This window comes from Microcystis wesenbergii NRERC-220, from assembly GCF_032027425.1.
GTDB lineage: Bacteria > Cyanobacteriota > Cyanobacteriia > Cyanobacteriales > Microcystaceae > Microcystis > Microcystis wesenbergii_A.
This window is the reverse complement of sequence record NZ_JAVSJA010000001.1, coordinates 3,090,221-3,205,563: the sequence shown is the minus strand read 5'-3', so window position 1 is coordinate 3,205,563 and position 115,343 is coordinate 3,090,221. Positions and strand designations below refer to the sequence as shown.

The following is a 115,343-nucleotide window of genomic DNA, read 5'->3' as shown; positions in this document are numbered from 1 at the left end:
ATATCTGGCCTTAATCCCCACAGTGGCGAAGCGGGAAAACTGGGAAGGGAAGAAAAGGACTGGTTACAGCCTTGGCTGCAGTCAATGGGACAAAAATACCCGCAAACCCAATTAATCGGCCTTGTCCCCCCCGATACCCTTTGGGTGGAACCGGGACGCGCTTGGTTTAGCGGTGCAGGGCAAACCGCCGACGCATATCTGGCATTATACCACGATCAGGGCCTAATTCCCGTCAAATTAATGGCTTTTGACTGTGCTGTTAACACTACCATCGGTTTACCTTTTGTTCGCACCTCTCCAGACCACGGGACGGCTTTTGATATCGCCGGTCTTGGCATCGCTAGGGCCCAGAGTATGCAAGCGGCAATCCAATTAGCGATCGAATTATGTCAGCAGCGGTACAACCAGAGAACTAAACTAGAGATATAGCGCTCGATAGGAGACAATTGGGATATGGGTATCGCTTCAGTTAACCCTGCCACGGGAGAAATTCTCAAGACTTTTACCCCTCTAACCTCGGAGGAATTGGCGACGAAATTGGCCCTAGCTGAGGCAACTTTTCAGCAGTATCGCCACACCGCCATCAGTCAACGGGGACAGTGGTTACGGCAAGCGGCGGATATTTTGGAACGGGATCAAGTAGCATTGGCTACAACCATGACTTTAGAAATGGGGAAACCGATCAAGTCAGCGATCGCAGAAGTTCTCAAATGTGCCTTGGTTTGTCGTTTTTATGCCGATAATGCCGCCGGTTATCTGGAAGATGTGCTGATTGCCACCGATGCTAGTCGCAGTTTTGTCCGTTATCAACCTTTAGGGGTAATTTTAGCGGTTATGCCCTGGAATTTCCCCTTATGGCAAGTATTTCGCTTTGCTGCTCCCGCTTTAATGGCGGGAAATGTCGGCCTACTCAAACACGCTTCTAATGTTCCCCAATCAGCTTTAGCGGTGGAAAGAATTTTATTAGAAGCCGGTTTTCCCGATGGCACTTTTCAAACTCTTTTGATCGGGGCCGATCGCGTTAGTGATTTAATTAACGATGAACGGGTAAAAGCCGCCACTTTAACTGGTAGTGAACCGGCGGGGATCAGTTTAGCAGCCGCCGCAGGAAAACAGATCAAAAAAGTGGTTTTGGAGTTGGGAGGTAGTGATCCTTTTATCGTTTTAGATACTGCCGATATCGAGGTGGCAGCGGCTACGGCAGTGACGGCAAGATTGTTAAATAATGGTCAGACTTGTATCGCCGCTAAACGGTTTATTGTTATGGAAACTGTCGCCGATCAATTTGAACAGTTATTAGTGGCCAAATTCCAAGCTTTAAAAGTTGGTGATCCCCTCGATGAAACTGTTGATATTGGTCCTTTGGCCACGGCATCGATCGTCTCGGAAATTGCCGCTCAAGTGGAAAAAACCGTCGCTATGGGTGGTAAAGTCCTTGTGGGGGGTCAACGTTTAGAGGGAAAAGGTAACTTCTATCTACCAACGATTTTAACCGATATTCCTGCTGGTTCTCCGGGGGAAAAAGAGGAATTTTTTGGACCGGTGGCTTTACTATTTCGAGTCAAAAATATCGAGGAAGCGATCGCTTTAGCTAATGATAGTCCCTTTGGTTTGGGTTCTAGTGCTTGGACGAATAACCCCGCAGAAATTGAGCGTTTAATTACCGAAATTGAGGCCGGTTGTGTGTTTATTAACGGTATGGTTAAATCCGATCCTCGTTTACCCTTTGGGGGGATTAAACGTTCCGGTTTTGGACGGGAATTAAGTGTGGAAGGTATTCGCGAATTTGTCAACGTTAAAACTATTTGGATTAAGTAAGTAAATTCAGTTATCAGTTATCAGTTATCAGTTATCAGTTATCAGTTATCAGTTAGAAAAGCCTTATATTAACTTAATCTTTTTATAAAAATATGCCGCGTATTATTGATAATATTGAGTCCCATTTATTGCCAATTTTACGCGAAAGTTTATTGTTGGCCCAACGCGCTGATTTTTGCGTGGGTTATTTTAATTTGCGCGGTTGGCAGTCCATTGATACCTATATTGATCACTTTCTCGGTGGTGATTTGTCCTGTTGTCGTCTGCTGATTGGTATGCAGCAAGCACCCCAGGAATTACTACAGCAATCCCTGTCTTTATTGAAGCGCTCAAATGATATAGATAAGGCTACTTCTGCTCGTTTAAGAAAACAAATTGTTCAGGATTTTTGCCAACAATTAACTTGGGGGAATCCTAGCAATCGAGATCAGGCAGCTTTGCAACGGTTGGGAAAACAAATTCAATCGGGTAAGTTAGTAATTCGCTTATTTTTGGGCTATAATCTCCATGCTAAATTATACCTTATTCATCGACAGGATGTCAATAACCCAACGGTGGGATTTTTGGGTAGTAGTAATCTAACTTTTGCGGGATTACAACAGCAGGGAGAATTAAATATTGATGTCCTTGACCACGATGCTTGTGCCAAATTACAAAAGTGGTTTAATGATCGTTGGTTGGATGCTTGGTGTTGGGATATATCCTCGGATATTGTCAATGTGATTAACGAAAGTTGGGCCCGGGAAAGTCTTATTCCCCCCTATCATATCTATTTAAAAATAGCCTACCATCTTTCCTTTGAAGCCAGGGCCGGTTTAGCGGAATACAAAATTCCCCGACAGTTTGACCAAGACTTACTAGATTTTCAGAAATCGGCCATTAAAATTGCCGCTCGTTATGTGCAAAGACGCGGTGGGGTCTTAATTGGCGACGTGGTGGGGTTAGGAAAAACGCGCATCGCTTCCATTCTAGCATATATTTTGCAGGAAGACTACGATTTAGAAATCTTAATTATTTGTCCGAAAAATCTCCTAACCATGTGGGAGGATTACAGCTATAAATACAAATTAAGAGCGAAAATTATCCCCTTAAGTCAGGTTATGCAGGAATTACCCAATCTGCGGCGCTATCGGGTAGTAATTATCGATGAAAGTCATAACCTGCGTAATCGGGAGGGTAAACGTTATCGGGTAATACAGGAGTACATTAACACCAATGAAAGTCGCTGTATTCTCTTGACTGCGACTCCCTACAATAAAAACTATCTTGACCTGTCCAATCAACTGCGTTTATTCATTCAAGAGGATACTAATCTCGGAATTCGTCCCGAAAGACTACTAGAATCTCTGGGAGGAGAAATCGAATTTAATCGCAGATACCAATCTCCGGTCAGGTCCCTAGCAGCCTTTGAAAAAAGTGACTCTCCCGACGACTGGAGAGACTTAATGCGTCTCTATATGATTAGACGGACTCGCGGTTTTATTAAAAATAATTATGCTACAGAAGACGAACAGGGTCGTCGGTATCTAAAATTTGCTGATGGGTCGAGGGTTTATCTTCCCCAACGACAACTAAAGACAATCAAGTTTGACCTACAAGACTCGGTTTATGCGCGTTTATATTCGGAAGCAGTGGTGATAACTCTCAACGGATTGAAGTTACCCCGTTACGGATTGGGAAATTATCTAATTAAAGGATGCAAAGGGACAGGAGAGGAAGAAACCATCTTAAAAAGTCTATCCCGTGCGGGTAAAAGATTAATGGGTTTTTGTCGGACGAATTTATTTAAACGTTTGGAGAGTGGAGGGTATGCTTTCCTGCAATCCCTTGACCGTCATATTCTCCGTAACTATATTTTCCTTCATGCCATGGCCAAGAATTTACCCCTTCCCATCGGGAGTCAGGATCCAGCTTTGTTAGACACTCGTTATCTGGATGAGGATTTAGTCACTCAGGGAGAAGATGAAAGTATAGAAACCGAGGAGACTGGGGGGATAACCGGGTTAGAAAAAGAGTATCAAAAAAGAGCCGAACAAGTGTATCAAAAGTATAGCGGTGATTATCGCAAGCGCTTTCAGTGGATTAACCCCGAGGTGTTTAAACCCGCATTGAAAAAAGACCTAAAATCCGATGCCTTGGCTTTAATAGCATTGTTGCAAACCTGTGGGACCTGGCAGCCGGAGACCGACGAAAAGCTAGAGAAGTTATGGCAGCTGTTAGAGGAGAATCATCCCAGAGAAAAGGTGTTAATTTTTAGCCAATTTGCCGATACAGTCAGTTATTTAGTCACTCAGTTGCAAAATCGGGGAGTGGATAAGATTGCGGGAGTGACGGGAAACTCTGCTAATCCTGCGGAAATTGTCCATCGTTTTAGTCCCCGCAGTAATTCTCAGCAAGTGGGGGAAGAAATACGAGTCTTGGTTGCGACGGATATCTTGAGTGAAGGGTTAAATTTACAGGATTGTGCCATTATCGTTAATTATGACCTACCCTGGGCAATTATTCGCCTGATTCAACGGGCCGGAAGGGTAGATAGAATCGGTCAAAAAGCAAGTCAGATTCTCTGTTATTCCTTTTTACCTGCGGAGGGAGTGGAGAGAATTATTAAACTGCGGACGAGACTATCTCAAAGACTGCGAGAGAATGCGGACGTGGTGGGGACCGATGAGATATTTTTTGAGGAGGAGATGGATAACCAGACTTTATTGAATCTGTATCATGAAAAATCTGAGGTTATCGATGAAGAGGAGGATCAAGAAGTGGATTTAACCTCGGAAGCGTATCAAATTTGGAAAAATGCGATCGAAGTTGACCCTAGTTTAAAACATACCATAGAGACTCTGCCGCCGGTGGTTTATTCTACCCGTTGCCATAGTGGGACAGCAACCCATCCGGAGGGAGTCATGGTTTATCTAAAAACTGCCGGGGGGAATGATGCTTTAGCATGGATTGATAAGCAGGGAAATAGTGTGACTCAATCCCAATTAACTATTTTACGGTCCGCTGCCTGTCATCCCCAAACCCCGGCCATTCCCCCCCATCCCCAACACCATCAGTTAGTACAAAAAGGTACAGAATTAATCGCGGAGGAGGAAAACAACTCCGGATCTAAATTGGGACGATTGACGGGAGCAAAATTTAAGACATACGAGCGCTTAAAAAGGTATTCTCAAGATAGTAAGGATGATCTATTTGCTCATGAGGATTTATGCAAGGCTCTCGACCAATTGTATCATTATCCCCTTAGACAGTCGGCTCTCGATCGCTTAAATCGTTGTTTAAGAACCGGCATCAGTGACCAACAATTGGCAGATTTACTGGTATCTTTATATCAAGATGACCGTCTCTGTATTGTTCACCCACAAGAATCCACCCAAGAACCTCAGATTATTTGTTCCTTGGGTCTATTTCAACCATAGTAGCTTGATTCATGAATCAAGCTACAAAGCACGATGTTATCCTCTTGTGTAACCCATCGGGAAAAGGAGGGAGATCCTCCCTTATCTCGTTCCAAGGTTCTACCTTGAATAAGGTAGGGTTGATTCATGAATCAACCCTACCCTTGATAAGGGGGGTGTCTGATAATTTTTAACGCTTACCTACTTAACTGATAACTGATAACTGACTCCTAACCCTAACAACAATTTTTAATTTTTCCAAGAGGTCTAATATGTCCCTCAACTTCTCCCGGACTCGTGACTTATTATCTAACTTCCAATTTGGGGAACTGTTTATCGAGGAATTGGGATGGTCTCATCCTCGCGCAAAAAAAACTGTTAGTATCACCGTTGACAATCAAGAATATCCCTGTCAACGAATTGCGGAGGTGTCCGGAGTAGCAGTATTAGAGGTGACAACTACCGATATACCCGATGCGAAACTTCGTCGGGACATTCACCAGCAAGTTATCGAAAGAATTGCCGAAAATCTGCTAATTTTCGTCGATGGGGGACGGACGCGCAGTTTATGGTACTGGGTAAAAAGAGAGGGAAGTAAAAGTTATATCCGTGACCATCTTTATATAAAAGGACAACCGGGAGATTTATTTCTCGGTAAACTAGCGGAATTAGTCCTCGATATCACCGATTTTGAAGATGGGGAACCCTCCGTGGTGGAGGTGGCCCATCGCTTACAAAAAGGTTTCGATATCGAAAAGATTACCAAGAAATTTTATCAGGAATTTCAGCGAGAGCATTTACAGTTCCTCCCCTTTATCCAAGGAATCGATCGAGAAAGCGATCGAAAATGGTACACTTCCGTTATTCTCAATCGTTTAATGTTCGTCTATTTCCTGCAGCGCAAGGGATTTATCGATAACGACTTCAACTATCTGCAAAACCAATTACAAGCAAGTCAACGACGCGGGAAAAATTTATTTTATCGTCAGTTTCTGCAAACCCTCTTTTTCCAAGCATTCGCTAAACCGGAATCCCAACGAGATGAGACAGTAACTGCATTGGTGGGAAAAGTCAAATATCTTAACGGAGGATTATTTCTCCAACATCCCCTCGAAAATCTTTATCAAAACATTTGTATTGATGACCAAGCATTTGAGAATATCCTCGATTTATTCTCCCGTTACTCCTGGAATCTTGACGACACTCCGGGGGGAAGCGATGACGAAATTAACCCCGATGTTTTGGGATATATCTTTGAAAAGTATATCAACCAAAAAGCTTTCGGTGCTTACTATACCCGTCCGGAGATTACCGAATATCTCTGTGATAGGACGATTAATAAATGGATTGTCGAGAGAAGTAATCAACATTATCCCCGCAAACAATTTGCCAGTATTTCTGAACTACTAATTAATCTCGATTCTCCCCTCTGTCAGCTTCTGATTGAAGATATTCTTCCCCAGCTTTCTATTTTAGACCCTGCCTGTGGTTCCGGTGCTTTTTTAGTGGCTGCGATGAAGACATTAATCGGAATTTATAGCGCGGTGATTGGGACAATTGAACTACGGGGAGACAGTAAATTAAAACAGTGGTTAACAGAGGTAAGAAAATCCCATCCCTCTCTCGGATATTACATCAAAAAAAGAATTATTTCCGATAATCTCTATGGTGTCGATATCATGGAGGAAGCAACGGAAATCGCGAAACTGCGTTTATTTCTCGCTTTAGTTGCTGCCGCACAATCGGTGACAGAATTGGAACCCTTACCGAATATTGATTTTAATATCATGTCGGGAAATTCCCTCATCGGTTTAATTCGCGTGGACGAAAAAAGTTTTAATCTCATGGGAGAGGAAAACATTCTGCAAACCCTCACCGCGCAAAATTATCAGACAATTCTCGCGGAAAAAAACCGCAGTATTGAATTATACAAAGAACACGCTTTTCGGTTGGGAGAAGTAGAGGGAACCCCCCAAGAAAACCGTCTCCAGATGTTACGCAATCACATCGAGGATGTCAACCGCGAATCGGTGCAGAAATTAAACCAAATTCTCTTAGATGAGTTTAGCGGTAAGTTGTCAATTAAGTACGAATCCGCACAATTAACGGGAAAAGCAAAGAAACGTTTATTAACTCTCTCTGATATGCAGTCCCTGAAACCCTTTCACTGGGGTTATCACTTCGATAAACTGATTACAGAAAAAGGTGGTTTTGATGTGATTATCACCAATCCCCCTTGGGAAGTCTTTAAACCGCAAGCGAAAGAATTTTTTTCTCAGCATAGCGACTTGGTGACTAAAAATAAAATGGACATCAAGACGTTTGAAAAGGAACAAAAAAAACTGTTAACTAATCCCGAAATCGCTCAAGCATGGTTAGAATATCAAAGTCAATACCCCCACGTTAGTCTCTATTTTCGTTCCTCGGAACAATATAAAAATCAAATCTCTATTGTCAATGGTAAAAAGCAAGGGACGGATATTAATCTCTATAAGCTTTTTGTTGAACAATGTTTTAATCTTCTCCATCCCCAGGGAGAATGTGGAATAGTTATTCCCAGTGGAATTTATACCGATTTAGGAACCAAGCAACTGCGGGAAATGTTATTTTCTCAGACAAACGTGACAGGATTATTTTGTTTTGAAAATCGTAAAGAAATTTTTGAAAATGTCCATAGAAGTTTTAAGATTGCTATCTTAACTTTTGAGAAAAATAAACAAACTCTTTCCTTTCCTGTAGAGTTTATGCGTCACGATGTTGAGGAATTACAACGTTTTCCCCATAAAGATAGTTTAGTAATTAGCGTCGATTTAATCCGCAAACTATCCCCCGATTCCCTCTCGGTAATGGAATTTAAACAAGATATAGATATTCATATCGCTGAAAAAATGTCTCGTTTTCCCCTGCTAGGGGAAACCCTTCCCGATACATGGAATCTCAAGTTAACTCGCGAATTTGATATGACTAATGATAGTCATTTATTTAAAACTGAACCCGCAAAGGGAAGACTACCCCTCTACGAAGGAAAAATGATTCATCAATTCACCCATCGGTATGCTTTACCGAAATACTGGTTAGATGAAAAGGAAGCAAGACAAGCTTTATTAAAACGCGGTGAAGTCGATAAAGGTCAAATCTTGGACTATCAAACCTATCGTTTAGGATTTCGGTCAATTGCTAGAAATACTGATATTAGAACATTAATAGTAGGGACAATTCCTAAAAATGTTTTCTGTGGCAATTCTATTTTAGTATCTTCAGACATTTCGTCTAACACCGAATTAATATTTTTAGAAGCAATTTTAAATTCACTAATTATTGATTTTTGTGCTAGACAAAAAGTATCTGCTAATATTAATATGTTCTACATCTACCAGCTACCTATCCCCCGACTAAAAGAGGGAGATAAATACTTTCAGGAGATAGTAGAAAATGCAGCAAAATTGATTTGTACTACAGAAGAATTTGAGCAATTAGCGAAAGAAGTGGGGATAGGTTCCCATAAAAATGGAGTAACAGAAGAAGCAGAAAGAATGGCAATTAGAGCGAAATTAGATGCAATAGTCGCCCACTTGTATGAATTAACCTTAACAGAATTTCAACATATATTAACTACCTTTCCCCTCGTCCCCGAAAGCGTCAAAACTGCCACCCTCAAAGCTTATCAAACCCTGTAGGGGAATTAGGAAGTGGGGAAATTGAACTAAAACCCCAAAACCCCCAACGGGTAGGGTTGATTCATGAATTAACCCTACAATGAATCAACTCCATATATTAACTACCTTTCCCCTCGTCCCCGAAAGCGTTAAAATTGCCCCCCTCAAAGCTTATCAAACCCTGTAGGGGAATTAGGAAGTGGGGAAATTGAACTAAAACCCCATAAACCCCCAACGGGTAGGGTTGATTCATGAATCAACCCTACAATGAATCAACTCCATATATTAACTACCTTTCCCCTCGTCCCCGAAAGCGTTAAAATTGCCCCCCTGAAAGCTTATCAAACCCTCTAAGGGAATTAGGAAGTGGGGAAATTGAACTAAAACCCCAAAACCCCCAACGGGTAGGGTTGATTCATGAATCAACCCTACAATGAATCAACTCTCTCCGAGAAACCCGTTTTCTGTACGTTACTCAAAAAACCCACTCCCCTATACTTTTTAAACAGGATTTGTTATAATTAGTTTATAATTTTTAGAGATGTTTAATAAACTGAAAAATACCATCTAATAACTAATATAGCGTTTCCTAAGCTAGTGAGGTACACCTATTTTTCTTCCCTTTTGCCTTTTGCCTCTTGCCTTTTGCCTAAAACCCATAACTTTTGTACCTCAGCAGACTGAAAAACGCTATAACTGATTATGTTAATTGGTAAATATTTAACCCTAGAGGAATTATCTACCTGTTCCCAAACCTATCAAAAGTATGCATCCCAAATCGATCCCTATCCAAAAAATCCTGAAACGATAACCGCGTGGCAGAATCTCGCTCACTTTATTATCGATCCAATTATTGATAATTTTGGTCGAGAAAGATTCCAATTAACCTATGGATTTTGTTCTAATGATCTGAGAAAACTTCTCCAAAAAAAAGACCCGATCACCGGCTTAAAAAACGGGAGAATCGATCCCAGTCGCGATCAACATTGCGGCCACGAAATTAATCAAAAAAGTCAATATTATTGTCAGCGATTGGGGGCAGCCTGTGATTTTCGGATTATCGACTTAACTAGCGATCGCCTGATAGATTGGATTTTAAACCAAAAATTACCCTTTGACTCTCTCTATTTTTACGGAATTAATCGCCCGATTCATATCAGCTACGGACCGCAACATAAACGAGATTTATGGACTTTTACCCCTAAAGGAACACCGACCAAAAAAGGTTTACAATCATGGTTAGAAGCGGCGAAATCTATCGATTCTGAAACAAAAAAATCCCCCGAAATAGGGGGATAACCAAGACCTAAAACCCTCTTCTTTTAGATTTCTGGTTCCTGTTCGTCCTCATCGTCCTCATCGGCCGGTTCCGTGGGGAAAGGAACCGAACCCATATCTAATTTATCCCGCAATAACTTCTCAATTTCCGCCGCTACTTCTGACTTTTCTTCGAGATATTTAACGGCATTATCGCGACCCTGGGCAATATTTTCGCCATTATAGCTATACCATGCCCCTTTACGAGTAACCACGTTAGTTTGTTCGGCCATATCCAGCATACAACCCACTTGGGAAATGCCTTTACCGAAGATAATATCAAATTCAGCAATCCGGAAAGGAGGCGCGACTTTATTTTTAGCCACCTTAACTTTAGCCCGAATTCCGTATTCTCCTTCCGTGCCTTTTTTCAAAGTTTGAATGCGACGGATATCTAAACGTACCGAGGCATAAAATTTTAAGGCCGTTCCTCCGGTGGTCACTTCAGGATTGCCGTAGGTGACACCGATTTTTTGCCGCAGTTGGTTGAGGAAAATCACCACACAACCGGATTTACCAATATTACCGGCAATTTTTCGCAGGGCTTTACTCATCAAACGGGCCTGTAAACCCACCTGATTATCCCCCATTTCCCCTTCAATTTCCGCCCGCGGCACTAAAGCGGCCACCGAGTCGATGACGACGATATCCACGGCCGAAGAACGCACTAACTGGTCAACTATTTCTAAGGCAGCCTCCCCCGTATCCGGTTGTGCCACCAGTAAATTATTGATATCTACCCCTAAATCTTCCGAATAGGTGGGATCTAAAGCGTGTTCCGCATCGACAAAGGCCGCCACTCCCCCAGCTTTCTGCACTTCTGCGATCGCATGGAGGGCTAAAGTGGTTTTGCCGGAACTTTCCGGCCCGTAAATTTCGACGATGCGGCCCTTCGGTAAACCGCCACCCAAAGCCATATCTAGGGTTAAAGCACCACTAGGCACGGTTTCCACCCGCATGCGGGTGGCGTCTCCCAAACGCATGATCGAACCCTTGCCAAAGTTGCGTTCGATTTGATTTAAGACTAAACCCAAGGCTTTATCTCGATCGGGATTACTTGTCATTGTCGCCATTAATTTTGTCCCCAGTTTTCTTAAGTAGTACAGGAGTATGCAAAGATTGTAGCCTGTTTTGATCTTGATCCCCAAGAAGTTAGAGACTTTTTCCAGAATGGTGATCAAAAATCAAAACTGTTGATTTTTACAGCCAAGGCCGGCTCATCTGTTCTAATTGCGTCACCTCTTGCGCTTCTAAACTCCATCCTAAGGCCCCGGCATTTTCGATCGCTTGGTCGGCAGTTTTGGCCCCCGGAATGGGAATCACATCTCCTTGGGCGATTAACCAATTGAGGGCGACTTGTGCGGGGGTTTTTTGGTATTTTGCGCCCAATTCTTGCAGTACCCTTAAAATTGGGGCTATTTTCTCCAAACCTTCTTTTTTGAACCGCGAGTCATTTTTCCTGGCTCCATCGGGCAAATTCTGGCTTTCTGGGCTATATTTACCCGTCAGTAGTCCTTGAGCGAGGGGGCTGTAGGCGAGGATGGTGACACCCAATTCCTTGGCCGTGGCTAAAATTGCCTTAGTTTCTATTTTGCGATACAAAAGCGAATACTGCACCTGATTGACCGCTAAGGGAACCTCTTTTTTCGCCAAAATCTGGCTTGCTTGACGCATTTGCTCGGCGGAATAATTACTTACGCCCACGGAACCAATGCGGCCGCGTTTTACTTCTTCCCCTAGGGCATTGATCAGGGTTTCTTGGCTAATCAGGAAGGTGAAGGGCCAATGTACCTGATAAAGAGCCATTTTATCGGTTTTTAGACGGTTTAAGCTGTCGGTAATGGCATTATGCACCGCATTCGCCCCAAAACGCCACGGTACGGGGGCAAACTTGCTGGCAATATCGATGGGAATATCTGTCTCTTGGGTAAATTTTCCTAAGAGTCGTTCCGATTCTCCTAGTCCATAGACTTCGGCAGTGTCAAAAAAGGTGATTCCTGCCTCTACTGCCGCTTTAAAGGCCGCTTCTACCTGATTAGCTCCGTATTCCTTGCCATAGTTCCAGAATATTTTATCTCCCCATGCCCATGTCCCGATGCCCAAGGCACTGACGGCAATTCCTGTTTGTCCGAGATTAGCGGTTTGTCTAGTCATATTCTCTATAAAGGTGACAATTTTCCAGTTTTTTGATGATCTTATCCCATTTTTCTTTATTCGTAGCCCTCACCCCCCCTTTGCCTCATCTCCACCAGCAATTTAAGTAGGGAGGCACAATTATTTGTAGGATGGGTTAGCGGTAGCGTAACATGAGCGGGCGTTGGGTTTCATGCTTCAACCCAACCTACGTTCATCTTATATTTAATTCCACCCACCCACTTAAATACGCGGGCAGCTGATTTAAAATAGCTTAATTAAGAAAATATAAAAAAATATAATTAATAATTGTCTATGGATTATGAATTACATTAATCACTCAACCCCAAAACACATCTCCGTAATTTCTATGAGAGCAAGTGAGATACTAGATTTATATGCCAAGGGCAAACGCAATTTTACAGGAGTAAACTTAAAAGGACAGTGTTTTCGCAGAAAGGATTTATCGGGGGCTAATTTTAGTGAAGCGGATATCCGTGGCACTAATTTTCAAGGGGCTATTTTAGAGGGAACTAAATTTACACAGGCCAAAGCAGGATTACAAAAACGCGGCCATCTACAATTAATCTTAATTTCTTGGTTAATAGCGGCTATCTGCGGTTTTTTCTGGGGATTAGTGGGTTATTATCTAGCTTTAATGCTGGTGACAAATGTAACCGGATTTAAAATCATTGCTGCGCTGATCATCACGATTTTATCACTAATTTACGGAATATTTTATCGTCAGCGAGTTGGGGGATTGCCCTTAGTCTTATCCTTGATTTCTGGTCAAACAATCAGTTTTATCCTAGCAATTTTAATCAGCTTAACTTTAAGTTTATTAACAGTAATTATCTTGGTTTTTCAAGCAGCATTCGCAGCGGTAGCTGTAGTTAATTTAACTTTGCCTATAGCTTTAATTGTTGGTATTTTTGGAACTTGTTTCACCGCTTATCTGGCCTGGTTATCCCTAGAAGAATCGAGAGAAACGATCACGAAATCCCTGGCCATTGCTTTTTTAGCCAGTAAAGGCACAAATTTTGGGGGGGCAAATCTCAAAGAAGCTGATTTCACGGCAGCGCAGTTAAAAGCCACTGATTTAAGGGCAAAAGATTTCACTAGAACTCGATTTTATCTGGTATCGGGCATCGAGCGAGCGCGCTGGGAAAAGACAATTCTGGCCGATACTGCTACCCGAAATCTTCTCGTTACCGGTCAAGGGGAAAATAAAACTTATATTGGCTATAATTTTCGCGGACTAAATCTTTACAGAGTTAACCTCAAAAATGCCAACCTCACCAGAGCAAATTTCAGCGAGGCAAATTTAGCCCAGGCTAATCTAGAAGGGGCGAATTTAGCCCATACTAACGTGATGAGAGCCAATTTACAGGGAGCCACCCTAACGGGCGCTTGTATCGAAGCTTGGAAAATCGCCGAAAATACCAATTTAGAAGGGGTTGATTGTGATTATATCTATTTGGTCGAGTCCGAGCGAGAGCGACGTCCTTGCCAGGGCAAATTTGCGGCAGGGGAATTCCGGCAATTGGCGCTGGAGCAGCGAAAATTGTATATTAACGAAACCTAGTAATTTTGACCGGAGATTTCCCTAATATTACTGATTCTTTACCTAAAATGTCGGATGAATGCCCCCGTTATCCTTGTCGCCACTTTTTACCCGTGATTCCCAAAACTTACTTAAACAATAGCTTAATTTTCTTGGCTATCTTGTTAACATCGCTAACTTTTACGGATTTAGCGATCGCTATTGACCAGCATCCCCAAGGATTTGCTTGGGAAAAATCGCTGCTGCTATCTATTCATCAAACCGCTAATTTAAACCTAAATTTTTTGGCCATAAAACTAACGGGATTAGGCACTTATTGGGGAGTGGCTCCGATACTAACAATTTCACTGCTGATTTTTGCCCTAAAAAAATACTGGTATGGGTTCGCTTATCTCCTTGTAACCATGGCGGGAGGTTGGGCTATTAGTTATAATCTCAAGATTCTTTTTCATCGGAATCGCCCGCAATTTTGGCAGTTATTTTATCCCTTACCCGATGATTTTGCCTTCCCTAGCGGTCATGCTCTATTTAGTTCCCTGTTAGTGGTTTCTTTACTGATCCTATCTTGGAGAAAGCGCTGGTTTTTAGGGGTAGTTTTACTGGGGATTCCCTTCCTCTTGGTTATTGCTTGGACCCGTCTTTATTTAGGAGTTCACTTTCCTAGTGATATCCTTGCCTCTTGGCTTTTAGCGAGTGCTTGGTCCCTCCTAGTTCATCTCTGGTGGCAACAGTTATTAAAGACACCCAAGGCGATCAACACCCAAGAGGAAATTAATAATTAGTTGATCGACTTGCTGCCAAAAAAAATATCACGTTATACCTAAATTTTTGGAGAAAGCTAATCAAAGCCCTATAGTGATTATCGTTTGATATTCGTCGCTGACACTGAATCATGAAACCAAAACTGCGTCAAGGGAAGGGTCTATCCCTGGGACGGTTTCAAAGCCGTCCCCTTACTTTTTTCACTTTAGTTCTTCTGTGCATTTTAACCTTTACCTTAGCACCGTCATCGCCCCTGATGGCCACGTCTAAATCTGAGACTAAGATAGACTTTGTATCGCCGGCGTGGGTAGCACAAAATCTCAACGATCCGAAGTTAAAAATTCTCGATGTGCGGATTAATCCTTTGGAATATATCACCGGTCATTTACCGAAAGCGGTGAATATAGCCGATAATAATTTTCGTGGTCCAAACGGATTTTTACCGGTTCAATATTGGCAAGAGGATAAAATTGGCAGTCTCTTTGCCGCCGCGGGAATCACTAATGGCGATCGAGTGGTAGTATATTCCGATGGTCGCGATGTCTTGGGGGCAACCATGGTCGCCTATTTACTAGAGCGATCAGGTTTCCGAGATGTTGCCGTCTTAGATGGGGGTTTTAAGGGTTATAAGGGTTCCGAACAGAAGGTAACTAAAGAATTCCCTAAATATCAACCCGGGAGCTTTACTGTCCGTGATAATCCCTCGATTCGGGTAAATTTAGCAGAAGTAGAGAAATTGATCGGCAAACCGGATGTGGTTTTTATCGATCCTAGACCGGAAGAACTTTTTCAGGGGAAACAGGATATCTGGCTGAGAAATGGTCATATTCCGGGGGCGAAAAATATACCCTGGCCGACCTTTACGGAGGCGAATAATCCGGATGAATCCCTGAAAAATCCCCATAAATTGAAATCTTTAGACGAAATCAGGAAGATTCTTGCCCAACGCAACATCAAGCCCTCGGATAATATTATCGTCAGTTGCAGTACCGGACGGGAAGCGACTTTACAGTATGTTGTCCTCAAACATCTGCTCGGTTATCCCAAGGTGCGAATTTACGAAGGTTCTTGGACAGAGTACAGTACCACAGAGCTGCCCGTCGCTACCGGGCCAGAAAAAGCGGTCTAAAATCAAGTTTCTCGGTCTATACTCGTTGTGTTTAACCATCTTGCCCAAGATGGTTTTTTTGTTAGGGTCGGTTCCCGACGACGACCAAGTTAGGGTTTGCTGAATAAATCTAAAAATCTTGTTGGATAAGGTTTTTAGACTTTTTTTCTCTCAAAAATTGCCGACCATTGGAGTGATTGGGGGGAAAATTCAGGTACTTTTTCCCTGAAAATTAGGTAGTTGACCACCTGAAAATCGATAAAACCCCACACCCCACACCCCACACCCCACACCCTGCCACCACCGAAAAACTTTTTCAGCAAGCCCTAAGTTAGACGGACGCAAAAAAACCTCGGCGCTCATCCCGAGGTGAATTTAGGAGATTTGAGCTTATGTTGACGTGAAGTTGACGGGAATTAGCTAAGGGCGTTGATCACATAGTCAATGTAGGAATTAGCTTCTACAGCAGCATCCCCACTTAATCCGTGATTGGTTTTGATGTATTTTAAGGCTTCGATATACCAACTAGGAGATAGTTCAAAGGCACTATTAATTTCACTCAAACCGGCGACTAGATATTCATCGATCGGGCCTGTACCCCCTACCACGAGGGCATAGGTGATAATTCGGATATAGTAGCCGATATCGCGAACGCACTTGGATTTCCCCCGCTCATCGTAGGCATAGTTCGGCCCCTGGAGTTGGGTGGTGTAGGGAAATTTTTGATAGACAGCGTTGGCTGCTTCTTGGGCTAAACTGGGGGCTTTTTGGGCGAGGATTTTTACCGCTTCTAGGGTGATGGCGGCTTGACGGAAACGACCGAAGGCTACTTGTAATTCTGCACTGCTGAGAAAACGGCCTTGGGAATCGGCAGTAGCCACCGCTTCGGTTAAAGGTGTTTTGGTCATCGATGGAATTGCTCCTACAAAAGTTTAATCGGATTGAGATAAGAAAGTCACAGCATCAGGAAACTGCCGCCGCCGCTCGATCGAAGTAAGAAGCGACTTCTGCTAGTAAAGAACTGCAATCCCCGCGAGTGATCCCGTTGGGATCGGCCGCTAGGGCAAGGGAAGCGTCTTTGAGCTTGAGAATTCCAGCCGCAACAGAAGCCCCCGGAACTCCCAGGGCGACGTAGGTTTCCCGGAGACCGTTCAAGGCGCGATCATCGAGGATGCTGGCATCGCCGGTGAAGGTGGCATAGGTAACGTAGCGCAGGATAATTTCCAAATCCCGCAAGCAGGCGGCGGCACGACGGTTTGTATAGGCGTTGCCACCGGGGGCAACTAAAACGGGCTGTTCTGAAAACAAACTACGCGCGGCATCGGTAACGATCGCAGAAGAATTACTGGAAAGACGATTGACCACATCGACCCGTTTATTACCATCTTTGACGAAGGCAATTAGGGCATTGACTTGATTCTCGCTCAGGTATTCCCCCCGGGTATCGGCCTGGGAAACGACTTTGGCAAAGGCATCTAACACCATAGTTTTCATCTCCTATAATGATGATTGGTTTCGGCAAAATATCGAGGTTGATTTCTCTGGCTTTTCTTTATTTTTTCCGATAAAGTATCTAGGAGTTTTTTTCTTGGGACTATACTATCGTCCTTGAAAAAAGTTTTACTCTCCCTTGGCCAGATTTTTTTGTATATCGAGGAACAATTCTTGTTAATTGAATTTAGCGTTGATAGGCGCTTCCAGACATACTTCGTTTTTGCCATGAATTATTTTATAGAGCATATTTACACCTTTATTTATTAAAAATTGTTTCCTAAAAAAACAGCAAAAAAATAATTTTTTAGGATAAATCTCAGAAAACTTTATTAAATGTGTAAACCTATACCAAGAAAAAGTATCGCTCTTTTCATCTCTCTAATAATTCCTTTAAGTTATTTAAAGAGATGTGCTTTTATATACTAATAATAGTTAACTAAATTAAGAGAAATTTCCCAAGATGATTTTATCGATTGTGCTTCGATATACCAAAAAAACTAGCAAGGCAAAAAAATCGACAGGGATAATCCCCGCCGACGTTGTGATCAGAGGTGCCAACACCAGCATTTCGCAGTGTACTCCGACCTAAAAAGTATTGTAAAACATTTAAAATACATATATAATCAAAAATAGCCAACAAGTATAAAGCAAGTGGGATTATGCCGATCGCAAGAGACATCACCCAATTGGTAGGACGGACTCCCCTAGTCCAACTGAATCGAATCCCAGTGGCAGAGGGAGTAAAAGCCCGCATCGTCGTCAAACTGGAAAGTATGAACCCCGCCGCCTCGGTTAAAGATCGCATCGGGGTCAGTATGGTGGAGGACGCGGAAGCCGCCGGACTAATTCACCCCGATAAAACAATTCTGGTGGAACCCACTTCCGGCAATACCGGCATCGCCCTGGCCATGGTGGCGGCGGCCAAAGGCTATCGCCTAGTCCTGACTATGCCCGAAACCATGAGTTTAGAACGACGGGCGATGTTAAAAGCTTACGGGGCGCAATTAGAATTAACCCCGGGTAGCCAAGGCATGAAAGGAGCGATCGCCCGGGCCGAGGAAATAGTCGAAAACATCCCCAACGCCTATAGTTTGCAACAGTTCCGCAACCCGGCCAACCCGAAAATTCACCGAGAAACCACTGCCGAAGAAATCTGGACCGATACCGATGGTCTGGTAGATATCGTTATCGGTGGCGTGGGAACTGGGGGAACCATTACCGGTATTGCCGAAACCATTAAACCCCGTCGTCCCCAATTTCAAGCGATCGCAGTTGAACCCTCTAATAGTCCCGTCTTATCGGGAGGACCCCCAGGACCGCACAAAATCCAAGGCATCGGGGCCGGTTTTATCCCAGCCATTTTCCGACCGGAATTAATCGATGAGGTGATTATCGTCGATGATACAGACGCTTTCGCCTACGCGCGACGGTTAGCTCGTCAGGAGGGACTACTATCGGGCATCTCGGCCGGGGCCGCTTTATGGGCGGCGATTCAGGTGGGCAAAAGACCCGAAAACGAAGATAAATTAATCGTCATGATTCAGCCTAGTTTTGGGGAACGTTACCTCAGCACGGCCCTGTTTAAAGACCTCGAAGATATCGACTAATAGGACAATAAATTGATGGAATTTGCAACGAGGGCGATTCATGGGGGACAAGAACCAGACTCTAGCCATGGGGCGGTAACGGTTCCCATTGATCTCACTTCCACCTATAACACCAGCTTTACTACGATTATCGATCGGGATCGAGAATAGGAACGATTTAAAGCGGCATCTGGAAAAGGCCTTGATTGGTTAGGCGAAGTTTTTATCTCATTTGTTAGGTTAAGCAATGTTTTTTGACTCGGAAGATTGGCAAACGATTATTTTTCGGCTGAGTATGGCTATGGCCGTCGGCTGTCTGATTGGTTATAACCGACAGCGAGGCGGTCGTCCTGCTGGATTGAGAACTTTTATGATCGTTAGTCTCGGAGCTGCCATGTTTGTCATGATTCCCCTACAAGCGGAGGGAGATGTGGGTTATGCGTCTTCTAATGCTCTCAGTCGTACTATTCAAGGGATCGCTTCTGGTGTCGGTTTTTTAGGCGCGGGAATCATCCTACAACAATCCCATCGGGAACTAAATAAGATACAAGTAAAAGGCTTGACTTCGGCGGCGACTATCTGGTTAGCGGCAGGATTAGGCGCGGCTTCTGGCTGCGGTTTATGGCAGATGGTTCTCGTGGGAACTTTTTTTACTCTCTGCACTTTAAGTGGCATTAAACGACTGAAGAAAAAACAACCTTTAGCCAAATATATTAAAGGTCGGAAGAAAATATCTCGGATCAATCAAGAAATAGACTCATCGGATAATTCAGCATCTCATTAATAAAAAAGCGATAAAAATTAATTTTTATCAAAAGAGCAAAAGCTTTTCTATAATAGTTTTTAGCTCAAAAAGCTTCTATTTTGCCTGCAATTTATTGGTTAAAAAATATAATAAATTTTTTATAAAATTTTTTGTAAATAAATAACAAATAAATATTTTATGTGATAGCATTTAGATGAAGTAACCACTTTTTTGAATATGGAAGAAAATCCGAATATGATCAACCGAAATAAGAGCTTTCAAAGCCTCAAAAATCAAGTTTTCCGGCTGCTGATTTTCCTCTTAACTGTCACTTTGCTCCTCGGGGGAAGGGGAAATGCGATCGCCTTGCCCCTTCTCCCTGAACAGTTGGCCGTCATCGACCGTGCCACGGCAACGGGTGGCACCGTGGTGGAACCAGTTAAGAAAAAAAATGAGGTTTCTAGCCCAAAAATTCTGGAAGATGCCCAAATTGCCTATGAAAAAGCCATCCAAGCGACAAAATCGGCTATCGATGACCTAAAGGCTCAACTAGCCGCTCCTTCTCTCGACAAGAAGATTATCGAAGCTCAACAGGATAACCTAGAGGACTTAGCGGATAATATTGACGATCTAGGGGAAAAAGTGAGTAAATTGACGAAAAAATTGACCAAATCCGGGGCTAAACTCAGTGAAACCCTGCAAAACAACCTTATTACCCTAGAAAATAGCCTTGTTAATACCTCCGAGACGATCGATATCTTAGCCGACGACACCGAACGACTCAAAGACAGTGCTTCCCCTTTCCTGAAAACTCGCGTGGAAAAGACCATCGACGCGGTTAAACAGACTCTACAGGAAAGCGATCGAGCTTGGCAAGAACTGATCTCCTCGGCCACAACGGAACTGGAGAAGACTAACACCCCGAAATAAATAGGGCTTGCAATGCCATAAAATCGGTCTTTTTTGGGGTAATTATCGTTTTTACCCCAAAATTCTCAAATCCGATCCCTAATCGCTGTATCCCGTCTCCTGTCTCCTGTCTCGGAGTCTCGACTAGGAAATTAATTTTGCACGACTACTTACCAATCATGACGCTTACCTATCAACCACCAACCCCCCATCGCTGGCACTTTGATAATCGGGCAATTTTGCCCCTCAGAAACCCTAATTTCTGGAAAATCGAGAGTGGAGTCGTAAAAACCTCCACCTGGTTAGAAGATGGAACCCTGATCGTCTTGGGATTGTGGGGACCTGGCAATTTTGTTGGCAAAACCCTAGAGAGAGTCAATCCCTATCAAGTTGAGTGCATCACTCCTGTGCAAGCAGTTTCCTTTTCCACAGTTGAGAGTTATCAAATGGCAGAAATTCTGCTGTCTCATCTTCAGCAAGCACAAGAACTAAGTATTATTCGTAGCTACAAACGTACTGATATTATGGTTGTGAAATTACTGGCATGGTTAGGCAATCAATTTGGTAAACAAACCGGTACCGGACAATTAATTGATGTGCGTCTAACTCATCAGGATATCGCTGACTTATTAGGAACCACTAGAGTCACAATTACCCGCGCACTTAATCATCTTGAACAACAGGGGGCCGTGGAACGTCTTCCCGTCCATCGTCTTCTTTTACGAGAGGAGGAAATCTGGCACTACGAGATTTAGAATGGGAAGGATTATCTCTTTTTTCAATCTATGAATTGGTTAGTAGCCCTTTTAATTACTAGCGTGACGAGTTTTGTAGCCACAAATCTTGATGATCTGATGGTGCTAATGTTGTTTTTCTCGCGACTTAATGCTAATTTTCGACCTCGACACCTGATTGTTGGTCAATACCTCGGTTTCACCCTCATTCTCCTAGCTAGTTCCCTCGGTTTACTATTTGGGTTACTGGTTTCTAAAGAATGGATTGGTCTATTAGGATTTATTCCTTTGATTATCGGCATTAAACAACTTTTGTCAAGGGAAAATGAGGATTACATTCAAGAAGTAAGAGAAGATGTTAATTATTCTAAAAATCGCTCCTTTCTTCCTCGTTTTCCCTCCCAAACCTATTACGTTGCCGCCGTGACCGTGGCTAATGGTGGTGATAATATTGGTATCTATACCTCTCTTTTTGCCAATAATTCCCCGATGCACGTCTTAATTATCATGATAGTTTTTTATCTCATGATGGGGATTTGGTGCGTCCTAGCCTATTTTTTGATTACCCATCCCAGGATAGCTAAAGTGGTTACAAACTACGGACATAAAATTAGTCCTTTTATCTATATTGTTCTAGGGATTTATATCTTAATTGACAGCCGATCCTATCGTTTATTTTTAATGTCTTAAGCAAGAATGCCTAAAAATCGCCTTTTATCTAGACCCAGTAATATCTTTTTTTTGTTATTAATCTTGGCGATTATTTTTAATCCTTTCGTGATTGTCAATGCAGGAGAAAGAGGAGTTTTAATGGTCTTTGGTCAAGTACAGGAGAAAATACTTAATGAGGGCATTCACGGGATTATTCCCGTTGTTAACACGGTGAAAAAACTAAGTGTGAGAATCCAAAAACAACAGATAGCGGCCGAAGCTTCCTCCAAAGACCTACAGGAAGTATTTACAGATGTGGCCCTGAATTGGCATATTTTAGCATCAGAAGTTAATAATATTTTTCAACAAATTGGCGATGAAGCGGCTGTCATTGAACGAGTGATCGATCCAGCAGTGGAGGAAATTCTCAAGGCAGTTATGGCTAAATATACCGCCGAAGAATTAATTACTAAACGGGAGGAGGTGAAAGGAGAAGTAGATATTCGTTTGAGCGAAAGACTGAAAAATTATCATATCGGTGTCGATGATATTTCTTTGGTTCATGTCAACTTCTCCGATCGCTTTACCGATGCGGTGGAAGCCAAACAAATTGCCGAACAGGAGGCCAAAAAAGCCGGTTTTATGGTGCTGAAAGCTCTGAAAGAATCGGAAGTAAAAATCAATCTGGCTAAGGGAGAGGCGGCAGCTCATCGCATTCTCCAAGATTCCTTAAGTCCAGAAGTTTTACAGAACAAAGCGATCGAAAGATGGGACGGTAAACTTCCCCTATTTATGGATGATAATCTGCTTAAGTCCCTTGAATTGGTTAAAGATAAGCGAAAAACTAGATGATAAAAACAATTTATTAAAACCATAAGAAAGAATACTTGATTTTATTGAACTTCCCAGCGAGGAACTCCTCTATGCTGTTTAAATCCCGAAAGACAAAGCAGAAATTTAACCCCGATTACTGGCGAGATCATTCGGCCAACGAACGCACCTATCTGTCTTGGATGCGCGCTTCCATCGCTTTGATGGGTTTTGGTCTGGTCATTTTGCGTTTACGGACAGTATCTTCGCCATCTCTAGGACTGGGTTGGTTGTTGGGTTTTGTCTTCGCTATGGTGGGATTATTAACCGTTGTCATCGCCACGCGCCGGTATTTTCTCATCCGGCGAGCGATCGATAGTAATAGCTACGAACCTGCTCAAGTCTGGATTATTTGCTTTAGTATAGCGATCGCTGGTCTCGGATCAGGAATTCTCTATTTTGTCGCCACCAGTCCCGATAGCGGTGGAGTGGAAAGTATCGGTTTCGATTAAAACCCCATCCCGCTCCGGCCGCGGATGGGGAGAAAATTGCTCGATACAGGCGGTAAAATCCAGATAAGTAGCTGGTTATAATTAAATTAAAAATGGATTTTGCCTTTAATCCCCCCTTGATCCCCCCTTGATAAGGTAGGGTTGATTCATGAATCAACCCTACCCTTGATAAGGGGGGTGTCTGATAATTTTTAACGCCTACCTACTTAACTACTTAGAATTACCCATTTTCCGACCTTTCCCACGAAGGGGCAAAAGGTGGACAAATTAAAGGACAAGCGCGCCAATGACTGTGAACAGGGACTCCCAAGCGTTGACAATAGCCATTTCCTCTCCCCTGAAACCTATAAAACCGACAGTAACGACAGGTGGAGGAACAACTGACAACTTTGGGGAGAGGATTTCCCGTGGTTTCGATCGCTGTTAGTTTTGGGGATAGGGTGGAAATGGTGTCTAGCAAGGAAGTCTCCAAGGCTAACGGGGTTCACTAGCGACTTTTACCGTACCTAGTCACAAATTATGTCACAGTCGCCCGTCGTCTGGGAGTATAACGATTGACACGCTCCTAAAAAATTGAGAAAATCCCTTGCTGCCAGACCTATTCCACCACAACACGCTTAGAAAAGCACCAACTCATACCAAATTTCAAAAACTATGGCCTACTTATAGAAAAGATGATTAAGTGGATAAATTGGCGATGCCGGTCGTACCCAAAATTGATATTGTTGAGTCAGTAGAAGATTTAAAAGAATTAATGAAACAACAAAAAAGTAGTTTAGCCTACGCTAAAGTACAGTCCTTATATTTTTTGAAGATGGGGGAGGTAGAGACGGTTCGCCATTTAGCGGTATTAATGGGACGAGGGGAAAGAACAATCCATCCCTGGTTAAGTTTATACCGAAAAGGAGGAATCGAGCGATTATTATCCCAAGGAAACCCCCCAGGAAGACCGAAAAAGATTTCGGTAGAAGAAGTGGCTCTTTGACAAAACGAATTAAAAGACCCAGTGGGTTTTACCAGCTATAAAGAGATTTATTTTTGGCTCTCGGTCGTTCGAGAAATTTCCGTTAGCTATACAACAGTTTATCGTCTCGTTAGACAGGAATTAGGAAGCTCAATTAAAAGTACCTAGACCACGAAATTCGAGACAATTACCCGGCGAAGTAGATGAGTTTAAAGCGAACTTATCTAAACGACTAAAAGCTCTACTAGAAAGGGAAAGCGAGAAAGTAAAGCGTTACGAGAAAGTAAGTTTTTGCTGCGAGGATGAAAGGAGATTTGGTGGTCACACTATGGCTCGGAATAAAATAACTCTTTTCGGAGTTAAGCCCATTGGTAATTTTCAAGATAACTTCCAATGCTTTTGGCTGTCCGGGGCTGTAGAGCCTCGACAGGGCAGAAGCTTCTTCTCTGAATTCTCCCATTTAGAGGGCGATTGTTTCGGAGAATATCTATGACAACGCAAGCTTTTCCCAATGAATTACATATTTTACAAGTAGATAACGCTCCTGCACATATTGCGGGACACTTAGAAATTCCCGACAATATTATCTGGTTTTATCAACCTTCTTGTTGTCCTGAAGTTAACCCCGCAACAGAGAGTTTGGCTGTACCTGAAAAATTCTCTGGCATGGGAAACTTTTGAATCTCTTGATGCTTTAAGAGATAAACTCGATGCTCTTTTAAATCGTTTATCCAATGACACTATCGGTTATTTAACGGGTTGGTCTTGGATTTTAGAAGCTCTATAAACCTCTTGCAAAAGTCAAAAAGTAATCAATCCTGATGCTGAAAGCATCTATTCTTCTTTCTGTTGCCTGTTGCCTGTTGCCTGTTGCCTGACTTCTGCAAGAAGTCTTATGTCTGTCAGGAATTTAGAAATTTGGTATTAGGATATGGAGCGCGGCGCGGGTTTGTCCATGTTGATATGAGGAACGGTTCGGGATGGCGAAGCGGTGGCGAAAAAGGACCAAGATGGAATTATTAGGGTCGTTGTCAGTTAAAAATATTTGATCGCTCCGATAGTGAGCGATCGTTTTTTGTTTGGGGTATCTTTCAACAGGAATACGATCATCTGGAAGGAATCCTCTTTCTCGATCGCCTTGCTTCTCCGGCGGATTTATACTCGGAGGAAGAATACCAGAAAATCAGTAATATTGCCGAATATAAGCGATAAAATCGCAAAATATCTCTAAATCTTCAAAATAAGTTAAATAACTTAACGGGACTATTTTATCTGGCGACAAAATTTTTGTTAAAATGATAACGATTATCATTCCAGAGAGGACAAATTTGCAAACAAATGAACTACTTGACAAAATAAATTAATCATGCAGTAGAACTCTGCCCTCAATTAACTAGGGAGATACTCAAGACTTTTTCGGTGACTAGGAAAATCAATTTTTCCAGATTTCCGCACGGAGATAACCCCAAAGACGAAGGAATAACCCGATAGCTTTCATTAGTTATCGTCTAGATGTCCAGAAAAATAAATACTCTAGCAAAGGGTATTTATTAACATTGGTAAAATCAGAAAACTTGGCCGATTAATTAACTATTGGAGTCCGTAAAAATATCTATGACCTTAGCTAAGTCCAAAGCAATTTTCGATAATGATGACTACAATCACTTTCCCGAAGTGATTACCGAACCTCAATCGCCGGTATCGGAAGCGGAGATGATGCAAGCGGTACGAACACTGCTGTTAGGATTAGGAGAAGATCCCGATCGCGAAGGTTTACGAGACACTCCCAAACGAGTAGTAAAAGCCCTAAAATTTCTCACTTCTGGTTATCAGCAATCCCTTGATGAATTGCTGAATGGGGCAGTTTTTCATGAGGAGGCTAACGAGATGGTTTTAATCCGAGACATCGATATTTTTAGCTCCTGTGAACACCATATTTTACCAATTATCGGCCGCGCTCATGTTGCCTATATTCCTAATGGGAAAGTGATCGGTTTATCGAAAATTGCCCGCATCTGTGAAATGTACGCCAGACGACTGCAAGTACAGGAACGTTTAACCGCACAAATTGCCGATGCTTTGCAGGGATTACTGCAACCTCAAGGGGTAGCTGTGGTGATTGAAGCGACTCATATGTGTATGGTAATGCGCGGGGTTGAAAAACCCGGTTCTTGGACTTCTACGAGTGCCATGCGCGGTATTTTTGCCGATTCTGCTAAGACTCGTCAAGAGTTTATGAGTTTGATTCGTCATAGTCCCGATTTTCACTAATTAGTCAGGGGGATCGGGATTATTTGATCGTCCTATCCCCAGTTTTTTCCTAAGCAAAAAACCAGAGCCAAGCCAGCTATTTACTGTTTACTTTTTATTTTTAACTCGCTGTTATCATGCTGATTCGTCCCCGTCGTCTTCGTTATACTCCAGCGATTCGCCGTCTTGTTCGTGAAACTGAATTAACCGTTAATGACTTGATTTATCCCCTCTTTATCATGGAGGGAGAAAATCAAAAGGTGGCTATTCCTTCTATGCCCGATTGTTATCGTTATTCCCTCGATTTATTGCTCAAAGAAGTAGTTAATGCTTATAATTTAGGCATTAATGCCATCGCTCTTTTCCCCCTGATTGCCGAAGATAAAAAAGATAATTGCGGCAGAGAAAGTTATAATCCCGATGGTTTAGTGCCAAGGGCGGTGAAAGCGATCAAAAAAGAAGTTCCTGAAATAATTATTATTACCGATGTTGCCCTCGATCCTTTTTCGATTTATGGTCATGATGGTATTGTGGAGGACGGGAAAATTCTCAACGATGAAACCCTAGAAGTTTTAGTGAAAATGTCGCTCTCGCAAGCGGCGGCCGGGGCTAATTTCGTCGCTCCTTCCGATATGATGGATGGTAGGGTTGGGGCGATCCGTCGAGCTTTAGATGCGGCTGGCTATTTAGATGTGGGAATTCTCGCTTATACGGCTAAATATGCCTCTGCTTATTATGGTCCCTTCCGAGATGCTTTAGAATCAGCGCCAAAATTTGGTGATAAGAAAACCTATCAAATGGATGGGGCTAATAGTCGGGAAGCGTTACGGGAAGCCAGTTTAGACATAACAGAAGGGGCAGATATTATTATGGTTAAGCCCGCTCTGGCCTACCTCGATATTATCCGTCGTCTGCGCGATAGTAGCCATCTTCCCGTCGCCGCTTACAACGTCAGTGGTGAATACGCAATGATTAAAGCGGCGGCAAAACAGGGCTGGATTGACGAAAAAAGCCTGATTTTGGAAACTTTAACCAGTATGAAACGAGCGGGGGCCGATTTGATTTTGACCTATTTTGCTCTCGATGTGGCATTAATGAAACAGGAAAGCCGATTTTAGGGTTTTTGCCAGCGAAATTGATAGACATTATCCTGCGCTCCCCATACCTGCTGCCCGCTGCTATCATAACCTCGATCGCTGGTATCCATGCCCTGGGAATGTAGAATAATTGTATTAGTTATTTTCACCGCACCTCTGGCATTAGTGGGACAACCCTGGGGGGGAGTTTCTCCCCGATAACCCTCTGCTATCGGTTTTAAAAACACAGTACACACCGACTCGCCCAAATCTGATACATTTAATTTTCTTTCTGTCAAGTCTTTGTTACAAAAATTAATAAAGTTAGGGGCATTATTTAACTTATAAGCTTTTGATTCCACCGTGGAATTATCGGGGCTAGGTTGAATGACTAAAATTCTTTGACGATAGGGTTGATTTAAGCGATCGATAATTGCCTGTTCCTGATAAAGATAAATATTATCCTGTTTGGGGGAAAAATTCACGGCACAGGTGGTCATTTGCACCTTAGCAATGCGCGGGTTAGTCTGCGCTTGTTGCGTCGTATCCATGACCCCAATTAAATGATTAGCCACCCCTTGCACTTGCGGATTAAGGAGTAAAGATTGAGTGAGAAAAAATCCTAGGGCGATCGAAGTTTTCAGCATGAGCAGAGGCTTGATTCCGGTTAGTCTCTAATTAGCTTAAACTGATAAGCAGCAAGAGCAAAAATTCCCCTTTTCCCATGGCTAATCATCTGGCTGCATCCGAAAGTCTTTACCTGCGAAAACACGCCGAAAACCCGATCGATTGGTGGTATTGGTGTGACAGCGCCCTAGAAATTGCCAGGAGAGAAGATAAACCGATCTTTCTCTCGATCGGTTATTCTAGCTGTCATTGGTGTACGGTTATGGAAGGAGAAGCTTTTTCCGATCAGGCCATTGCCGATTATCTCAATCAGTATTTTTTGCCGATCAAAGTTGATCGCGAGGAAAGACCAGACATCGATAGCATCTATATGCAAGCATTGCAGATGATGGTCGGTCAAGGGGGTTGGCCTTTGAATGTCTTCCTAACACCCGATAGTTTAATTCCCTTCTATGGTGGCACCTATTTTCCCGTGCAACCGCGCTTTAACCGTCCCGGTTTTCTGCAAGTTTTGCAATCGGTACGTCGTTATTATGACGAGGAAAAGGAGAAATTAAGCAAATTCACGGCCGAAATGCTGGGCGCACTGCGTCAATCGGCCATTTTACCGCGAGCAGAGACCAATTTAGCCGATACTTCCCTTTTAGCCACAGGAATCGAGACAAATACGGCGGTGATTCGGGTTAATCCCAATAATTACGGTCGGCCCAGTTTTCCGATGATTCCATATTCTCATCTGGCTTTGCAGGGTAGTCGCTTTGGTGACGATTTTGAGGATTCCCTCCGGCAAGCGGCCTATCAACGGGGGGAAGATCTGGCCCTGGGGGGAATCTATGACCATGTGGGGGGAGGATTCCATCGTTATACGGTGGATTCGACGTGGACGGTTCCCCATTTTGAAAAAATGCTCTACGATAACGGGCAAATTGTCGAATATTTAGCCAATTTGTGGAGTGCGGGTGATCGAGAGGCGGCCTTTGAGAGAGGGATTAAAGGCACGGTTAACTGGCTAAAACGGGAAATGACCGCCCCAGAAGGTTATTTTTATGCGGCCCAAGATGCCGATAGTTTTGAGAAGGCCACGGATGGGGAACCGGAGGAAGGGGCCTTTTATGTCTGGTCGGATCTAGAGTTAAGGGATTATCTCTCGACCGAGGAATTGGGGCTGCTGCAGGCTAATTTTACCGTTACTGCCGAGGGGAATTTTGAGGGTCGTAATGTGCTGCAACGTCGGCAAGGGGGAGAATTAGGGAAGGAGATAGAAAATATGCTCGATAAGTTATTTATTCGGCGTTATGGCAGTTCTCAAGGCCAATTAGCTCTTTTTCCCCCGGCCAGAGACAATCAAGAGGCGAAAAACGTCTCTTGGCCGGGACGGATTCCGGCGGTAACGGATACGAAAATGATCGTCGCTTGGAATAGTTTGATGATTTCCGGTTTAGCCCGGGCTTTTGCCGTCTTTAGCGAACCTTTGTACTGGCAAATGGCTACGGTCGCGGCCGAGTTTATTCTCCAGCATCAGTGGTTAGATGGACGTTTTCAGCGCTTGAATTATCAGGGTCAGGCCTCGGTTTTGGCCCAATCGGAGGATTTTGCCTATTTTATTAAGGCTTTACTGGACTTGCAAACGGCTAATCCCCAAGAAACTCGCTGGTTAGAGGCGGCTATCGATCTACAAGGGGAATTTGATCGCTGGTTTTGGGCCGAGGATGAGGGGGGATATTTTAATACTGCGTCCGATCATAGTCTCGATCTGATCGTGCGAGAACGGGGTTATACGGATAATGCCACCCCTTCGGCCAACGGAATTGCGATCGCTAATTTATTGCGTCTGTCGCGATTGACGGAAAATCTAGAATATCTCGATCGGGCCGAAAAGGCCTTGCAATCTTTTAGTATCATCCTAGAAGAGTCCCCCACCGCTTGCCCCAGTTTATTTGTCGCCCTCGATCACTATCTTCACGGTTTCTGTCTGCGGGCCCCGGAAAGCTCGATCGAGCCGCTGTTAAGTCGCTATTTGCCCACTGCGGTCTATCGAGTCGATGCCAGTTTGCCGCATAGCACATTTGGGTTAATTTGTCAAGGGTTATGCTGCCTTGAACCGGCAGAAAATTTAGAACAGTTAGACCGACAAATTGCCGGGGTGATGGCCGGTCCGTCAATACTGCTCGGTTAGGGATTTTTTCTCTCTCAAGCAGAGAGAAGTGATAAAAAAGCAATTAACGCTTTTTTAATCACCAAGGTTGAGGATTATTGATTATTTTGACCAAAATGGACAGGAATGGAGATAATTTTCTTCTCAATTGTCAAAACGCCCAAACCATCGGTCAAAGCAAGAGAGGCATCGCGGACAGGGTTGTCTCTTTGATCGCCGCCCTCTTAACGTCAAGTGCCGACTCTGTAGCGATTATACTCGATTTGATCTTTATTGAGCGTTTAAGTCCCATTAGTTTTATCTTCAGCAATCTTATGGAGAACAAAAACATTATCTTGCTTTAAAAGCAGCCATCTTGCAAAAGGATAGCGTTTGACTTCTTGATAACCTTCGAGCAATCCAGAAGAAATCATGTAGTCATTACGATTTACCGACCAGTAACTTTTACCCCGCTTCCTCGGATATTTTGGATCGTTTAAATACCAGCTATTAAATTCGTGTCCACCATTAATATATTCAGGAGTAACTCCCTGTTCCATCAAATCATTTAATGCCTGCCACCGAGTTCGATTCCAGGCTAAGTAGTCATGGGTTGCAGCCATAGTAAATCCGCCCCAAATAAAGGTCATTGTCAAGGCAAAAGCAGTTATTTTTTGGCCAATATCTTGCTCGTTAATATAATTATTTGAAATCACTAAAAGCACCATAAATAATGGTAAAAGAAACAAAAGGTAACGATCGAGGGGATAACTTACTCCAAAAAGAAAAATATATATCAATATTGCTGAAAGTATTAGTACTTTTAACCATTTTTCCGATTCTGAAAAAGTTTGAATGATTGCTAAACATAAGTAGTAAAGCAATAAAAGCGCCCCAAGGACACCCATAGCCGTGATTATCAACCAAAATATTTTTAAACCAAGGGAATAGGGGGGATAACTTACCTTCAAGGGATCAGGATATCGAAGTGTGAAAGGACCTAAGCCAAAATAAGCTAGGACATTTCCAATCAATGGCATAGTTTGGCCTCGCCAAATCAATCTACCCATCACGACAACAAAAAAGCTAGATATACTCAAGATCGTTATGGTTTTCTGTCGGCGAGATATTTCTTTTAATTTTTTTACGAAAAAGATCGCTATAATAGGGAAAATAAAACAACCTATGTATATCAGTGAAATCATGATAATGTGGTTGCGAAAATCTAATTGTCGTGTACTTAACACATTCTCTGGTATTACGCGAGTGCGACCGGTAGAATAAAGCCAGTTTTGATAAAATCTATGCAGTAAAATCCCTGAAGAAAATATGACAAAACTAGCAAACAAAAACTTTATTTTAAATCTTTTTTTAAACGAGTATGCCAGGGCAAATGATAAAAGAATCACTATTGCGTACTGGCGAATCAAAATATTGACATAAACTAAGCAAAGACCCAGAATAACTTCACTTATTGATTCCCGCTTCAATCCCCTGATCAGAAAATAGAAAGATAGGATACTTAAAGCCAGAAAAGGAACGTCGGTCATAAAGCTGTTAGCTAATCCAAAGTATAGAGGATTAACCACTACCAGCAAAGCGCCCAACAAAGAGATTTTCTGATTGGCATTAACCTCTCTAAGCAGTCCATAAGTACCAATCGCACCGATTAATCCTAAGGTTAAAGTTGAGAAGCGTAATGCAGTAAATGAAAATCCAAAAGGAAGGCAAAATAAGGCTCCCCAAAAGGCTTGAAAAAATAGGTTAGCATGAGCTGGACTGGGAAAGCTGAAATCACCTTTCTCCAGAATCGATTTTACGGCTAGTCCATAAACCCAGTCATCATTAAGAGGAAAATTACCCAAAGGATTGACGACAATTACCATCACAGTCCATATCGCAATAATTATTAAAATATTGACAATATCAGCTTTTTTGGGATGGCTGAAATAGCTCCAACTTATTACATTGGTTTTGTTCATGGCTCTAATCTTACGAAAGGAAAATAGAAGCGAGCTTCATTTATCTCTGATACGGCCGGGGTTGTCTCTTTCATCGCCGATCTCTCAACGTCAAGTGCCGACTCTGTAGGCATTATACTCGATTTGATCTTTATTGAGCCTTTAAGTCCCCATAATTGCCCCTTAGTGGATATTTCTACAAATTTGAGCTGCAACCCAGCCAATCGAGGTGAAAGATTGCTTGATAGATGGGATTATGGACCCGCAGCCGGCCCTTATCTTTGATCACTAACCCCGATAAAAGTAACTCTTTTTCTGGGGGGCTATCCTCGGCAATCACCTCTTTTTCCCTTAAAATCCGTTCATAGAGTCTCAGGAGCAACTGGGAGCGATGACTGTTGAGGAGCCGATCGCGAATAGTCCGCAGATGTTCCGGTTCATCCTGAGCCTCCCAATTGTCAATGATCTTCTTCTGTACCAAGTCCTCAATCCAGAGGGCCTCACCATTGGGGGGAATCGACGAGGTGGCGGTGCGAATTAACTGACAGAGTTTTTGGGTCAGAAAAGGTTGACCGTTTGTCCAAGCAAAGACTTCTTTTAAGACAGTTTGCGGGTTACTAAATTTCTCGGCCAATCCGCGCAGTAAAGGCTGGGCTTCGTGTTCCTTAAAACCCTCCAATTGAATCGAATGACCGATATTAAAAGGGGTGATTTGGTGGTCGGTAATTAAATCGGAGGGGGTGACAACACCGAAGAAAGCGAAGGTCAAACGCCGATAGAGCGGGTTAAAACCACGCTGGTTATAGCAGGAACGAATCAGGGCAAAAAAGTCATTAACCGCGAAATTTAAGCCTAAAACGCTATCGATTTCATCGATAAAAATCGTGATCGGTTTCGGGGGAGAACCTTCTACTATCCCTACTTCCAGCAATAACACCTCTTCGATAAATTCGCCCAAGCGCTGTACTGCCGAGACATCTTCCCGTTCTTGCCACCAAGCTTTGAGATTGACCCTTTTGAGCAGGCCAAAACGTCGTCCTAACTCGAAGGCTATCCCCTTGTACCATTGGTCGGGAGTGACATTTTCGCTGCCGATACGGGTTAAATCAATGGGAGCGCAACAGATGCCCTCGTGTTGGAGGTGATCGATCATGCGTACCATTAAACTAGACTTACCCATTTGACGGGGATTGAGGACATAGCAAAAATCGCCGCGTTTGAGGGCTTTATAGAGATAACGGTCGGCGGCGCGGACCACGTAGGTGGGGGCATCCATGGGTAAACTGCCCCCCACTTGGTAGTCAAAGGTGCTAGATTCTTCGGTACTTCTGAGCAGTTCATTTTCAAACAGTAATTCTGCTTGGGTGGCCTTGAGAATTTCTAGGGTTTGGCTGAGTTCCAGGGTGCGCTCCTGCACTTTCTGTTCTAGGGTGCGGCTATACTCGGCTAATTCTTCGGTAAAGCGAATCCGTTCCGCTTCCGCCTGTTTTCGTTCGCTAATATCGGTAAAAGCGGTGATCGCATAGATAATTTTTCCTTTTTCGTCAAAAACGGGCGTGGCATACACTCCTAGGGGAATAATCTTCTCTCCTTGGCGAATTTCTATATCATCCACCGTGTTTTTTTCCCCCCTTAAAGCTCGAAAAATCGGATGGTATTCTGTGGGATACAATCGTTCGGTTCCAGCTTGATATAACTGATAGGTTTCCCCCAACTGATTAGCCGTGGTGATATTAACTATCTCTTTTCCCAAAATCTCTTGGGCGGTTTGATTGGCATAATAGGGTTGACTGTCGGCATCGAGGACAAATACCCCCACCGGCATGGCTTCTAAAAATTGCGCTAGTTGTCTCTGTTTAGCTTTGATTTCGGCGTAAAGTTTGGCGTTAGTAATTGCGATCGCCGCTTGGCTGGAGAGCAGTTGCAGCACTTCCAATCTTTCTTGGGTAAAGGCCCCGACGGTGAGATTATTTTCTAGATAGACAATTCCCCGCAGTTGTCCTTGGTCGAGGAGGGGCGAACAGAGCAGCGATTTGGTTTGATGGGTTTTTATATAGGGATCGTTGCTAAAATTGCCCTGATGGGCGGCATCGTTATTAAGAACGGTTTGACCGCTCCGGGCCACATAGTTAATAATTGAGACGGGAAGATGTTCTTCGATGACATTAGATTTAAAGACTGTCACCCGATCTTCCTGCACTGAACCGGAGGCTTCAATCAATAGTTGTCCCCCGCTTTCTAGGATAAGATAGCCCAGCTGCGCCCCGGCATTTTCGATGAGAATTTTCATCAGGGTGGCGAGCAATTGATCTAAAACTATCTCGCTAGAAATGGCTTGGGATGCCTTCATAATCGTGGCTAAATCTAACAGTTCTCCCGCATGACTAACTGAATTTTTTCTGGTGGTAGTTCTCGTGGTTTCGGTCAGGGAATTGGAAGCATAATTATTGACCATTAACTGAGGATAGCGGCTTTCTATATCTTTGACTTTAGCTGTTGCTCCCCAAAGAGAATAGAGATAAGCAGCTTCATTGATGTAGGTTTTGGCAATTTTTACTTTACCCCAATCGAGATAGAATTTCGCCGCTAGTTCGTTAGCCAGTGCCTCTTCATTAATGTATTCATTTTCCTTGGCTTTAGCGATGGCTAGATCGTAGTTTTCTATGGCTTCTAGATAGGATTGCTGTACCCGATCCTTTTCCGCTGCCACTAAATAAAATTTATGGAGATAGTTAGGGGGTGCTTGATTAGCCCATTCCCGTAGCTTTTTCTGATTATTCGTCACCCGTTCTAATACTTGCTGTTTTTGGTCATTGTCCAGATGATTATAACTAGCTAAATGGGCGAGGGAATCATAGAAATTATGCAGAAAAATCAAGAAAGTTGCGGTGGCTCCCCCTAGATATTTTTGGGCTTGATTAGCATTTTCAATGGCTTGTTCGTACTGTCCAAATAGATAACAAAGGTATAATTTATTAACAAATAAAGCACAGAGACCGTAGAGATCGTTAGCCTCTAGATGGTACGGTAACATAACAGTTTCTTGATAGTATTGTCCTTCTAAACGACTGGGATTTTCCGAGCGCCCCAGCAGATTTAAAACTGTTTGACCGTAGATTTTTAGATAGTTGCGGGTGTTTTCTTGTTTGAGCTTAACAAAAGCCAGATCGTAGTTAGCTATTTCTCGGGCTAATTCGGTTAATTCCTGTCCGATAAAGGCGGAATGAAAACAGTAAAGATAGGCGCAGGTTGTTCCGTAGTATAGATCCCCCATTTCTAAACCAGTTTGATAGGAAGATTTTAACAAGGACAGGGAATTTTTAATCGGTTCTTTCCAGATACTAATAGTGGTAGAAAAGACGGCAATTATTTTCGGCATCAGGGCTTTAGCATGAAATTTATCGGCAATGTTTAAAGCCAATTTTCCAAATTGATAACCCGTTTCCCAATCTTCCAAAAGACCACAAAGAATTAAGCCATAATTAACATAAGTAAAAGCCGCTAGATAACTATTGCCGTACTGAATTGATAAGTTAACCTGTTTTGATACTAGGATGGGTAAGAGATGCGGGGCGGCAATAAAAACAGGAGAAAATATGGCACTCGCTATCTTCATTATTGCTAATTTTTCTTCCTGATTTATCGGCGGTAAATTAATTAAGTCTTCGATATTTTTACCCGCTAATTTTTGTCGAGTTTTAGTGAGTTCTTCCTGGATAGCTGATGATTGTAAGGATTCAGGAATCTCGAAATCTAAGCTTTTGAGGACAGATAAGCCAATTTGTACCGCTTTTAGTTCGTGATTTTGGGCGTGATAGGCTTCGATGATGACTTCATAAACTTTTACTTTATCTAGGGTGGTTTTTGCCTGTTTTAACACGATATTAGCCCAGCACTGCATCTGCTCAAAATCCCCACTTAAATAGGCGATTTCTGTGGCTTCAGAATAAATATCTAAAGTCAGTTGATAGTTATTCTTCCAGCTTGCTTTTTTGAGAAGTTTTTGAGCGATTTTAATATATTTTAAGGCTCCAGTTTGGGCATTAGCAGCTTTAGCTTTTTGGGCTGCTAGTAAATTCAAGTTAGCCACTAACTCCCGTTCTTTTTTCTCGCTAATTAGTTGATAACCAAGATTGAGATGATCGACTATTTTAAAAATCTTTTCCGATAATTCGTTAACAGAAGTATGGTGCCAAAGTAGGCGACCAATTTTTAAATGAATTAAAGATTTTTGGCTGTCTTCGATGAGAGCGTAAGCTCCTTGTTGAATGCGGTCATGAGCAAATTTATATTCCTGAATTAGTAATTGTTCATCTAATTCTGAGAGGGGAATAATTAAACCGGCTTCGCTACTATAAGTTAAAATTGGGAAAAGTTCTGGGGGTGATTTTTCAGAGATTACTGCCAGAATATTTAAATTAAATTCTGAGCCAAGACAAGCGGCTAAACTTAAGACTTCTTGGGTTTCGGGAGGCAATTTCTGCATTTTACCCATCATAAATTGAATCAGATTATCGGTACTACCAATCCTTTGAATTTGACCGAGATGCCATTGCCAATAGCCCCTATTATTGTCGCTTTTAGTGGTTGTTTCCTGCTCCAGTTGGAAAAATAGCAAATTTTCCCAGTAGATAGTTTTGAGAAATTCATTGACAAAAAAAGGATTACCGTGGGTTTTTTGCCAGACTAAAGCGGCCAAAGATTGCACATATTCGGGTGAATGATTTAAGGTGTCTGCAATTAACTGATTGACCTGTTCAGGCCCCAGAGGTCTTAAAATAACTTGATTGATAATTATGCCCCCCTGCTCTAATTTATCGAGAGTAGCGGTTAGGGGATGGGTGGAATTAATTTCATTACTGCGATAGGAGCCAATTAAAAATAAATAGTCCATATCGCCATCGAGCATAATTAATTCTATCAACTGGAGACTAGCCAAGTCTGCCCATTGTAAATCATCGAGAAAGATGACTAAGGGGTGTTCCGGGGAAGAAAAGACCCGAATAAAATTTTTAAAGACTAAATTAAAGCGATTTTGAGTAGCGATCGCTCCTAATTGTAACACCTCTGGTTGCGGACCGATAATTAATTCTAGTTGGGGAATCACATCAATAATAACCCGTGCATTCGTCCCCAAAGACTTGAGGAGTTTTTGTCGCCATAGTTCCAGTTGTGGCTGACTTTCCCCCAAAAGTTGCTTGACGAGATGAGTCAAAGCGCTAATCACGGCAGCATAGGGAATATCGCGCTGAAACTGGTCAAATTTACCAGAGATAAAAAAGCCGCGTTTTTCAGTAATTGGCTGATAAATTTCCTTAACTAGGGTGGTTTTACCCATGCCAGAATAACCCGTAACTAGCATCAGTTCGGTGTGAGAGGAGTTTTTATCCGCCGTGGCTACCCGTTGAAAAGCAGTGAGAAGAGTGGCGATTTCTGCCTCCCTGCCGTAGAGTTTTTGGGGAATTTGGAACTGATTGGCTAGATCTTGCCTAGCGATGACAAAATCCTCAATTTTACCCGTTGTTTCTAGTTGTCTTAAACATTCTTCTAAATCTGCCCGAATACCGTAGGCACTTTGGTATCGTTCCTCCGGGGTTTTAGCCATCAGTTTCATGATGATTGCCTCCACCACTGGGGGAATTTCCTCCCTGACGAGACTATTAATCTCCAAAGGTTGTTTAGCCAGATGACAGTGAACTAATTCCAACGCATCTTTAGCCCGAAAAGGTAATTGTCCGGTGAGAAGTTCGTAGAAGCTAACGCCCAAAGAATAAAAATCGCTGCGGTAATCGAGACTGCGATTCATCCGTCCGGTTTGTTCGGGAGAAATATAGGCTAAAGTCCCCTCCAGGACGTTGGGATTTTTTAGCCCCGGATTTTCCCGCCGCAGGACGCTGGCAATGCCAAAATCGATGATTTTAATCTGTCCGGTTTCGGGGTTAAGAACTATATTGGCAGGATTAATATCTTTGTGAATAACCTTGGCGTTGTGAATTTTCTCTAAATTAGCCACTATTCGGAGTGCAAGACTTAAAAAGTCCCTTAAGGCTAGAGTTTTTTTGCCCTCTAGCCATTTTTTTAAGGATATACCCCCGAAATCTTCCAAAATAATCACGGGAGTTCTGCGGTAGGTTTCTAAACCATAGGCTTTAATCGCCCCCTGGAAGTTCAGGCCGCAGATGGTTTTATACTCCTGTTTGTAGTGGGTTAGTTCTTGGGTGGTGGGATATTCTTGCTTGAGGATTTTGAGGATAACCGGTTGATTATCGACGGTGCGAATCGCCCGATAGACTTCTGAGTTAACGCTTTCGTAAACCTGGGCAAGAATGTCGTATCCTTTGAGAACAATCATTTTTTTACTTGGCGATTGTAAACGGCTGCGGGTCTCCCCAAGAAAAATTCTACGGGAACCAAGACAAGACTTCGCAAGGCTGACAGGACTCGATTTACCTGTGAGACGGAAGGACGGGGAGAAGGCAGCACCTGCTCGAAATACTCAGAATGCAAGGTAAAACCAAAGTGAACATCTTCTGGCAAACTCAGTTTAGCAATCGGTCCGTCCTTGAGATTGTCAGGGTTAAATAACCAAGCTTCTAATACTTTGGTCGGGGTTAAAACCGTCGTCAATAGATAGCCCTGTTCTTGGGGAATAAACTGAATGCTATCTAAAATATAGCCATCGGGACAAACATAAAAATCCAGTAGTCCCCCACCTAAATGTGATACATGAGTATCACTGGCATTTTTTTCTTGCCTAATCTGTTCAGTTAACTGATTCCAATCTTTATCGAAGGGAACCTTGGCTAATACCGAGGGCAAGTCATGACAGGGAAGTTCGGCATCCCTGAGGATGCGATTACTCTGGTCGCGACAATCCATATACTGACGACGACAGATTAATTCACGCACATAACCGAGATAAATTTGATAAATGGCACTGTATCCCTGTTCCGATTCCCGCGGGTCGGCGGTGTAGAGACTGGTACAGAACCAACCCGGATGGATGAAAGCTTGTTCGCTCATCACCCTGGCATCTTCGATAACCACTTTGCGCAGCACTCCGGGGTCAAAGGAAAACATCCAGGGGATGCCGTGGTATTCGGGGGGATAACTCTGACCGGTAAAATGTTGGATATCGTCTTTTTCGATCGCTTCGGTTAAACTAATAGTGGCATTTTGGATGGCCACAATCTGAATTTCACCGTTGGTACTATGGTAATTACAAAGGAAGTGATAACTGTCGCCATTGAAGGTAATTAATCGCGAGGGAACGGTGGTTTCTTCTTCCTTGAGGTCTTGACGTTTAACCAGATAAATTTGAGTTTTTGGATAGGTTTCTTCAGGCTTAATTCTGATACCTAATAGTTTGGCTACTCCCATCTGAAAAGGCATATCGGGAATCATGATATAATCTTCGGTGACGATGACCGAATGGGGACTACCATCGAGGATAGTTCCCTGTAGTTTCCAGGGTTTAAGTTGTTTTTGTTGATCCCAAAGAACAATATACACGGATTTATCTAAATCTTTTAACATACCTCCTGATACAAGTTTTAGCTTTAATTCACAGGTGATAAATTCTTGGGTCTTTTTGTCGTAGAAGGGGTGAGCGGTATTTTCTAGGACTGGGAAAAAAGATAAAGGCACGGAAACAAGATGTTGGTCAAAATAACCAATCGGAGTGATAGTATCCAGGGAAACGGGGTCCACTTCCCAGTAACGTCCCGCATCGGCAGTGAGAATTAATCTGGTTTCTTCTAGTTGTTTATCTTCGGAAACTTTTTCTAGTTTAACCATAGCAGTATTCGCTATTTCCGAAGAACCTAAAATGCTGACCACGGCGGGAAAAGTGGCTTGACTAATATTAAATATCGGTAAAACTTTTCGCCAAAAACTATCCCAAGTTTTTAGTTTTTTACTGTAAACTTTAACTTGATTATTTTTCCCTTGCAAGTCCCATTTAATAATTACACCTTCACCAGAGAACAAATGACGGTCATTTTTTCTATGAAAAGGACAGACGATAAAAACGTATCCCGACAGATTTTCCGGCCAATGTCCCTCAGTAATTGTGGCGACTGCCTTATATAAATTGTTCTCATCCGGCCGACCGAGTTGCGAGCGACTAAAATTACTAACGTTGACAGTATTTTGGACAGTATCTTTGATTGACATATTCATAAGTAGGGTTTGCGGCAAAAAGTTTGTTGGTGGGGTTAGTAGCCAGTCGTCGGTCGTCAGGAGATAGGAGTCAGGAGATAGGAGCCGGTCGTCAGGAGATTATTTTATTTATTCCCCCCACACCCCACACCCCACACCCTACACCCCCCGATGTCGGGGGGGTTGGGGGGGTCACACCCCACACCCTCACTGATAACTGATAACTGTTTACTGATAACTGATAGAGGATTTCACCTCTAAAAAATAGCGTCGATACAATTCATAGCCTGGTACTACTTTATCTCCCGATTGTTTGAGTAGCCCCATACTGCTGAGTTTGTAAGCGAGAATTGGGTCTAATTGTACTGGTTCCACCGCGCTCATCACCCGATCGAGGGCTTTTGCCAGTTCCGGCTGTTGTTCTAATACCGCCCAATGGCGTCGCAGGTGATGGGCATAAATCCCCGTGACGGAGGTGGCAGTAGTTAATATTTGCGTCATGGTTATTTCCTCCCGACTGAGATAGTAGAGGGCAGTTTGTACCAAAGCTGGGTGTCCTCCCACTAGCTCCATCAATTGTTGGACTTTTTCCTGATTTTCCCAGGTGAGTTGATAACGTTGGGCTAATTGCAATACCTCCTCAAGACTGAAATGACTTAGCTGTGCGGGGAATCCCACGTTAAAGGGGGATTGATTGAGCTGCAGGGGAACATAAATTTCTGTGGAATGGACGACGATAAGACGGAGTTTTTGCCAGATAGGTAGGGTTTTGGATTCTTCGTACCAAGAACGCAGCAGCGGTAAAAAATCCTTGGCCACTTGGGGATGTTCAAAAATCTGATTAAGTTCATCAAGGGCGAGGACAATGGGGGCGGTAATCGATTCAAGCAGATAGTCTTGAATGTAAACCGTACAGCTAATCTTGCTGCCTAAATCCTCATCCCAATACTCATCTAATTGCGGTTTTAACTGTAGTTGACGGGCGGCATTGGCACACAACCAGCGCAAAAATTGGTTTAAATCACTCAAAATCGCCTGGTCCACCTGTTCTAAGTTCAAACTCACCGTGCGGTAGCCTTGCTGTTTGGCAAAATCGAGCATTCTCAAAAGTAGGGAAGTTTTGCCCATTTCTTTCGGGGCTTTTATCCGCACTAAAGCCCCCGGTTTCTTGATTTCCTGCCTTATCTGTTCTTCGAGGGGAAGACGTTCTAAATAAAATGGGGAACCAAGGGGAACTGCCCCATTGGGATAGGGGGGCAATGTGTCCAATTTTTCGCTCTTGGATGGAGAATTAACCGGAATTTTGTCTTGAGGGGGTGCTGTTAGCTGAAAATTCAGGGCGGCGATTTCTTGCCAGTCGAGGGATAATCGACGACAAATTTGTGCAAAAGTGGCTTGTTCTACCGGTTTACCGGTCAGGAAGTTACTGACAATAGCCAGACTAAATTCAGCTTCTTGGGCTAAGGAGCGTTGACTGCTAAAGCCCTGCTTTTTCACGGCTAATTTAACTTGATTGAGGCAGTGTTGTTGTACTCTTAGATAGCCCGATATGGAATCTCTCATAAGAAGTGGGGTGTAGGGTGTGGGGTGTAGGGTATGGGGTGTGGGGTGTAGGGTGTGGGGTGTGGGGAGTTTTCTCAGTGAACTGATAACTGATAACTGATAACTGATAACTGATAACTGATAACTGATAACTGATAACTGACTTCTAACCCAATGGTAGATGTTGGATTTTTGCAGGAGTTGTATTTTTAAAAAAAGATAAGCAAAAATTATATATTGACTCCAAAAACTTGAGAATATTTAAATTAACATTCCGCAATATTTACAAATTCTTAAGAATTAATTGAGAAAGATTTTTATTTAATAACGATTTTACAATGGTTACAGCGATTTGATAGAATTTCATAATGGTTTTTTCTGTGCTTTTTTGAGCAGCAATGGCTAAAACCCTTGCCACACCTACAAGGTGATCCTAATTAAGACTGGTAAATCAGTCAATTTCACCGACAACGATGATCTTTTTTTTGTGTAGTTTTATTGCAAAAAAAAAGTTTTTTTGACAAAAAGCACAAAGTATGATAAGTACCCAACCTATTTCTGGCTGCCAGTAGTTATTGCAGAGTGGGAGTTGGGAAGTATTTTCAGTTATCAGTAAACAGTAAACAGTAATCAGTAATCAGTGAAAAGAAAACGGGAGCATCTCATTTATGCAAGTGAGTAATTAGGGCTGGCTGAATAAATCTAAAAACCTTGCTGGATAAGACTTTTAGACTTTTTTGAAATCCAAAAGTACCAGATATGGGAGTGATCAGGGGGAAATTCAGGGACTTTTTCCCTGAAAATTAGGTAATTTACCCCCTCAAAATCTGTAAAACCCCACACCCCGCACCCTACACCCTACACCCTGCCCCTAGGAAAAACTTTTTCAGCAGACCCTAATTATACTTGTCCCTAAAACTGGTTTCTAGCAAGGCTTTCAAAATAGCTTGACATAAAACCTGATTTAGGGGTTACAAAGGTGAGATGCTCCCAAAGAAAACTCAACTCTGATAACTGATAACTGATAACTGATAACTGATAACTGATAACTGATAACTGATAACTGATTTTAACGGGATAATTTAGTCAACAATGCCAAGAATTTTCGACTATTAGGAGTCAGGAGAGTTCGACGATAGGCATCGGCGGCCTTTTTAATCGCTTCCGCTTGGGTGGGATAGGGATGAATAACAGTAGAGAGTTTACTCAGTCCGATTTTAGCAACCATAGCGGTGGTAATTTGAGAAATCATCTCACCGGCGTGGGCAGCGACGATAGTGGCCCCTAAAATTTGGTCGGAACCTTGTTTGTGAATAATTTTTAAAAAACCTGCTGTTTCGCCATCAGCGATAGCTCGATCGACTATACTCAAAGGAATTTTAATAGTATTAGTGGCCAATCCCTGGGCTTGTGCTTGGGTTTCATCCATGCCCAGATGGGCGATTTCTGGGTCGGTATAAGTGACCCAAGGCATAACTAAATTACTGAGCTTATTGCGTCCGAAACCGAAGGGAGAAAAGAGGGTATTTTTAATCACAATACGGGCGGCTGCATCGGCAGCATGGGTAAATTTCCAATCCATACAGATATCACCAGCCGCATAAATTTTCGGGTTAGTAGTTTGCAGATAATCATTAACTTTGACTCCCCGACGGGTATCGTATTCCACGGCCACCGCTTCTAAATTTAATCCTGACAGATTAGGCTCCCGACCAGCAGCGACTAAAATCTCGTCAACGGCGATAGTTGCTCCTTGACCGTTGCTTGTATATTCAATGGTTTTACCCCGTTCATTTTTTCTCACCCGTTCAATTTGGCAGGAGAGAATTAACTGCATTCCTTCCCGCAGGAAAGTATGCTCAATAATTGCGGATGCTTCTCGGTCTTCTTTATTCAAAAGATGGGAATGATTATGAAATAAAATCACCTGCGTGCCTAACCGTTGAAAAGCTTGGGCTAATTCACAACCAATCGGCCCGCCACCGATAATAGCTAATCGGGGAGGTAATTCTGTTAGGGAAAAAATTGTTTCATTGGTATAAAATCCCACTTCTTTTAGTCCGGGGATATCGGGATGAATGGCCCTAGTACCAGTGGCAATGATGGCTTTTTTATAATCGAGGGTTTTTCCCGCCACTGCCACGGCATTTTGTCCTAAAAAACGAGCGCTACCCAAGAAGACATCGATACCTAGTTTTTGGAAACGTTGCACCGAATCATGATGGCTAATATCGGCGCGAATTTGCCGCATTCTGGTCATGACTCTGGCAAAATCTACCCTAGTATCCCCAATATCAATTCCTAATTTTTTGGCTTTCTCAATTTCCCCGATAATTCTAGAGGAACGAATCAGACATTTAGAAGGAATACAACCGAAATTGAGGCAATCTCCCCCCATTAAGTGTTTTTCCACTAAAGCCACTTTCAAACCTATATCTAAACCCGCCGCCCCCGCCGCCACGACTAAACCCGCAGTACCCGCACCAATGACGACTAAATCATAACAATCTTGGGGTTGTGGATTGACCCAATCGGCAGGATGAACATAATTAATTAATTTTTGATTATGTTCGTCCATGGGGAGAACATTAACTTCCCTAGAGCTATTTTCAAACATATTAGACCTCTTGTAAAAATCAAAAATTGTTGTTAGGGTTAGGAGTCAGTAGCCAGTAGTCAGTAGTCAGGAGAATTAAGAATGAATAATAATCAGTTAAATGGTCTATTTACAGATATTATGCAATTTAATTCTTATTTTTGCCGTTTTTGAACCCTGAAAAATTAATTATGCAAGAGGTTTATTAAAGCAGTTATCTTAATGGTGAGATACGAAGTTTTCGTTTTGGGTAGCCGGTCGCCGGTCGCCGGTCGCCGGTCGTCAGGAGATTATTTTTATTTGTTCTCCCCACACCCTACACCCCACACCCCACACCCCACACCCCATTCCCCCACTTCCCACTTCCCCAACCCCTGGCTGATAACTGATGACTATTCATTGATAACTGATGCCAGGGCCTGACGGGCAATTTTTGTGACGTAGAGGGTGACAGCAACGGTAGCGATAAAACCGCTCAGGCGAATAGTCCATTGTAAAACTGGGTTAGTGGCTGGTGCCGAGGTCCCGATAGTGGCAAGATTGCCCGCTAAAGAGCCAATATAGACATACATTATCGTCCCCGGAATCATGCCCGCGGAACCTAGTAGATAATCTTTCAGGGAAACCCCGGTGACACCATAGGCATAATTGAGCAGATTAAAGGGAAATATGGGAGATAAACGGGTTAAAAGCACTATTTTTAAGCCTTCTCTCCCCACAGCTTCATCGATAGCTTGAAATTTACTATTACCTTGAATTTTTTCCGCCACCCAACCCCTAGCCAGATAACGTCCCACCAGAAAAGCGGCAGTAGCGCCGATAGTTGCCCCGATAAAGACGTAAAAAGAGCCTAAAACCAGGCCAAAAACCACACCAGCCCCTAAAGTCAGGATTGAACCTGGGAAAAAGGCCACAGTAGCTAGAATATAGATAATTATAAACGCGATCGCTCCTACGGCTCCCAAACTATCCACCCAAGTTAAGGCATGGAAAAGAATAGTTTGAGGATTAAAACTGGTGGAGGGACTGGATTCGAGGGCAAAAGCGGGGGGAGTAGTCAGGAAAAAAACAAGGCTAAATGTAGTTAATAACAGTAAATGCCTGATAATCACAGTTTTTCCTAAGGGCAAAAACTTGGAAATAATCATAAAAAGTCCCTATAAGGAATGAAAAAAGAGAGATTGAACTATAAAAGCGAATTAAATAGAACTGGGGGCTATTCTACCCCGATTATCATTGTTTAGACCAGAAAGTCAATCCTGAAAATTCCCAGAAAATCCCTCTCTCTCCCGGAAGATAAGACAAGCAACAGCCCGGTAATTTTTGCTGTTTACTTGATAAGCTAAGACGCATCTTAACCGCCTATCCTTAGATTAGCTGAATCTCCCCCCCCCTTGCCTCTTGCAAGAGTGCCTCATCTCAATAAGCAATTTAAATGCGCGGGCAGCTTATTACACCTTGCCGTCTCTGGGGAAAAAATGTCAGAATTAGAAATAATTAGCATTGGATATAGCAATTAATCTATGAAAATCATCGCCAAGGTCAAAACCCCTACCTTCCTGCAAATGGCACAATGGATCATTAATCCCGTAGCTTTTATGGAAAATGCCGCCCGCAAGCATGGCGATATTTTTAGCACAAAAGTGGGTTTAACTGTAGATAATTTTATCTTTGTCAGCAGTCCTTCGGCCCTACAACAGGTTTTAACTAATGATCGTAAACAATTTTCGGCACCGGGGGAAGCAAATCGGATTATTGCCCCGATTATTGGTGATTATTCCGTCGTCATGTTAGACGGAGACATCCACAAAAAACGCCGTCAGCTTTTATTGCCACCTTTTCACGGGGAAAGAATGCGTTTCTACGGCGATTTAATCCGCGATATTACCCTGAGAGTGATGGCAGAATTGCCCCAAAATCAACCTTTTAAAGCCCGTTCAGCGACCACAGCGATTGCTTTACAAGTAATTATGGAGGCAGTTTTTGGAATTAGTCAAGGGGAACGTTATCAAACCCTGAAAAAAATTCTGGCTGAAATGCTCGATATTTTTAACTCTCCGGTGATGGCTTCTTTGCTATTTTTCCCAATTTTGCGGGCTGATTTGGGTGCTTGGAGTCCCTGGGGAAAATACCGGCGTTCCCAAGAAAAAATTGATGATATTATCTACACAGAAATTGCCGAAAGAAAAGCTAATCCTAACCCCAATCGTACCGATATTTTATCACTACTGATGTCGGCCCAGGATGAAGAAGGCAACCCGATGAGCGATAAGGAATTGCGCGATGAATTAATGACCTTATTATTCGCAGGTCATGAAACCACAGCCACTGCTATGTCTTGGGCGCTCTACTGGACTCATCGCTATCCAGAAATTCAAGCAAAAATTCTCCAAGAAATAGCCACTTTAGGAGATAATCCTAACCCGATTGACATAACTAGATTACCCTATCTTTCGGCGGTTTGTTCGGAAACTTTACGCATTCATCCCGTGGGAATGTTAACTTTTCCGCGAGTAGTGGAAGAACCGGTAGAACTAGATGGTTATCCTTTAGAAAAAGGGACAATTCTTATGGGTTGTATTTATCTAGCTCACCACCGCGAGCAAACTTTCCCCGATTCCCATACTTTTAAACCAGAACGCTTTTTAGAAAAACAATTCACCCCCTACGAATATATGCCTTTTGGTGGTGGGGCGCGTCGTTGTATCGGGGAAGTTTTAGCTATCTACGAGATGAAAATCGCTATCGCCACAATTTTGGCCAATTATCAGTTAACTCTAGTTAATAATACCCCCGAAAAACCCAGTCGCCGCGGTGTCACCCTTGCTCCCTCGCGAGGAGTTCCCATGGTCTTAAAAGGACGACGGGAACCTCTGGTGACTGCCCCCATGCTCGCCGAAATTTCTTAAAAAAACTGACAAACTATTGTACAATCAGAGTTGTGGTATTTTCTATCATAACTCTGTTTTTTTGTCAATAAAATTGGGGATAATTATGGTCTTAATTCGTTTAGCTAAATCCTGGCAAATTTCCGAAAATGAAGTTACTTCCGAAAGTGTTTATTTTAACCGTCGTCGCTTTTTACAGGGGTTAATCGGGGCAGGAATTGCGGGGAGTTCCCTATTATTAACTGCTTGTGGTAAATCCTCCTCCTCGGAAGCTTTAGAAAAAAGTTTGCAATTACCTAAAATTGAAGGGTTCAGCAAAAATCCGCAGTTTTTAACGGTAAATCGCCCCATAGTTGCCGAAACTGTAGCGGGGAGATATAACAATTTTTATGAGTTCGGAGGGGGTAAAAATATCTGGTTAAAAGCGCAGAAATTACCAACGAATCCCTGGACGGTAGAAGTGGGAGGATTGGTGAAAAATCCCCAGACCTACGATATAGATACTATTAAAAAAACCTTTCCTCTCGAAGAAAGAATCTATCGTTTTCGTTGTGTGGAAGCTTGGTCAATGGTCTTACCTTGGCTGGGTTTTCCGATGAGTGCTTTAATCGCGGCAGTGGAACCAAAACCGGAAGCAAAATTCGTCCGTTTCACCTCCTTTTATGATCCCGAAATTACTAAAGGGCCAGGATTACATTTAGGACCCTTACCCTGGCCCTATGCAGAAGGTTTAAGAATTGAAGAAATGGCCAACGAATTAGCTTTCTTTGCCGTGGGAATTTTCGGGCATGATTTGCCCAAACAACACGGCGCACCCTTGCGAATGGTTATCCCTTGGAAATACGGTTTTAAAGGAGCAAAATCGATAGTAAAAATTGAATTTACCGCCAAACAACCCGCCACCTACTGGAACACAATTGACGCTCACGAATACGATTTTGAGGCTAATGTTAACCCCAGTAAACCCCATCCTCGTTGGTCGCAAGCAACGGAGAAATTTATCGGCAGTAGAAGTGATTTATCTTGGGAAATTATCGAAACTCTGCCCTATAATGGCTACGGTGAATATGTGGCTAGTTTATATAGTTAAGTTTGATAATTATCCCCATTTATTCAGTTTAACTAAGTATCTATGGACAATAAAACTCTGTACGAACAAGACTTTTATCTCTGGATTAGAACTACTATTAATCAACTGCAAGCGAGACAGTTTGAGCGGGTAGATTTAGAGAATTTACTGGAGGAGTTAGCAAGTATGGGAAGGAGTGAAAAACGCAAAATCGAAAATCTTTTGATTCAATTGCTGGTACATTTGCTGAAACTAACTTACTGGACAGGAGAAAAATCTAGAAATGAGGGTCACTGGAAAGGGGAAATTATCAACTTTCGCCGACAAATAATCGAAGAAATTAAAGATAGCCCTAGTTTGAAACCCTATATTCTGGAAATCTTTGAGGAATGCTATCAATTTTCTAGAAAAGAGGCTCAAGTTAGAACTCAATTACCCCTCGATACTTTCCCCGCTATTCCCATTGGTTCCCTTGAACAAATTCTCGATCAAGATTGGTTTCCCACTAATAACCACGAGTAATATATAGAGGTAAATTATGGATAATAAAACCATGTACGAACAAGACTTTTATCTCTGGATTAGAACTACTATTAATCAACTGCAAGCCAGACAGTTTGAGCGGGTAGATTTAGAGAATTTACTGGAGGAATTAGCAAGTATGGGAAGGAGTGAAAAGCGCACAATTAAAAGTCTGTTAACCCGATTATTAGAACATTTACTTAAGCTCAAATATTGGGCGGCAGAAAGAGAGAGAAACGAAGGTCACTGGAAGGGAGAGATTAGAACTTTTCGTCTCGATATATTAGATGAACTTAAAGATAGTCCTAGTCTGAAACCTTATCTTTTGGAAATTTTTGATGAATGTTATCTTTCAGCCCGAAAAAATGCCAGTGACCGCTCTCAATTACCCCTCGATACTTTCCCCGTTATTCCCATTGGTTCCCTTGAACAAATTCTCGATGAAGATTGGTTTCCTGCGGGCGATAATCTGGAAATATAGCCATCAGTTAGACTGCTCCCCACTGCTGTAACAAAAAACAACTATACCCCGATAGCGATCGCAAAAGGTCGAATAATTGTAAATTGTTGTCAAGGGGTGCGGTCAGATCGAAGAATCATCGCTAGAATAGGACTAATTGTCAGGAATTTAGTTAAACAAGGTTTTTGGCAATATGCTAATCTGGCTAATAAGCTTTTGGGCGTGATATAGGGAAAAGTTCTGGCAATCGTACCTAAATGGAGTGATATACAGAAAGTTTCCACATATTGTTACTTTCAAGAGTGTTATACGGAAAGTTTCTGTATAATCTCTAGTTATGCGGCTTGGGTTATGGGTAATGGAAGTAAGTCTTGTTCATTATTGGGGAAATCTATTACTATTAGGTAATGTGTCAAAATTCCTGTAATTGAGTTATGCAAAATCTTTATACCCTAATTGACAGTAATACCTCTCATCCGCATTACGGGCGGTTACTACAGCATCGCGATCATAGTGACCCTAGTATTTTTCATTACTCAGTACAACTCAATGATTTGGAGTCTCTAGCGTGGGAGCCTGTTCAGGCTGGGAGTGAAAAGGACACTGGGCGAATAGCAGTTTGGTCTATCGATTGGAATCACTTTCAACCTGATCAATCACGTTGTTTGGAGAGAGCGCAGATTAATAAGGCTTTGCACGTCTCTGTGAAAGAATTTCACGAAAAATGGCATTATGAGCTGTATCGCTTCAATTGTGAACATTGGGCACGGCTAGTATCAACAGGAGATTGTAGATGCTACCAAATCGCCGAGTTCAAAAAGTTGGAACAAATTCCTGTTTTAGGTTTTTTTATTGTGGGGGTTGCTGGGGCGGTAACGGGCGCGTGGGAGCATAACGGATATGCTCAGGAAGTAATTGAAAAGGCTTGTATGAAGCTTGGTTGCAGAATATCCGAAATAGACAATCCAAGTCATTCAGATATTACTCTATCTCATCATAATGCTAGTTTGGAAGTAGCTCAGGAGCCAATTACATTAAATTTAATTAATGAAGTTCAAAATGAACTAGATGAATTAGACTTAGCTTTTTTAGGAAGCTTAGCGTCTTATTTTGAGAAAATGCCTGATGATATCCGTCAGTATCATCGAGATCATCATGCTTCAAAAGAAGAAGCATATGTAATAGCAAATTATTACAATAAGACTGCTAAAGTTATCAGAAGTGTTCGGACATTAGAAGACTTAAATGAATTATTAAAACTCTTGGAAAACCTTAAGAAAAAGATTAGTCGATACCAGCATAATGAAGATAAATATCGATGGTCTACATGTTTAGATAAAGAAGTGCTGACAAAGCTAAAGAAATTTATTGATACCCTCTAGAATTATTTTAGAGAGTTTGTGCCGCAGCATAACACTTCGTTGGAGCGGAACGGAAGCTTACGTGATCGGTTATGATTGAAAGTGCGATCGCCGATCTGGTAGGGTGCGTTCCCTAATGTGGCTCCCACTGCTCCAGCGATCGATTTTGGGGAACGCACCATGCACATTAATTGAAGCTGTGGTCTAAATTTGATCGCCGATCTTGTAGTACGTGGCCTGGTGATGCTCACACAAATGATACTGAATTGCCAGATATTGGAGTTCACTACTGGCTAGATGCAGGAACGAGGCTGAAATACATTTTGAAAGTCTGGGTCGAGGATTAAAGAGCTTGCGAATTAGTAGTCAGGGTGGGCGTTTGCTCACCTTGCTTTTTCATGCGGTAATATGGAATGAGATGGTGAAAGACTGAGACTATAGCTATGACGCTCGCATCTAATGGAAAAACCGCTATCATTCGTACAGAGCGAGGACTGACAATCGCAGGAACCCGCATCACCCTCTATGATGTGATGGATTATGTGACTGCTCAATATCCACCTAAGTTCATTCAGGGATTATTTGATCTGACGGAAGATCAAATTAACACTGCCCTGGCTTATATTGAGGCTCATCGTGCGGATGTAGAAGCTGAGTACCAGCAAGTTCTCAAAGAAGCTGAAGAACTCCGACAATATTATGAAGAGCAAAATCGTGAGCGAGTTGCCCGTATTGCTGCGCAACCACCTAAGCCAGGCTCCGAGGCTGCTTGGGAAAAGCTTCGAGTGGCTAAGGCAAAGCGTGAGTCGAAAGTATGATTTTTTTGATTGATCACAATCTCAAAGGTCATGCCTTGGTTTTCTTGGGTGCGATCGCAACTCAGGGCTGGCTTGATATCGTCCCGATGCAGTTCGTCACCTTTGCAGAGATGGATTTGTCGATCAACAGTGATGACAGGACGGTTTGGCGACTTGCTCAAGAGAATCAGATGATTTTGCTTACCGCTAATCGCAGTATGAAAGGGAAAGATTCCCTAGAGCAGGTCATGCGTGAAGAAAATACCTCAGAATCATTGCCTGTCATCACCGTTAGCAATGCTGATCGGCTTTTGAATGATTCCGAATATCGAGGTCGGTGTGTTGAAAGTCTTGTTGAAATCGTGCTTGATATTGATACCTATCGAGGCGCAAGACGCATTTTTATTCCGTGACGCGCCGAATGCTAGAGCCGTTGAAGTCTATCTGTAGGGACACGGCATAACGGGGTCTTTATACTAAATCGGTTTTTAATAGCATGATTAACTCCCAATCCAACTTGAAAAACCCGCTCCCTTCTCCCCCACTGCTGTAACAAAAAACAACTATCCCCCGATAGCGATCGCAAAAGGTCGAATAATTGTAAATTTTTGTCAATGGGTGCGGTCAGATCGAAGAATCATCGCTAGAATGAGCCTAATTGTCAGAAATTTAGTTAAACAAGGTTTTTGGCAATATGCTAATCTGGCTAACAGGCTTTTGGGCCTGATAAAGGAGCTTTCTGACTAGATGCAGTTACTTGAACACAAGTTAAATATCTCAGATATCTTGAATGCTCTTTGGCATGAAACTTTGGGGGATCCCAATATTTGCATCGCTGTTCTCGACGGCCCCGTCGATCCGTCCCACCCTTGTTTCAAGGGATCCAATCTTACAGAAATCCAAACTTTGGTGTCGGGGCGTTCTGGTACAGGCTATGCTTTGCAACATGGGACTCACGTTGCCAGCGTCATCTTTGGACAACACGATAGCCCTGTACGGGGAATTGCCCCTCAATGCCGGGGCTTAATTGTTCCGGTATTCGCCGAGGGAGTAAAAGGTTCGCTTGCCCCTTGCTCCCAGCTTGACCTGGCACGAGCCATTACCCAAGCCGTCGAGCAGGGAGCCAACATCATTAATATTAGTGGCGGTCAGATGACCCAATCTGGTCAGGCTGACTCCTTATTGGTTCGAGCCGTTCAGTTATGCGCTGAGAACAACGTGCTAATCGTGGCAGCAGCAGGCAACGATGGCTGCCAGTGCCTTCACCTGCCAGCAGCCTTACCGACAGTTCTGGCTGTAGGGGCAATGGACGCTCAGGGATTGCCTCTCGATTTTAGTAATTGGGGCGATGCCTATCAAAATCAAGGTATCCTTGCTCTAGGCGAAAACATTTTGGGGGCAGTTCCCGGCGGCGGCACAGCCCTGAAAAGTGGCACTAGCTTTGCCACTCCCATCGTCTCTGGTATTGTTGCCCTGCTGTTGAGCCTCCAACTCAAACAGGGAGAACCGCCAGATCCTCAAGCCGTCCGCACAGCCATCCTCCAGAGTGCTTTGCCGTGCAACCAGCAAATTGCCGAAGATTGCCGCCGCTTTTTGGCGGGGAGTCTCGATCTTGCCGCCGTACAAACTATAATCCTTAAAGGAGAGAGAACCACTATGTCAGAACTAAATTCCCAAGAAACGCCCCAACCAGCAGAGGCGAACAGCACGGGTCAGGTGGAAGCTTCAACTGCCTTGCCAGTCCTAGAAAAACCGATGGTGACTGCCTCAGCCGCCATTTCTTCGCCCACCCAGACAACTTCAGCCAACGTACCTGCCGTTACCCCTAGCAGCAGTTCAACTTCGGTTACTCCCTCAGAAGGGTGTAGCTGTGGCGGAGGCGGACCAATGCAGCTAGTCTACGCCCTCGGAGAACTGGGTTTCGACTACGCTACCGAAGCTCGTCGAGATTCCTTTACGCAAGCTATCCCGCCTACCACGAATCTATTGGACTATCTCGCTCAGAATCCCTGGGAGGCACAGTCGCTGATTTGGACACTCAATCTGGATGCCACGCCAATTTACGCGATCATGCCGACAGGTCCCTTTGCCTCTGAAACTTACGCTCGGCTTCGCGAATTTTACAGAAACCAAACAAATCCCGTCGAGGAGTCTAATCGCGTTGAGCGAATCTCAATTCCAGGTTATATCGGAGGTAGTATCAGGTTGCTTTCGGGGCAGACCGTTCCCGTTATTATCCCGGAAGTGCGAGGTATGTTCAGTTGGACTGTTCCAGCCTTAATCAACTCGTTAGTGCCACTTGCAATGCAAGCTGCAACGCAAGCTGCAACAGAATCGGAGAGGACACCACCAACGCAGGAGGAGGTGACAGGTAATCTGACACGTAAGCTTCAAGAGTATCTGGAGCGTATCTATTACGACTACCGTAACCTGGGCATTACCCCACAGGAACGGGCGCTAAACTTCTCAGCGACCAATGCCTTCCAAGCGACAGTGGTGATGCTTGATGCAGGAATAGGCGATCTAGCGCTTGACAGCATTACGGTAGAGAAGAGTCCTATCTGTCGTCCCGATTCAGATTGTTACGACATAAAGCTACAGTTTTTTAACCTGGTGGATAACCGAAGATCTGGAAAAGTCTATCGATTCACCATCGATGTCAGCGACGTGATTCCAGTCACTATTGGTACGGTCCGCTCATGGTCTATAGCCAGCTAATAAAACCCCATTGGGAGGAGAATCCATAATGCTATTGCCAATACAAGCACCACCAACAATCAGAAAAGTCAGCCCGACAAAAATCTTAGGCGTGATGGCAGGGATTAATCCATCAAACTGGAAGTTGCGATGCGATCTCTGCTGTGAAGCGGGTGGGGGAGCAGTTTGTAATTCCATTCTTCCAGGCTGCGTTTGTCCGCTATGAAGCATAACTTGAGCTACGCAGCAGGAGGAAATTACTATAGACCTCTTGCAAAAGTCTTAAGTCGATCCTTGTACAGCAACATTTTTGAAGATTATCAACTACTAATAAATAATTAACTGAAAGTCCCTCCCATTATTGTTTCTATCGTTTGTTTTCGGATTTATGCAAGAGGTCTTATGTCTATAGAAAGTGTGAGACAGTTTAGCCAGATTGCCCAGGATGATACATGGATTAAAAATAGCCTAGAAGCAACGACAGATCGAGAAAGTTTAATAAATCTCGCTGTGCAGCTTGGTTCTGAGAGGGGCTTCAGTTTCACAGCCAACGAGGTAGAGGAATATTTTACAGAAGAGAGAGGAGGTATTTCGATAACGTTTGAGGAGGTGTTTTCATCGTTTAGTCTAACGAGGATTGATAGAACCTCCAGCATTTGCTCTAAACCGCCGTACTTGGCACGTTTAATATGTGAAAGAGCTGTAAATGATTTTTTGTAAATCTGTAAAGGAGAAATCACCATGAAACTTCCGATTCAAGCCCAACCCGTCATGAGAGGAGTTAGTTCCTCAAAACTCGCAGGGAAGACAATTAACCCTTCTGAATGTAGTTGGTTGCGCTGTGGCGCAAAAGTCTTAGAGTGTGCATCTGCTTGTTACGAAGGTGGAGTCGGTGCCTGTCTAGCCTGTCTGGGTCCTTCTTATGAAGCTTGTAAAGACTGCTTCAGCGATATCTTCTAATCAAAGTATACTAGGAGAGTCAGCTTGCTTTCCTGGCATAAATTTTTAAAAGTAAACCTCAATAAACAGGAGAAATCACCATGAAGCTTCCCGTTCAAGCCCAGCCAGTTATACGTCAATTGAATACTTACGCTTCCCAACATCAAGGTATACTACCATCAGGTAAGTGTTGTGGTGATGATGAGTATTGTTTGGGTCCTTGTATATGTGTTCCATTTGGAGGCTGTAGTTGTGCTGGTGCGTGCATTCCTAAACTGTGAACAAGATCGTGTTTGTTAAGTTTCCATTTTCACAAATTAACCTTAGAAAACAGGAGAAAGAACCATGAAGCTTCCCATTCAAGCCCAACCAGTTCTGCGAAATGTCAGCGATACCAAAATAGCCATGATGAATGCAGTAACAGCATCTGGGTGTTCGACTTGGAAAAAAATTGGCTGTGCTGCCTCAGTAGCAGCCTGTGCCGGAGTCTGCTATGCCAGTGGAGGACTCGCATGTGCGTCTTGTTTTGCCGGTCTAGGGCAGAGCGGTTGCATTGATTGTCTATAAAAGGAGTAAAGAATCAGAATTTTTTATAATTGGAGATTAGGACAGGCAAGATTAACTTCTTGGAGTTCCCAATCTCCAATTTTCAGGCTTTCCTAACTCTTTTCAGCTACCCTGGCTCAATCCTGCTACCTGCCCAAGCTCCCTAACCGCCTCATCCTGCTTCGTCCGCGCCTCAGTTAACTGGTCATTCAAGCGATTGTCCCACTTTCCCACTACTGGTACACCACAGCGCGATCGCCGATCTGGTAGGGTGCGTTCCCTAATGCGACTTCTACTGCTCCACTGATCGATTTTGGGGAACGCACCATGCACATTAACTGAAACTGTGGGTTTAAGTGCGATGCCGCTCTTGTGGGCCTAGTTGGGGAATGTTAGCGAAGATTTCCGATGTTTAGGTTAAAATAGAGGGCAAAAGTTGCCCCAGGGTCAAGCCAATGACAGTTCGTCAACCCCGCTACAGCAAAGAAGAATTCCCTCGACGTGGTAATGAGATTTATGAATCTCAGGTACGTTCTCAAGTGGAGGAGGGAAATCAGGGGAGAATTGTGGCGATCGACATCGAAACTGGAGCGTTTGAGCTTGCCGACGATACGATTACTGCTACCGATCATCTCTATGAGCGTGTCCCTGATGCTCAACCTTGGGTGATTCGGATTGGACATAGAGCCGTCTTCCGTTTTGGCAGTCGCAGCCAGAGAAAGCCCGTATGATGTGTGGGGATGGGTCTTTTGTATGGCTTTAAACTTCAGATTGAGGCAGTGGAAGGTGGGCGCGTTACAATTGAAGCGCTATGACTCAGCCAAAGTTATCGGTGAAGACGGTCTAACTTTACCGTTATACTGAATCGGTTTTTAATAGCATGATTAACTCCCAATCCCACTTAAAAAAACCCGCTCCCTTCTCCCCACTCTCCTATAACTTTTAAACAGGATTTAGTATGACTATCTAGGGTTTGCTGAATAAGTACGGGCGAAGCATTCGGATAGAAAATCTACGTTTTCACCGATAGGTTATTGCCCGAATGCTTCGCCCCTACAGGACGCGGGCCGATGAAGACGCAAGGTTTTGAACGACGATTCTCTCAAAATCTTGCACCTGTTTCGCGAGAAAAGCCCCAAAACCCTTACTTTGCCTACATTTCAAATTTATTCAGCAAACCCTATCTAAATTACTCGTTAAGACTATGAGCAGGGAGCAGGGAGAAAAAACCTGACTCCCGATGACTGAAAGCTGATCACTGACAAAACCTATCCCAAAACGATCAAATCGCGCAGGGATTGAATTTCCTCGGTTTGTAAACGCGCCCCAAAAGTAGAAACCACCCGGGCAGCCGCTAGAGAAGCGAGATTTCCCGCTCCTTTGTAACCCATACCGTGGGTAATACCGTAGAGAAACGCACCTGCGTACATATCCCCCGCACCGACGGTATCGATCGCCTGTACGGGATGGGAGTCAATTTCCAGGAGATTTTCGCCATCATAGATCAAAGAACCATTGGCACCCCGGGTGATAGCGAATCCTTTGGCAATGGTTTTAAAATAGGCGATCGCTGACTCGATTTCCTCGCTGCCGGAAATAGTCAAAGCTTCCGACTCGTTAGCGAAAACGAAATCTAACCCCGTTCCGATCATTTCCAGTAATCCCTCCCGGAAGAAGATCGCCATATTGGGATCCGACAGGGATAAAGCGGTTTTGACTCCAGCAGCCTGAGCAATTTCTCGCCCTTTAATAGCGGCAGCTTTGGCAGTGGGAGAGGTGACGAGATAACCTTCGAGATAGAGATAATCGGCATTAGCGATCGCTGAGGGGACTAATTCTCGTTCGGAAATTTCCCCGGTGATGCCGAGAAAAGTATTCATGGTGCGATCGGCATCGGGAGTGACGAAAACTAGACATTTTCCCGTGATTCCCACCTCTTTTTCGCCGCCATGTTCATTGGTATGCAAACCACAGGCGCGCAGATCTTGCAGATAAAACTTACCTAATTCGTCATTGCCCACTTTACAGGAATAGAAACCTCTACCCCCCAACTGAGCGATCGCTACTAGGGTATTCGCCGCCGATCCGCCGCCGCTGCGTTTACAATCAAGAGCCAATTTTTCCATCAACTGGGTTTGACGATTTTCGTCCACCAGCGTCATCACTCCTTTATCGATGCCCAATTCTTGCAGTAATTCAGGAGAGACTTGAAATTCCATATCAACGAGCGCGTTACCGATCCCATAAACGTTGTATTGTTTGCCCATAATCTAGTCGATCGCCTAAAAATACTTTGTTACTGATATTAGGGAAATAAGGGGCAAAAAGCTAGGGGTTTTTTTCAGCCGGAGAATACGATAAACAAAAATTATCGGTGTGCTAGTCTCACACACCGGCTAATTTTTGTTAAGTTTTGTTTAACTAAGCCACTTCAAGCCTCATCGTAGGCTTCTAGATCCAACAGATAAAGATAAGGTTCGGCTAATTCCTGCCTTTGAAAAGCGATCGCTCGCAACAGATGCCAATCCCGCAAAGCCTCGAAAGGGTTACTATACTCATCTTTTTCTAGTCGTTCGGCTAAAGAAGCAATATCAGCGGCGGTATATTTGGCAATATCTTGATCAGTGAAGCTTATAACTGTCATTTCTGCACCTTCCTCGACCTTTGTTCTATTTCTAGCCTAACATATATTCTGAGTTGAAAAAATGCCTTGAGCGCCAAGTTAAGAACTGTAAATGGATGGGTAATTGTGGTAAGATTCCAGCAAAAGAGCTATTTTTGGTTGATCTTCTATGAAAACAGCCCTCATTACCGGTGCTTCTACTGGTATCGGTGTCGTCTTTGCTCGTCAACTTGCTCAACGGCAAATGGAGCTAATTTTAGTCGCTAGATCTAGGGATAAACTAGAACAATTAGCAGCGGAATTGGGGGAACAATACGGGGTAAAAGTGACGGTTATCGTTCAAGATCTGACCGTTGCCGGGGCGGGAAAGCTGGTATATGATACGGTGAACCAAAAAGGAATCAACGTTGATTTACTGGTCAATAATGCCGGTTTTGGTGATTATGGGGCTTTTAGCGAACAGGATTTAGCCCGACAGTTAGAAATGATCCAGTTAAATAATCTGGTATTGGTGGAATTAAGCCACTATTTTCTCCGTCCCATGCTTGCTCGCACTGGTGGGGCAATTATCAATGTTGCTTCCATTGCCGGGTTTCAACCGCTGCCCTATCTTTCCGTCTATGCGGCGACAAAAGCCTTTGTCCTCAGCTTTAGCGAGTCTCTCTGGGCAGAAAATAAGGAGAAAGGCGTTGAAATCCTCGCTCTTTGCCCCGGTCCGACGGAATCCAATTTTTTTGAGGTGGCCCGATTTCCCAGTGCCTTTATGGGCAAAAACGGCCGGTTAGATTCGGCAGAAGTGGTGGTACAAGAGGCTTTAACTGCCTTGGCAAACAAACGCCCCAACGTGGTAGCAGGTAAATTGGCTAATAAAATTATCGTCAATCTGCCCCGTTTTTTACCTAGAAGTTGGATCGTGTCTTTGATAGAAAAGCAATTCAAGCTATAAGTAGAATAAAGCGAATTAGAGCAATTGCTGATAGGATTTTAAGGGAATACCTGTCCGGTTTCTCACTTCGATGGCCGAACGATAGACACCGTTTTTTTCTCTTTCGGCGACAATTTTATCGGCCAGGGAAAAGTCAAGACCGAGATTGACTAATTCCGCAACGGAGTAGTAGTTTAAACAACGCCAAGAAACGTCAACTTCTTGGCGAATATCGTAGGCAAAGATAATCAAAGGTTCTAATTTTTTGAGATAATTTTCCGGTAAACCAGCTAGGAAGTGTAATTCTTCCAAATGGGTAAAAATATGTCCTTCATTACGGACAGAAACAATATCATTGGCATAGACAATCGGCAACCCTAATTTATAAACCAGATCGTTGGTGGAACAGCTGTTAATATCAATTTTTTCAAGAGGAGAGGATGACTGTCTGGAATCGGTTCTATTTGCCGAAGCTATTGGATGGGAATTAAGCTGTTGACGGATGTATAAACCCAGGCCGATTTGGGCAAACCAAATTACGATAAAAGACTCTTGTGTAAGGAAAATAAAGGAGATAATTGTCAAAGCAATGCCGACGGATAACCAACTTTGGTTATTAGTTTTTTTGCCAGCATTAGCAATGGCAAGTCCCCCGAAAACTGGGACTAAGGATAGCCAGATCCACTCGGAAGATTCGGGAGGGCGAGGAGAGAGATTAGACATATTTTTTTAAAGAGAATCTAAATATTTTCTGCGTTTTTCTTCGTATTCTTCAGCAGTAATAATTCCCTGATCGTAAAGTTTTTTAAGCTGGAGTAAAGTAGCGGTTTTTTGCTGGGCTGATTCTGGCAGTCCTCGCTCTCTACTGCTGGGGAGATAGTTGGGATTGTATTTAGCATCAAAAGCTTGATCTGACATGATGATTAAACCAATAAATTCAAAAAAAGCAATGATGCCGGGGATAAAAGTCCAGAAGAAAAGTAGATAAAAAATACCTGCCAAATTTTCCCCTAGATAAAACTTATGGATGCCAAGATAACCGAGAAAAAAGGCTAGTAAAGCCGCTATAGTTCTATTTCTCATAATTTTTGAGATTTCCCTAATTTAGCCAAAAGAAAGTATAAAACCACGATGCCTGCCTGTAATTCCAAGAGAGTAATATAACCCTTGACTAGATAATTTAATTCTAGGGAGGAATTAAAGGCAAAAACTAGCACACCCAAGACTAAAAAAGGCAGTAAACGCCAGCCAGACTTGGGTATTTTTATTCCCGTACTGTTAACCTGATTCATGGGCTAATTTTCTAGGTTGGTCTTTTTCGGTGATAGGGGCAAAATCGGGCTTTGTCAAGGGGTGGTTTGATTAACTTTTAGCATCTCAACGAGGATATTATGGGCATCCTTGGCTGATTCTAGGGTGCGCTCAAACGGTATTCTAATTGTTTGACTCTCCCCTAATTTTTCTACGGCTAAATCCATGCCTTGGGGATCGATGGAGAGCATTTGAGCAGTTTCTGCATCGGTAATATTACCGTAAACTTGAGCGTAGAAAAGCACGGCATCACAGTGATCTTTGTTCATGTGTTTACAGATGCGCTCGCTAATGGCGGGAGTGATAGTTTCAGACATAATATTCCAGAAAAAATCGATAATATCGTTAAAATTGCTAGTTTTTTGGGATAATTAGGGTGGGTACTGGCAAAAGCCAGTTCTAAATCGAGGCAAATGGGGGACGGAGGGCAATAATTTGATTGCTGGTCAATGATGCTTCTCAGGCTGTCTCTAACGAGTTTACAACAGGTAGCAGACGGATGAACAGGGGCGCGATATCTTGGAGGGTTTCTAAACTATCTAGCTCAAGACCGATTTTTTGATAGGGCGCAGATAGGGGATATTAGTTAGGGTAGCGTAATTAATCGCTAATTGGCAGATAATTTGGGCGTGGGCATGGGAGGCATCAATAATAAGTTTAATGTTATTTTCTTGACAAAAAGCTTTAATTGTGTATTTATCTAAATTGTTCCAATTCAGGTCAATCGAAGTAGTGGTCTGTCAAAGCCATAATCACGGATAATGGGAGAGATAAATTCAGCCTAATTTGTCCAATGATGCTGGCTAAGAATGAACGCACCTCTGGGCAAAAATTGAGCCAAAAAGAGAGTTAGTAACTTATTCATGTCCTTAAAAGGAGGCAGCTTGCAGTGACTGAGCAACGTACCAGTATTGATTAGCCCAACACAGGAAATACTTGGTAGATGAACGTTATCCAGATGCGGTGAGTATTGGGATTTTTAGTTCCTCAGCTTTAACTTAATCTAATAAACTATTGGTTTGACTAAAGATGAGATTAAGTAAATCTTCAGCAGTATTGCGTTAACAGGAGTTCCCCCTAGCCTAATTAGTCCTCGATCGCTTAAAATAGTCAAAATTAACTTATTTGTTGGCCCATGTCTCCCCTCGACAACATCGCTAAACTGTCTCACCTCACCCGCACAGATATTCAGAAAAATTGGTTGATCGCGACAGCAGCGGGAAAACCAATTCAACCCGTCACCCTCAATGAAAAACAATACATTATTTGGCCGGCTGGCAGACAAATTCAATATCTAACTCAAAAAATTATTGTCCCCGAACATTTAGCCGGTTATCCTTTAGCGGGAATGGAACTGAGATTAATCTTAACTTGGTGGGCGGAAGATGTCAAAATTTATGTTAATAATCAATTTATCCAAGCAGGAGACCTCTTTGATTCTTCCACCCGCATTTTACTTTCCAACTCGGTCTCTACCGATCAAGAAATTCTTGTTACTCTCCGTTTAGTCAGTCCCAATCATGATATTGGTGGTTTGATGAAATCAGAGTTAATCTATGAATATAGCCAAGCTATCGATCCTTGTTTTGTTGCTGATGAATTAACCATTCTCCATAATTATATGCAAACTTTTTATCCTGAAAACTTAGCGGCTTTTACCGCTACTCTCGATAATATTGACTGGGATAATGTCACCAACAAAGATAAATTTAATCAATCCCTAGAATCAATTCGTCAATCCCTGCAAACCCTCGCTCAACCTCTCAAAGAACGCAGTTTTCATCTTCTCGGCCACGCACATTTGGATATGGCTTGGTTGTGGCCGTTGGCAGAAACTTGGCAAGTGGCAAAAAACACTTTTATCTCGGTTTTAAACCTGCAAAAAGATTTTCCTGCCCTCATATTTGGTCATTCTAGCCCCCTAATTTACGATTGGATAGAAAAACATCATCCTGACCTGTTTCAAGCGATGCTAGAGGCATATAAAGGGCAATCTTGGGAACTTTTGGGGGGGATGTGGGTAGAACCAGAAGTTAATTTAATCTCCGGGGAATCCCTATTTCGACAGCTGCTTTATGGACAAAAATATTTTCAAGAAAAATTTGGACAAATCACTAAAACTGCTTGGCTGCCGGATACCTTTGGTTTTCCCTACCAATTGCCGCAAATTCTTAAATCCTTTGGCATCAAATATTTTATAACCGGGAAACTGCATTGGAATGATACGACTAAATTTCCCCACGGTTTTTTCTGGTGGCAATCTCCCGATGGCAGTAAAATTCTTTCCCTCATGTCTCCTCCCAATGTTGCCGGAGTTATGGATACTAACCCAATTATTATGACCGATCATGCTCTCAATTGGGAACAGCAAACCGGCTTAAAAGATATTTTTTGGCTGCCCGGTGTTGGTGACCATGGCGGCGGTCCGACTCGTGATATGTTAGAGGTGGCCCAACGTTGGCAAAAATCTCCTTTTTTCCCCCAGCTAAAATTTAGCCAAGCAACAACTTATCTGGACAGTCTGGAGACAAGTAATCTTCCTATCTGGGATGATGAATTATATCTAGAATTCCATCGCGGTTGTTATACTACCCACGCCGACCAAAAGGCCTATAATCGTTACTGTGAAATCCTCTTGTATCAAGGGGAATTATGGTCTTCTCTGGCTAATATTTTACTAGAGATTCCCTATCCGAAAGTCGAGATAGAATCCCCATGGAAAAAGGTTTTATTAAATCAGTTTCACGATATACTTCCCGGTACTTCTATCCCCGAAGTGTTTAGGGATGCCAATCAGTTATGGCAGCAAGTTATCAGCACAGGTGAAGCAATTTTAGATCAAGCTTTACAGGCAATTGCCACTCAAATTAATTTACCTAATCCCCCCCATCCCCAAGCAAAACCTTTTCTAGTTTTTAATTCTCTTAACTGGGAAATATCCCAAGTTATCTCTTTAGCTGTAGAATCTGTCAATTGTTCGGTTTATGACTTGAATAATTGTCTCTGTCCTTCGCAATTATCCCACGACAATCAGCTATTATTTCTCGCTGAAAATATTCCTTCTGTGGGTTATAAGTTATTTTGGTTAGTTGCCAATCAGCAAGCAGCCGAGCAAAATTTAACCAACTGCCAATTTATTTTAGACAATGGACTGCTTAAAGTTACCATTAACTCAGAAACGGGAGATATAGATAGTATATTTGATATAATTAATCAAAAAGAAATCCTGCAAGCTGCTGGTAATCAATTACAGGCATTTAAAGATCAAGGACAATATTGGGACGCTTGGAATATCGATCCGAATTATCAACAATATCCCTTACCCAAAACAGTATTAAAATCGATCGAATGCTTAGAATGTGGTGCCTTGCGCTGGCAGATTCGCGTGATCAGAAGTTTAGGTGATTCGCAATTTTGTCAAGATTATATCTTAGAAAAAGATTCTCCTATTCTCCAGATTAAAACTATTGTTAATTGGCAACAGGAACATACTTTAGTAAAAACCGCTTTTCCTCTCACCCTCAACAGCGATTTTACCACCTATGAAATTGCCTGTGGTGCGATCGAGCGTGATCACGAACCAGAATCGCCAAAATGGGAAGTTTACGCCCATAAATGGGCGGATTTAACCGATACAGAGGCAAACTATGGGGTAAGTCTTTTAAATAATAATAAATATGGCTATGATGCTACTAACCAGCAACTGCGATTAACTCTGCTGAGAAGTCCCCGATGGCCCGATTCCGAGGCGGATCTGGGTAAACAAGAATTTACCTATGCAATATATCCCCACCAAGGTAACTGGAAAACGGCGAAAACTGTCCATCACGCTTGGCAGTTAAACTTACCTGTCACCGTTATTTTTATTACTAATTCTTCTCAATCAAACCGGCTGCCACCGGTGGCACAATGGTTAAAATTCTCGGCCGATAACTTAATTTTAATGAGTTTCAAACCAACTGAAACAGCCTCTCGGGGTTGGGTAATGCGCGTCTATGAATGTCAGGGAGAAAACGCTGTAATTGATTGGCAAAATCAATTACAATTAACAGTAAAAGAATCGATCGATGGTTTAGAAAGAGCGATCGATCCTATGGAGCAAATTTCTCCTTGGCAGATAGCCACATGGTTATTAAAGAATTAATCTTCGTGATCTTCAAAAGGATCGCTTAATTCTGCTGCCGGCGGTCCAAAAGCGGTATAAAGAGCTAAAGCGGTAATTCCTACCAAAGCGGCAGCGATCGAAATCCCCAAAATTGTTGCAGTTTCCATAGAATAAAATTTGCTTAGATACAGTCTGTATCTTATCTTAACAAAGTATAACCAATCTCGCAGCCGATAGCGATCGCTAATCTGGCCGGTTGCATTGCTGTTATCTCATGCCCGATAATGCTGAAAGGATCGACTAAATAGCGATCGAACTAAACTAGAAGAATTATTATGAAGAAACTCCTACAGGGACTAGAAAAGTTCCAGAGTGGTTATTTTGATGAACATCGGCAATTATTTGAGCAACTCTCCCACGGACAAAAACCGAGAATCCTGTTTATCACCTGTTCCGATTCCAGGATCGATCCTAACCTAATTACCCAAGCGGAGGTGGGGGAATTATTCGTAATTCGTAATGCGGGAAATATAATTCCTCCCTACGGAGCAACCAATGGTGGTGAAGGTGCATCTATAGAATATGCTATCAACGCTCTCGGCATCGAGCAAGTGATTATCTGCGGTCATTCCCATTGTGGAGCGATGAAAGGTTTGTTAAAATTGCAGAGTCTGGCCGATGAAATGCCTTTAGTTTACGATTGGTTAAAGCAAGCAGAAGCTACTCGACGTTTAGTTAAGGATAATTACAAAGAACTAGAAGGAGAAGAACTGATCGAGGTGACAGTAGCAGAAAATGTTCTCAATCAGTTAAGTAATTTGCAAAGCTATCCAATTATTCGTTCCCGATTACATCAGGGTAAATTGTCCCTACACGGTTGGATTTTTCGGATTGAAACCGGCGAAATTCTAGCCTATGATCCCATCCTACACGATTTTGTCGCTCCCCATAGTAAAATTACCCATCCCGAACCAGAAGACAATTTACCCCCTAGTCGTCACCTTCCCAATAGTCATCCCTTCAAGATTTCTGAGGATTATATCAGGACTAATGCGGACTTAAAAAAAGCGACTCCTGCGGTTAATACTGTGGCGAAAAAGAATGGCTCCTCAACCCAAAAACCGGGCTATACTTATTTAGAACCCTCCCAAGCTGATCGCATTTATCGTGGTTCGGGAAGTTAATTAGAAATTACAGAAATTCTCTAGAGATGTGCTTATTACCGTCTCTAGAGTGGCACTGAAACAACAATTATCGGCGGCAATCTTAACCAGTAATTTAGATAGGCAAGCAGCTGAGGGAACCACCTCTTACAATCATGCTCCAATAGAGACAACTGAATACCGGCGACTGACTCCCCAAAACCACAACTTTGTCACTCATTATTAGGATAACTGCTATACTCCTCTATGGCTTCCCCAAAAGATTTTATTAGTCCCGTCAATTCCGGGCAAGAGTTAGTCTATCCTTTTCGGAACTATCTTAACTATCTTCACGAAAAATACTCCGATTTACAGACGGGGAATATCGCCGATTATATTCCTGAATTAGCCCTAGCAGCTCCAGAATGGTTTGGTATTTCTGTAATTAGCACTGACGGTCAGATTTTTGAGGTGGGAGACTGTCAGCAAACCTTTACAGTACAATCGATTTCTAAAGCTTTTGTCTTTGGATTAGCCCTAGAAGATCACGGAAGGGAATACGTTAATAGTAAAGTCGGTGTTGAACCCACGGGGGAAGCTTTCAACTCGATTATTCTCGATGAAAAAACCAATCGTCCCTATAATCCTATGGTTAATGCTGGTGCGATCGCTACCACGGATTTAATCACCGGACAGAATGCCACGGAAAGGCTAAAACGTATTTTAGAAATGTTTAAACGCTATACGGGTAGGGATCACGAGATTAATGTCCCCGTTTTTCTCTCGGAAAAATCCACCGGCAATCGCAATCGGGCCATGGCTTATCTGATGCTAAATTTTGGCATGGTTAGCGATAAAATTGAAGAAACCCTCGACCTTTACTGTCAACAATGCGCCATCCTCGTCCATGCTCACGATTTAGCCCTGATGGCGGCTACCTTGGCTAATGGGGGTGTCAACCCAATCACAGGAATACGGGCGATCGATGAACACTACGTTCAAGATGTGATCAGTGTTATGCTTACCTGTGGAATGTACGACGCTTCGGGAGAATGGGCCTATCGGGTAGGATTACCGGCAAAAAGCGGTGTCGGGGGCGGAATTACGGCAGTAGTTCCCCATCAGTTGGGAATTGGGACTTTTTCGCCCCTTTTAGATGAAAAAGGCAACAGCATCAGAGGAGTGAAAATTTGTCAAGATATTTCAGAGGATTTTGGTTTACATTTATTCAATGTGGCCAAACCAGAACGAGATTTAAAAACATGGCTTGAAGGCAATGGTTGATACCACCCCCTACTTCCCTCTCCCCACTCCCCCATTTCCCCATTTCCCCACACCCTACACCCCACACCCCACACCCCACACCCTGCCCCCAGGAAAAACTTTTTGCCGCAAACCCTACTTAGCTGTCCCCGACAAGAGCGCCTGCCGGCCCTGGAAAATTAATTTGGCCAGAGGTCTGTGGAAAAAAATGTCATAAACCTCTTGACAAAAGCAGCGGATTGTGTGTATTATTACTATTGTGTGAGGAGTATAAGTTCAGCATAAGAGGAACCTTTGGGGTCGAAACACGGCAAGACTCCCAGAGGTTCTTCTTTTTCACTCCCTTATTGGCTCAAAGTCAGCCATAAAATCAGGTTTTACCCGATCGCTAGTTTTTTCTCAATTTATCCCTTCTAGGTCTGTTGCTGCTTACCAAGAGCAACAGTCCAAAATTTTGCCGAAGAAACTGCACAAGAGAAGTGTAATTGCTCGTAAAATTGGGAATTAAGTACAAGGGCAATCCTATGGCAGATAAAAATAACGGTAACGGTGGCTTATTCCTCGTCGGGGTTTTAGTGGGCAGTGCGATCGGAGTAGTGGCGGGTTTATTAGTAGCGCCCAGATCTGGAAAAGAAACCCGTCGAATTCTGCAAAAATCCGCGCGGGCTTTGCCTGAATTAGCCGAAGATCTGACCACGACGATGCAATTGCAGGCCGATCGTCTATCGGAATCGGCCCGGCGTAATTGGGATGATACTTTAATCAGATTAAAAGAGGCGGTGACAGCCGGAATCGAAGCTAGTCAAAGTCTAGCCACGGACAATCCTTTCCCCGACTCGGAAGAATCCCCCCAAGGCGATAATCATCACTCGAATGACCATTAAATGACCGAACCTATTTTCTGGCTAGGATGTTCTTTACTGCTAGTCGCCGTTAGTTTAACGGCGGTTTTCATCGCTGCTTTACCTGCCCTGCAAGAGTTAGCCCGGGCAGCCCGCAGTGCCGAAAAATTATTCGATACCCTCCATCGGGAATTTCCCCCGACTCTAGAAGCAATTCGCCTGACAGGGGCAGAAATCAGCGAATTAACCGAAAATATCGATGAAGGGGTCAAAAGTACCCGCCAAGTTTTCCAAGGAGTCGATCGCAGTCTCGGTAGTGCTAAAGCTGGTCTCAGCAAGCTCGATCGTGGCAGCCGTCGCCTCTTGATCGGTTTTAAAGTCGCTTGGAATACTTGGAAACGCAGTTAAGCAGATGGGGAAGTGGGGTGTAGGGTGTGGGGTGTAGGGTGTGGGGTGTGGGGTGTGGGGTGTAGGGTGTAGGGTGTAGGGAAGGAAACCTCTTTCATCTCTGGTGGTGAAAATTTTTTCATCGGGACTGACTCCTGAATACAGACTCCTATCTCCTGACTCCTGATAACTGAGTGACTAAAGTTGAGAATTCCCTTAAGATAAAGTAAATAAGTGTAAAGAAACTGAAAGTTAGCCTACACCCTTGCTGAAAAAATTCTCATTGTCTAGAAGTGCTATGCTCAATCGTTTTTGCCGAGGAATCTCGATCGCTCTTGTAATTGGTGTCATTAGCTGTCTGGGTTGGATTATCTGCCCGGATCAAGCTCTAGCGGTGAATAATCCCGAATTACTGCCCAATCAAGCCACTCCGATCGTTGATTTAGCCAATTATCTACCCGCAAAACAGGAAGAAGCATTAATCCGAGATATCGAGACATTTCAAGGGGAAACCGGCTGGAAAATGCGAGTTTTAACCCAATATGACCGCAGCCCCGGCCGGGCCGTGATTAATTTCTGGGGATTGGATGATAAAAGTATTCTCCTAGTGGCCGATGGTCGCGGCGGTAATCTACTATCTTTTAGTATTGGTGATGCCGTCTATGAATTTTTACCCCGCACTTTTTGGATCGAATTACAGGCCCGTTTCGGTAATATGTATTTTGTCCGGGAAAATGGCGAAAATAATGCGATCGTACAATCCTTAGACACGGTAAAAGGCTGTTTAGTTAAAGGTGGTTGTGCGGTGGTCCCCGGTTTACCGAAGGAACAGTGGATTTTAACTTTAATTACCTCAATTGTCGGCGGTTTAGTCTTCGGTTTTGCCGGTATTCCCCGCAAAGAAGGACAGGTTTTCGCTTGGCAATGGGTTTTAATTGTCTCTCCCCTCTGGTTTATCCTCTTTGTTGCTTTTGGCATCGGACCGGTGGTTACTCGCACCAGTGAATTACTGCCCCTTTTCCGCAATTTAATCGGTTTTGCCCTTGGAATTTTAGTCGCCTATCTTTCCCCTCGTTTTAATTCCCTCAACGCCTCAAAAACCTAAAAATTAGGGGCTTGTCAGTGATCAGTAATCAGTAATCAGTGAAAAGAAAGTAGCGAAGTTTTTACCTATAACTGATACCAAATCCAGTTATTAAGTTGTTGGTTATAATTAAATTAAAAATGAATTTTAGGTTCGATCCCCCCTTAATCCCCCCTTGATAAGGGGGGCATCTGATAATTTTTAACGCCTACCTACTTAGAAACTGATTATTTATTCCCCTTTGCCTCTTGCCTTTTGCCTTTTGCCTTTTGCCTCTCCTCATAACTCGCCTCTACTCAACGGATTTAGTATGATAGCTGACGGCGGCCCCTCATGGTTCGATCGATCTAGCTCTGTTACAATTAGAAAAATTGTGGAGTGAGTGAGATAACGTTTATGTGGGTCAATACTCAAAGTGAGATTATTAGTAAGGTTTTGCCGCCAGCAGTACGTCTGTTCTTAAGAACGCAAGTAGAACAGATAGAAGATTTAGAAATGCAGCTGCAAGGTCATGATCGGCAAATTTTGCGCGGTTATATCCCCGGGGTATTTTTAGCCGTAGGAAAAGCGATTTATCAAGGTTTACATCTAGGTAAAGCGCAATTAAGAGGGGAAAATATTCGTCTTAATATCGGGCAGGTTTTGCGAGGGAAACCTCTAAAAATTTTGGAACCTATTCGGGTTAGCGGTGAGGTGGAAATTAACGAGCAGGATTTAAATAATTCGATCGCCTCGACTATTTTAATTAATGCTTTTGCCGATTTACTAATTTTTTCCCTAGAAAATAACGGAGTTGTTAACGCCAGAGAAATTATCTCACAACAGCGTTTTAACTGGAAAAATGTTTTCCTAAATCAGGGCTATTTCTCTCTTCTCGGCCATAGAGAAACGGGTGCAGAAGTAATTTTTACTGCCGATATTACCTTAAAAGATGCTCGCACTTTAGGGATTAGTCCCCGACAATGGCAAGGTTTAGCCCCAGATTTATCTATTGATTTGCAACCCTTTACCGTCGATTTAGGCAAAGATGTGGAGATTAAATCTTTTATTCTCGACGATCAAACTCTTTTCTGTCAGGGAAGTTTTTTGATTTTACCTTAAAAATAAACGCAATGATTCCGGTGGGTTAACTTAGTTTAACCCCCCTAATTAGGGCTTGCTGAATAAATCTAAAAACCTTGTTAGATTAAGGCTTTTTCAGGGGGAAAATTCACACCCCACACCCTACACCCCACACCCCACACCCTGCCCCCACCAACAAACTTTTTCAGCAGACCCTAATTATTACCCCGGATTCTGTGCAATTAAAATAACTGTTTGCATTAGTCCAACTAGAAGACCGAGAATACCACCGAGATTAACAATTCCCTGTAATTCCTGTTTAACAATGCCTTGGATGGCATTTTCCAGATCGGCGGGGGAAGTGGCATTTACCCGATCGCGGATCACCTGATCAATGTTGAGAATCGGGATAATTTGGGCGACTAATTTCTCTAAATCTTCCTCTAGATAACGCTCTAAAATTAACGCTAACTCTTGACTAATTACCCCTAATGATGTAGTCATTGACCCCGAAGATTGCAGACGATTAATAATTAAATTAGCGATTTGATCCCAGTCGATCGTTTGTCCAAAATCTTGCAGAAATTGTTCGCCACTTTCTTGAATATAAATTCGCACCGTATCCCTGGTGGTTTTACGCAATTGTCTGACGGTGGAGATAGGTAAATTTTGTAAAGAGATACTTTGTAACCAGTTTTTCAGACGATTACGCATCTCTAAAGATAGTAATAATTCTTTGATTCTGGTATTAGCTAAATCCTTTTCATCAAGGCAAAAAGTGCGTAAGCGAGCAAGGGCATTGCGTAAACCGAATAAATTGGCTACTACCCAATAGGTTCCACTGGTTTTTTCCCGAAATCCTTCATCGATAACTTGAATATTGCGATCGGTTAAAAAATCGATCAAAGCTAGACGGATAACATCAGCAGGTAAGACGGTTTCTAATAGCCAATCGGAGAATTGTCGCGCCTGTTGTTCACTGAGAGAAAATTCTAAAACTAGGCGATCAAAAATTTGATTGATCTGTTTTTCTAAAAAGTCCTGCCGTCGGGCTAAAACTTTTAGTAATCTCGCTAAAGATTCCCCGAATAAATCGTGAAGAATCGCCGCCAAAATCTCGGCGGTTTTTGCTTGCCGATCGCCTTTTATCTGTTTTAAAGCTAATTGTAACAGCCAGAGGATCGCCCCCTGTACCCTTTCGGTGTCGAGGAGTCGTTTAGCCAGTTTTTGTAATTCCTCGGGAGTTAACAGGGAACCCATGATCGTATCCGATACCCGGACAGCTAATCGATCTTGATTGCGAGGAATTAGCCCCGGGGTGAAGGGAAGAGGACGCTTACCGATATAAATCGCCTTGTAGGGACGAAATAGCATTTTTATGGCTACATCGTTCGTAAAATAGCCAATAATTGCCCCCGCGATCGGCGGTAAGAGCCATGTCCAAAGAGTAGGGAGATTCAATTTAGCAGCAAAAAATAAACGGAAATGTGAGTGAGTTATTTCTTTAAGACTAACACTCCCATCAGTCCTGCTAGGAGTGGATAGTGAACAGCGCCGGAAAATCCCGACTGATAGCCTAATTTTACCTGTTCTGGGCCCTGGGGAAAGCGATCGATACTGGGACTAATATAAGCGTACTGGTCAGTTAAACCGTAGCGCTCGGCAGCGGGAACGACGATATGATCGAGATACCAGTTTTGGAATAATTTGGCGATGGTTTGGGTGGGTTGATGGAAGTCAAGAATCGCCGCTTTAGCACCCGGTTTCAGGACTCGGTATAATTCCCCCAGACATTGGGCAATATCGACCACATTGCGTAATCCATAGCCGATAGTGGCACAATCAAAGCTAGAATCGGCAAAGGGTAAATTGAGGGCATCCCCCTCCATCCAGTTAATATTAGTGGCGCTAAAACGTTGACGGGCGATTTTTAATTGTTGTGGGGAAAAATCTAGTCCGATCACCTGGCCGGTTTTGCCCACTTGTTTTGATAATAGGTTAGTCAGGTCGCCGCTGCCACAACAGATATCAAGGGCAAAATCGCCTTTTTCGGGTTGACACCATTTGACTGTCATTAATTTCCAGACGCGGTGTAATCCTAAACTTAATTCTTGATTAAGTCGGTCATATTCAGGAGCGATCCGATCGAAAATTGCTTGTATTTCTGTGGAGTTAGGTGAGGATTGATTGGACATTTTTATAATAAACCTCTTGCATAATTAACTTTTGAGGGTTCAAAAACGTCAAAAATAAGGATTAAATGGCATAAAATCTGGAAATAGACCATTTAATTGATTATTATTCATTCTTAATTCTCCTGACTTGAAAGAGGGTGTAGGGTGTGGGGTGTGGGGTGTAGGGACGGAAACCTCTTTCATCTGTGGGGGTGAAAATTTTTTTATCGGGACTGACTACTGACTACTGGCTACCGACTCCTAACCCTAACAACAATTTTTGATTTTTACAAGAGGTCTAATATAGCACCAGAGAAAATCCCAGATGATGTTATATCATTCTATCTTATCTCCGCCCACGGGGATAAGCTGTTGACTATCTCAATTACTCGTTAAGACTGCACCGGAGAAGGGAGTGCCGGAGAGGGAGTTCGAGCATTTGTCCTCAATTTTCCCAGACGCAGTTTAAATGCGGTACAGCTTAAGCTCCCAGGGCGAACGCACAGGTTTCTTAAGATGAAATTGCGTGAAGAGGATCAAAGAAATCCCATCACCGCAACTTTTCCAATCTAAGCCCGTGATGAGGATTGAACTCATGACCTCACCCTTACCAAGGGTGTGCTCTACCACTGAGCTACACGGGCATTGATCGTGGTGGGCCGGGCCGGATTCGAACCAGCGTAGGCGTAGCCAACGGATTTACAGTCCGCCCCCATTAACCACTCGGGCACCGACCCATTAATTCCACGATTATCAATCATAGCACCCTTAGCTAAAACACACAAGTGTTTAGGGAAAAAATTTTTGAGCCATAAAATAACTCCCGTTAAGTGCCATGGCACTTAACGGGAGTTTTCTAACCATCTTGAGAGAGATTAGTACAAAGCTTCTTCTTGGTGGGTGACGATCACACAGTTATCGGTGGGATAGGAGACACAGGTGAGGATGAAACCAGCTTCCATTTGATCGTCACTGAGGAAGGATTGATCGGATTGATCGACACGACCAGATAGAAGTTTACCGGCACAGTTGGAGCAAGCTCCCGCACGGCAGGAATAAGGTAAGTCCAGTCCTGCTTCTTCAGCCATATCGAGAATGTACTCATCATCGGGAACATCAATTGTATGCTCGCCATCGGGTGTTTTCAGGGTGACTTTATAAGTTGTCATCAGTTGTTCCTCTTAATTAAATGCTAGTGAAAGCGCCAGTCTCTACAATTGCCTCTCGCTCGTCGTCAGATTGAACGATGGGAGCGAGTTTCATTTTTGATACTACGGGAAAATCTCCCTGACTCACCCTTGCATTAGTAATGACAGTCTTAAATAAACTTAAAATAAAATTTACTTATATATCTACCCCAGAATTCCTGACAATCTTTGCTTGATCTTTAGATAATTTCATCGCTCTACAGTCTAGCTAAACTAAGCACTACTAAGCATTTGGAGCCATAATGTTAATTGTTTTTTTAGCCTTAAGCCGATTTTTGCTAAATATTAACTTAACTTATGGTTAAGATAGATGTCGATGAATTGTCTTTAACCCAGCCAAGAAATTGCTTTTAACGAAAAGAATCCTCTCAGTTGTTAAAGTTACCCACTTTCTGGACTCCTATTTATTTCTGCGCTACTGCTGGTGACACATTGACACATCTACGGAAACTATGAAAAAATCTATTGACAATCAAACCAATAAATGATAGAGGGAGATAAATCCCCTGTTGCCAGGGGTAGCATCCGTTAAAACGGATAGCCAACCCTCGCTCAAGATTTTATGGTTTTTGGATTGTCAGTTTTCCAGGATCTGGTTCACTGATTACCGGTCACTAAATTACTTATTAGGTTGGGGAGTCATGCGTAGATAGGGTTTGATTTCTTCAACTCCTTTGGGGAATTTGCTACGAGCTTCTTCAGTGGGAATAGAGGGAACCACCACACAATCGCCGCCGTCGGTCCAGTTAGCCGGGGTAGCCACCTGATAGTTATCGGTGAGCTGCAGGGAGTCAATTACCCGCAGGATCTCATTAAAATTGCGTCCCGTGCTGGCAGGATAGGTAATAGTCAAACGTAATTTTTTGTTGGGATCGATAATAAACACCGAACGTACCGTCAGATTATTGAGGGAATTGGGGTGAATCATGCCGTAGAGATCCGACACTTTGCGATCGCCATCGGCGATAATCGGATAGTTAACGGTAGTGTTTTGAGTTTCGTTGATGTCATTAATCCAACCCCGATGGGATTCGGCACTATCGACACTCAAAGCGATAACTTTCACATTACGTCGCTCAAATTCTGACTTAAGACTAGCCACCGTACCTAATTCCGTGGTACAAACGGGAGTGTAATCAGCCGGGTGCGAGAACAGCACTACCCAGCTATCTCCTACCCACTGATGAAAAGAAATCGGACCTTCACTAGAATCTTGTGTAAAATCTGGAACGATATCACCCAATTGGAGAGCCATAATTGTGTCTTCCTTATACATATTTCAAGACAAGCAACAGTCCATGATGCCATAGGAATGCTGTTCGTCACTGATAATTTTAGGGATTTGTAATAATTCGATTGGGGGATAGGGGAATGAGGAAATGGGGGAAGTGGGGAGATAGGGGAAGAGGGAAATAGGGAAATTCAACTGTAGCAGCAGCCAGATGGCAGCAGGAAAATCCTTGCCAGAACCTGATTTTAGCGATTTAGATTGTCCTAACCAACTTGTTCTTTGTTAAAAAACCCCAAAACCGCAAAACCCTAAAACCCCTAAAACCCTAAAACCCCATCCCCCAACCCTCAAAACCCTTCCCCTAGGGCGGCAAACTAGGTTAAGATCTGGTCTAATGGCATGATATAACTTTTTTAACTAGCTATCAGCGTTCAGCTAATAGGTCAGCTGCGGTGGTAAGTCCCAATTCCCCACCCTATGCCTAGTCGGAAAGCTGAAGGCTGACGGCTTCATTTCTTGTCCTGATCGTTAATTTGCCTTGGTTTTAGGAGACCACAACTGCAATGAAGAATCTTGTTCGTCTGCTGGCGGTAATTGCCTTGATTATCGGGAGTTTTTGGGGCAAAGTTCCTGCTCAAGCTCTCAATCTCACCTCGATCGCCCTTCCCTCTCTTCCTGTGGCGGTCTTAAATGCGGCTGATGCTAAACTAACTACAGAATTTGGGGCGAAAATCGACCTCAATAACAGTGATATTCGCGATTTCCGGGACTTGAGAGGGTTCTATCCCAATTTAGCTGGTAAAATCATCAAAAACGCCCCCTACCAAGAAGTGGAAGATGTCCTCAATATACCCGGACTCTCGGCCACTCAAAAAGAGCGTTTACAGGCTAATCTGGAGAAATTCACCGTTACTGAGCCTTCTAAAGAATTTATCGAGGGTGATGACCGTTTTAACCCCGGAGTTTACTAAATCCAGTTAATTACGGTTTAAAAAAAATTTCTAGGTGAGCGATCGCTCACCTTTTTCAGTGATCAGTGATCAGTGATCAGTGATCAGTGATCAGTTATTCAGTCAAGCTCTGGCATAATTAATTTTTCAGGGTTTAAAAACGGCAAAAATAGGGATTAAATTGCATAAAATCGGTAAATAGATTATTTAATTGATTATTATTCATTTTTAATTCTACTGACTCGGAGAATACTGACTCCTAAATCTAACAACAATTTTTGATTTTTATAAGAGGTCTAGGGATCAGATTGGAGTTTTCAGTCAAAAGTTGACGACTGGCGACCATATACTGCGCCAACGAAAGACTGGGGATTTTGGCCAGAGCTATAGAGAAATGAAATGCTAGAATAAATAGAATTTATCAATTAACTCCTACATGGTCGTTTCCTCGCAACTGCCGAGTTATCAAGATGTTTTAGTGGTCGGCTCGGGAGCGGCGGGATTGTATGCCGCGCTGTGTTTACCCCCTAACTTAAAGGTGGGTTTAATTACCAAAGAAGATTTAAAAACCGGGGCTAGTGATTGGGCGCAGGGAGGAATTGCGGCGGCCACGTCCCCGGCAGATTCCCCCGTTTTCCATTTAGAAGATACCCTGAAGGCCGGAGCGGGCTTATGTGATCGCTATGCCGTGCAGTTTTTAGTTGAGAAGGCCCCCCAAGCGATCTCTGATTTGCTGCGGTTAGGAGTTAGTTTTGATCGCTCTGGAGACGACTTAGCCCGCACTCTTGAGGCTGCCCATTCCCAGGCTAGGGTGCTACACGCAGCCGATCGCACCGGGAGAGCGATCATCAGTACCCTGATGGAAAAAGTGACCGAGCGCTCCAACATTACCATTATTCCCCAAGCGATTGCCCTGAAACTCTGGCTTGACCCGGAAGGGCAACGCTGTCAAGGTATTTGTTTACTCCATCAAGATCATCTCTGTTGGCTGCGAGCGCAAGCAGTCATTCTGGCTACGGGAGGCGGCGGTCAAGTCTACGCCCAAACTACTAATCCCGCCGTCAGCACCGGGGATGGAGTCGCCCTGGCTTGGCGTGCTGGGGCAGTGATTCGCGACCCGGAATTTTTTCAGTTTCACCCCACCGCTTTGACTGTGTCGGGGGCACCGCGGTTTTTAATTAGTGAAGCGGTGCGTGGCGAAGGGGCGCATTTAATTGATGCCCAGGGGCGGCGTTTTGCCTTCGATTACCATGCTGCTGGAGAATTGGCTCCCCGGGATGTGGTGAGTCGGGCGATTTTTAGCCATTTGCACAAAACCTCCGACGATCCCGCCCATGCCAAAGTATATCTAGATCTAAGACCAATCGAACCGGATCGTCTGCGTTATCGTTTCCCCAATATTATCCGCATCTGTCAAAAATGGGGCATTAATGTGTTTGAGGATGTGATTCCCGTCGCCCCCGCCGCTCACTATTGGATGGGAGGAGTAGCCACAGATTTAAACGCCCGCACTTCTCTACCCGGTTTGTATGCGATCGGCGAATCAGCTAGTACAGGTGTCCACGGTGCCAATCGTTTAGCCAGTAATTCTCTCTTGGAATGTATTGTCTTTGCGGCAAATTTAGCTGAAATAGGTCTAGAGCCAGAAAACTTTCGTGGGGAAAGACCAGAAAAACCCTTAGAAATTGGGGAAAACTGGCAGGAAGAACAGGAAGACTGGCAAAAAGTACGGAGAGAATTACCGATTTTAATGTGGGAAAATGCGGGAATTTGCCGATGTCAAAATGAGTTAGAAACTGCTATCCTACGGGTGCAACAGTGGAAACAACAGTTACATTCCTTAAAGATGGGCCAATTTCTCCAGAATCTTCTTCCCGACAAAGGACAATTATTTTTGTGTCCCTCGGTGCGGTTAGAAATAAGAATAGCGATCGAGACATTAAATCTTTTAGACATCGCCGACTTAATTCTGGAAAGTGCCTTATTACGAGCAGAAAGCCGAGGCGGTCACTATCGGGGCGATTATCCAGAAACCGTAGCTAATTGGCAATTCCACAGGACTATTCAAGGTCGAACGTGGCGCAGAACTCCTGTGCAAGCTTAATTAAGCCAGTTTTTCAGAGATAATCCCTACTAAGTGCTAAACAGTAGACCCTATCCTCGATACTAGGCTCCCTACTACCCGTCCCACGCTCAAGAGGGTCTTTTCCCAATCATCATGGTCTATGACCTATCTCTGGTGTTCACTGCTTCTCATCCAAGGCTTTTAGGCTATTATACTTTTACCCCCCCCCCAAACGGTTACATTAATTAATTTAATTCTATGATCAAACCCAATTTTCTATTTTTGTTAGCTATCAGTGTGAGCAGTTGGGGTTATCATTTCCAGGCTTTACCCACGGCTAACGCTCAAACTCCGCCCAAGTTAGAGCAAACCCAGACTGTCGATAATTACTATCAGTTGATGCAAGCTGGTTACGAAGCCGCAGCCCAAGGAAAATACCAACTAGCCTTGGAAAAATTTGAACAAGCGCTGGCACAACGCCCGAGCGATACCGCAGCTGAAAATGCGATCACTGATATGGAGAAGTTTTTAGATAAAACCTCCACGGGCAAGGATGCCGAAGCTGCCTCCAAAAAGGCTCCTTCTACTTCTATTCCCCTTATTCCTGGAGTGGTCTCCCTGGAAATCTTGGTTGAGCCAGAAAAAATGACATATTTCGCTGGCTCGGCCCTGTTATCAATCTCTTTATTGGGGGCTTTACTATCGCTTCTCCTTCAATACCGTCGTCCCAAAAGCAAAGCCTCAAAACGTCGCCAAAAGACAACTTACATCAATCCCAAAAACCCACTCTACAACTTTTTTGGGCGCAATGGTAATTCCTTCGATGCGAACACCAAGACCAGCAGTGACATTAATGGCAATGGGGAATACGATTTCAATACTTCTTTGCCCGTACAAGCTACCTCCCAGATCCCGAACGTAGACTTAATCCTGCGTTTAATTGAAAATCTTCGCGATAACGATCCCCGTAACCGGAGACGGGCGGTTTGGAAGCTGGCACAGATGTCCGATTCTAGGGCAATGCAGCCTTTAGTCGATAGTATGGTGGATGGGGATTCCGTCGAACGCAGCTTAACCCTAGAAGCCCTCTCTCAAATCTGTACCCGCTCCCTGCGACCGATGAACCAAGCTTTGGCTATCTCTCTCCAAGATAAAAATCCGCAGGTGCGGAAAAATGCCATTCGCGATTTAACCAGACTCTACGAGATCATGACTCAGATCAGTCAATTAATTTGTCTTGCCCTCGATGATTCCGATGAGGAAGTGCAAGAAACAGCACGCTGGGCAATTAAACAGTTAAATCTGCAATTACCGCCCCGTTTAGAGATGGCTCCCCTGGAAACCACTGGTGAACCAGAAGATGATGATGACGTACAGGATACTTCCTTCACTGAAACCACACCCACTGAGGTGCAAAATTGAGTCGAAAACTGTTATTTCTCTCCACCCCCGCGGGATTTTTGGGTTCGGGGGGCGGCGGTGGCGTAGAATTAACTCTTTATAATCTCGCTCGCACTCTGACTAAGCAAGGGTATGCGGTGCGGGTAGTGGCTCCAGAAGCCTCGCGATTGCAGGATATCCCCTTGATCACTATAGCGGGAAATGCCCAGATTTCCGCCCAAAGTCAGGGCCGGGAAGCCCCGATTTTAATGCCCGAAAATGCCGTTTTGGCCAATATGTGGCACTACGCCCAACAGGTACAAAATCAGTACGATTTAATTGTTAATTTTGCCTACGATTGGCTCCCTTTTTATCTCACTCCTTTTTTTGCTACTCCCGTCGCCCATTTAGTCAGCATGGCTTCCGTTTCTTTGGCGATGGATCATATTATTCAAAAAACCTACCGCAGTTTTCCCCATTTACTCGCTTTTCACACCGTCACCCAAGCAGAAACTTTCTCAATATCTCCCCCCTATCGCTGTTTGGCTAATGGTTTAGACGTATCTTTGTATCAGTTTCGGGACGATTCCTCCCCCTGTCTAGCCTGGGTGGGACGGATTGCCCCAGAAAAAGCTTTAGAAGATGCGATCGCTGCTTGTCAACAGTTAGGTGTCCCTTTACGGGTTTTCGGTCATATTTCCGATCCTCTCTACTGGCAAAATCTACAGGATAACTATAGTTTCGATTTAGTCGATTATCGCGGGTTTTTGCCCACCGAGAGCCTACAAAAAGAGCTAGGCGACTGTTTTGGCCTGTTGATGACCCCGCGCTGGGTTGAGGCTTTTGGTAACGGGGCTATTGAAGCTTTAGCCTGTGGTGTTCCCGTAATTGCCTATGGTCGTGGTGGTCCAGTAGAAATTATTGAAGAGGGAAAAACTGGTTTTTTAGTTGAACCCGATAGTATCGAGGGATTAGTTACAGGAATTAAAAATTTAGACCGGATCGATCGATATTCTTGTCGTGCAGTAGTCGAGCAAAAATATTCCCTAGAAGCTTTAGCAAATCGAGCTATTAATTGGTTTGAAGAAATTTTTTGTCAGTGAGGGAGCAGGGTTTTTAGCTGGAGTCTAATATAATAGAAGCAGCGATATGGTTCGAGAGTGCCTTTCTGTCACCACACAGCAACAGAAAGGCACAAATCTTCATTTACTCGAGGTTAAAGTCATGAAAGCTTTAGTAGTTAAACCTCATCCAGTTATTTGGCTCGGTTCGCTCTACGTAGCTTTTTTCCTAGTTCCTTGTCCTGGCCTAGCTCTGACGGTTCAAGAAGTACCCAATCCTCGACAGGTTTCCGGGGGATGGGTGACAGATAAAGCCGAGATTCTTCAACCGGAGACAGAAACCCAACTGAACCAGATGATCGCTCGGTTAGAAGCCAAAAACGGAGCGGAAATAGCAGTGGTAACTGTACCAGAAACTGCTCCCGCCGCCTCTCCTAAAGAGTTTACGACCAACCTTTTCAACTATTGGAAAATTGGCAAAAAAGGTCAAGATAACGGCGTGCTATTTTTGATTTCAGTCAAAGACCGCCGCGTAGAAATTGAGACAGGATATGGAGTAGAGGGGATTTTACCCGATGGGAAAGTTGGCAATATTATCGAGACACAGATAACGCCGCGCTTCCGGCAAAAAGATTTTGATGGCGGGACTTTGGCAGCGACCAGAGCCATAATTGTCTCCTTAGAACCATCCTTGAGTAAAGAGTTGACTCAAGATACCCCCCAGAATAATAGCCGAGGAGTACATTTCTGGATGTGGTTAGGTGTTGCTATTGGCGGCGGTTTGGTTATTTTTTACCTGATATATCGGATTAGCCTCTATCTAATTAGCAGCAGCAGTAGTTTTAGTGGTGGAGATAGCGGCGGCAGTAGTTTTAGTGGTGGAGATAGCGGCGGCAGTAGTTTTAGTGGTGGAGATAGCGGCGGCAGTAGTTTTAGTGGTGGAGATAGCGGCGGCGGTAGTTTTGGTGGTGGAGATAGCGGCGGCGGCGGTGCTGGCGGCAGTTGGTAATGGCCGTTTGTGATCAAACACCGTGAATCTCTGGGAAATTTTCTAAGATTAGCCATGAACGACAAAGAAATTCGCATTCCTGAAGAAATTGTGCCAGAGGTGCTAGAACTTGCCTCGCGATACTATGCTGATTACACCCAGAGCTTCGCCGAGTCGGAATTAGTGGCGGCGGCAAAAGAAGTGCGGATTCCAGCTGAATTTATCCAACAAGCGATTCGGGAAGTTCAGAGGCAACGCCAGCAAAAGTTAGAGCGACAGAAGAAGGCGACACAACAACGCCAGAGATTGCTATCTGTGGGGGTAGGTATAATAGGGGTGATTGCGCTTTCGGGAATGTGGACATATAATACCCTGGTGAGTTCTGCCTCAAGAGTAAATGCAGCCTGGGCGCAAGTGGAAAACCAACTCCAGCGGCGTGCCGATCTCATCCCCAATCTCGTCAGCGTCACACAAGCATCTGCTCAACAGGAAAAAGCCTTAGTCACCTTGCTGGTGCAATCCCGTCAGTCCTATTTGCAAGCACTAACCCCCGCACAAAAAGCCGCTGCTATTGCCAAAATCGATCAGGCGATCGCACGTTTCCACCAGTATGCCGCAACGAATCCGCAGTTACAGTCTAGCCAACTGTTTATCAACCTCCAGTACGAAATGGCAGGCACGGAGAACCGCCTAGCGGTGGAACGGATGCGATACAATCAGGCGGTACAAGCTTATAACCAGCAAGTCCAAGCATTTCCCACCTCGCTCCTCGCTAAAGCTTGGGGATTTCACCAGCAGTCCTTTTTCCAGGCCACGAAATGAAGGTTGAACCCGATAGTATCGAGGGATTAGTTACAGGAATTAAAAATTTAGACCGGATCGATCGATCTTTTTGTCGTGCAGTAGTCGAGCAAAAATATTCCCTAGAAGCTTTAGCAAATCGGGCTATTAATTGGTTTGAAGAAATTTTTACTCGCAAAAAATAAATAGGCTCTCTTGGTTTAGTCCGGTTAAATCTAGCCTAACATACACTTTTCTATCAGTTTATCCCAGAATGATTCGGGAGCAACCACAGAGGCACAAAGAACAGAAAGTCAAACAGATTCGATATTAATTTTGCTTAGTTACTTAGATAAATTTTTCTGCTAGAGTTGATTTAAACCCTGTATGATCTATGGCAAGATTGAACCAAGAATTGTTATGTGAGGATGCGGCTGTCTTCTCAGCTTTGGAATCTCAACATCAAGAATCTTCACTCTATGGTGTTACAGATGGTAAAGCGATCGGAACTTACTTAGAACAAAAGTTTAAACTATATCTAAAAGAAAAATACAATTTTCTTGACGGTAATTCAGCTAGTGGGATTGATTTTCCCGATTTGTTAGTAGATATCAAAGTAACAAGCATGAAACAACCTCAATCATCTTGTCCTTTTAAATCCGCAAGACAAAAAATTTTTGGCTTGGGATATTCCTTAATTATTTTTGTTTATGAAAAGTTAGATGATAGCCTAAATCGTACTGCCAGTTTAAGAATTATCAGGACAATTTTTGTCAGTGCCGAAAGAACAGCCGATTTCCAGATGACTCGTGGTATCCGCAATATCTTAAACAATCAGGGAAACAAAGATGATTTAATTGCTTTTATTTTAGATAAAAATTTACCTGTTGATGAAATGGAAGCGGCCAATATAGCTGATGAAATTCTTGTTCATCCCCCAGGACAAGGTTTTTTAACTATTTCTAATGCCTGACAATGGAGATTACAATATACTAGGGTAATCGATCTTGCCGGTCAAGAAGAAGGATTAATAGCCATTTATAGAGAGAATTAGTCATGCAAGCTTCTCAGGTTAAAATTGAATATGGAGACTTTCAAACTCCCCCGGAGTTAACCGAAAAGATTTGTCAAAAATTATGGCAAATTCATGTTAAACCCGATGTTATTATTGAGCCAACTTGTGGTATAGGTAACTTTTTAAAAGCAGCCGCACTTACCTTTAAACAAACTGAAAAAATCCTCGGCTTTGAAATTAATCCTAATTATATCACTCAGATTAATCAAGATCGGCAAATATCCCAAGATCAAAGAATACAAGTTGAACAGAAGAATTTTTTTGATTGTGACTGGTATTCTCTGACTCAACCATGGACAGAAAATATTTTATTTTTGGGGAATCTGCCTTGGATAACCAACTCAAAACAGGGACTTATTAACGGAAAAAATTTACCTCACAAAAGCAACTTTCAAGGCTATCATGGTTTAGATGCTATGATGGGAACAAGTAATTTTGATATTTCAGAGTGGATGTTAATTAAGCTCATCGAATGTCTTGATCGACGTTCAGCTTATCTGGCAATTATCTGTAAAACAACCGTATCTAGAAAAATTTTAAACTATATCTATACTCACAAAATTCATCTCGTTTACTCGGCAATTTATCCGATCAATACTCAAAAATATTTTCAAGCAAATGTAGATGCTTGTCTTCTATTTTGTCAATTTGATTCTCATTCAGAAAATTACTTTTGTGATGTTTTCAATAGTTTTGAGGAAGGAGAATTTCAGCGCATTGGTTATCAAAATAATATCCTAGTCAGAGATTTAAATTCTTTTACTAGATTAAAATATTTGTACCATAAGCATCCTCAAGAAAAATGGCGTTCAGGAATTAAACATGATTGCTCAAAAGTCATGGAATTACAGTTAGTTAATGGAGTTTTTGTCAATGGTTTAAAGGAAGTCGTTGATATTGAAACCACCTATCTTTATCCTCTCCTGAAAGGTTCAGATGTGGCACAAAATCGCCTAGAGGTTATCAATAAATACATTTTGGTAACTCAGAAGTTTATCGGTGAATCTACAGAAAATATAAGGGATATAGCGCCAAAAACTTGGCAATATTTAGTTAATCATAAAAATTATTTTCTAGACAGAAAGAGCAAAATTTATCAAAATCAGCCAGACTTTTGCATATTTGGCGTGGGTTTTTACAGCTTCTCACCTTTTAAAATCGCCATTTCTGGACTTTATAAAAAACTGAATTTTAACCTGATATTACCCTATCAAAATCAACCCGTTATTTTCGATGATACCGTTTACTTTTTAAGCTTCGATGATTTAGATACCGCTCAAAAAACCTTACAGCTTCTCAATTCTTCTCTAGGTAGAGAATTTTATTACTCCTTGATATTTTGGGATGAAAAAATACCGATAAAAACTCGTATTTTAAATAGTTTAAATTTATCGGTTTTAGCTGAGAAGTTGTTATCCTATAAGTAGGCTTTAATTTTAGCTGCGTTAATCTCGCATCCTAAGGGATATTTTATGATCGGGTTTTCACGGCAGAATTCAGTTATCAGTGGCTCTTCTCGACTTTGTGTGATAATTGTTGCCTATGGAATCGTGAAATGCTTATCGGGCAAGACTTTTAGGGCTATTTTGCGGATATTCTATCAGTATAGACCTCGTTTCCACACAGAAACCAGAAGAGCCTATCAGTTACCAGATGTGAGTTTTCAGTTCACTGATTACTGTTCACTGAAAATACTCCCGACTCTCCAGTTCCCACTCCCCGCTCCGCACTTCCCACACCCCACTTCCCACTCCCCACTTTCCTATACCTTTTAAACAGGACTTAGTATGAATAGTGGTGGCTGGTGACTGGTGACTGGTGACTGAAAAGGCGGATATCTAGTAAGTACCTAAGCAAAATTAATTACACATCTAAGCCACTACTCCGTCAGACTTCTGGTGTGAGGAAACAGTGAACTGAAAACTCAAATCCGATCCCTAATAGCTGTCTCCCGTCTCCCGTCTCCCGTCTCCCGTCTCCCGTCTCCCGTCTCCCGTCTCCTGACGACCGTCTCCTGTCTCGACTAGGAAATTAATTTTGCACGACTACTTAGCTATCCCTTTTTACTCAAGAAATATGGTATGATGGGAAATTGTGAGTTTTACGAAAGCCGATGAAAACGGAAGAGATTATCAAATCAATCGAAGCCGAGTATCTCAAGAGCGATCTGCCCATTATCCATGTCGGTGACACGATCCGGGTAGGGGTGCGAATCGTCGAAGGAGATAAAGAGCGGATTCAGCCCTACGAGGGTATTGTCATCGCCAAACGCCATGGCGGTATCAACGAAACGATTACAGTACGCAAAGTCTTCCAGGGTGTGGGAGTAGAAAGAGTCTTCCTGCTGCACTCGCCCCGGGTTGCCAGTATCAAGATCATCCGTCGTGGTAAAGTACGTCGGGCGAAACTCTACTATCTGCGCGATCGGGTTGGCAAAGCCACCAGGGTACAAGAACGTTTCGATCGCCCTCTCTAAAAAATTTCCGGCGACAGCCTAACCAAGAAAGTTGCTCAATCGCCAACAACTACGCTATAATAAATAAAGGCCTTAAAAAAAGCCAAATAGTTTAGCGAATGGGCGCTCTTAGTTCAGTTGGTAGAACGCAGGTCTCCAAAACCTGATGTCGGGGGTTCAAGTCCTCCAGGGCGCGTTTGGTAATCACCAAGCCGATAACTGCAAAAGACATGATCTAAATGTCTGGGGGTTAGTGTGGGTTGTCCGGTGAAAATGATAAGTTAAGGATAGCTTGAGTATCATTTTAAGGAGTAGCGATCGTGGCCAAAAAAGAAACCCTAGAAAAAGACACGAGCGACAAGAAAGAGGGAAGCTCTTTTCAGGTCAAGGAATTCGTCAATGAAACCAAAGAAGAACTCGCCAAAGTCGTCTGGCCTTCCCGTCAGCAACTTTTGAGTGAATCAGCGGCCGTGATGTTAATGGTGACTTTGGTAGCCACTCTCATCTATCTGATTGATAAATTCTTTGCCTGGGGTGCGGGGAAGGTGTTCCCATGAGTCTAGAAGAAGAACAGTTTCCCGAAGAAGTCAATCTTAGCGACCTACCGAAAAAACCCCGTTGGTATGCCGTGCAGGTGGCTTCCGGTTGTGAGAAACGGGTCAAAGCTAATTTGGAACAGCGCATCCACACCCTCGATGTGGCCGATCGCATTCTGCAAGTCCAGATTCCCCAAGCGGCCACCGTCAAAGTCCGCAAGGATGGTTCACGGCAACACGGCGAGGAAAAAGTCTTCCCCGGTTATGTCCTGATCAAAATGATCATGGATGATGACGCTTGGCAGGTGGTAAAAAACACCCCCCACGTGATCAACTTTGTCGGGGCCGAACAAAAACGGCACTATGGACGCGGCCGCGGTCACGTCACCCCGCTACCCTTGAGTATGTCAGAAGTCGATCGCATCTTCAAACAAGCTCAGATTCAAGAACCCGTCGTCAAAATCAATATGGAAGTTGGCGATCAAATCTTGGTCCTATCCGGTCCATTTAAGGACTTTGAAGGGGAAGTGATCGAAGTTAGTCCCGAGCGCGGCAAACTCAAGGCCCTGCTCTCCATTTTTGGTCGGGATACCCCGGTCGAATTGGAATTTAATCAAGTCGAAAAACAAAACTAAATCATGGCTAAAAAAGTCGTCGCAATTATTAAACTAGCTTTACCTGCTGGTAAGGCTAACCCTGCTCCTCCGGTCGGTCCTGCTTTAGGTCAACACGGGGTAAATATTATGGCGTTCTGTAAAGATTACAACGCTAAAACCGCCGATCAGGCCGGGATGATCATCCCTGTGGAAATCTCCGTTTTTGAGGATCGTAGTTTTACCTTTATCCTCAAAACTCCCCCCGCTTCCGTTCTCATCCGTAAAGCGGCCGGTGTGGAAAGAGGTTCCAACGAACCTAACAAGAAATTTGTCGCCACCATTACCCGCGACCAATTACGCGAAATCGCCCGGACTAAAATGCCCGATCTTAACGCTAACGACATCGAAGCGGCCATGAATATTGTGGCGGGAACGGCCAGAAATATGGGTGTCAAGATCTCAGACTAAATCTTATTTCGGGGAGAAGTTAAGCTTCGTTATTACCCAAGGAGCAACAAATCAGATGGTAAAAAAAGTTTCACGACGTTTGCGAGATGCCCAGGCTAAGGTAGAAAATAAAGCCTACGAGCCATTAGAGGCACTGACATTATTAAAGGAATTAGCGACGGCGAAATTCGACGAAACCGCCGAAGCTCATATTCGTTTAGGTATCGATCCTAAATATACCGACCAACAACTGCGGACAACGGTAAGTTTACCCAAAGGAACCGGACGCACGGTGCGAGTAGCGGTCATTACTCGCGGGGAAAAGGTACAGGAAGCGAACAACGCCGGGGCCGATATCGTTGGTTCGGAAGAATTAATCGAAGAAATCGCCAAGGGGATGATGGATTTCGAGGTGTTAATCGCCACCCCCGATATGATGCCGAAAGTGGCTAAATTAGGTCGTCAACTCGGTCCACGGGGTTTAATGCCCTCACCGAAAGGGGGAACCGTAACCACCGATTTAACCGGGGCAATCGCTGAGTTTAAAGCGGGTAAATTGGAATTCCGGGCCGATCGCACCGGGATCGTTCACGTTCAATTTGGTAAAGCTTCTTTTAGTGCCGAGGATCTGTTAGTCAATTTGAAAGCTTTACAGGAAACGGTGGACAGAAACCGGCCTTCCGGGGCCAAGGGGCGTTACTGGCGCACGGTTTACGTTTCTTCCTCCATGGGGCCATCGATTCAGGTGGATATTAGCGCCCTGCGGGATCTGAAATTAGCGGAAGGTTAATGACAGTTATTTTTTCCTGAAAAAGCCTCCAAGGGATTGGGGGTGTTTTTTTGGGATTTTATCTCCTTATCTTTATTTTCAACTATTCTAATACTAAATCTGGTTATTAAAAACTGATTATTTATTCACCCTTTTGCAAGAGTGCCTTTTGCAAGAGTGCCTTTTGCCTGTCCTGATATGTAGCCTATACTCAAGGGATTTAGTATAAGATCATTGATTTTCATTTTTGGGTTCTTCTATAATCAATACAGCATGATATTGTCCTTCTTTTAAATTTGAGGGAACTTGTACGGTTAATTGACCTTCATTGTTAACGAATGCTTCAACTTCAATAGTTTTCATGTTAACACATCTCTCTTCATTTTCTGCTATAATCTTAATGGTAGAAGCATCTTTATCTGCTAAAGACCGAGCATACTTTCCTCTCACTGCATTTTTTAAATGAGACTCCGTTAAAACCTCAGAATAATCATCTAACATTTCATCATCGTTGATGGGATCATTGATTACTTTGTTCATAGATTTTTCTTTCATGTTTATTTACTCTCCTAGCACTAATGATTCTGATGTTTCCTTGTCTTTCAGTATGAACAACTAAAAGCAAGCGGTTTTGACTAGAATAACCAATTGTCAAAAAACGATCTTCTAAGATTGAATGAGTAGGATCATCTAAAGTCAAAGAATAGGTATCTTCAAAGACAGTTTTAGCCTCATTAAAAGAAATATCGTGTTTTCTCAGATTTATCTTAGCTTTATCTTCATCCCATTCAAAATTAGTCGTCACCATCTCAATTATACACAATAAATAAAATAAGTGGTATAAAAATCGCCCACCTTACTAAGTACCTAAGCAAAATTAATTACACATATCTAACCACCTCTTGCCTCTTGCCTTTTGCCTTTTGCCTTTCTTCACTAGGAAATTATTTTGCACGACTACTTAGGCGTTAAAAATTATCAGACACCCCCCTTATCAAGGGTAGGGTTGATTCATGAATCAACCCTACCTTATCAAGGAGAGCAGGGGGGATCGAACCTAAAATCAATTTTTAATTTAATTATAACCAGTTACTTATGCTTGCTCAGATTGGGAAACCACAAAAGCACGAAGAACAACCACAGACGACCAAGGGAAGAACGAACTGAACAATTAATGAATGCTTGTTTCCCTGATCTTTCTGGTGCAATTAATTGGGAATTCCGGCCCGATCGCACCTGGATCGTTCAGGTTCAATTTGCTAAAGCTTCCAAAGGACTCCAAGTAATTGGGGGCGTTTTTTTGGCTTGATCGCCCGATTGATATAGAATCAAAAGGCTACACTCAAGATTAATCGCTTGAACTATTCTCTTGTATCTGTTCCTAAAGCCAGCGTGTGGATTGTAGATTCCCCTAATGCCCGTATTTTAGCCCCTAGTGCGATCGCTCTTGGTAACTTTGATGGTTTGCACCTAGGTCATCAAACCGTCCTACAGCCAATTTTTCGGGATGACCCCGCTTATCCCACCGTTGTTAGTTTTACTCCCCACCCGCGGGAATTTTTTACGGGAGAAAAATGGCAATTATTAACTCCTCTAGGGGAAAAGGTAGAGGTTTTAGAGAATTTAGGCGTTAAACAATTAGTTTTACTGCCTTTCTCTGCTGAATTAGCTTCCCTAACTCCCTTGGCTTTTGTCGAACAGATTTTAGTAGAAAAATTACAGGCTAAATCGATTAGTGTTGGTCAAGATTTTCACTTCGGTTATCGTCGTCAAGGTACAGCCGAAGATTTATTACAGATCGCCTCTCAATTTAATATTAAAGTCGAGATTGTTGGTTTAAAAAACTGTGGGGCGGGTCGGATTAGTAGTTCCCTAATTCGTCAAGCTTTGGCGGCGGGAAACGTTGAGCAAGCTGGGCAAATGTTAGGTCGTCCCTACAGTTTAACCGGTCGCGTGGTCATCGGGCAACAGCTGGGCAGAACATTAGGTTTTCATACCGCTAATCTACAGGTTCCCCCCGATAAATTATTGCCGCGATTCGGGGTTTATTGCGGTTGGGTGCATCTCGATGCTTCTCGCTTACCGGCAGTTATGAATATCGGTTATCGTCCCACGATCGAGGGAAAAACTATCAGTGTGGAAATCCATTTATTGGATTGGTCGGGCAATGTATATGATCGTATTTTAACGATGGATTTAGTGCAATTCCTGCGACCAGAACAGAAATTTAATTCTCTCGATCGATTAAAAAATCAGATCGAGATAGACTGCGATCGCTCTCGGTTAATTCTAACTTCTGTCACCGACAACTCCTAATATTTTTGGTATTCTCTTTCCACTTTACCCACCGCTTTCAATAAAGGAGAATCAAGGGAATCGATCCAATCAGCTACTTCTCGCGCTAATCCTAGGGTAACAATGCCTTGAGACGGTGGTAATTGACCAGCTAACGCCTGACTTTTGATGGTTTTCAGGACAGAAATTAAACCCTCAATCCGAGTCGATATTTCTGTTTTCCGCATCTGTTCGGCCACGGTAATAGCTTGGTCAATCGATTGAACTAATTCCCTCATGTTCGTTTCCATAATACTCTAGCGACACCAAAGAGATGTAACCGTTATTGCTCGCCCCTCTCCCCATTCTATATTGGCATCTCGTGAGTCTTTAATAAAAGTTTGCTGACCACCACCATAATAACAATAAGGTGGATTCTGGGGGGCAACAATTCCTTGATAAACCGTTGTTCCCGCCGGCAAAGTCACCGATACTACTTTGGTCGCTTCATTGGGGGGATTCCACTTTTGATCGAGGGCTAAATTTCTGATCGCCTCCACATTGGTGGTATATTGATCCGTGGTCAGAAAACGACCTTTTTTGTAATTTTCGTCACTATAATAACGGAAGAAAGTCTGGGGTTTTTCTAGGGTAATTGCCTGACATTCACTATTGCGAAAAGTGATGGCAAGATCTGGAGGAAGGGGACAGGAAGGAGCCTGATCTTGAGCCAATATTTTCCGAGAATTGAAAGTCAAATTTTCGGGTAAACTATTGGTTAATGTACTGGCAGCGATTCCTAAAACAAGACTAAAAACGAGCGAACTGGCTTTCATTTTCGCTGATTAGGAGAAATTCTTCTCGATTTTATCAGACTGAACCGACTGAAAATCTTGATTTCGCCCACTGGCAACAATTCTTAACTAATTTTCTTCATGCTCCCAACCCTAACCCCGATTAGCTCCCTAGCAGAAAATTTCCCGCCATTGTCTGTCAACTTTCCTCGCTAGTTTGGGCAAATTAGGAAAAGAATCGTTAAGATTAAAAAAAACTTAACATTAATCTTCTTGACAGAATACCCCATTTGTGCTATGAGAGACGCTATTGATATTTTGATGGAAAATTTGAGCCAGAGCATCGTCGGCCAAACCGAATCGATTCGCCTTGTGCTGGTGGCTTTGCTCAGTGGTGGTCACGCTCTCCTGGAAGATGTCCCCGGAGTCGGCAAAACCCTGTTAGCCAAATCCTTAGCGCGTTCAATTAACGGTCGTTTCCAACGGGTACAATGCACCCCTGACCTCCTCCCCAGTGATATCACGGGAACCACGATCTGGAACCCCAACAGTCGCGAATTTGAATTTATCCCCGGCCCCGCTTTTGCTAACGTCCTGTTGGCCGATGAAATCAACCGGGCCACCCCGCGCACCCAATCGGCACTTCTAGAAGTCATGGAAGAAAAACAAGTTACCATTGATGGAGAAGCGCGGCCGGTCCCCCAACCCTTCTTTGTTATCGCCACCCAAAACCCGATCGAATATCAAGGTACTTTTCCGCTTCCAGAAGCGCAAATGGACCGTTTTGCCGTTTGCCTGAGTTTGGGTTATCCCAGCGCGGCAGAAGAATTAAAAATGTTACAAAGACAGCATTCTCAAGAGGCGGTTAAATCCCTAGAAGCTTGTATTTCCTTAGAACAGGTGGGAGAATTGCAAAGATTAGTCAGTCTGGTTCGGGTCGCTCCCACTTTACAGCAATATATCGTCGATTTAGTCCGCGCTACCCGTGACCACGAAGATATTAGTTTAGGAGTCAGTCCCCGGGGTTGTGTGGTTTTGCAAAAAGCAGTTCAAGCTTACGCTTTCCTCGAAGGTCGCGATTATGCTATCCCCGATGATGTTAAGTTTATTACTCCCTACGTCTTCTGCCATCGTCTGATTCCTAGTCACGGTCGTCAAGCTAAAGCTATCGTGGAAAGACTTCTGCAATCGGTGGCGATCGAGGATCGCATCTGTGCCTGAACTACTTTGAACCCCTAGAGGAGAGAATTGCCGCGCTCAAAACCCCTAGTGGGGGAATAACAACGACTGGCGTTGTCAGATCAGAATATGAAGAATGAATTGCGACACAACGAGAGCCTTACTCTTAAAGCGTTTTCAAGTCTGCTCTGATGCGCCATCATCTTCAAACTTGACAACGCCACAACGACTAGCAATTAAACCCAAAACTAACCACCAGAGGGTACTAACTTGGGGACGATACCAAACCGTATCAAAAAAACCGTGGGCAAGAATTCCAGCCATAGCGGCAATTGCCCCGATTAACCAAAAGCCTTGACTATCCATTTTATCGCGTAAAAGTTTAATTTGATGGATGCCTTGGCCGATAGTTGTGACTAATAACCAGAGGAAACAGGTAAAACCAATAATTCCCGTTTCTACCATGATTTCTAATACCACAGAATAGGCACTTAAAGCCGTGTATTTTGGCTTCATGAATAGGGGGTAAATTTTCTTAAAAGCATCATTACCCGGTCCGATGCCCAAAAGTGGATAGGTTTGAATCATGCGAATAACTGCATCCCAAACATTAATCCGAAAGTTATTACTACTATCTTCCCGTCCTGCAAAAATACTCATCACCCGAATTCGCAGCGGATCCACTAATAAAATCGCCCCTAAAATCACCACGGCTAAACCACCTAAAACTAAGGGTAAAAGCCATGTTTGCCAAAATAAAGGTAGATAGTTTTTGAACCAATAAAATAATAGCAATAAGAAGACAATTCCTAAGACCATCAAACCAATCCAACCGCCACGACTCTCGGTAAAAAATAAACAAGCGGCATTGGCTAAAGTTAATAAAGCCGCTAAAATTTTCGGGAGCCATCCCTGCCACACAAATAATGCCGCACCGCTAAAAGCAATACCAGGGAATAAATAACTAGCTAATAAATTAGGATTACCGAGATAACTATAAACCCTAGTATCTCCCGCTAATTCTGAAGTAGGATCATTCCAAGTTGCTAACTGTTCCGCACCAAAAATTTGCTGACGAATGCCGTAGATGCTGACTGCTAAGGCGGTTAAAACTAAAGTAGTCAGAATCCAATTTGTCAGGCGTGGCGAGCGCATAATTCGGGCGGTAAAAGCAAAAAAGATTAGATTGAGAGTTAATTTAATTAATCCTTCCAAAGCTGCGGTTTTAACGGGAGAAAAAGCCGTAGAAACCGTGGCAATTCCCCAATATAAAAGTACCAAAAGATGTATGGGTGTCACCCCGATTTTGCCTTCATCCACAAGGGTTAAGAGTAGCCAATAACCCGCTATTGCTAACAGCAAAAAACCGATTTGACTGGTGGAGAAAAACGGCGCAGTGGCGATAAGGAGAGAGATTAACAGCGCACCCATCAGTTCTGTCCACTCCACAAACCAGCTACCCTGTCGCCATTGACTAAAAAGGCCGACGAAACGATGCAGATAGCTATATTTTGACCAAGAAGCAGGCGAAAAGTTCAATAGGGTGATTTGTTTCCATAAAGCATTCATAGGGTTTTTAGTTGCGGTTGTCACCATCACACTTTGATTAAGATACCGATTGTATCTTAATTGTTGACTCTTGGGAGCCAAAAGAGTTTCAATCTGGTGTCTTAGGACAGCTTCATACGGTCAAAACCTAATAGCGTCACCAGTCTAAGCATGGGGTGAACGTAAAGCTTGACCTAAACGAGTTAAGCCTTGGGAACAGTCAAAACGATCGAGATGTACTTCAATAAATGATAGGCGATCGATGTTACCCTGGGCAATCGATAAAGCCTTTTCTAATTCCCCTTCTGTCCTGACTTGACAACTCCAACTTTCCCCGTTAAATACTGCTGGTAATTGGTGATATTTCCACGGTTGTAGATCATTATAAATATTATCCTGAATTACCCGCTCGATCGTGTAACCATCGTTATTAATTAAAAAGATAATTGGATTGAGATGGTGACGGATAATGGTCGAAAGTTCCTGGGCGGTCATTTGAAAAGCACCATCCCCCACAAAGACGATAGGACGAGTATTTGGTGCGGCACAAGCTACTCCTAAACAGGCGGGAATTGAATAACCAATAGAGAGATAAAATGCTTGACCGATAAAGTCGGTTTGTTGGGGCATTAATAAATCAATTGTGGCAATAATTGCGTCCCCCGTATCAGAAATAACAAAAGATTCTTGAGCGATAAAATGATTCATTCGCTCATAAAAACGAGCATTAGTTAATTTTTGCTCCGGCACGGCAATGAATTCTAAATTCTTCAATTCGGCCGCAGGTTTAATCTCTAGTGTAGCCGCTTCTTTGTGACTTAGCTTATTAATTAAACCATCGATAAAGTCTCCTAGGAATACCGGTTGATAAAAGTGATGTTTAATTTTTACCTTCTCGGAATTGGCATTAATCAAATTATTGGGATTTAAATTAGCCGTAAATCCGCCTAAATTCATATCGGACATGATCGCCCCTAAACAGAGGACACAATCGGCATTTTCCACCCGTTGCTTAACGTATTCGCGACTTAATGCTCCCACATAAGTGCCGATAAATTGCGGCTGCATTTCCGAAATTGACGACTTACCTAAAATAGTGGTGGCTAAGGGATAACCCGTTACTTCTAAAAGTTTCAGCAACTTATCCTGGAGTTTAAACCGATGGAATTCTACCCCTGCTAAAATAATTGGTTTTTCCGCTTTTTCTAATAAAAAAGCCGCTTCTTCAATGGCTTCTTCTAAAGCGGCGGCATCGGTGAGATTATCGGGTAAATAAATTGGCTTTTCCGAGGGGATACAGGGACGATAGACCATATCCCGGGGAATTTCGATATACACGGGACGTTTGTGATGCAAACAAGCTGCTAAAGTTTGATCGATTTGACTGGCTGCTTGGGCGGAATTAGTGAGAATAACCGAGGCAACCGTGACTTTTTCCATGATGGAAAATTGCAGATTATAATCGCCCGTGGTGTGGTGTAATAATAAATTATCCCGGCGAATCGAGCGATCGGAAGCCCCACTAATTACCACCAGGGGAACTCTTTCAGCGTAAGCACCGACCACAGCATTAACGAGGCTAAATCCCCCGACTCCGTAGGTGACACAGACAGCACCCATACCTTTGACTCGCGCGTAGGCATCGGCGGCATAACCTGCGTTAAGCTCATTACAGGTGCAAACTAATTCGATCGGACTTTCCACCAAAACATCCATCAAATCGAGGACATAATCCCCCGGCACCCCAAAAATATGATTAACCCCTAAACTATGGAGACACTGGCATAAATATTCGCCGATGGTGATCATAGCAATTTTCTCCCCTGTGTTGGCACTTTCACGCCGATCATAACGATTTTTTCAAAAAATAGGCTCATGCTCAGTAATAAACTGGAAAGTAAAAATCAGGAAACCTTGATTATATCTAGGCGCTGGTGATCAATGCTATAGTATAAAGTCTGGGGTTTTTTCTTGGGTGTAAAAAAATATCTGCGGCACTTTTTCAGGTATAATTTTTACAGGAGATTACCTAAAACTTTCGACTTAAATAAGGCTGACTATTAATGATTTTTACTGAATTAGTTTTGCAAAATTTCGGCCCCTACGCCGGTCGTCAAGTGATTAATTTACGTCCCGAAAAAGATAATAATCCCTGTCCGATTATCCTTTTGGGAGGCATGAATGGGGGCGGTAAAACTACTTTAATGGATGCGATTCGTTTGGCTTTGTACGGTGCGCGGGCCAAATGTTCTACTCGCAATAATTTAAGTTATGCTGAGTTTCTCAGTCAAGCAGTTAATAATCAAGCTTCCCTCATCGATCAGGCTAGAATTGAACTGGCTTTTGAACATCTAGTTAATGAACAATGGCGACAATATCGTATCGTTAGATACTGGACAAAACAGCCCAAAGATGGTAAGGATACCCTCGGTATTTTAGATGAGGATTGGCCCGATCCTGCCTTAGCTAATACTTGGGATGAATATATTGAAACTTTATTACCTTTGGGTATTTCTAACCTGTTTTTATTTGATGGGGAACAGGTAAAAGAATTGGCGGAACAGGATGTACCTCCTGACAGCGTTAAGGATTCGATGCAGACTTTATTAGGGTTAGAATTGGCGGAAAGATTAGCCGTTGATCTCGATATTTTAGCTGGTCGCAAGCGCCGGTTATTAGCAGCAGAAAATGAACTGGCAACTATTGAAGTGATCGAGAAAAAATTAGCCGAGTACCAAGAGGATTTAGAATTGGCTCGGCAAGAGATGGAAACTCAACAAAAAAATTTAGATTTGGTTAGAAATGATTTTGATGCAGTCTCGGATAAATTTCGCATTGATGGCGGAAAAATTGCCGCCGAAAGAAGTCAATTAGAGAGCAGAAAAAAGGATTTAGATAAAAAGTTAGATAAACAGAGAGAATATTTAGGTCAATTGGCGGGGGAATTTTTACCATTAAAGTTAATTTTTCCTCTCCTAGAATCGGCTAAAATTCAGGGAGAAAAAGAGCTAAAATTTCAATCGTCTCAAGTCGCTCAATCGGTTTTAGAATCCAGGGATAAAAAGTTAATGGCTTATTTAAAAAAACTGAATTTAACTTTAGAACAACTAGAGAATATTAGAGAATTTTTACAGCAAGAAAATCAGTTTTTAGCTGAGGATAGCGATTCTTTGATTGCTCCTTACTTAGATTTAGACGAGGAGGCGATCGAGTTATTAAACCGAGTCTTAACCCATCAATTACCGGCACAAATTAACCTCGCTCATCAAACGATGGAACAATTAAGAAATCTGGAAGCTGACTTAGATAATTTAGAGCGAGAATTAGCAGTAGCAGCCTCTCCCGAAGAATACGAAACCCTGAGTAATAACTTAAAAACCGCTCAGAAAAAGTATCTAAATGCTCAAGCAGAATACGAGCAAAGCCACAAAAATTATGAAGAAATCAAAAAGAAAATTGAGAAGACTAAAAAAGAATTATTTGCCTATAGTGAGAAAGCTTTAGAATCCCAAAGTAACGAACATATCGTCAATGCTATTGTCAAAGCACAGCAAACTTTAAAAGTATTTAAAGAACGCTTAACTTTAAAAAAATTAAATAGATTAGAGGGAGAAGTGGCGGAATGTTTTCGTTATTTATTGCATAAGTCCGATCTGGTGCAGAAAATAGCGATCGATGCTGATACTTTTGGTCTATCTCTCTTTGGTCCCGATGGACAAAATGTGCCTAAACACCGTCTTTCTGCCGGAGAAAAACAACTATTAGCGATCGCTTTTTTGTGGGGATTAGCGCGAGTCTCCGGACGAGATTTGCCCATCGCTATCGATACACCCCTCGGACGTTTAGATTCTTCCCATCGCCATAATTTAGTTGAACGTTATTTTCCCGCTGCTTCCTCTCAAGTCATCCTCCTTTCTACCGATACAGAAATTGGACAAAATGAGCTACTCTTATTAGAAGAACAGGAAGTAATCGCCCGAAAATACCTGCTAGAATACAATTCCCAACAACGTCAAACTACTATTCACCCCGATCGCTACTTTTGGTAAGATTATGACTGAGATAAATTCCCAAGAAATTCTCGCCCAACAGGATTGAGAATGACTAACTATTTTCTCATCACTCATATCGAGGTAAAATTATAAATTATGGAATCACCGATCGAACGTTTTCGACTATCTCAAACCGCCAAAGATAGCCTCATAAAATTAAAACGCTACACTAAAATTGACCAATGGAATATCCTCTGTCGTTGGGCTTTTTGTCGTTCCCTTGCCGAACCGAGTCTCCCCTCTCCCGTTCCCATTCCTGCCGATAGCAATGTAGAATTATCCTGGAAAGTATTCGGGGGAGAAATGGCCGATATTTTCCTAATTGCCCTTAAACAACGTTGTCATCAAGACGGATTGGGAACCGATAAAGAAACCCTAACTCAACAATTTCGCTTACATTTACATCGCGGTATCGGTTATCTTGCTGGGGATACCAAGCTAAAAAAAATCGATAATTTAATCGAATTAGAGAGAGAAAATCTCAGAGAATCTTAATCAAGGAGGTTTATCCTTAATCCTTTAATGGTTCAAACTCACCTTAAAAAACTTTCGGTCGGCCTAAAGTAGTGATATAGATAACTGCTTCATCGGAGGGAATTCCTAACACTTCATTAACTTGATCATCAAAAAAACCACCGATACCACTAACCCCTAACCCCAGATGAATAGCCGCTAAATTTAATCTCTGTCCCAAATGACCCGCATCTGCATGAAGATAACGATAGACTCGATCGCCATATTTAGCCACTGCTTTTGACAGATCCGCCGTATGAAAAACCACAGCGGCCGCATCTCGTCCCAAATCCTGACCTAAACAGAGATAATGTAACTCTTGCTGGAAATTTTTAAAGCGAATTTGCCGCAATTCTTGGGCTTTAGGAGCATAATAATAACAGCCTTCCTCTAATCCAGTTACTGCCGAAACAGCGATAAAAGTTTCCAATAAATCCAGAGCAAAATAATCGGGATTGGGATCGAGATTTTGTCCGACATAATCTTGGGGTTGATAGGTGAAATGCAGCAAAGCTCGCAATTCGTCTAAACTGAGACTAGCGCCACTATAAGCGCGGGTAGATCTGCGTTTAAGCATCGTACTTTCGAGATCGATTAAATCTTCCCCCCAATTGACGGGACGGGATGTCACGGAAACTTTTAGACAAAAAGGAAAATTATATTTATCTTCCCAATTAGAGGGGGTAACAGTTGCTTCTATCTTCTCATCTGTAGCTATGATAGTGGCTCGGTGTAGGGAGTTTAATAATTCTCCCTCGGGAATTTCGGGATAAAGAGTCGTGGTTGCCGAAGGGAGTGCCGTGGTACTATGGGGGAGATTTTGCCGGATATTGAGCAGATCTGCCAAAGGAATCACCGTCATGACACTTTCCTTCTCGGAATCGAGATAAAGCAATTCATTCATCTGGATATCGTTAAAACCACCGATTAAATGGGCCCGATAGTCATTAATCGAGGCTGATAGCTCAATATTGCCTAATAAATGCCCTGTATCGAGGAAAATACGCCGATAAGCTCGATCTTCGTAGCGCCAAGCAGACCGATAAAAAATGGCACTGGTAACTAAAGCGATATCGGTATTTTCTAAAACAGGATTCCAGAAACAAGCAGATTGTAGGTTCGTCCAGACATCACTTTCCCAGAATAAAAGCAGCGAGTGACTTTGACCTTGGTAACTGTAGAGACCGGCGGGTAAAAATTCCGTGCCACGGGAGATCAGATAGACCTCGGCGGGGTATAATCCACCGGCAGAGGGTGCGGAACGTAGGTACAAGGGACTGCCCATAGTGGCGATTTTGGCAGTTAAACCATAGCTACAGCCCAAAATTCGCGATATACGTCGCCAAAAGTCTCCTTTTTGGGGAACTGTTTGACGGGAGAGGTAGGGTTTGAGATCGAAAGTCTGACCGATTTTGTATTCTTTAAAGGGATAGGGTTGTTGACTCCAATCAAGACCTTTACTTTTTGAGGCGATCGTCTGGGGGTCGTATTTGGTCCGCTCGTGGTAGTATTGGGCGATCGAGATTGGCTGATCTGGCATGATAAAGATAGGCTGTCTAAGCTTTACTTTTTAGTGTAATATCGATGACCCCCAAAAAATCAACCGGCCAGAGAGTCGATCGGCTAAAAGTAAAGATAATCACCAATTTCACCTACATAAAATCTATGGAAATTATCGCTGTTTTACTGGGAGTTTTCGGTTTAGGGACAGGTGCGGGTTTATTAGTCATCCGTAACTATTACCATATCTGTCAACCGAGTGAAGTTTTAATTTTTGCCGGTAGTCGTCGTCCCACGGCCACGGGCAAAACCATCGGTTATCGTTTGGTAAAAGGGGGCAGCAGTATTCGTTTACCTATGCTAGAACAAGTGTATCGAATGGACTTGACCAACATGATCATCGATCTCAGGGTGGTTAATGCCTATTCTAAGGGCGGTGTGCCTTTGATCGTCACCGGGGTGGCGAATATTAAAATTGCCGGGGAGGAACCGATTATTCATAATGCGATCGAGCGTTTATTGGGCAAGAAACGCAAGGAAATCGAACAATTAGCTAAAGAAACCCTCGAGGGCAATTTGCGCGGTGTCTTGGCGAATTTAACCCCAGAACAAGCGAACTCCGATCAGATCGCTTTTGCTAAAAGTCTCCTGGAAGAAGCGGAACAGGATCTGGAAAAATTGGGTTTAGTTTTGGATAGTTTGCAGATCCAGAATATCTCCGATGAGGTGCGTTATCTCGATTCGATCGGACGGAAGCAAAAAGCCGAATTACAGAGAGATGCCCGGATAGCAGAAGCAAAAGCCCGAAAAACATCGATTATCAAGGCTTCCGAGAATCAACGTCTAACCGCTTTGCGTCGTATCCAAAAAGATTTAGAAATAGCCAAAGCTGACGCAGAAAAACGGGTGCGCGACACTCAAACTAAGCGCGGCGCCATGATTGCTGAGGTAGAATCGGTGGTTATGTCGGATTTAGCTAAAGTACAGGCAGAAGTGGCGGTACAAACTGCCCGAATTAAGCAGGTGAAACAGCAATTACAAGCAGATGTGATCGCCCCTGCGGCGGCGGAATGTCAACAAGCGATCGCAAAAGCCCGGGGGGAAGCGGCCAAAATTATCGAACAGGGGAAAGCGCAAGCGGAAGGAACCAAAAAACTGGCAGCTTCTTGGCAAGGGGCGGGAAATAACGCTAAAAACATCTTTTTATATCAAAAATTGGAGTTATTGCTTAAATTAATGGTCGCTAGTGTGCCAGAAGTGCAGGTGCAAACGGTGACGGTAGTGGACGGGGGTGATGGTAATCTTGTCCCGAAAATGACTGCCTTTGCCGAACAATTGCGTCAAGCTACCGGGGTGGATCTGGTACAAATGGCTAATCGCCTAGCACAAACCGAGCCATCTGTCAAGGGTAAAGACACAAATTTTGATTTTAAACAATTGCCCTCCTGAATCAGTTATCAGTTATCAGTTATCAGTAGGAGGATAGAGTATTGTACCATTTTTCTTTATTTGTGGCAGGCATCCTAATCCCCTCTACCCTTCTGGGAGAGGGGTTGGGGGTGAGGGTAATTAACTATCTCTGCCATTACTTTAGAAAAATCGTATTAAGTGAGCAGTATTAAATGGCAGTAAAAGTCCTGTCTGTTCACTGATTACTGTTCACTGATAACTGATTACTGATTATTGTCCACTAAAATATTAATCAAGTTTGGAGACCACCGCCATGGATGACTTAATTAATGCTCCCTCCCCTTCTCCCCAAGACATAGAAATGACGCGGACTCCCCCCTGGGGAACGGTGACGGTATTGGAGGAAGGTCCCCGGTATCGCATCAATCGCATTGTCATTAAACCCGGCCATCACATGAGTACCCAAATGCACTACCATCGCAGTGAACACTGGATTGTCGTCTCCGGTACAGCGCGGGTAATCTGTGATGAAAAAGAAACTCTCCTCAAACAAAAAGAATCTACATACGTTCCCATGAATACCCGTCATCGGTTGGAAAACCCCGGTTCTATTCCTCTGGTGATGATTGAGGTGCAAAATGGCGAATATTTAGGAGATGATGATATTCACCGTTTTGATGATGCAGAATAGGACAGTTTTCTTCCGTATATACTTTAGTTATTTGCCAAAATCTCGATCGTGGATGAAAAAATTATCCTAGTTACAGGGGCTGCCCGTTCTGGGAAAAGTGAATGGGCCGAATATTTAGCCAAAATCAGCCAAAAACCCGTTATTTATATCGCCACCTCCTCGGTGGATGAAAAAGATCAAGAATGGTGCGATCGCATTGAAAGACACCGGCAGCGACGTTCCCCCCAATGGCAAACCCAAGAAATTCCCCGACAATTGAGCGAAACTATTGATAATAGCCCATTTTCTCACTGTTTATTGATCGATTCCCTCGGTACTTGGGTAGCCAATTGTTTAGAAATGTCGGCAGCCGAATGGTTAGAAACCAGCGATCGATTCTTGTCTTCCCTCAAAAACGCGGCGGTTGATGTTATTCTGGTAGCGGAAGAAACCGGTTGGGGTGTGGTTCCCGCTTATCCCCTCGGTCGTCTGTTTCGCGATCGTTTAGGCGATCTCTGTCGTAGAATTGGCACAATAGCAGACGCGGTTTATCTAGTTACCGGGGGCCATGCTCTTAATTTAAGTCAATTGGGTCAGTCTTTGTCGATAATTGGGCAATAGAGAAGATGAGCAACGATTATCAGCGTCAAGTGATTGATTTTTATGCCCTTCGTCACGATTACGATAACGATTTTACACAAGCTCGCGCCCTTAAATTAGTAAATTATCTCTATTTACAAAAAAACCAATCTGTGCTAGACGTGGCAACGGGAACGGGATTTATTGCGGTCGCAACGCGCTCGCTACGCGAGACCGCAATTGCCCCAAAAGTAAAAAGTGTCATCGGGGTTGATTTCACGCCGGAAATGATTGCCAGAGCCGAAAAAAAGCTAGAAGAATTAAATATCGAGAATATTGACCTAATTAACGCCGATATAGCTGCCATTGACTTTGCCGAGTCTAGTTTCGATCTGATTACCTGTTCTCTGGCGATTGCACTTTTCCCCGATATCCCGCAAGTGCTGGCAAAATGGTATCAATGGTTAAAAAAAGGCGGTTCGGTCGCTTTTTCCTGTAATAATTTAGAATCCCACTTCCTACCCTTGATCAGTGGTGTTTGTCGCAAACATAGTGGTTTTGAGTTGCCTAATCTGCATACTCCCATCGCCACCCCAGAAAAATGCCATCAATTGCTGGAAAATGCGGGATTTACCAATATATCGGTCAATGTCGAGCAATTAGGTCGATATTTGCCCCTAGAAACCGCCAAAAACTTCTGGTATGGGCAGTATTTTTATCCTCAGCATAACCCTTTTGACCGCCTATCGGCTGCCGAAATTGCGACTCTAGTGAACAATTATCGCCGAGAAATCGAGAAAAATGCCACCGATCAGGGAGTATGGCAAGATGCAACCACTTTTTTTGTCACTGCTAGTAAAAGTTAGAAAAAGATCATGAGTCAAGTTAAAACCATCTCCGGACGAGCTTTACCCTTGCGAGGCAACGATATTGACACCGATCGCATTATTCCGGCTCGTTTTTTGCGTTGTATCACCTTTGAAGGTTTAGGAGAACAAGTGTTCGCCGATGATCGAGCGGCTTTACAGGGAAGTCATCCTTTCGATCTACCCCAGTACCAAGGGGCGAAAATTTTGGTAGTCAATGGTAATTTTGGTTGCGGTTCTTCTCGGGAACACGCACCGCAAGCGATTTTACGTTGGGGAATTGAAGCAATTATCGGGGAAAGTTTCGCCGAAATATTTTTTGGCAATTGTATCGCTAATGGGGTTCCCTGTGTCACTGCTGAGGCAAAAACTATCGCCCATTTACAGGATTTAATTGCAGCTAATCCCGAAATTCCCGTCGATCTTTCCTTGACAACCATGACAGTGCAATGGGGGGATTTTGTCGCTACCGTGTCTATGAATGAAGGTTCCCGACAGATGTTAATAGAAGGGGGTTGGGATACCTGCGGACAGCTTTTACAAAATCTCGATCTGATTCAATCTACCGCCCAAAAGTTACCTTATTTAAGTTTCGTCTAGGGAAACAATCTAGGCTGAGGGTGCGTTAGTAATAGATTAACGTACCCCGGCAAGGATTTTATTTGAAATGCAGCGGCTGTAAATATTAAAAAATCTGCCCTATGACTCATCCTGATAATAATCTCCAAAATATCCAAGAACCGATTTTAAACGCTCCCGAAGATGTGCGAAAAATCATCGATCGCGTTTTAAAATTGGAAAGAGATAAGTTATACCAGCGCAATCCTCGCAATATCAATGATGATGTTTTAATGATTATTAAAGAAGTCATTCAATAATCAGTTATCAGTTATCGGTTCACTGTTTACTGTTCACTGAAAAAAATTCCCCATCAGCCCCTCTATATAAATATGAAACTACTATCAATAAAGTTATGTAATTTTCGACAATTTTATGGTAAGACTCCTGAGATACATTTAGCAGCAAGTTCTCGCAATACGACGGTAATTTATGGCAATAATGGGGCGGGAAAAACAACAATTTTAAATGCTTGTACTTGGGTACTGTATGAAAAATTTACGGCAGCTTTTGCCGAACCGGAGTTATTAGTTAATAAACGGGCAATTACCGAAGTAACCACGGGGACCTCCATAGAATGTTCCGCAGAAGTAAACTTTGAACATGAAAATAAACGCTATCAGGTAAAACGAAAATTTTTCGCCTACCAAGATGTAAATAGTAAAATTAAATACGGTTCAAATAGTTTATATATGCTCTACGCTGGTGATGATGGCAATTGGTACACACCCAATCAACCAGCGGAGGATATTATTAATCAAATTTTACCCGAAAGTTTACACCGTTATTTCTTTTTTGATGGCGAATATATCGATCATCAATTTCGCAGTAGTAGCCAAGGTAAAATCGCCGAGGATACAAAAGAATTATTGGGAGTTAAAGTATTAGATCGAGCGATCGAGCATTTAAAAAAAGCTAAGAAATCTTTACAAGATGAGCTTAAAGATTTAGGAGAATCGGATTTAAAAAAGTTATTGAAACAGGAAAGTAAAATCGAGCAGGATTTCGAGAAATTAAAACAGCGTCAGCAGGATATTATTAACCAGTTATCCCAGCAGGAAGAATTAAAAAAAGCCGTTACTAATCGCTTATTAGAGTTAAGTGGTGCCGAGGAATTAAAACAGTTAAAAGAAAAATTAGAACAACAGGAAAGAAATCTGCGGCAAGATTTAGTCAGAACTAAAGATAAGTTAAAGAAATTAATTTCCCAGCAAGCTTATCAAGTATTTTTAAAAGAAATTAATCAAAATTTTCAGCAATTAATTGATCGCCTAAGACAACAAGGGGAATTACCCAGTGGTATCAAACAGCAATTTGTCCAACAATTATTAGAGCGGAAAAAATGTATTTGTGGTCAGGAATTACAGGAAAATAGCCAAGCTTATTTACAGGTACAAGATTGGATGAATAAAGCAGGAATGGCCGATGTAGAAGAAGCAGCTATTCGCTTATCTTCCACAGTCAAAGAAATAGATAAACGAGTCTTAGATTTTTGGCAAGAAGTGGATAGTTATCAAGCTAATATTCACCAGTGGCGCTTAGAATTATCTTTGGTAGAATCAGAATTAGATGAAGTTCGGGATAAATTTCGCCATTATCCCGATGAAGATATTAAAAATCTGCAATCTCGCTTAGATGCGATCGAGGATTCCCTAAAAGATTTACGCTTGGAACAGGGTAGCAATAAAAATCAACTAGATATCTACCAAAAAGAGTTAGAATCCCTGCAAAAACAGGTACAGAAACAGCAACAAAAAGAGGAAAAATATAATTTAGGACAACGACGTATTTTAGCGACTCAAGAGGCAATTAATCGCATTAGTGAGGTAAGACAGAGATTAGAAAATCAGTTTCGTTTGTCCTTAGAAAAACGGGTACAGGAAATCTTTAACTCAATTTCTTTTACTCCCTATATTCCCCGTATTAGTCCCGATTACGAGGTAAGATTATTAGAAAATACCACAGGATTTGCCATTCCCGTGGCAGCTTCCACCGGAGAAAATCAGATTCTTAGTTTATCTTTTATCGGGGGAATTATCGATCGAGTGCGAGAATGGAGTCAGAAAAATACTTTGATGGGAATTGATAGCAGCACTTTTCCTCTGGTGATGGATTCCCCTTTTGGTAGTCTTGATCATATCTATCGTCGGCAAGTTGCGATCGCTATTCCTAAATTAGCCAATCAGTTAGTTGTTTTAGTGACAAAAACTCAATGGAGAGGAGAAGTAGAAACCGAGATTTCTCCCTATATTGGTAAAGAATATGTGTTAGTTTATAATTCTCCGAAAGCGGATTGTCAAGAGGATTTAATTAATCTTCATGGTGTTGATTATTCTCTAGTGAAACGCAGTCCTAATAATTTTGAATATACAGAAATTATCGAAGTTAATCGATTTTCCTCTTGACTGCTAAATGGGTGCATCTCACCTTTGCAGAAATACGGACAACCAGCAATTATCAGTGACTCTTAAATTGGTACAAAAATATGAACAATCGCGTGTAAGCATCTCACCGAAAAGCTAATGCGCTCCGGGGTTTGGGTAGGGTTGATTCATGAATCAACCCTACCTTGAATCAACCCTAGGAGTTTGGGGGGTAGAACCCCCCAAAAGCTTGGATTGAGTGATAAAATCGGAAATAATGACCAATTTTAGAAGACAGTTTCCCTTTAAAAATACCAACTCAGTAGATTTACAAAAATTTTGTTGTAAGTAGTCGGACATAAATTCTGTTGTCTATCTTAAGAAATGTAAATTGCCGCAATTCTTACTGACTCCTGACGACCGACTCCTTACCCCACAGTTAACTTTACTTTTGTCCAACTACTTAATAACTAAATTTTAACTTCTAATAAAACGATCGATTGCTGTGTTCATTACCCCAACACGACTGGATAATTCCACAAGTTCCGTGGTGACAATATTATAATCCCCTAAATATTTCTGGAGATTAGTTCCCTCTTGTTGATTGCCAATTTCTACTAACCTTTCCTCTCGCAATTCTTGCAAATGATCAAGGACTTCTTCTAAAGTATCTTCGAGGGGAGGTAAGGGAAGAGGAAGATTATTTGTTTGCAAAGCTTGGGTTAATTGAGTCAAAGCTTGGGTTATTTGTTGCGTGAACAGACTGAGATTGGGATGGGGAGGACTACCGCGATATTGTTCCAATTCCGTCAATAAAACTGTCACCCCGCGACCAAAACGAGGAATATAATTACTTAAAGTGATTGCCGGTTCCATTTGTGGAAAGGGTGTGCTAGGATCATCAATTAATCTTTGTAGGGCTGTTTGCATAGTTGTATTTGCTCTTCGAGCTTTATTGCGATGGGAAGATAAAATTGCAGTTTGATAGGATGATTCTCCTAAATAAACTGCCATAACTGACTGAAAATATATTTGATTAGCTTCTAATGCTTTAATGGCAGCGAGGGAAAAACGTTCATCTTCATTAAACCGTAAAAAACCGAAGGAAAGTACAAAGGCTAAAGCACTACCGATTAAAGTATAAACTATTCTGATATACTCTAAATTAATCCCGGCATTGCTGGCATCGAGACGACTGATAATTAAAGCAAAAATTGTGATAAAAAATACGGCTAAACTATAGTGAAATCGCACCAAAGTTAAAGCGATCGCTATAGAAATCAACCCAATAATTTCTAACCAGATCGGATTATCTATAATTCGCAACAATGCCAAAACAAAAAACGAGCCTAAAATCGTGCCAAACACCCGATTAAAAAAGCGTTGAAAAGTCAAGCTAAAATCTGGTTTTAACACAATAACTAAGGTTAAACCAATCCAAAAACTATGGGTAATTCCTAGCTTATGGTAAATCAACACTCCTAGGGCACTTCCCAAACCCAAGCGTAAACCATGGCGAAATAGGGGCGATTCTAGATTAAAATTAGATTTTAATGGTTCCCACCAAGCTTTTTCTTGACTGTACTCTTGTTCTATCCCTTCAAAGTTCCGCTGCCAGAGGTTTTTTTTATCGGAAAAGTTCTCGCTTTGCCGCAAATGTTGCGCTGTTTCACTGGCTATTTTTAGCTGTTTAGATAGTTTTTTTAAACGATTATTTAATTGGGAAATTGCCACATAACTGCTATAATCATCCTGGGCATTTTCTAAAACTTTAGCTTGCAGGTTTTTTTGTTGCTCGATCGCCTTGAGTAATAGCTGCAAGCGCTCACAATCCGGTTGTTTATTTCTACCCAAAATTAACCAGGCAATATCTTCGCAAATTTCCGCCACTTGCACGAGAATATCTTCTAATAAAATAGCCACCGTGGTCAGTTGTGGCAAGGGATGAAGATGAAGCAATTCTCGCAGCGCGATTAAGCTGGTATTAATGCGATCGCTATCTTCGATCAAGACGATTAACAATTCCCGCAGCTCACTTTTTCCCCAACGTCCCCGACGCGTCAAGGTGACAGTTTTCCTCGAACGGAGCAACAGTTGCCGGATTTTGTCAAAATATGGCTCCTCATTAGCATTAGAACGAGAGTGCAAGGGCAAAGAGCGGAGATAAGTGGCGATACCCTGAAAATTTTCCGCCGTTACCTGACGTAAAGGCTGATTAGGGCGAAAAGGCCAGATAAACAGGGCTAAAAAAATTGTCCATCCCCCTCCCAACACAACGATTCCGGCCCGTTGTAAAGCGACGACAATATCTCCCGATGGCAAAGAAACAGCAAAAAGCAGCAATAAACTAATTACTAACCCAGCTAACGCCCCATTTTCCCCGTAAACCGTCAAATAACCCGCTAGAAACAACCCGAAAAAAACTATCACTACGGTCAATCCTAGCCAAGCACTGGCTAATGTGCCGATAATCAAAGCTAGAGCCATCCCAATAGTCGTAGCGACTAGGGTTTTCGCTCTCAGGCAGTAAAGTCCCCCCGCATCGGCTAAAATCAAGGTTTGAGCCGCTAAACCGACCATTAACCCCAATTTTGACCGATCTAAAATATCACCGACAATAATCGGTACTGCGATCGCTAATAAAGTCCGAATCCCCCGCTCGATCTCGATATCGCCACTAGGACGCAATAAAAAAGTAAATCGCTGAAGTAGCATAAATTCACTGAAAACTTAACTCTTGAACCTGATAACATAGCTACCGATCAATAATTTTAGGGCAGCCAACGGGGTTTAAAACCGGCGTTGAGTTCTTGAGGTAGAATTTTCGGGGTGCTATTGGGACTGAACTGATCAGGAAGTGGTAATAACCAGAGACGACCATCGGCAATGCTCGATCCCTCCCCAGTGACTAAATCATTTCCGACTCCAAAGGGTATGGTTACTAACTGATCAAATAATAAGGCCACGCCATCAGGAGACATACTCATCTGTACGTCCCGATAATTAGGTAAGGCCAGCAGGGGTGTCATTTTACCCGTTTCTAGGTCAATAATCCCTAAAAATGGTTCTTCTTTCACTTTGCCATCGCTGCCCATGACCAGATCGCTTTTCAGACAGTAAAGGGTTTTTTCCTGTCGCGGTTCAAATTCACAGCTAATAATCGGATTAGCTGTTCTTAATAGTAGTCTTGACTCTCCCTGATCGTTGAGCAAAAATAGCGATCGCTGATTATCCGGTTCTGATTTCACTATTAATTTCTGGCGACCATCCCGGGAAAAAGCGAGGATTTTCTCGTAGGTAGGCAAAAATTGCGGTTTTCCCGCTTGGACATCCAAAGGAATCACCGCTACCCCTCCCGTTTGACTGACAACCGCTTTTTTACCGTCGGGAGATAGTAAAAAATTATCCCCTTGCATTCCTAACGGTCGCGATTGTCCATCATCGCTGATTACCCATAAACTGGCATCCCCCGGATTCCCATGATTAATTCTCTGCACGATTAGGGTTTTGCCGTTATCTGAGAGATTAAAACGAAGATTTTGATAGGTTTTCGCATCTAAAAACCTTTCTATACGACCAATGGGCAAATTTTGACCATTTTCGTCATGATTTAAACCCGTGGTAATTGTGTAAAGTTGCTGTTTTGGGGTATCTCGTCCTAAGTCGGAGCGATCGAAGGCCGAGAATAAAATTCTCTCCCCCCTCGGATACATTTGAAAATCCGTGACCACCAGATCCCCAGGGGTAAGGATGGTTTTTTTCAGTTCTGTGACGTTATTTGCCCCCTGAATGATATTACAGACGATTAAACGGCCTCTTTCCTCTTGGTTGACTCCAATATAGGCAAAAGCTCGATCGTGGCTGTAAAATTCCCCGATAAAGTCCTCACCTTGGGCAATGGGTAACTTTACTTGATATTTTTTGCCGTAGATCGGCAATTCTGTCAAGGTATAGGTCAAGCGATCTCCGGCCCAGCTAATTTTACCCGGCAAGGGAGGATCGATCACCAAGCTGGTTTCTATGTCGGAACGGTCAATCGGTCGATTAAAACTTAAAGTAAAATAATTGTCCCTAACGCCGATTTTTCGTCCTTGCCAGCTAAAATTCTCCCCTCGGGTAGGAACTTGATTTCCCTGGATCAAAATCGACGATATCCCAGCAATTAAGGCCAAAATAGTTGCTAACACTAAGCGATCGAACCAAGCTAATCTTTTCATCAGTTATCAGTTATCAGTTATCAGTTATCAGGAGTCAGTCAGGAGGCAAAAGGCAATAGGCAAAAGGCAATAGGCAATAGGCAATAGGCAATAGGCAATAGGCAATAGGCAATAGGCAATAGGCAATAGGCAATAGGCAATAGGCAATAGGCAATAGGCAATAGGCAATAGGCAATAGGCAATAGGCAATAGGCAATAGGCAGCTTTATTCTCCCCACACCCCACACCCTACACCCTACACCCTACACCCTACACCCTACACCCTACACCCTACACCCCACACCCCACTTCCCCCTTTCTTATCAGCTTTAGTAATGATTGTCATCGGTTTTTTCAATCGAATAAATAAAAACGCCCCCAAAAAGGAAGCGTTTTTTGACTTATCATGAGGACTTAGCAAAATGTGTGCAGAGTTAGAATGCGGATGTTGGATGGGGATCCAACATCTGTTTATTTTTAACCATCGATCGCCGGCGCTGTCAAGTCCATGGGCATAGCATCACTGGAAGCTAAATCGAGGGGGAAGTTATGAGCGTTGCGTTCGTGCATCACTTCAAAACCAATGTTAGCGCGGTTGATCACATCCGCCCAAGTTGCGGTCTCGCGTAGCGAGCGCGTTGCGACCGCACGTCCCTGGGAATCGATAATCGACTGGTTAAAGTTGAAACCGTTGAGGTTAAAAGCCATGGTTGAGATACCCATAGCGGTGAACCAGATCCCCACCACCGGCCAAGCTCCCAGGAAGAAGTGTAGGCTGCGGCTATTGTTAAAGGAAGCGTATTGGAAGATTAAGCGTCCAAAGTAACCGTGAGCGGCGACAATATTGTAGGTTTCTTCTTCTTGACCGAATTTGTAACCGTAGTTTTGCGATTCCGATTCGGAAGTTTCCCGGACGAGGGAGGAAGTCACCAAGGAACCGTGCATAGCGGAGAAGAGAGAACCACCAAAGACACCCGCAACACCCAACATATGGAAGGGGTGCATGAGGATATTATGTTCCGCTTGGAACACGATCATAAAGTTGAAGGTTCCAGAGATTCCCAAAGGCATACCATCGGAGAAAGAACCCTGTCCAATCGGATAGATTAGGAAAACAGCAGTAGCAGCCGATACAGGGGCCGAATAAGCCACACAGATCCAGGGACGCATTCCTAAACGGTAGCTCAGTTCCCACTGACGACCCATCCAGCAGAAAATCCCAATGAGGAAGTGGAAAACCACTAATTGGTAGGGACCACCGTTATACAGCCATTCGTCTAAACTGGCCGCTTCCCAGATGGGATAGAAGTGCAAACCGATAGCATTGGAGGAAGGGACTACCGCACCAGAAATGATGTTATTACCGTAGAGTAAGGAGCCAGAAACCGGCTCGCGAATACCGTCGATATCGACAGGAGGAGCGGCAATAAAGGCGATAATATAGCAGATGGTAGCGGTTAAGATCGTCGGGATCAGGATGACACCGAACCAACCTATATAGAGACGGTTATTAGTGCTGGTGATCCACTGACCAAACCGCTCCCAAGCGGAGAGATTGTCTTGAGTTCTGATGGTGGTGGACATAAAATAACTCAGCCATTTAATTGGGTATATATGTAGCAAAGATTACTTTGCATTATATGTTCAAGTATATTTACAGCCACCGCGATTGTGTCCCTTTTTTGGGTTTATTTATTTCAAAATTTATCTCTTTATTTGTATATTTTTAAACTTGTATAAAATTGATTTAAGTTTTGTAAAAAGTAGTTGACAAAATCCGATCGAGATCAAGGATCACCCTATCCTTAAGGTTGACAAAATATGGTAAGGTGGACTGAGTAATAAAACTTATCACTAAACTACTATCAGTGACAAGTGCCAAATTCACCAGACAAGGCTAAATATAACTATGTCCAAACGGTTTAAATTCGACTCCTCCGAGATGATTTATCTCACCGATAAACTGATGAATGCGGCCAGCAATCGTTACTCGATCGTCGTGCAAGTCGCTAGACGGGCTAAACGCGTCCGCTACGATACCGTAGAAAATATCGACGACCCGATGATTAAACCCGTCCAACGGGCCCTGATGGAAATGACCGACGAATTAACCGAACCGGAATTATTACGCGATTAATCCCCTAAAATTGCCGAGGAACCCCACCCCTAAACTTCATCCGGATTGATCCCCAGCGCTCTTAGTCTTTCCGCTAGTCGTTGGGCTTTTTGTTCCGCTTCCTGTTTGGCTAAACGTTCTTGCTGGGCGATCAAACTTGCTTGCTCGGCCATTGCCGCTGCTGCCCTCGCCCTTTCCTCTGCGGTTAAATAGCGATTTCCCGATCGATCATACCAATACAGCCATTCTCGCACCCAAGCGATATGTTCTCCCTGCTCATATCCCAAGGCTAACCCGATTTCTGGCAACCATACCCGATTATTTTCAGGCTCTAAAAGCTCGTATTTCCCCGCTATAAGCTTATAAACCGCTAATCTCTCTCTATTTTTAAACCTTCCCCTTCTACCGCTCAAGGGATTATAAATTGCATAGTAGAGAACGCCTAGGGTTTGATAATCCGCTAACTTTCCCTCATATTCCCCATTATATTGCTCAGAAATCACTTCCAAGGCCAATATCGGCATAATATAAGCTTCTTCCCAGAGAACATAGCTTAATCTTCCCCTTTCGCCGGTATCGTGTTTGACTCCCACTACCCTGACACCGATAACCACAGCACTCAACTTCCGCGAGAATGCTAATATAAAAAAGCTATTGGCTAATTTTTTCCTATTTTAACTCGCAATATGTTCCCGTCTAATCTCGATCGCATCGTCGAACGCCTCAAACGTCGTACCGATCCTAAGCAAAAATACGAACAATTACTAGCTTTTGCTAAAAAACTAGAACCAATACCAGAATCTGCCAAAATACCCGCTAATAAAGTTCATGGCTGTGTATCCCAAGTTTATATCACTGCCGACCTCGAAAATGGCCAGGTTTGGTACAAAGGGGATTCCGACGCACAATTAGTCAAGGGTTTAGTTGCTTTGTTAATCGAGGGTTTAAATGGACTGACTCCCACAGAAATCCTGCAAGTCACCCCAGATTTTATCGAAGAAACCGGTTTAAAAGTCAGCCTTACCCCTTCCCGCGCCAACGGATTTTATAATATTTTCCAATTAATGCAGAAAAAGGCTCTCGGTTTTCAGTTGGGAATGTCCGCTTAGATGTCTAGTTTTCTGGTTCCGGTTCCTTTGATTCGGGAATCTCGCAGTTTTGGAAACGAGTATCCACCAGCGAACGGGTGCAACCCCAATTACTCGGTATTCCCGACGGCCAACCCATCCGCAAAGCTTCCGGACAGATGGCCATCACTGTTAACTGACAGTCAATTAACTGAAAACCCTCTTTCTCACACTGTTTGAGACTGTGTTTGAGAATGGAATCATTGTTAAATTCGATGGTTTTATTACACTGAATACAGACCAAATGATGATGGTGGTGGGGATAGGGTTGATTGAGTTCGTAGTGTTTATGACCTTCGGCCAATTCTAACTCCCGCAAAATTCCCATCCGCGACATTAGTTTAACACTGCGGTAAATCGTCGATAAACTAATTCCCTCCCCCCGTTTGTCCAGTAATTCCTGCAATTCCTCAGCACTGAGATGATTGCCTTTCGGTAAATTCTGGAAAACGTGCAGAATTTTCTCTCGCTGGGGAGTTAAGCGCCACCCCCGCGCGTTGAGTTCCGCTTTCAGGGAGGAAGCAGTGTAGGCAGACATAAGCGATCAACTCTCAATAAAAGCTATTTAATTGACAATGATAGTCGTTTCGGCGAGCCATTGGCAACAATTTTCAGTAGTTGAAAATTCCCCCCCCCATTCGAGTATGAAAAATTACTATGAAGTCCTGCAAATTCCCCGTAATGCCAGCAATAATCAGATAAAAGCCGCTTTTCGTCGTCTGGCCCGGCAATATCACCCCGATTATAATCCCAATGATCCAGAGGCAGTCAGAAAATTTCGGGAAATTGAACAAGCTTATCGGGTTTTGAGCGATAAAGGGCAAAGAAAAGAGTATGATCGCAATTTATCCCCAGAAATACCCACTTTTAACCCCAGTGCCGAGGATTTTTATCAACAGGGATGGCACTACGCTCAAGAGAAAAATTATCAACTAGCGATCGCATTTTACCAGCAAGCGATCGCAATTAATCCGCAATTTTGGCAGGCCTATCTGCAACGGGCGGAAGTTTACTACCATAATCAGCAGGATCGGCAAGTTTTAAGCGATTGTCGGCAAGTTTTGCAGTTAAAACCCGATTGTTCCCAAGCTTACTATTACCTCGGTTTATCTCGTCAACGACTCGGTTACACCCAATCCTCCCTAGAAGCTTATAGAAAAGCAATCGCCATTGACCCAGATAACCCCCAATTCTATTATCAAAGAGGATTGGCTCTAGAGGAACTCTCGGAACTGCCAGCAGCACGAAAAGATTTCCAAATAGCGGCCAAGAAATTTAAGCAACAGGGAAATT

Annotated in this window: 102 protein-coding genes, 3 tRNA genes and 5 pseudogenes (2 of these 110 running past the window's edge); 70 read left to right on the top strand and 40 right to left on the bottom strand. The window is 43.0% G+C overall.

What is annotated here, in order from left to right; all coding sequences use genetic code 11:
* The 5 genes from pdxA to RAM70_RS15785 all read left to right on the top strand — a co-directional run.
* Positions 1-429: the end of a 4-hydroxythreonine-4-phosphate dehydrogenase PdxA gene (pdxA, locus tag RAM70_RS15805; protein WP_312674568.1), read on the top strand. The gene continues 600 nt to the left of window position 1, outside the view; the window shows 429 of its 1,029 coding nt (coding positions 601-1,029); the start codon falls outside the window, past its left edge; the stop codon is at positions 427-429.
* A 24-nt stretch (positions 430-453) separates the two neighbouring features.
* Positions 454-1,818 carry an NAD-dependent succinate-semialdehyde dehydrogenase gene (locus RAM70_RS15800; protein ID WP_312674566.1) on the top strand — a complete coding sequence of 455 codons (1,365 nt, stop codon included), beginning with the start codon at positions 454-456 and terminating at the stop codon, positions 1,816-1,818.
* Between the two features lie 92 nt (positions 1,819-1,910).
* Complete coding sequence (locus RAM70_RS15795) at positions 1,911-5,237, top strand: helicase-related protein (protein ID WP_312674564.1); 3,327 nt, start codon at positions 1,911-1,913, stop codon at positions 5,235-5,237.
* A gap of 251 nt (positions 5,238-5,488) precedes the next feature.
* Positions 5,489-8,893: an Eco57I restriction-modification methylase domain-containing protein gene (locus RAM70_RS15790; protein WP_312674562.1), complete on the top strand. Its 3,405-nt coding sequence runs from the start codon at positions 5,489-5,491 to the stop codon at positions 8,891-8,893.
* 681 nt (positions 8,894-9,574) lie between these two features.
* A complete protein-coding gene (locus RAM70_RS15785) occupies positions 9,575-10,171 on the top strand; it encodes a hypothetical protein (RefSeq protein WP_312674560.1) in 597 nt (198 codons plus the stop codon).
* A 23-nt stretch (positions 10,172-10,194) separates the two neighbouring features.
* Here the strand turns inward: RAM70_RS15785 and recA are convergent, their stop codons facing one another.
* Both recA and RAM70_RS15775 read right to left on the bottom strand, forming a co-directional pair.
* On the bottom strand, positions 10,195-11,262 hold the full coding sequence (recA, locus tag RAM70_RS15780; protein WP_045357411.1) for a recombinase RecA: 1,068 nt from the start codon (positions 11,260-11,262) through the stop codon (positions 10,195-10,197).
* A 127-nt stretch (positions 11,263-11,389) separates the two neighbouring features.
* On the bottom strand, positions 11,390-12,343 hold the full coding sequence (locus tag RAM70_RS15775) for an aldo/keto reductase (protein WP_045357409.1): 954 nt from the start codon (positions 12,341-12,343) through the stop codon (positions 11,390-11,392).
* 349 nt (positions 12,344-12,692) lie between these two features.
* Between RAM70_RS15775 and RAM70_RS15770 the strand changes: the two genes are divergently transcribed.
* The 3 genes from RAM70_RS15770 (at position 12,693) to RAM70_RS15760 (ending at position 15,777) form a co-directional block, all read left to right on the top strand.
* Positions 12,693-13,907 (top strand): pentapeptide repeat-containing protein, encoded by a 1,215-nt coding sequence (locus tag RAM70_RS15770; RefSeq protein ID WP_242017365.1) that lies wholly within the window; start codon positions 12,693-12,695, stop codon positions 13,905-13,907.
* A gap of 92 nt (positions 13,908-13,999) precedes the next feature.
* The gene (locus RAM70_RS15765) at positions 14,000-14,668 is read left to right on the top strand and encodes a phosphatase PAP2 family protein (RefSeq protein WP_045357478.1); all 669 of its coding nucleotides are present in this window, start codon (positions 14,000-14,002) and stop codon (positions 14,666-14,668) included.
* A 110-nt stretch (positions 14,669-14,778) separates the two neighbouring features.
* A complete protein-coding gene (locus RAM70_RS15760; protein WP_045357404.1) occupies positions 14,779-15,777 on the top strand; it encodes a sulfurtransferase in 999 nt (332 codons plus the stop codon).
* Positions 15,778-16,172: 395 nt separating this feature from the next.
* Here the strand turns inward: RAM70_RS15760 and cpcA are convergent, their stop codons facing one another.
* Positions 16,173-16,664: a C-phycocyanin subunit alpha gene (gene cpcA, locus RAM70_RS15755; protein WP_002732914.1), complete on the bottom strand. Its 492-nt coding sequence runs from the start codon at positions 16,662-16,664 to the stop codon at positions 16,173-16,175.
* A gap of 55 nt (positions 16,665-16,719) precedes the next feature.
* Entirely contained in the window at positions 16,720-17,238 is a 519-nt protein-coding gene (gene cpcB / locus RAM70_RS15750) for a C-phycocyanin subunit beta (RefSeq protein ID WP_002733930.1), read from the bottom strand.
* A gap of 671 nt (positions 17,239-17,909) precedes the next feature.
* Here cpcB and cysK point away from each other — a divergent pair.
* The 8 genes from cysK to RAM70_RS15710 all read left to right on the top strand — a co-directional run bounded on the left by cysK (position 17,910) and on the right by RAM70_RS15710 (position 23,197).
* Positions 17,910-18,857, top strand: coding sequence for a cysteine synthase A (gene cysK / locus RAM70_RS15745; protein ID WP_190381422.1), 948 nt, complete (start codon positions 17,910-17,912; stop codon positions 18,855-18,857).
* A 15-nt stretch (positions 18,858-18,872) separates the two neighbouring features.
* Complete coding sequence (locus RAM70_RS15740; protein WP_112537333.1) at positions 18,873-19,007, top strand: PLP-dependent transferase; 135 nt, start codon at positions 18,873-18,875, stop codon at positions 19,005-19,007.
* A 76-nt stretch (positions 19,008-19,083) separates the two neighbouring features.
* Positions 19,084-19,620: an MgtC/SapB family protein gene (locus RAM70_RS15735; protein WP_312674550.1), complete on the top strand. Its 537-nt coding sequence runs from the start codon at positions 19,084-19,086 to the stop codon at positions 19,618-19,620.
* A 216-nt stretch (positions 19,621-19,836) separates the two neighbouring features.
* Positions 19,837-20,511, top strand: a complete 675-nt coding sequence (locus RAM70_RS15730; RefSeq protein WP_045357476.1) for a hypothetical protein — start codon at positions 19,837-19,839, stop codon at positions 20,509-20,511.
* Positions 20,512-20,669: 158 nt separating this feature from the next.
* Positions 20,670-21,245, top strand: coding sequence for a Crp/Fnr family transcriptional regulator (locus RAM70_RS15725; RefSeq protein ID WP_045357397.1), 576 nt, complete (start codon positions 20,670-20,672; stop codon positions 21,243-21,245).
* A gap of 30 nt (positions 21,246-21,275) precedes the next feature.
* Entirely contained in the window at positions 21,276-21,914 is a 639-nt protein-coding gene (locus RAM70_RS15720; protein WP_045357395.1) for a cadmium resistance transporter, read from the top strand.
* Between the two features lie 6 nt (positions 21,915-21,920).
* Positions 21,921-22,727, top strand: coding sequence for a prohibitin family protein (locus RAM70_RS15715; RefSeq protein ID WP_045357393.1), 807 nt, complete (start codon positions 21,921-21,923; stop codon positions 22,725-22,727).
* Positions 22,728-22,798: 71 nt separating this feature from the next.
* The gene (locus tag RAM70_RS15710) at positions 22,799-23,197 is read left to right on the top strand and encodes a YidH family protein (protein WP_045357391.1); all 399 of its coding nucleotides are present in this window, start codon (positions 22,799-22,801) and stop codon (positions 23,195-23,197) included.
* 220 nt (positions 23,198-23,417) lie between these two features.
* Here the strand turns inward: RAM70_RS15710 and RAM70_RS15705 are convergent, their stop codons facing one another.
* A complete protein-coding gene (locus tag RAM70_RS15705) occupies positions 23,418-23,657 on the bottom strand; it encodes a hypothetical protein (RefSeq protein WP_287999621.1) in 240 nt (79 codons plus the stop codon).
* A gap of 237 nt (positions 23,658-23,894) precedes the next feature.
* Here RAM70_RS15705 and RAM70_RS15700 point away from each other — a divergent pair.
* From RAM70_RS15700 to hemB, 4 genes and pseudogenes are all read left to right on the top strand, one after another.
* Positions 23,895-24,948: pseudogene (locus tag RAM70_RS15700) on the top strand (IS630 family transposase).
* A 287-nt stretch (positions 24,949-25,235) separates the two neighbouring features.
* Positions 25,236-25,373: pseudogene (locus RAM70_RS15695) on the top strand (peptide deformylase); the annotation flags it as partial.
* Between the two features lie 402 nt (positions 25,374-25,775).
* On the top strand, positions 25,776-26,432 hold the full coding sequence (gene folE / locus RAM70_RS15690; protein WP_045357386.1) for a GTP cyclohydrolase I FolE: 657 nt from the start codon (positions 25,776-25,778) through the stop codon (positions 26,430-26,432).
* Between the two features lie 116 nt (positions 26,433-26,548).
* Positions 26,549-27,529: a porphobilinogen synthase gene (gene hemB / locus RAM70_RS15685; RefSeq protein ID WP_190356405.1), complete on the top strand. Its 981-nt coding sequence runs from the start codon at positions 26,549-26,551 to the stop codon at positions 27,527-27,529.
* On the opposite strand, the gene RAM70_RS15680 is transcribed toward hemB, so the two are convergent.
* Complete coding sequence (locus tag RAM70_RS15680) at positions 27,526-28,134, bottom strand: chromophore lyase CpcT/CpeT (RefSeq protein ID WP_312674543.1); 609 nt, start codon at positions 28,132-28,134, stop codon at positions 27,526-27,528. The genes hemB and RAM70_RS15680 overlap by 4 nt on opposite strands.
* Positions 28,135-28,211: 77 nt before the next feature.
* On the opposite strand from RAM70_RS15680, the gene RAM70_RS15675 reads away from it, so the two are divergent.
* Complete coding sequence (locus RAM70_RS15675; RefSeq protein WP_312674541.1) at positions 28,212-30,290, top strand: thioredoxin domain-containing protein; 2,079 nt, start codon at positions 28,212-28,214, stop codon at positions 30,288-30,290.
* 260 nt (positions 30,291-30,550) lie between these two features.
* Here RAM70_RS15675 and RAM70_RS15670 read toward each other — a convergent pair whose 3' ends face one another.
* The 6 genes from RAM70_RS15670 to RAM70_RS15645 all read right to left on the bottom strand — a co-directional run bounded on the left by RAM70_RS15670 (position 30,551) and on the right by RAM70_RS15645 (position 45,655).
* Positions 30,551-32,230, bottom strand: a complete 1,680-nt coding sequence (locus RAM70_RS15670; RefSeq protein WP_312674539.1) for an ArnT family glycosyltransferase — start codon at positions 32,228-32,230, stop codon at positions 30,551-30,553.
* Positions 32,231-32,405: 175 nt separating this feature from the next.
* Complete coding sequence (locus RAM70_RS15665; protein WP_312674537.1) at positions 32,406-38,561, bottom strand: AAA family ATPase; 6,156 nt, start codon at positions 38,559-38,561, stop codon at positions 32,406-32,408.
* The gene (locus RAM70_RS15660; protein WP_312674535.1) at positions 38,558-40,390 is read right to left on the bottom strand and encodes a carotenoid oxygenase family protein; all 1,833 of its coding nucleotides are present in this window, start codon (positions 40,388-40,390) and stop codon (positions 38,558-38,560) included. The genes RAM70_RS15665 and RAM70_RS15660 overlap by 4 nt, the downstream gene beginning before the upstream one ends.
* Positions 40,391-40,597: 207 nt before the next feature.
* Entirely contained in the window at positions 40,598-41,932 is a 1,335-nt protein-coding gene (locus tag RAM70_RS15655; protein ID WP_312674533.1) for an AAA-like domain-containing protein, read from the bottom strand.
* A 1,048-nt stretch (positions 41,933-42,980) separates the two neighbouring features.
* On the bottom strand, positions 42,981-44,528 hold the full coding sequence (locus RAM70_RS15650) for a mercuric reductase (protein WP_045357363.1): 1,548 nt from the start codon (positions 44,526-44,528) through the stop codon (positions 42,981-42,983).
* A 371-nt stretch (positions 44,529-44,899) separates the two neighbouring features.
* Complete coding sequence (locus RAM70_RS15645; RefSeq protein ID WP_045357359.1) at positions 44,900-45,655, bottom strand: TVP38/TMEM64 family protein; 756 nt, start codon at positions 45,653-45,655, stop codon at positions 44,900-44,902.
* Between the two features lie 375 nt (positions 45,656-46,030).
* On the opposite strand from RAM70_RS15645, the gene RAM70_RS15640 reads away from it, so the two are divergent.
* The 8 genes from RAM70_RS15640 to RAM70_RS15605 all read left to right on the top strand — a co-directional run bounded on the left by RAM70_RS15640 (position 46,031) and on the right by RAM70_RS15605 (position 54,322).
* Positions 46,031-47,416: a cytochrome P450 gene (locus tag RAM70_RS15640; protein ID WP_045357357.1), complete on the top strand. Its 1,386-nt coding sequence runs from the start codon at positions 46,031-46,033 to the stop codon at positions 47,414-47,416.
* 85 nt (positions 47,417-47,501) lie between these two features.
* The gene (gene msrP, locus RAM70_RS15635) at positions 47,502-48,485 is read left to right on the top strand and encodes a protein-methionine-sulfoxide reductase catalytic subunit MsrP (protein ID WP_045357355.1); all 984 of its coding nucleotides are present in this window, start codon (positions 47,502-47,504) and stop codon (positions 48,483-48,485) included.
* Positions 48,486-48,527: 42 nt separating this feature from the next.
* Entirely contained in the window at positions 48,528-48,986 is a 459-nt protein-coding gene (locus RAM70_RS15630) for a DUF29 domain-containing protein (protein ID WP_045357352.1), read from the top strand.
* Between the two features lie 16 nt (positions 48,987-49,002).
* Positions 49,003-49,467: a DUF29 domain-containing protein gene (locus RAM70_RS15625; protein ID WP_045357350.1), complete on the top strand. Its 465-nt coding sequence runs from the start codon at positions 49,003-49,005 to the stop codon at positions 49,465-49,467.
* Positions 49,468-49,880: 413 nt separating this feature from the next.
* Positions 49,881-50,828 carry a hypothetical protein gene (locus RAM70_RS15620; RefSeq protein WP_216643794.1) on the top strand — a complete coding sequence of 316 codons (948 nt, stop codon included), beginning with the start codon at positions 49,881-49,883 and terminating at the stop codon, positions 50,826-50,828.
* A gap of 422 nt (positions 50,829-51,250) precedes the next feature.
* Positions 51,251-51,625 carry a DUF433 domain-containing protein gene (locus RAM70_RS15615; protein ID WP_312674526.1) on the top strand — a complete coding sequence of 125 codons (375 nt, stop codon included), beginning with the start codon at positions 51,251-51,253 and terminating at the stop codon, positions 51,623-51,625.
* Positions 51,622-52,017: a DUF5615 family PIN-like protein gene (locus RAM70_RS15610; RefSeq protein WP_312674525.1), complete on the top strand. Its 396-nt coding sequence runs from the start codon at positions 51,622-51,624 to the stop codon at positions 52,015-52,017. The genes RAM70_RS15615 and RAM70_RS15610 overlap by 4 nt, the downstream gene beginning before the upstream one ends.
* 334 nt (positions 52,018-52,351) lie before the next feature.
* Positions 52,352-54,322 (top strand): PatA/PatG family cyanobactin maturation protease, encoded by a 1,971-nt coding sequence (locus RAM70_RS15605; RefSeq protein WP_312674524.1) that lies wholly within the window; start codon positions 52,352-52,354, stop codon positions 54,320-54,322.
* Here the strand turns inward: RAM70_RS15605 and RAM70_RS15600 are convergent.
* A complete protein-coding gene (locus RAM70_RS15600) occupies positions 54,302-54,499 on the bottom strand; it encodes a hypothetical protein (RefSeq protein ID WP_312674523.1) in 198 nt (65 codons plus the stop codon). The genes RAM70_RS15605 and RAM70_RS15600 overlap by 21 nt on opposite strands.
* A 204-nt stretch (positions 54,500-54,703) precedes the next feature.
* Here RAM70_RS15600 and RAM70_RS23000 point away from each other — a divergent pair, with 204 nt between their 5' ends.
* The 3 genes from RAM70_RS23000 to RAM70_RS15590 all read left to right on the top strand — a co-directional run bounded on the left by RAM70_RS23000 (position 54,704) and on the right by RAM70_RS15590 (position 56,517).
* Positions 54,704-55,021 carry a Nif11-like leader peptide family natural product precursor gene (locus RAM70_RS23000; protein WP_376750886.1) on the top strand — a complete coding sequence of 106 codons (318 nt, stop codon included), beginning with the start codon at positions 54,704-54,706 and terminating at the stop codon, positions 55,019-55,021.
* 21 nt (positions 55,022-55,042) lie between these two features.
* On the top strand, positions 55,043-55,261 hold the full coding sequence (locus RAM70_RS15595; RefSeq protein WP_312674522.1) for a hypothetical protein: 219 nt from the start codon (positions 55,043-55,045) through the stop codon (positions 55,259-55,261).
* A gap of 980 nt (positions 55,262-56,241) precedes the next feature.
* On the top strand, positions 56,242-56,517 hold the full coding sequence (locus RAM70_RS15590; protein WP_079208546.1) for a hypothetical protein: 276 nt from the start codon (positions 56,242-56,244) through the stop codon (positions 56,515-56,517).
* Positions 56,518-57,054: 537 nt separating this feature from the next.
* Here the strand turns inward: RAM70_RS15590 and RAM70_RS15585 are convergent.
* Together RAM70_RS15585 and isiD are read right to left on the bottom strand one after the other, a co-directional pair.
* Positions 57,055-58,053, bottom strand: a complete 999-nt coding sequence (locus tag RAM70_RS15585) for an adenosine kinase (RefSeq protein ID WP_045357338.1) — start codon at positions 58,051-58,053, stop codon at positions 57,055-57,057.
* A 164-nt stretch (positions 58,054-58,217) separates the two neighbouring features.
* Positions 58,218-58,430 (bottom strand): protein IsiD, encoded by a 213-nt coding sequence (gene isiD / locus RAM70_RS15580; protein WP_002732311.1) that lies wholly within the window; start codon positions 58,428-58,430, stop codon positions 58,218-58,220.
* A gap of 148 nt (positions 58,431-58,578) precedes the next feature.
* Here isiD and RAM70_RS15575 point away from each other — a divergent pair, with 148 nt between their 5' ends.
* Positions 58,579-59,355: an SDR family NAD(P)-dependent oxidoreductase gene (locus RAM70_RS15575; RefSeq protein WP_312674517.1), complete on the top strand. Its 777-nt coding sequence runs from the start codon at positions 58,579-58,581 to the stop codon at positions 59,353-59,355.
* 15 nt (positions 59,356-59,370) lie between these two features.
* On the opposite strand, the gene RAM70_RS15570 is transcribed toward RAM70_RS15575, so the two are convergent.
* The 5 genes from RAM70_RS15570 to RAM70_RS15550 all read right to left on the bottom strand — a co-directional run bounded on the left by RAM70_RS15570 (position 59,371) and on the right by RAM70_RS15550 (position 61,364).
* On the bottom strand, positions 59,371-60,057 hold the full coding sequence (locus tag RAM70_RS15570) for a helix-hairpin-helix domain-containing protein (protein ID WP_045357334.1): 687 nt from the start codon (positions 60,055-60,057) through the stop codon (positions 59,371-59,373).
* 6 nt (positions 60,058-60,063) lie between these two features.
* A complete protein-coding gene (locus RAM70_RS15565) occupies positions 60,064-60,417 on the bottom strand; it encodes an NINE protein (protein ID WP_045357333.1) in 354 nt (117 codons plus the stop codon).
* Complete coding sequence (locus RAM70_RS15560; protein ID WP_004268453.1) at positions 60,414-60,626, bottom strand: hypothetical protein; 213 nt, start codon at positions 60,624-60,626, stop codon at positions 60,414-60,416. Before RAM70_RS15560 ends, RAM70_RS15565 begins: the two co-directional genes overlap by 4 nt.
* A 54-nt stretch (positions 60,627-60,680) precedes the next feature.
* Positions 60,681-60,962, bottom strand: coding sequence for a DUF2470 domain-containing protein (locus RAM70_RS15555; RefSeq protein WP_045357332.1), 282 nt, complete (start codon positions 60,960-60,962; stop codon positions 60,681-60,683).
* A 222-nt stretch (positions 60,963-61,184) separates the two neighbouring features.
* Entirely contained in the window at positions 61,185-61,364 is a 180-nt protein-coding gene (locus tag RAM70_RS15550; RefSeq protein ID WP_072024773.1) for a precorrin-6A/cobalt-precorrin-6A reductase, read from the bottom strand.
* Positions 61,365-61,780: 416 nt separating this feature from the next.
* On the opposite strand from RAM70_RS15550, the gene RAM70_RS15545 reads away from it, so the two are divergent.
* Positions 61,781-64,789 (top strand): alpha-mannosidase, encoded by a 3,009-nt coding sequence (locus tag RAM70_RS15545; protein ID WP_312674513.1) that lies wholly within the window; start codon positions 61,781-61,783, stop codon positions 64,787-64,789.
* Here the strand turns inward: RAM70_RS15545 and psbN are convergent.
* Positions 64,786-64,917 carry a photosystem II reaction center protein PsbN gene (gene psbN / locus RAM70_RS15540; RefSeq protein ID WP_002761150.1) on the bottom strand — a complete coding sequence of 44 codons (132 nt, stop codon included), beginning with the start codon at positions 64,915-64,917 and terminating at the stop codon, positions 64,786-64,788. The genes RAM70_RS15545 and psbN overlap by 4 nt on opposite strands.
* 168 nt (positions 64,918-65,085) lie before the next feature.
* Between psbN and RAM70_RS15535 the strand changes: the two genes are divergently transcribed.
* From RAM70_RS15535 to RAM70_RS15515, 5 genes are all read left to right on the top strand, one after another.
* Entirely contained in the window at positions 65,086-65,934 is an 849-nt protein-coding gene (locus RAM70_RS15535) for a carbonic anhydrase (RefSeq protein WP_045357330.1), read from the top strand.
* 28 nt (positions 65,935-65,962) lie between these two features.
* The gene (locus RAM70_RS15530; RefSeq protein ID WP_193745594.1) at positions 65,963-66,139 is read left to right on the top strand and encodes a hypothetical protein; all 177 of its coding nucleotides are present in this window, start codon (positions 65,963-65,965) and stop codon (positions 66,137-66,139) included.
* 20 nt (positions 66,140-66,159) lie between these two features.
* Entirely contained in the window at positions 66,160-67,176 is a 1,017-nt protein-coding gene (gene glsA, locus RAM70_RS15525; protein WP_312674511.1) for a glutaminase A, read from the top strand.
* Between the two features lie 503 nt (positions 67,177-67,679).
* The gene (locus RAM70_RS15520; RefSeq protein ID WP_312674510.1) at positions 67,680-68,039 is read left to right on the top strand and encodes a YtxH domain-containing protein; all 360 of its coding nucleotides are present in this window, start codon (positions 67,680-67,682) and stop codon (positions 68,037-68,039) included.
* Entirely contained in the window at positions 68,040-68,405 is a 366-nt protein-coding gene (locus tag RAM70_RS15515) for a DUF948 domain-containing protein (RefSeq protein ID WP_288002681.1), read from the top strand. It begins immediately after the preceding gene.
* Here the strand turns inward: RAM70_RS15515 and RAM70_RS15510 are convergent.
* A complete protein-coding gene (locus tag RAM70_RS15510; protein WP_288002678.1) occupies positions 68,402-68,527 on the bottom strand; it encodes a hypothetical protein in 126 nt (41 codons plus the stop codon). The two genes, RAM70_RS15515 and RAM70_RS15510, sit on opposite strands and share 4 nt — an antisense overlap.
* A 155-nt stretch (positions 68,528-68,682) precedes the next feature.
* Here RAM70_RS15510 and RAM70_RS15505 point away from each other — a divergent pair, with 155 nt between their 5' ends.
* Together RAM70_RS15505 and RAM70_RS15500 are read left to right on the top strand one after the other, a co-directional pair.
* A complete protein-coding gene (locus tag RAM70_RS15505) occupies positions 68,683-69,489 on the top strand; it encodes a TPM domain-containing protein (RefSeq protein ID WP_312675944.1) in 807 nt (268 codons plus the stop codon).
* Between the two features lie 375 nt (positions 69,490-69,864).
* On the top strand, positions 69,865-70,569 hold the full coding sequence (locus RAM70_RS15500; protein WP_312674509.1) for an LmeA family phospholipid-binding protein: 705 nt from the start codon (positions 69,865-69,867) through the stop codon (positions 70,567-70,569).
* 183 nt (positions 70,570-70,752) lie between these two features.
* On the opposite strand, the gene RAM70_RS15495 is transcribed toward RAM70_RS15500, so the two are convergent.
* The 6 genes from RAM70_RS15495 to RAM70_RS15470 all read right to left on the bottom strand — a co-directional run bounded on the left by RAM70_RS15495 (position 70,753) and on the right by RAM70_RS15470 (position 75,167).
* Positions 70,753-71,991, bottom strand: a complete 1,239-nt coding sequence (locus RAM70_RS15495; RefSeq protein ID WP_312674508.1) for a DUF445 domain-containing protein — start codon at positions 71,989-71,991, stop codon at positions 70,753-70,755.
* Between the two features lie 35 nt (positions 71,992-72,026).
* A complete protein-coding gene (gene ubiE, locus RAM70_RS15490; protein ID WP_045357301.1) occupies positions 72,027-72,725 on the bottom strand; it encodes a bifunctional demethylmenaquinone methyltransferase/2-methoxy-6-polyprenyl-1,4-benzoquinol methylase UbiE in 699 nt (232 codons plus the stop codon).
* Positions 72,726-73,276: 551 nt separating this feature from the next.
* A tRNA-Thr gene (locus tag RAM70_RS15485) sits at positions 73,277-73,348 on the bottom strand.
* A gap of 8 nt (positions 73,349-73,356) precedes the next feature.
* Positions 73,357-73,441 (bottom strand) — tRNA-Tyr (locus RAM70_RS15480).
* A 138-nt stretch (positions 73,442-73,579) separates the two neighbouring features.
* Positions 73,580-73,873 carry a ferredoxin gene (locus RAM70_RS15475; RefSeq protein WP_288002672.1) on the bottom strand — a complete coding sequence of 98 codons (294 nt, stop codon included), beginning with the start codon at positions 73,871-73,873 and terminating at the stop codon, positions 73,580-73,582.
* A gap of 658 nt (positions 73,874-74,531) precedes the next feature.
* Positions 74,532-75,167, bottom strand: coding sequence for a peroxiredoxin (locus RAM70_RS15470; RefSeq protein WP_002761158.1), 636 nt, complete (start codon positions 75,165-75,167; stop codon positions 74,532-74,534).
* 539 nt (positions 75,168-75,706) lie between these two features.
* Between RAM70_RS15470 and psbU the strand changes: the two genes are divergently transcribed.
* The 15 genes and pseudogenes from psbU (at position 75,707) to rplA (ending at position 88,266) form a co-directional block, all read left to right on the top strand.
* Complete coding sequence (gene psbU, locus RAM70_RS15465) at positions 75,707-76,114, top strand: photosystem II complex extrinsic protein PsbU (RefSeq protein ID WP_002761160.1); 408 nt, start codon at positions 75,707-75,709, stop codon at positions 76,112-76,114.
* A gap of 415 nt (positions 76,115-76,529) precedes the next feature.
* The gene (nadB, locus tag RAM70_RS15460) at positions 76,530-78,197 is read left to right on the top strand and encodes an L-aspartate oxidase (RefSeq protein ID WP_045357299.1); all 1,668 of its coding nucleotides are present in this window, start codon (positions 76,530-76,532) and stop codon (positions 78,195-78,197) included.
* 219 nt (positions 78,198-78,416) lie between these two features.
* Positions 78,417-79,580, top strand: coding sequence for a HEAT repeat domain-containing protein (locus RAM70_RS15455; protein WP_312674502.1), 1,164 nt, complete (start codon positions 78,417-78,419; stop codon positions 79,578-79,580).
* Positions 79,577-80,641 carry a glycosyltransferase gene (locus tag RAM70_RS15450; RefSeq protein ID WP_045357296.1) on the top strand — a complete coding sequence of 355 codons (1,065 nt, stop codon included), beginning with the start codon at positions 79,577-79,579 and terminating at the stop codon, positions 80,639-80,641. The genes RAM70_RS15455 and RAM70_RS15450 overlap by 4 nt, the downstream gene beginning before the upstream one ends.
* Positions 80,642-80,762: 121 nt before the next feature.
* Positions 80,763-81,608, top strand: coding sequence for a TPM domain-containing protein (locus tag RAM70_RS15445; protein WP_312674501.1), 846 nt, complete (start codon positions 80,763-80,765; stop codon positions 81,606-81,608).
* Between the two features lie 54 nt (positions 81,609-81,662).
* Entirely contained in the window at positions 81,663-82,409 is a 747-nt protein-coding gene (locus RAM70_RS15440; RefSeq protein WP_045357317.1) for a LemA family protein, read from the top strand.
* Between the two features lie 2 nt (positions 82,410-82,411).
* Positions 82,412-82,573 (top strand): annotated as a pseudogene (locus tag RAM70_RS15435) (UDP-glucose--tetrahydrobiopterin glucosyltransferase); the annotation flags it as partial.
* A gap of 188 nt (positions 82,574-82,761) precedes the next feature.
* Positions 82,762-83,421: pseudogene (locus tag RAM70_RS15430) on the top strand (type II restriction-modification system restriction endonuclease).
* A gap of 2 nt (positions 83,422-83,423) precedes the next feature.
* A complete protein-coding gene (locus RAM70_RS15425; RefSeq protein ID WP_312674497.1) occupies positions 83,424-84,869 on the top strand; it encodes an SAM-dependent methyltransferase in 1,446 nt (481 codons plus the stop codon).
* Positions 84,870-85,555: 686 nt separating this feature from the next.
* On the top strand, positions 85,556-85,918 hold the full coding sequence (gene rplS, locus RAM70_RS15420) for a 50S ribosomal protein L19 (RefSeq protein ID WP_002738040.1): 363 nt from the start codon (positions 85,556-85,558) through the stop codon (positions 85,916-85,918).
* Positions 85,919-86,020: 102 nt separating this feature from the next.
* Positions 86,021-86,093, top strand: a tRNA-Trp gene (locus RAM70_RS15415).
* 124 nt (positions 86,094-86,217) lie between these two features.
* Positions 86,218-86,454 carry a preprotein translocase subunit SecE gene (gene secE, locus RAM70_RS15410; protein WP_002765998.1) on the top strand — a complete coding sequence of 79 codons (237 nt, stop codon included), beginning with the start codon at positions 86,218-86,220 and terminating at the stop codon, positions 86,452-86,454.
* Positions 86,451-87,068 (top strand): transcription termination/antitermination protein NusG, encoded by a 618-nt coding sequence (nusG, locus tag RAM70_RS15405; RefSeq protein WP_045357289.1) that lies wholly within the window; start codon positions 86,451-86,453, stop codon positions 87,066-87,068. The genes secE and nusG overlap by 4 nt, the downstream gene beginning before the upstream one ends.
* A gap of 3 nt (positions 87,069-87,071) precedes the next feature.
* Entirely contained in the window at positions 87,072-87,497 is a 426-nt protein-coding gene (rplK, locus tag RAM70_RS15400; protein ID WP_045357286.1) for a 50S ribosomal protein L11, read from the top strand.
* A 55-nt stretch (positions 87,498-87,552) separates the two neighbouring features.
* The gene (rplA, locus tag RAM70_RS15395; protein ID WP_002796882.1) at positions 87,553-88,266 is read left to right on the top strand and encodes a 50S ribosomal protein L1; all 714 of its coding nucleotides are present in this window, start codon (positions 87,553-87,555) and stop codon (positions 88,264-88,266) included.
* Between the two features lie 210 nt (positions 88,267-88,476).
* On the opposite strand, the gene RAM70_RS15390 is transcribed toward rplA, so the two are convergent.
* Both RAM70_RS15390 and RAM70_RS15385 read right to left on the bottom strand, forming a co-directional pair.
* Positions 88,477-88,800, bottom strand: a complete 324-nt coding sequence (locus RAM70_RS15390) for a hypothetical protein (protein WP_045357282.1) — start codon at positions 88,798-88,800, stop codon at positions 88,477-88,479.
* On the bottom strand, positions 88,766-89,053 hold the full coding sequence (locus RAM70_RS15385; RefSeq protein ID WP_080754235.1) for a BrnT family toxin: 288 nt from the start codon (positions 89,051-89,053) through the stop codon (positions 88,766-88,768). Before RAM70_RS15385 ends, RAM70_RS15390 begins: the two co-directional genes overlap by 35 nt.
* Positions 89,054-89,637: 584 nt before the next feature.
* Between RAM70_RS15385 and RAM70_RS15380 the strand changes: the two genes are divergently transcribed.
* Complete coding sequence (locus tag RAM70_RS15380) at positions 89,638-90,561, top strand: bifunctional riboflavin kinase/FAD synthetase (protein WP_190380118.1); 924 nt, start codon at positions 89,638-89,640, stop codon at positions 90,559-90,561.
* Here RAM70_RS15380 and RAM70_RS15375 read toward each other — a convergent pair.
* Together RAM70_RS15375 and RAM70_RS15370 are read right to left on the bottom strand one after the other, a co-directional pair.
* Positions 90,558-90,830 (bottom strand): hypothetical protein, encoded by a 273-nt coding sequence (locus RAM70_RS15375; protein ID WP_190380108.1) that lies wholly within the window; start codon positions 90,828-90,830, stop codon positions 90,558-90,560. The two genes, RAM70_RS15380 and RAM70_RS15375, sit on opposite strands and share 4 nt — an antisense overlap.
* Positions 90,831-90,836: 6 nt before the next feature.
* Positions 90,837-91,355 (bottom strand): hypothetical protein, encoded by a 519-nt coding sequence (locus RAM70_RS15370; RefSeq protein WP_190380109.1) that lies wholly within the window; start codon positions 91,353-91,355, stop codon positions 90,837-90,839.
* A 255-nt stretch (positions 91,356-91,610) separates the two neighbouring features.
* Between RAM70_RS15370 and RAM70_RS15365 the strand changes: the two genes are divergently transcribed.
* Positions 91,611-92,534, top strand: a complete 924-nt coding sequence (locus RAM70_RS15365) for an AAA family ATPase (protein WP_045357278.1) — start codon at positions 91,611-91,613, stop codon at positions 92,532-92,534.
* Positions 92,535-92,669: 135 nt separating this feature from the next.
* Here the strand turns inward: RAM70_RS15365 and RAM70_RS15360 are convergent, their stop codons facing one another.
* Together RAM70_RS15360 and RAM70_RS15355 are read right to left on the bottom strand one after the other, a co-directional pair.
* On the bottom strand, positions 92,670-94,061 hold the full coding sequence (locus RAM70_RS15360) for an IctB family putative bicarbonate transporter (RefSeq protein ID WP_045357275.1): 1,392 nt from the start codon (positions 94,059-94,061) through the stop codon (positions 92,670-92,672).
* Positions 94,062-94,205: 144 nt separating this feature from the next.
* Positions 94,206-95,849, bottom strand: a complete 1,644-nt coding sequence (locus RAM70_RS15355; protein ID WP_312674488.1) for an alpha-keto acid decarboxylase family protein — start codon at positions 95,847-95,849, stop codon at positions 94,206-94,208.
* A gap of 254 nt (positions 95,850-96,103) precedes the next feature.
* On the opposite strand from RAM70_RS15355, the gene dndD reads away from it, so the two are divergent.
* Together dndD and dndE are read left to right on the top strand one after the other, a co-directional pair.
* Positions 96,104-98,089, top strand: coding sequence for a DNA sulfur modification protein DndD (gene dndD / locus RAM70_RS15350; protein WP_312674487.1), 1,986 nt, complete (start codon positions 96,104-96,106; stop codon positions 98,087-98,089).
* Positions 98,090-98,188: 99 nt separating this feature from the next.
* Positions 98,189-98,587, top strand: coding sequence for a DNA sulfur modification protein DndE (gene dndE, locus RAM70_RS15345; protein ID WP_004160206.1), 399 nt, complete (start codon positions 98,189-98,191; stop codon positions 98,585-98,587).
* A 43-nt stretch (positions 98,588-98,630) separates the two neighbouring features.
* Here dndE and RAM70_RS15340 read toward each other — a convergent pair whose 3' ends face one another.
* A complete protein-coding gene (locus RAM70_RS15340; RefSeq protein WP_312674486.1) occupies positions 98,631-100,145 on the bottom strand; it encodes a SagB/ThcOx family dehydrogenase in 1,515 nt (504 codons plus the stop codon).
* A 125-nt stretch (positions 100,146-100,270) separates the two neighbouring features.
* On the opposite strand from RAM70_RS15340, the gene RAM70_RS15335 reads away from it, so the two are divergent.
* From RAM70_RS15335 to RAM70_RS15305, 7 genes are all read left to right on the top strand, one after another.
* On the top strand, positions 100,271-101,554 hold the full coding sequence (locus RAM70_RS15335; protein ID WP_149975649.1) for a flotillin family protein: 1,284 nt from the start codon (positions 100,271-100,273) through the stop codon (positions 101,552-101,554).
* 274 nt (positions 101,555-101,828) lie between these two features.
* Positions 101,829-102,206: a phosphomannose isomerase type II C-terminal cupin domain gene (locus RAM70_RS15330; protein WP_045357249.1), complete on the top strand. Its 378-nt coding sequence runs from the start codon at positions 101,829-101,831 to the stop codon at positions 102,204-102,206.
* A 48-nt stretch (positions 102,207-102,254) separates the two neighbouring features.
* Positions 102,255-102,806: a bifunctional adenosylcobinamide kinase/adenosylcobinamide-phosphate guanylyltransferase gene (gene cobU / locus RAM70_RS15325; RefSeq protein WP_287999554.1), complete on the top strand. Its 552-nt coding sequence runs from the start codon at positions 102,255-102,257 to the stop codon at positions 102,804-102,806.
* Positions 102,807-102,811: 5 nt separating this feature from the next.
* A complete protein-coding gene (locus RAM70_RS15320) occupies positions 102,812-103,630 on the top strand; it encodes a class I SAM-dependent methyltransferase (protein WP_045357244.1) in 819 nt (272 codons plus the stop codon).
* Between the two features lie 9 nt (positions 103,631-103,639).
* Positions 103,640-104,230, top strand: coding sequence for a 3-isopropylmalate dehydratase small subunit (gene leuD, locus RAM70_RS15315; protein ID WP_045357240.1), 591 nt, complete (start codon positions 103,640-103,642; stop codon positions 104,228-104,230).
* 101 nt (positions 104,231-104,331) lie between these two features.
* Entirely contained in the window at positions 104,332-104,508 is a 177-nt protein-coding gene (locus RAM70_RS15310) for a hypothetical protein (protein WP_190380114.1), read from the top strand.
* 72 nt (positions 104,509-104,580) lie between these two features.
* The gene (locus RAM70_RS15305) at positions 104,581-106,653 is read left to right on the top strand and encodes an AAA family ATPase (RefSeq protein WP_312674485.1); all 2,073 of its coding nucleotides are present in this window, start codon (positions 104,581-104,583) and stop codon (positions 106,651-106,653) included.
* Positions 106,654-107,088: 435 nt separating this feature from the next.
* Here the strand turns inward: RAM70_RS15305 and RAM70_RS15300 are convergent, their stop codons facing one another.
* The 3 genes from RAM70_RS15300 to psbA form a co-directional block, all read right to left on the bottom strand.
* Positions 107,089-109,326, bottom strand: a complete 2,238-nt coding sequence (locus RAM70_RS15300; RefSeq protein ID WP_045357233.1) for an FUSC family protein — start codon at positions 109,324-109,326, stop codon at positions 107,089-107,091.
* A 56-nt stretch (positions 109,327-109,382) separates the two neighbouring features.
* Complete coding sequence (locus RAM70_RS15295; RefSeq protein WP_190380117.1) at positions 109,383-110,828, bottom strand: Ig-like domain-containing domain; 1,446 nt, start codon at positions 110,826-110,828, stop codon at positions 109,383-109,385.
* A gap of 456 nt (positions 110,829-111,284) precedes the next feature.
* Positions 111,285-112,391 carry a photosystem II q(b) protein gene (gene psbA / locus RAM70_RS15290; RefSeq protein ID WP_045357228.1) on the bottom strand — a complete coding sequence of 369 codons (1,107 nt, stop codon included), beginning with the start codon at positions 112,389-112,391 and terminating at the stop codon, positions 111,285-111,287.
* Positions 112,392-112,716: 325 nt separating this feature from the next.
* Here psbA and RAM70_RS15285 point away from each other — a divergent pair, with 325 nt between their 5' ends.
* Positions 112,717-112,944 carry a DNA-directed RNA polymerase subunit omega gene (locus tag RAM70_RS15285; RefSeq protein ID WP_002761217.1) on the top strand — a complete coding sequence of 76 codons (228 nt, stop codon included), beginning with the start codon at positions 112,717-112,719 and terminating at the stop codon, positions 112,942-112,944.
* Between the two features lie 29 nt (positions 112,945-112,973).
* On the opposite strand, the pseudogene RAM70_RS15280 reads toward RAM70_RS15285, so the two are convergent.
* Positions 112,974-113,528: pseudogene (locus RAM70_RS15280) on the bottom strand (Uma2 family endonuclease); the annotation flags it as partial.
* An 81-nt stretch (positions 113,529-113,609) separates the two neighbouring features.
* Here RAM70_RS15280 and RAM70_RS15275 point away from each other — a divergent pair.
* Positions 113,610-114,032: a SufE family protein gene (locus RAM70_RS15275; protein ID WP_045357226.1), complete on the top strand. Its 423-nt coding sequence runs from the start codon at positions 113,610-113,612 to the stop codon at positions 114,030-114,032.
* A 4-nt stretch (positions 114,033-114,036) separates the two neighbouring features.
* Here the strand turns inward: RAM70_RS15275 and RAM70_RS15270 are convergent, their stop codons facing one another.
* Positions 114,037-114,588 carry a ferric uptake regulation protein gene (locus RAM70_RS15270; protein ID WP_002737956.1) on the bottom strand — a complete coding sequence of 184 codons (552 nt, stop codon included), beginning with the start codon at positions 114,586-114,588 and terminating at the stop codon, positions 114,037-114,039.
* A gap of 106 nt (positions 114,589-114,694) precedes the next feature.
* Here RAM70_RS15270 and RAM70_RS15265 point away from each other — a divergent pair, with 106 nt between their 5' ends.
* Positions 114,695-115,343: the 5' portion of a DnaJ domain-containing protein gene (locus tag RAM70_RS15265; protein ID WP_002735645.1), read on the top strand. 617 nt of this gene lie beyond the right edge of the window; the window shows 649 of its 1,266 coding nt (coding positions 1-649); it begins with the start codon at positions 114,695-114,697; the stop codon falls past the right edge of the window.

Bases quoted from the DNA above. Each gene is read 5' to 3' on its own strand.
- RAM70_RS15800 (WP_312674566.1), top strand. From the start codon at position 454: ATGGGTATCGCTTCAGTTAACCCTGCCACGGGAGAAATTCTCAAGACT.
- RAM70_RS15795 (WP_312674564.1), top strand. From the start codon at position 1,911: ATGCCGCGTATTATTGATAATATTGAGTCCCATTTATTGCCAATTTTA.
- RAM70_RS15790 (WP_312674562.1), top strand. From the start codon at position 5,489: ATGTCCCTCAACTTCTCCCGGACTCGTGACTTATTATCTAACTTCCAA.
- RAM70_RS15785 (WP_312674560.1), top strand. From the start codon at position 9,575: ATGTTAATTGGTAAATATTTAACCCTAGAGGAATTATCTACCTGTTCC.
- recA (WP_045357411.1), bottom strand. From the start codon at position 11,262: ATGGCGACAATGACAAGTAATCCCGATCGAGATAAAGCCTTGGGTTTA.
- RAM70_RS15775 (WP_045357409.1), bottom strand. From the start codon at position 12,343: ATGACTAGACAAACCGCTAATCTCGGACAAACAGGAATTGCCGTCAGT.
- RAM70_RS15770 (WP_242017365.1), top strand. From the start codon at position 12,693: ATGAGAGCAAGTGAGATACTAGATTTATATGCCAAGGGCAAACGCAAT.
- RAM70_RS15760 (WP_045357404.1), top strand. From the start codon at position 14,779: ATGAAACCAAAACTGCGTCAAGGGAAGGGTCTATCCCTGGGACGGTTT.
- cpcA (WP_002732914.1), bottom strand. From the start codon at position 16,664: ATGACCAAAACACCTTTAACCGAAGCGGTGGCTACTGCCGATTCCCAA.
- cysK (WP_190381422.1), top strand. From the start codon at position 17,910: ATGCCGATCGCAAGAGACATCACCCAATTGGTAGGACGGACTCCCCTA.
- RAM70_RS15740 (WP_112537333.1), top strand. From the start codon at position 18,873: ATGGAATTTGCAACGAGGGCGATTCATGGGGGACAAGAACCAGACTCT.
- RAM70_RS15735 (WP_312674550.1), top strand. From the start codon at position 19,084: ATGTTTTTTGACTCGGAAGATTGGCAAACGATTATTTTTCGGCTGAGT.
- RAM70_RS15730 (WP_045357476.1), top strand. From the start codon at position 19,837: ATGATCAACCGAAATAAGAGCTTTCAAAGCCTCAAAAATCAAGTTTTC.
- RAM70_RS15725 (WP_045357397.1), top strand. From the start codon at position 20,670: ATGACGCTTACCTATCAACCACCAACCCCCCATCGCTGGCACTTTGAT.
- RAM70_RS15720 (WP_045357395.1), top strand. From the start codon at position 21,276: ATGAATTGGTTAGTAGCCCTTTTAATTACTAGCGTGACGAGTTTTGTA.
- RAM70_RS15715 (WP_045357393.1), top strand. From the start codon at position 21,921: ATGCCTAAAAATCGCCTTTTATCTAGACCCAGTAATATCTTTTTTTTG.
- RAM70_RS15710 (WP_045357391.1), top strand. From the start codon at position 22,799: ATGCTGTTTAAATCCCGAAAGACAAAGCAGAAATTTAACCCCGATTAC.
- folE (WP_045357386.1), top strand. From the start codon at position 25,776: ATGACCTTAGCTAAGTCCAAAGCAATTTTCGATAATGATGACTACAAT.
- hemB (WP_190356405.1), top strand. From the start codon at position 26,549: ATGCTGATTCGTCCCCGTCGTCTTCGTTATACTCCAGCGATTCGCCGT.
- RAM70_RS15680 (WP_312674543.1), bottom strand. From the start codon at position 28,134: ATGCTGAAAACTTCGATCGCCCTAGGATTTTTTCTCACTCAATCTTTA.
- RAM70_RS15675 (WP_312674541.1), top strand. From the start codon at position 28,212: ATGGCTAATCATCTGGCTGCATCCGAAAGTCTTTACCTGCGAAAACAC.
- RAM70_RS15670 (WP_312674539.1), bottom strand. From the start codon at position 32,230: ATGAACAAAACCAATGTAATAAGTTGGAGCTATTTCAGCCATCCCAAA.
- RAM70_RS15665 (WP_312674537.1), bottom strand. From the start codon at position 38,561: ATGATTGTTCTCAAAGGATACGACATTCTTGCCCAGGTTTACGAAAGC.
- RAM70_RS15660 (WP_312674535.1), bottom strand. From the start codon at position 40,390: ATGAATATGTCAATCAAAGATACTGTCCAAAATACTGTCAACGTTAGT.
- RAM70_RS15655 (WP_312674533.1), bottom strand. From the start codon at position 41,932: ATGAGAGATTCCATATCGGGCTATCTAAGAGTACAACAACACTGCCTC.
- RAM70_RS15650 (WP_045357363.1), bottom strand. From the start codon at position 44,528: ATGTTTGAAAATAGCTCTAGGGAAGTTAATGTTCTCCCCATGGACGAA.
- RAM70_RS15645 (WP_045357359.1), bottom strand. From the start codon at position 45,655: ATGATTATTTCCAAGTTTTTGCCCTTAGGAAAAACTGTGATTATCAGG.
- RAM70_RS15640 (WP_045357357.1), top strand. From the start codon at position 46,031: ATGAAAATCATCGCCAAGGTCAAAACCCCTACCTTCCTGCAAATGGCA.
- msrP (WP_045357355.1), top strand. From the start codon at position 47,502: ATGGTCTTAATTCGTTTAGCTAAATCCTGGCAAATTTCCGAAAATGAA.
- RAM70_RS15630 (WP_045357352.1), top strand. From the start codon at position 48,528: ATGGACAATAAAACTCTGTACGAACAAGACTTTTATCTCTGGATTAGA.
- RAM70_RS15625 (WP_045357350.1), top strand. From the start codon at position 49,003: ATGGATAATAAAACCATGTACGAACAAGACTTTTATCTCTGGATTAGA.
- RAM70_RS15620 (WP_216643794.1), top strand. From the start codon at position 49,881: ATGCAAAATCTTTATACCCTAATTGACAGTAATACCTCTCATCCGCAT.
- RAM70_RS15615 (WP_312674526.1), top strand. From the start codon at position 51,251: ATGACGCTCGCATCTAATGGAAAAACCGCTATCATTCGTACAGAGCGA.
- RAM70_RS15610 (WP_312674525.1), top strand. From the start codon at position 51,622: ATGATTTTTTTGATTGATCACAATCTCAAAGGTCATGCCTTGGTTTTC.
- RAM70_RS15605 (WP_312674524.1), top strand. From the start codon at position 52,352: ATGCAGTTACTTGAACACAAGTTAAATATCTCAGATATCTTGAATGCT.
- RAM70_RS15600 (WP_312674523.1), bottom strand. From the start codon at position 54,499: ATGGAATTACAAACTGCTCCCCCACCCGCTTCACAGCAGAGATCGCAT.
- RAM70_RS23000 (WP_376750886.1), top strand. From the start codon at position 54,704: ATGTCTATAGAAAGTGTGAGACAGTTTAGCCAGATTGCCCAGGATGAT.
- RAM70_RS15595 (WP_312674522.1), top strand. From the start codon at position 55,043: ATGAAACTTCCGATTCAAGCCCAACCCGTCATGAGAGGAGTTAGTTCC.
- RAM70_RS15590 (WP_079208546.1), top strand. From the start codon at position 56,242: ATGACAGTTCGTCAACCCCGCTACAGCAAAGAAGAATTCCCTCGACGT.
- RAM70_RS15585 (WP_045357338.1), bottom strand. From the start codon at position 58,053: ATGGGCAAACAATACAACGTTTATGGGATCGGTAACGCGCTCGTTGAT.
- isiD (WP_002732311.1), bottom strand. From the start codon at position 58,430: ATGACAGTTATAAGCTTCACTGATCAAGATATTGCCAAATATACCGCC.
- RAM70_RS15575 (WP_312674517.1), top strand. From the start codon at position 58,579: ATGAAAACAGCCCTCATTACCGGTGCTTCTACTGGTATCGGTGTCGTC.
- RAM70_RS15570 (WP_045357334.1), bottom strand. From the start codon at position 60,057: ATGTCTAATCTCTCTCCTCGCCCTCCCGAATCTTCCGAGTGGATCTGG.
- RAM70_RS15565 (WP_045357333.1), bottom strand. From the start codon at position 60,417: ATGAGAAATAGAACTATAGCGGCTTTACTAGCCTTTTTTCTCGGTTAT.
- RAM70_RS15560 (WP_004268453.1), bottom strand. From the start codon at position 60,626: ATGAATCAGGTTAACAGTACGGGAATAAAAATACCCAAGTCTGGCTGG.
- RAM70_RS15555 (WP_045357332.1), bottom strand. From the start codon at position 60,962: ATGTCTGAAACTATCACTCCCGCCATTAGCGAGCGCATCTGTAAACAC.
- RAM70_RS15545 (WP_312674513.1), top strand. From the start codon at position 61,781: ATGTCTCCCCTCGACAACATCGCTAAACTGTCTCACCTCACCCGCACA.
- psbN (WP_002761150.1), bottom strand. From the start codon at position 64,917: ATGGAAACTGCAACAATTTTGGGGATTTCGATCGCTGCCGCTTTGGTA.
- RAM70_RS15535 (WP_045357330.1), top strand. From the start codon at position 65,086: ATGAAGAAACTCCTACAGGGACTAGAAAAGTTCCAGAGTGGTTATTTT.
- glsA (WP_312674511.1), top strand. From the start codon at position 66,160: ATGGCTTCCCCAAAAGATTTTATTAGTCCCGTCAATTCCGGGCAAGAG.
- RAM70_RS15520 (WP_312674510.1), top strand. From the start codon at position 67,680: ATGGCAGATAAAAATAACGGTAACGGTGGCTTATTCCTCGTCGGGGTT.
- RAM70_RS15515 (WP_288002681.1), top strand. From the start codon at position 68,040: ATGACCGAACCTATTTTCTGGCTAGGATGTTCTTTACTGCTAGTCGCC.
- RAM70_RS15510 (WP_288002678.1), bottom strand. From the start codon at position 68,527: ATGAAAAAATTTTCACCACCAGAGATGAAAGAGGTTTCCTTCCCTACA.
- RAM70_RS15505 (WP_312675944.1), top strand. From the start codon at position 68,683: ATGCTCAATCGTTTTTGCCGAGGAATCTCGATCGCTCTTGTAATTGGT.
- RAM70_RS15500 (WP_312674509.1), top strand. From the start codon at position 69,865: ATGTGGGTCAATACTCAAAGTGAGATTATTAGTAAGGTTTTGCCGCCA.
- ubiE (WP_045357301.1), bottom strand. From the start codon at position 72,725: ATGTCCAATCAATCCTCACCTAACTCCACAGAAATACAAGCAATTTTC.
- RAM70_RS15475 (WP_288002672.1), bottom strand. From the start codon at position 73,873: ATGACAACTTATAAAGTCACCCTGAAAACACCCGATGGCGAGCATACA.
- RAM70_RS15470 (WP_002761158.1), bottom strand. From the start codon at position 75,167: ATGGCTCTCCAATTGGGTGATATCGTTCCAGATTTTACACAAGATTCT.
- psbU (WP_002761160.1), top strand. From the start codon at position 75,707: ATGAAGAATCTTGTTCGTCTGCTGGCGGTAATTGCCTTGATTATCGGG.
- nadB (WP_045357299.1), top strand. From the start codon at position 76,530: ATGGTCGTTTCCTCGCAACTGCCGAGTTATCAAGATGTTTTAGTGGTC.
- RAM70_RS15455 (WP_312674502.1), top strand. From the start codon at position 78,417: ATGATCAAACCCAATTTTCTATTTTTGTTAGCTATCAGTGTGAGCAGT.
- RAM70_RS15445 (WP_312674501.1), top strand. From the start codon at position 80,763: ATGAAAGCTTTAGTAGTTAAACCTCATCCAGTTATTTGGCTCGGTTCG.
- RAM70_RS15440 (WP_045357317.1), top strand. From the start codon at position 81,663: ATGAACGACAAAGAAATTCGCATTCCTGAAGAAATTGTGCCAGAGGTG.
- RAM70_RS15425 (WP_312674497.1), top strand. From the start codon at position 83,424: ATGCAAGCTTCTCAGGTTAAAATTGAATATGGAGACTTTCAAACTCCC.
- rplS (WP_002738040.1), top strand. From the start codon at position 85,556: ATGAAAACGGAAGAGATTATCAAATCAATCGAAGCCGAGTATCTCAAG.
- nusG (WP_045357289.1), top strand. From the start codon at position 86,451: ATGAGTCTAGAAGAAGAACAGTTTCCCGAAGAAGTCAATCTTAGCGAC.
- rplK (WP_045357286.1), top strand. From the start codon at position 87,072: ATGGCTAAAAAAGTCGTCGCAATTATTAAACTAGCTTTACCTGCTGGT.
- rplA (WP_002796882.1), top strand. From the start codon at position 87,553: ATGGTAAAAAAAGTTTCACGACGTTTGCGAGATGCCCAGGCTAAGGTA.
- RAM70_RS15390 (WP_045357282.1), bottom strand. From the start codon at position 88,800: ATGAAAGAAAAATCTATGAACAAAGTAATCAATGATCCCATCAACGAT.
- RAM70_RS15385 (WP_080754235.1), bottom strand. From the start codon at position 89,053: ATGGTGACGACTAATTTTGAATGGGATGAAGATAAAGCTAAGATAAAT.
- RAM70_RS15375 (WP_190380108.1), bottom strand. From the start codon at position 90,830: ATGGAAACGAACATGAGGGAATTAGTTCAATCGATTGACCAAGCTATT.
- RAM70_RS15370 (WP_190380109.1), bottom strand. From the start codon at position 91,355: ATGAAAGCCAGTTCGCTCGTTTTTAGTCTTGTTTTAGGAATCGCTGCC.
- RAM70_RS15365 (WP_045357278.1), top strand. From the start codon at position 91,611: ATGAGAGACGCTATTGATATTTTGATGGAAAATTTGAGCCAGAGCATC.
- RAM70_RS15360 (WP_045357275.1), bottom strand. From the start codon at position 94,061: ATGAATGCTTTATGGAAACAAATCACCCTATTGAACTTTTCGCCTGCT.
- RAM70_RS15355 (WP_312674488.1), bottom strand. From the start codon at position 95,849: ATGATCACCATCGGCGAATATTTATGCCAGTGTCTCCATAGTTTAGGG.
- dndD (WP_312674487.1), top strand. From the start codon at position 96,104: ATGATTTTTACTGAATTAGTTTTGCAAAATTTCGGCCCCTACGCCGGT.
- dndE (WP_004160206.1), top strand. From the start codon at position 98,189: ATGGAATCACCGATCGAACGTTTTCGACTATCTCAAACCGCCAAAGAT.
- RAM70_RS15340 (WP_312674486.1), bottom strand. From the start codon at position 100,145: ATGCCAGATCAGCCAATCTCGATCGCCCAATACTACCACGAGCGGACC.
- RAM70_RS15335 (WP_149975649.1), top strand. From the start codon at position 100,271: ATGGAAATTATCGCTGTTTTACTGGGAGTTTTCGGTTTAGGGACAGGT.
- RAM70_RS15330 (WP_045357249.1), top strand. From the start codon at position 101,829: ATGGATGACTTAATTAATGCTCCCTCCCCTTCTCCCCAAGACATAGAA.
- RAM70_RS15320 (WP_045357244.1), top strand. From the start codon at position 102,812: ATGAGCAACGATTATCAGCGTCAAGTGATTGATTTTTATGCCCTTCGT.
- leuD (WP_045357240.1), top strand. From the start codon at position 103,640: ATGAGTCAAGTTAAAACCATCTCCGGACGAGCTTTACCCTTGCGAGGC.
- RAM70_RS15310 (WP_190380114.1), top strand. From the start codon at position 104,332: ATGACTCATCCTGATAATAATCTCCAAAATATCCAAGAACCGATTTTA.
- RAM70_RS15305 (WP_312674485.1), top strand. From the start codon at position 104,581: ATGAAACTACTATCAATAAAGTTATGTAATTTTCGACAATTTTATGGT.
- RAM70_RS15300 (WP_045357233.1), bottom strand. From the start codon at position 109,326: ATGCTACTTCAGCGATTTACTTTTTTATTGCGTCCTAGTGGCGATATC.
- RAM70_RS15295 (WP_190380117.1), bottom strand. From the start codon at position 110,828: ATGAAAAGATTAGCTTGGTTCGATCGCTTAGTGTTAGCAACTATTTTG.
- psbA (WP_045357228.1), bottom strand. From the start codon at position 112,391: ATGTCCACCACCATCAGAACTCAAGACAATCTCTCCGCTTGGGAGCGG.
- RAM70_RS15285 (WP_002761217.1), top strand. From the start codon at position 112,717: ATGTCCAAACGGTTTAAATTCGACTCCTCCGAGATGATTTATCTCACC.
- RAM70_RS15275 (WP_045357226.1), top strand. From the start codon at position 113,610: ATGTTCCCGTCTAATCTCGATCGCATCGTCGAACGCCTCAAACGTCGT.
- RAM70_RS15270 (WP_002737956.1), bottom strand. From the start codon at position 114,588: ATGTCTGCCTACACTGCTTCCTCCCTGAAAGCGGAACTCAACGCGCGG.